The sequence below is a fragment of the Pseudomonas sp. Leaf129 genome, from assembly GCF_001423465.1.
Classification (GTDB): domain Bacteria; phylum Pseudomonadota; class Gammaproteobacteria; order Pseudomonadales; family Pseudomonadaceae; genus Aquipseudomonas; species Aquipseudomonas coleopterorum.
The window spans coordinates 135086-250428 of sequence record NZ_LMOC01000006.1 but is presented as its reverse complement, the minus strand read 5'-3'; the positions used below and the strand labels follow the sequence as shown (position 1 = coordinate 250428).

Here is a 115343-nt window from a genome sequence, read left to right as displayed (position 1 = left end):
GATCATGAAGGTCTGCTGGGTCTGCAGCGGCAGGCCGTAGAGGCTGTATTCGAGAAAGTCGGCGTCGGTGTTTTCGTCGGTCAGCTTGGCCAGGCGAATGGCGTTCATCTCGCTGTTGTTCATGGTGAAGGTCACGGTCGCCTTGCGTCCGCCCTCCACGCTGACCAGGTTCTCGTCACCCGTCCACCAGAGCAGGCGATCCTCGGGCAGGCCCTGCTCGCCCGTATCAGGGTTGAAGTACAGCCAGTCGCTGCCGTTGAAGCTGCGCAGCCACAGTTCCGGCGTCTGCGCCTGATCGGCCAGCAGACGTACGGTGTGGACCTTCTCCATTGGCACGTGGGCGATGGACAGCAGCAGGTCGACGATCCGCGCCTTGTGCAGGGTCGAGGTGTCACCGGCCAGCAGCAGCTTGACGTTGTCGTCGGCCAGGTTGTTGACCCGCTTGATGGTTTCGCCGACGAAGGTTTCGACGTCCGCCGAATGCTGGCGGATGGGGGCCAGCAATGCCTCGGCGGCGATCTTCTCCGGGCCTTCCACGGCCAGGCTGTCGCGGAAGATGGGCCCCTTGACCTTGGGCTTTTCACCGCTGTAGCGCTTGGTCAGCACCAGGCGGTAATACAGTGTCTGGTTGCCCGAGGCGCGGCGGGCCGACCAGGTCACCTTGCGGTTGCCGTCCAGGCGATTGACGCTGACCCCGTAGTTGTTGGAGATGAAGCTCTCGTTGAGGCTCACGTAGTCACGGCTCAGCGGCGGCACGAACATCTGCACCTTCACCGGGTCCTTGGCGCTGGCGACGAACTCGACCTTGGCATCGATGTTCCACAGGTCGTCGGTTTCGTCTTCGGTCACCGGAATGCCGAGGACCAGAATCTGATAGGCCGTGATGGCGATGCCCAGAGCCACCAGCGCGGTGATCAGGATCTTCAGGTGCAGGGTTAGCGCGCGCATTGAAATTACTCTGCGATTTTGGCGACAGTGGCGCAGGCAGGTTTGCCGGCAGCGTGTTTGCGGCTGGGGTCGACCAGCGCATCGAAGCGGGTCAGCGCGTCGGAGCCGATCAGCAGCGGGTAGTCGAATGCGGTGCGGTCGGTCAGGTTGACCTCGATGCGTCGCTGGGTGTGGCCCATGCACACGTCGAGTTCGATCACCGGTCGCTGGGTGTGAGTCTTGCGCTCCTGCGCGCTGCATTCGCAGTCATCGGCCCGGCGCTTGATGGAACTCATGCGCACCAGCGGCCGTTCGATGGGGTGAGAATGGGCGTTGTCGATGGCCAGATAGAAGCGCACCCAGGATTGCCCGTTGCGCTTGAAGCGCTTGATGTCACGGGCGCTGAGCGAGGCGGTCAGCGCGCCGGTGTCGAGCTTGGCCGCGACCCGCAGGTCGATGTCGGTCAGCTGTGCGTATTCGTTCAAGCCGTAGGTGGTCTTTTCGGCGGCCATGCTCAGGCCCGGAATGAAGAGGAGGCTGAGCAGGCGGGAGAGGGGCTTGAGAGTCATGAATTGAAATTATGAATACCGAATCGGACACCGCGAAAACGTTCCGCGGGTAACAGGAAGGGAGCGCTGCATTCTAGCACGGTGCTTTCACGCCGCCAGCGCATGCACCGCCAGGCGAGGCCTTGGAGTCTGGAACGATCCGAAAGTTCGTCGGGCGCCTGCCCGGCGTGCCTGGCGATAGCTACTTGAAGCGCCGTTCGACGCCTTTTTCGACGAGGATCTTCGCGGAGATTTCCTCCACCGAGAAATGCGTCGAATTGATGTTGGGAATGTTCTCCCGGCGGAACAGGCCTTCCACCTCGCGCACCTCGAATTCGCACTGGGCGAAGCTGGCGTAGCGACTGTTCGGCTTGCGCTCGTGACGGATCGCGGTCAACCGGTCGGGGTCGATGGTCAGGCCGAACAGCTTGTGCTGGTGAGCCTTGAGCGCGGGCGGCAGTTGCAGGCGTTCCATGTCGTCCTCGGTCAACGGGTAGTTGGCCGCGCGGATGCCGAACTGCATGGCCATGTACAGGCAGGTCGGGGTTTTGCCACAGCGCGAAACGCCCACCAGGATCAGGTCGGCCTTGTCGTAGTAGTGGGTCCTGGCACCGTCGTCGTTGTCCAGGGCGAAGTTGACCGCCTCGATGCGCTCCATGTAGTTGGCGTTGTGGGCGATGGAGTGAGACTTGCCGACCGAATACGAGGAATGGGCGCTGAGCTCCATTTCCAGCGGCGCCAGGAAGGTCGAGAAGATATCGATCATGAAACCGTTGGAGGTCGCCAGGATCTCGCGGATGTCCTGATTGACGATAGTGTCGAAGATGATTGGCCGTACGCCGTCCTTGTCAGCGCAGTTATTGATTTGCTGTACCATGGCCCGGGCCTTGTCCACGCTGTCGATATAGGGCCGCGTGAACTTGCTGAAGGTAATGTTTTCGAACTGCGCCAGTAGACTTTGCCCCAGCGTTTCGGCGGTAATGCCGGTACCGTCGGAGATGAAGAATGCAGATCGTTTCATTGTGCGCCCCGGCCCTTAAGCAACTGACGATTCTTGGATATGATAGGCCTGATTGATGGCCAGCATTGCCAGGCATTCTCGTTCATTTCCAGGGCTGCGGCCACAGCCCCCGTGTGCGTTCATTCGCGCCCGGCACCCGAGCTTTTCCAACCCAGTCAGTGGAGAGATCACCTTGGTAGAGTACGTAGTTTCCCTCGATAAGCTTGGTAATAATGATGTGGAACACGTGGGGGGCAAGAACGCGTCCCTGGGCGAGATGATCAGCAACCTGGCCGGTGCCGGCGTGTCGGTCCCCGGCGGCTTTGCCACCACTGCCCAGGCCTATCGCGACTTCCTCGAGCTCAGCGGCCTGAACGAGCAGATCCACGCTGCCCTCGATGCGCTGGACGTGGACGACGTCAACGCCCTGGCCCGCACCGGCGCGCAGATTCGCCAGTGGGTCATGGAAGCCGAGTTCCCCGAGCGCCTCAACGAAGAGATCCGCATCGCTTTCGCCGAACTCTCCAAGGGCAATCCGGACATCGCCGTGGCCGTGCGCTCCTCGGCTACCGCCGAAGACCTGCCCGATGCTTCCTTTGCCGGCCAACAGGAAACCTTCCTCAACATCCGCGGCGTCGACAACGTCATCCGTGCGGCCAAGGAAGTCTTTGCCTCGCTGTTCAACGATCGTGCCATTGCCTACCGCGTGCACCAGGGCTTCGATCACAAGCTGGTCGCCCTGTCGGCCGGTGTGCAGCGCATGGTCCGCTCGGAAACCGGTACCGCGGGGGTGATGTTCACGCTGGACACCGAGTCCGGGTTTCGCGATGTGGTGTTCATCACCGGCGCCTACGGCCTGGGTGAAACCGTGGTGCAGGGCGCGGTCAACCCCGACGAATTCTATGTGCACAAGAACACCCTGGAAGCCGGTCGCCCGGCCATCCTGCGGCGCAACCTGGGCAGCAAGGCGATCAAGATGGTCTACGGCGACGAAGCCCGCGCCGGTCGCTCGGTCAAGGTGGTGGACGTCGACAAGGCCGAACGCGCGCGCTTCTGCCTGACCGATGCGCAGGTCAGCGAGCTGGCCAAGCAGGCGATGATCATCGAGAAGCACTACGGCCGCCCGATGGACATCGAGTGGGCCCAGGACGGTGACGACGGTCAGCTGTACATCGTTCAGGCGCGCCCCGAAACGGTCAAGAGCCGCTCCAGCGCCAATGTCATGGAACGTTACCTGCTCAAGGAAAAGGGCACCGTGCTGGTCGAAGGCCGGGCCATCGGCCAGCGCATCGGCGCCGGCAAGGTGCGCATCATTCATGACGTATCCGAGATGGACAAGGTCCAGGCCGGCGACGTGCTGGTTTCCGACATGACCGATCCGGACTGGGAACCGGTGATGAAGCGCGCGAGCGCTATCGTCACCAACCGCGGCGGACGCACCTGCCACGCGGCGATCATCGCCCGTGAACTGGGCATTCCTGCCGTTGTGGGCTGCGGCAATGCCACCCAGTTGCTCAAGGACGGTCAGGGCGTTACGGTTTCCTGTGCCGAAGGCGACACCGGTTACATCTTCGAGGGCGAGCTGGGCTTCGACATCAAGCAGAATTCGGTCGATGCCATGCCCGAGCTGCCGTTCAAGATCATGATGAACGTCGGCAACCCGGATCGCGCCTTCGACTTCGCCCAGCTGCCCAACGCCGGTGTCGGCCTGGCGCGCCTGGAGTTCATCATCAACCGCATGATTGGCGTGCACCCCAAGGCGCTGCTGAACTACGACACCCTGACCCCGGAAATCAAGGACAGCGTGGACAAGCGCGTGGCCGGCTACAGCGACCCGGTGAGTTTCTACGTCGACAAGCTGGTCGAGGGCATCAGCACCCTGGCAGCGGCGTTCTGGCCGAAAAAGGTCATCGTCCGGCTGTCCGACTTCAAGTCCAACGAATACGCCAACCTCATCGGCGGCAAGCTCTACGAACCCGAAGAAGAAAACCCGATGCTGGGCTTCCGCGGGGCGTCGCGCTACATCAGTGAGTCGTTCCGCGACTGCTTCGAGCTCGAATGCCGGGCAATGAAGCGGGTGCGCAACGAAATGGGTCTGACCAACGTCGAGATCATGGTGCCGTTCGTGCGCACCCTGGGCGAAGCGTCGCAGGTGATCGACCTGCTCGCCGAGAACGGCCTGGCCCGCGGCGACAACGGCCTGCGCATCATCATGATGTGCGAGCTGCCATCCAATGCGATCCTGGCCGACGAATTTCTCGAGTTCTTCGACGGCTTCTCGATCGGCTCCAACGACCTGACCCAGCTGACCCTGGGCCTGGACCGCGACTCGGGGATCATCGCCCACCTGTTCGACGAGCGTAACCCGGCAGTCAAGAAGCTTCTGGCCAACGCCATCCAGGCGTGCAACAAGGCCGGCAAGTACATCGGCATCTGCGGCCAGGGGCCATCCGATCACCCCGACCTGGCCAAGTGGCTGATGGAGCAGGGCATCGAAAGCGTTTCGCTGAACCCGGACTCGGTCCTGGAAACCTGGTTCTTCCTGGCTGAAAAGGAAGGCGTCGCCTAAACACCGCAACCCCCAGACCGGTGTGTCCTCCCACACACCCGGTCCCCTGTAGCAGCGGCGCAAGCCGCGTAGCTTGTGATCTTGCTTTTCAAAGGCAAATCAAAAGGCTACGCGGCTTGCGCCGCTGCTACGGTTTCATTCATTCAGATGCAAGTGCCCTATGCAAAGCAGCAGTACCCTCTTTCCCGTCGCGCTGCTCAGTGCCGAGCGTCGCGGCGACCTCAGCGAAGACATCTACCGCATCAAGGCCGCCAACAGCCCCGACCCCAGCGTCGAACTGGCGTTGACGCGCCTGGGCCTGGCCGATCAGCCCGGCGCCCGCGGAGTGCCGGTGATCCTCCTGCATGGCAGCTTTTCCAATCGGCGCTTCTGGTACTCGCCCAAGGGCATCGGCCTGGGGCCCTGGCTGGCGCGTCGTGGCTTCGATGTCTGGATCGCCGAAATGCGCGGGCACGGCCTGTCGCCGCGCAACCAGCATTACGCCAGCAACACCGTGGCCGACTATGCCCAGTACGATCTGCCGGTGATCGGTGCGTTCGTCGCCGAGGTCAGCGCCCAGACGCCGCACTGGGTCGGGCATTCGCTCGGCGGCATCACCTTGGCGGCGGCCCTGGGTGGCGGCTATCTGCAAGGCGATCTGGCTGCCTCCGCGGCCCTGTTCGGCGCGCAGGTCAGTCGTCGCCACTGGCCACTGCGGATTCCGCCGCTGAACTGGGCCGGGCGCTTGCTGCTCAAGCGTTACCCGCACATTTCCGGCGCTCGGCTCAAGCGCGGTCCGGAAGACGAGCCCGTGGGCGTCGGCCTGGAATGGCTGCGCTGGAAAGGGCTGTTCGGCCGTTTCGGCGACAGCCAGCGTGATTGGTGGGAAGGGCTGCACGAGGTGAAGCTGCCGATCCTGGCCGTGGCCGCCGCAGGTGACCTGCAGGACCCGAGCTGGGCCTGTCGGGACCTCTTCGAGCAGTTCGCGGGCAGCCATAACCAGTTCGTCAACCTGGGCCGCGGCGAGGGCTTCGGCGATGATTTCGATCACGTACGCATGTTGGTCAGCCCCCAGGCCCAGGCCGAGGTCTGGCCGCTGGTCGGTACCTGGCTGAGCGACCCCTACCGGCCATTGCTGCCAGGTGCGACCCCGTTGGCGGCGACCTGAGCATGGTCTAGGCTGTGATGGCCGCGCCGCGTCCGGCGCAGCTTTCCGGCTCTTGCAGCCGCCACTCGCCCCAGGAGCAACGCCATGCACTATCTGACCCCCGACCTGTGCGACGCCTACCCCGACGTCGAAGTGCTCGAACCGATGTTCAGCAATTTCGGCGGCCGCGACTCCTTCGGCGGCCAGATCGTCACCATCAAGACCTTCGAGGACAACTCGCGGGTGCGCGAGCAGGTCGCGCTGGATGGCACCGGCAAGGTGCTGGTGGTCGATGGCGGTGGCTCGCTGCGCAAGGCGTTGCTGGGCGACATGCTTGCGCAGAAGGCTGCCGAGAACGGCTGGGAAGGCCTCGTCATCTATGGGTGCGTGCGTGACGTCGACATGCTCGCGCAAACCGATGTCGGTGTTCAGGCCTTGGCCAGTCATCCGATGCCCACCGTCAAACGCGGCCTGGGCGATCTCGACGTGAAGGTCAGCTTTGCTGGCGTAACTTTCATCCCCGGCCACTATCTGTATGCCGACAACAACGGCATCATCGTCTCGCCGAAGGCGCTGACCATGCCGGAATGAGAATTTTCCATCAGTAACGGGGACACGATGTTCGAGGAAGAAAACGCGCAGTGGGGGCTGGTGCATGCCTTGGTGCTGGACGGCAAAGGCGGCGCGCGCTCGATTGCCCGGACCGAAATCGATGAATTGCAGCTGCAGCCTCATCAGAGCCTGTGGCTGCACTGGGACCGCAGTCATCCCCAGACCCGCAACTGGCTGCGCCGCAGCAGCGGCCTGAGCGAATTCGCCTGCGACCTGCTGCTCGAAGAGAACACCCGTCCACGCCTGGTGCCGCTGCCCGACGATGAACTGCTGCTGTTTCTGCGCGGGGTCAACCTCAATCCCGGTGCCGAACCCGAAGACATGGTTTCGGTGCGCATCTTCGCCCAGGCCCAGCGGATTATTTCCCTGCGCCTGCGACCGTTGCGCGCAACCGACGACCTGCTCGAACAGTTCGCCGCCTGCAAAGGCCCCAGGACCGCTTCGGAACTGATTCTCTACCTGGCCCAGCACCTGACGGAAAAGGTTCAGGCTTTGGTGGAGGGCCTCTCCGAAACCGTCGATCTGGAAGAAGACAAACTCGACGCCGACGAGCGGTACACCCCCGAGCATGGCAGCATTCTGCAACTGCGACGTCGTGCCGCAGGACTGCGGCGATTCCTGGCGCCGCAACGTGATATCTATGGCCAGCTGGCGCGCAACAAGGTGCCGTGGTTCGTTGACGATGACGCCGATTACTGGAACGAGCTGAACAACAGCCTGACCCGCTACCTGGAAGAGCTCGAACTGGCGCGCGAGCGGGTAGGGCTGGTACTCGAAGCCGAAGACCGGCGCCAGAGCGAGCGCATGAACCGCACCATGTATCGCTTCGGGGTGATCACCGGGATCTTCCTGCCGATGAGTTTTCTCACCGGCCTGCTGGGCATCAACGTCGGCGGAATACCGGGTTCGGACAACCCCTATGGCTTCACCATGGCCTGCGGATTGATGGTCGTGGTGGCGCTGGGGCAGTGGTTGTTGTTTCGCCGCTTGCGCTGGGTCTGATCGAGACTTTAACCTCTGCGCGGGACGATCGTTGTGACTCACCGTGCAACGGTCTCGTCTTTGAATGAAATTCGCGAGGTGTGCATGCCTGATCCGTTCGAAGAATCCCTGCGAGACATGCTCAACGCCCAGGCGCCAGGTCGCGACGATCGCGCCGCGCTGGGGCGGGTGCTCAAGACCGCCAATCGGCAAGTCGGCGCAGGTGACCTCTTCAGCCTCATGGGGCGTTGGGGGCAGGCGTTCATGATCGCGGTGAACAGTGGTTCGGCGAATATCGCGCCGGTGTCGCGTCGTAAAAACTCCGCCGCTGTTGCGGATAAGGCTGATTGATCAATGGAACTGGATCCCTGGACCCAAAGCCTGTTTGCGGCGATGACCGCTTTGTGGACCAAGGTCGCCAACTTCATCCCCAACCTCTTCGGTGCGTTGGTCGTGGTGATCCTGGGCTTCCTGGTGGCCAAGCTGCTCGATACCTTGTTGTCCAAGCTGCTGGCCAAGTTCGGCCTCGATCGCCTGATGGCTGGTACGGGCCTGACCAAGTTGCTGGGCCGCGGCGGCCTCAAGGTGCCGATCTCGACCCTGATCGGCAAGATCGTCTACTGGTTCGTGCTGTTGATCTTCCTGGTGTCGGCTGCCGAGTCGCTGGGGCTGCAGCGTGTGTCGGCGACGTTGGACATGCTGGCGCTGTACCTGCCCAAGGTGTTCGGTGCCGCGCTGGTGCTGCTGGTCGGCGTGCTGCTGGCGCAACTGGTCAACGGCGTGGTGCGCGGCGCCGCTGAAGGGGTCGGGCTCGACTATGCTGCAGGTCTGGGTCGGGTGGCTCAGTGGCTGGTGATCATCATCAGCATTTCGGTAGCCATCAGTCAGCTGGAGGTCAAGACCGACCTGCTGAACCATGTGATCGTCATCGCGTTGATTACCGTTGGTCTGGCCGCGGCGCTGGCGATGGGGCTGGGCAGCCGTGAAATCGCCAGTCAGATACTGGCCGGAATCTACGTGCGGGAAATGTTTCAGGTAGGCCAGCAGGTGCAGGTTGGCGAGGTCGAAGGGCAGATCGAGGCAATCGGCACCGTCAAGACGACGGTCCTGACCAACGACGGCGAACTGGTCTCGATGTCCAACCGCGAGTTGCTGGAGCAGCGGGTGAGTAGCCGATAGGTCAACGTTTTGCTAATGTATGCCGCCGCAAAAAGGCTGAGCGATCATGCCGTGGCGGACACTGACCAGACCTTCGGGGACCTGACCTTCGGGCCGACCTGTTTTGAATAAAGTACATACGCTGCCCGTGCGCTACGACCCCCGCGAGCTCTCTGACGAGGAGTTGGTGGCGCGTTCGCACGAGGAGCTGTTCCATGTCACACGGGCGTATGAAGAGTTGATGCGTCGCTACCAGCGAACCCTTTTCAACGTCTGTGCAAGATATTTAGGGAACGATCGTGACGCTGACGATGTCTGTCAGGAAGTGATGCTGAAGGTGCTGTACGGGCTAAAGAATTTCGAGGGAAAGTCGAAATTCAAGACGTGGCTTTACAGCATCACCTATAACGAATGCATCACGCAGTACAGAAAGGAAAGGCGAAAGCGCCGCTTGATGGATGCCTTGAGTCTCGATCCGCTCGAGGAGGCATCCGAAGAGAAGGCGCCCAAGCCGGAGGAGCGCGGTGGTCTCGACCGTTGGCTGGTGTACGTGAACCCGATCGATCGGGAGATTCTGGTACTGCGATTCGTCGCGGAGCTGGAATTCCAGGAGATCGCCGACATCATGCACATGGGCTTGAGCGCCACCAAAATGCGGTACAAGCGGGCTTTAGATAAGCTCCGCGATAAATTTGCAGACCTGTCCGAAACTTAGTTCGGCGCAAAGGTCTCTAACGTATCGGCAAGGTCTGCTAGACTTGTCGTCGAGCTGCCCCTGGATTAGGGGCGCTTAACAATCACCAGATGGGGATTTAACGGATGAAACTGAAAAACACCTTGGGCCTTGCCATTGGTTCTCTTGTTGCCGTGACTTCGTTCGGCGTATTGGCACAAGGCCAAGGCGCAGTCGAGGTGGAAGGCTTCGCCAAGAAGTACATGACTGACAGCGCCCGTGACTACAAGAACGACGGCAACCTGTTCGGTGGCTCGATTGGCTACTTCCTGACCGACGACGTTGAACTGGCTCTGTCCTACGACGAAGTCCACAACATCCGTAGCGATGCTGGCAAAAACATCAAGGGCGCCGATGCCGCTCTGGACGCTTTCTACCACTTCGGTACTCCAGGCGCCGGTCTGCGTCCGTACGTCTCCGCTGGTTTCGCACACCAGAGCATTGGCCAGGACAGCGGTGGTCGTGACCACTCCACCCTCGCCAAGTTGGGTGGCGGCGCCAAGTACTACTTCACCGATAACTTCTACGCCCGTGCCGGCGTTGAAGCTCTGTACAACATCGACAAGGGCGACACCGAGTGGGCTCCTGCCGTCGGCGTTGGTGTGAACTTCGGTGGCGGCTCCAAGCCTGCTCCAGTCGCTGCTCCAGCTCCAGTAGCTGAAGTTTGCGCTGACTCCGACAACGACGGCGTGTGCGACAACGTCGACAAGTGCCCTGACACCCCTGCCAACGTTACCGTTGACGCTGATGGCTGCCCAGCCGTTGCCGAAACCGTTCGCGTTGAGCTGGACGTCAAGTTCGACTTCGACAAGTCGGTCGTGAAGACCAACAGCTACGGCGACATCAAGAACCTGGCTGACTTCATGAAGCAGTACCCACAGACCACCACCACTGTTGAAGGTCACACTGACTCCGTCGGTCCTGACGCTTACAACCAGAAGCTGTCCGAGCGTCGCGCCGCTGCTGTCAAGCAAGTGCTGACCGGTCAGTACGGTGTTGAATCCAACCGCGTTCAGTCGGTTGGCTACGGCGAAACCCGCCCAGTGGCTGACAACGCCACTGACGCTGGCCGCGCTGTAAACCGTCGCGTAGAAGCTGAAGTAGAAGCTCAAGCTAAGTAATTAGCGACTGCTTCAACGAAGAGCCCGGCTTAGGCCGGGCTTTTCTTTGCCTGCGATTTGGTGGCCGGCAGGGGCGTCGGCATACCTAACCAGGTCCGAATCTGGCACAATCGCACCCCTCTATCGCTTCCACCGAGCTCAGCCCGCCTATGTACACTCTGGCCCGCCAGCTGTTATTCAAACTGTCCGCAGAAACCTCCCACGACCTGTCGCTGGACCTGATCGGCGCTGGTGGCCGCCTGGGCCTCAACGGCCTGCTTACCAAGCCGCCGGCACGCCTGCCGGTGACGGTCATGGGGCTGCAGTTCGATAACCCGGTCGGGCTGGCGGCTGGGCTGGACAAGAACGGCGCGGCCATCGACGGTTTCGCTCAATTGGGTTTCGGTTCCGTCGAAATCGGGACCGTGACCCCGCGTCCGCAACCAGGCAACCCCAAGCCCCGGCTGTTTCGTCTGCCGGAGGCCACGGCGATCATCAATCGCATGGGTTTCAACAACCTGGGCGTCGACAATCTGGTGGCGCGTGTGAAAGCTGCCAAGTATCGGGGCGTGCTGGGTATCAACATCGGCAAGAACCTGACCACGCCGGTCGAGCAGGCGGTCGATGACTACCTGATCTGCCTGAACAAGGTCTATGACCACGCCAGCTATATCACGGTCAACATCAGCTCCCCCAATACCGCCGGCCTGCGCAGCCTGCAGTTCGGCGATTCGCTCAAGCAGCTGCTCGATACCCTGGCCGAACGCCGTGTGGTGTTGACTGGGCAGAGCGGTCGTCACGTTCCCCTGGCGATCAAGATCGCCCCGGACATGAGTGACGAAGAAACCGCGCTGGTGGCTCAGGCGCTGGTCGATTCGGGGATGGATGCGGTGATCGCCACCAACACCACGCTAGGCCGAGCAGGGGTCGAGGGGCTCGTGCACGGGGAGGAAGCTGGGGGGCTTTCAGGGGCGCCGGTGCGCGAACAGAGCACGCACATCGTCAAGGTGCTGGCCCAGACCCTGGGTGGCAAGTTGCCGATCATTGCAGCGGGCGGTATTACCGAAGGAGGGCATGCGGCTGAGAAGATCGCCGCCGGTGCCAGCCTGGTGCAGATCTACTCGGGGTTCATCTACAAGGGGCCGGCATTGATCCGGGAGTCAGTGGACGCCATTGCCGCGCTGCAGGCGACTCGCTGAATCCAGGCGTGAAAGGGGCCCCGTGAAGAGGCCCCTGGGCGCTAGCCCGCCGCCCTGGTTGGGCGTGCATGGTGAACAGGTAAAAAAGGTTTTCAGCCGACGGCGTGAAGTTCGTTGAGCCTATGGATTCCCGCAGTGCCGGTCATACCGTCCCAGTTGTCGCCGCGTCCTTCGCGCCAGCCGTTGATCCAGGCTTGGCGTACCGACGGTAGAGTAAAAGGGCAAAGCTCGCGGGATTTGCCATGGATGCCATACTGGTATCCGCGTAGAAATGCTCGTTCCAACGGATCACGCTTAAGTCTTCTCATAGGGTGTTGCCCTCTGTCTATTGACTGTAATGTCCCGTCGGCCTCGTCTGAGGCCAGGCAGATGGTCTGCCGGTATCGCGCTCGCTGCCGGCGTGGCGAGCAGTGATGTCATCGCCATTGCAGCGACGACCTGAGGTGATTTCTAAACGTTGAACTGCGTCATGTGAATGATCGTTTTGTCATAAGCACGTAACGATTTAGCGGTATGGGCGATAAGTAAGCAGGTGCTTCTGGCGCCCGAGGTCTGCAAGTCCGTCGTGTGCAGGGCCTGCAGCGTAGTTTGAGATCACTATGCCATTGCGAATCATCTCGATTTCGATGTGGCATTAAATCGACGAAGGGTCGCCTGAGCGGCCCTTTTTTCAGCAGAATCACGTTCTGCCTCATCTTTGCGCCGAACATGGCAACAGGTGAGGTGGGCTGACACCATGGTGGTGTCGTTCGGGCGCTCTATTGCGTAAAGCGCCTGGTTGAACCTCGAAAGGGCAATGCGCTTGCCCTCTCATCGATGCCCGCAAGGGCCAGGAAATACCATGTCGGACCGTTTTGAACTGTTTCTCACGTGCCCCAAGGGTCTCGAAGGCTTGTTGGCCGAGGAGGCCACCGCCTTGGGGCTGGAAGAAACCCGCGAACACACTTCCGCCGTGCGCGGGATGGCCGACATGGAAACCGCCTACCGGCTGTGCCTGTGGTCGCGCCTGGGCAACCGCGTGTTGTTGGTGCTCAAGCGCTTTGCCATGAAAGACGCTGAAGAGCTCTATCACGGCGTGCTCGATGTCGAGTGGCAGGACCACCTGCTACCCGATGGCACCCTGGCCGTCGAATTCAGTGGGCATGGCTCGGGCATCGACAACACTCACTTCGGTGCACTGAAGGTCAAGGATGCCATCGTCGACAAGCTGCGCACGCCCAGCGGCGAGCGTCCCAGCGTCGACAAGCTCAATCCGGACCTGCGCGTGCACCTGCGCCTGGATCGCGGTGAAGCCATTCTCTCGCTCGACCTGTCCGGGCACAGCCTGCACCAGCGTGGCTATCGTCTGCAGCAGGGCGCCGCGCCACTCAAGGAAAACCTTGCCGCTGCCATTCTGATTCGCGCTGGCTGGCCACGCATCGCTGCCGCAGGCGGCGCCCTGGCCGACCCGATGTGTGGTGTAGGCACCTTTCTGGTGGAGGCGGCGATGATCGCTGCCGACATCGCGCCCAACCTCAAGCGTACCCGCTGGGGTTTCAGCGCCTGGCTGGGCCATGTCCCGGCCATGTGGCGCAAGCTGCACGACGAGGCACTGGCTCGCGCCGAGGCTGGCTTGGCCAAGACCCCGGCCTGGATTCGTGGCTACGAAGCCGATCCGCGGTTGATCCAGCCGGCGCGCAACAACGTCGAGCGAGCTGGCCTCAGCGATTGGATCAAGGTCTATCAGGGCGAGGTGGCGACCTTCGAGCCCCGTCCGGATCAGAATCAGAAAGGCCTGGTCATCTGCAACCCGCCGTACGGCGAGCGCTTGGGTGACGAAGCCAGTCTGCTGTACCTGTATCAGAACCTGGGCGAGCGCCTGCGTCAGGCTTGCCTGAACTGGGAAGCGGCGGTGTTCACCGGCGCGCCGGACCTGGGCAAACGCATGGGCATCCGCAGTCACAAACAGTATTCGTTCTGGAATGGTGCCTTGCCCTGCAAGCTGCTGTTGATCAAGGTAACGCCCGACCAGTTCGTCACCGGTGAGCGCCGTACCCCCGAGCAGCGCCAGGCGGCGCGCGAGCAGGCCGAACAGGTGGACACCACGCCACCGCTGGCCGATCCGTATGCACGGGTGAACAAGAACGGCAACCCAGTCAAGCCAGCACCGGCGCCTGCGCCGGTGGTCGAACAGGCGCGGCTGAGCGAAGGCGGGCAGATGTTCGCCAACCGCCTGCAGAAGAACCTCAAGACCTTGGGCAAATGGGCACGACGCGAGGGCATCGATTGCTATCGGGTGTATGACGCGGACATGCCCGAGTACGCCATGGCCATCGATCTGTACCACGACTGGGTGCATGTGCAGGAATACGCCGCGCCCAAGTCGATCGACCCGGAGAAGGCCTCGGCGCGTCTGTACGACGCCCTGGCGGCCATTCCGCAGGCACTGAACATCGACAAGAGTCGGGTCATCATCAAGCGCCGGGAGCGCCAGAGCGGGACTCGTCAGTACGAGCGTCAGAGTGCCCAGGGCCAGTTCACCCAGGTACAGGAAGGGGGTGTGCAGTTGCTGGTCAACCTGACCGACTACCTGGACACCGGTCTGTTTCTCGACCACCGGCCGATGCGTCTGCGCATTCAGAAAGAAGCGGCTGGCAAGCGTTTCCTCAACCTGTTCTGCTACACCGCCACGGCCAGCGTCCACGCTGCCAAGGGCGGGGCGCGTAGCACCACCAGCGTCGACTTGTCCAAGACCTATCTGGATTGGGCACGGCGCAATCTGTCCCTGAACGGTTTCTCGGACAAGAACCGCCTGGAGCAGGGCGATGTGATGGCTTGGCTACAGGCCAATCGGGAAGAGTACGACCTGATCTTCATCGACCCGCCGACCTTCTCCAACTCCAAGCGCATGGAAGGGGTGTTCGATGTGCAGCGCGACCACGTCGAGCTGCTGGACCTGGCGGTCGCTCGGTTGGCACCGGGGGGCGTGGTGTATTTCTCCAACAACTTCCGCAAGTTCCAGCTCGATGCGAATCTGGCGGAGCGCTATGCAGTGGAGGAAATCACGGCGCAGACGGTGGATCAGGACTTTGCCCGCAACGGCAAGATCCACCGGGCCTGGAAGATCCAGGCGCGGTGACTCACTGAGGAGATGTGGCGCTGCCTTCGCGGGCAGAGCCCGCTGCCACAGGTATTAGAGGGTTACTGGATGTTGGGCGAGGTAGACGCGGCCTTTGGCTGCGAGTACAGGTCCAGCAGCGCCTGATCCAGAACCGATGAGGCGCCCCATGGGCGCGGATCGTTGAGGATGGCGACCACCGCCCAGGTGTTGCCGTTGCTGTCGCGGCTGTAGCCGGCGATGGCGCGTACGGTGTTGAGGGTGCCGGTCTTGATGTGGCCTTCACCTTGCAGCGCCGTACGCTTCAAGCGTTTGCGCATGGTGCCGTCCATGCCCACGATCGGCATCGACGCCATGAACTCGGCGGCGTAAGGGCTTTTCCAGGCGGCCTGCAGCAAGGTCGCCATCTCCCGCGCGCTGACGCGCTCGTCACGGGACAGCCCCGAGCCGTTCTCCATCACCAGGTGCGACGCGGTGATGCCTTTCTTCGCCAGCCAACCACGAATCACGCGCTGTGCGGCTTTGGCGTCGTCGCCGTCGGCCTCGTTGCGATAGCGTTCGCCCAGGCTCAGGAACAGTTGCTGGGCCATGGTGTTGTTGCTGTACTTGTTGATGTCGCGAATGATTTCCACCAGATCCGGCGAAAAGGCCCGCGCCAGCACGCGCGCGGTCTTGGGTACGGTGCCGACACGGTCGCCGCCCTGGATGGTGCCGCCCAATTCGTTCCAGATCGCGCGGACCGCGCCTGCGGCATAGCTCTGGTGGTCGAGCAGCGACAGGTAGGTCTGTGAGCTGCAGCCTTCGGCCAACTGGCCGCTGACCACGACGGTCATGCCGTCGGCCTGGGTGATCGGGTTGTAGCGCACGTCGCCCGTGCACTTGGTTCCTGGCAGCGCTTTGACCTGGTTGTCGATGCGAATGGTAGCGATCGGTGGTTCGACCGACACCAGCACCTTGCCGGTGTCGTTGCGGGTGACGAAGCGCAAGGCCTTGAGGTTGACCAGCAAGGAGTCCGGGCGGACCAGGAACGGCGCGTTCTCGTCGCCACCGTCATCGTTGAAGGCTGGCAACTGCGGCTGGATGAAATGACTGCGGTCCAGCACCAGGTCGCCGGTCACCTGACGCACGCCGTTCGCGCGCAGGTCACGCATGAGCAGCCAGAGTTTTTCCATGTTCAGCTTGGGATCGCCGCCACCCTTGAGGTAGAGGTTGCCGTTGAGCACACCGTTGCTCAGTGTGCCGTCGGTGAAGAATTCGGTTTTCCACTGATAGGTCGGGCCCAGCAGTTCGAGGGCTGCGTAGGTGGTGACCAGTTTCATGGTCGAGGCCGGGTTCACTGATACGTCGGCGTTGAACACGGTCGGGCTGCCGGGACCGTTGAGCGGCAGCATCACCAGAGACAGCGCGTCATTCTGCAGCTTGCTGGCCTTGATGGCCTGTTGAACCTTGGGCGGCAGTGTGGTGTTCAGGGGGGCAGCGCAGAGGGGAAGGGCCAGGGGCAGCATCAGGCCGGCGAGCAATAGTGGACGAAGAGATTTGATCATGTGCTTGAAAACCCTGCGGGCGAGGGGTGACGAAAACGAGGGCCATATAGGTAGATGAAGACCCCCACTACGGGTGAAACCGCCAGCATTATGCCCCAAGCGTTGCCTGCTTTGGCCAGCGGGCACCGGGATGGAGTGAATTTTTCCCATCAAAGCGACCGATCGACCTTAATGTTAGCAAGCTAACCATTGCCTTGACATTGTCTGCCTAAGCAGTAACATTATGTTTCGACGACGTATGAATCATGTACAAATCGTATCCATGCACACGCGCAGACATGCATTCGGCTAACAGGTGGACAGCTTCCGGCCCATGAATCACTACACCCCCGAGAACTTCCATACCTGCAACCTGGGCCTGCTGCTGGGCCGCGGATCGGCGTTGAAGGATCGTTTGCTGGACACGCATCTGGTGCCCTATGGCGTGACCGCAGCACAATTCAAGGTGCTGATCATCAACGCCCGTTTTGGCATCGACACGCCGGCGGAGATGTCGCGCTACCTATCGCTGGACAGCGGTTCGATGACGCGCATGCTCGACCGACTGGAACACAAGCAATTGATACGGCGCCAGCGCAGCGCTGCCGACCGACGTCAGGTGCAGCTGGTGCTGACCGATGAAGGCCAGGCACTGGCAGCGCGCCTGCCGGTCATTGGCGCCAACGCCATGAACGAGCTGGTGGGCATGCTCGATCGTGAAGAGATCGTCGAGCTGGAACGGATTCTCAAGAAGCTGTTGCAAGCTTCGGGGGATCCGCTGCTGGCGCTGGGTGCTGCCGCCGGCTGAATACTCCAGCGTCAGCGCCCCGACCGATCTGCTCGACGCAACACCGACCGAACCCTTTCAGGTGAACTGCCATGGCAACTGCCACTGATTCCAATGCTTCCCAGCAACCACCCGCAGCGCCGGCGGCCGACGACAAGGCTCCGGCCAATCGACGCAAGCGCAAACTCTGGTTGTTCATCCTGCTGGCCCTGGTGGTGCTGGGCGGTCTGGGCGTCTGGGCCTGGTACACCCTGTACGGGCGCTGGAACGAGAGCACCGACGATGCCTACGTGAACGGCAACGTGGTGGAAATCACGCCGTTGACCACCGGCACGGTGATCAGCATCGGTGCCGACGATGGCGATCTGGTGCACGAAGGCCAGCCCCTGGTGCAGTTCGACCCGAACGACTCGCAGATCGATCTGCAGAATGCCCAGGCCAATCTGGCCAAGGCGGTACGCCAGGTGCGCGGCCTGTACAGCAACGTCGACGGCATGAAGGCCCAGGTGGCTGCGCGCAAGGCGGAAGTGCAGCGCGCCCAGGACAACTATGGCCGACGCAAGAACCTGGCGTCCGACGGGGCGATCTCCCAGGAAGAACTGTCCCACGCCCACGACGATCTGATTTCGGCGCAGAGCGCCCTGAGCAATACCCAACAGCAACTGGCGACCTCGACTGCGCTGGTCGATGCCACCCAGGTGTCCAACCACCCCGACGTGCGGGCGGCGGCTGCACAGTTGCGTCAGGCCTACCTGGCCCATGCTCGTACCACCTTGATCGCCCCGGTGACCGGCTATGTGGCCAAGCGCACCGTGCAGCTGGGCCAGCGTATCGAGCCGGGAACGCCGACCATGGCGGTGATTCCGCTGAACCAGTTGTGGATCGACGCCAATTTCAAGGAAACCCAGCTGCGCCACATGCGCATCGGCCAGCCGGTGGACATCACCAGCGATCTGTATGGCGACGAGGTGAAGTACAGCGGCACCATCGACAGCCTCGGTGCGGGCACCGGCAGTGCCTTCGCCTTGCTGCCGGCACAGAACGCCACGGGCAACTGGATCAAGATTGTCCAGCGGGTGCCGGTGCGGGTGCACATCAATCCGCAACAGTTGAGCGAGCATCCGCTGCGCATCGGCCTGTCGACGGTGGTGGATGTCGACCTGCACGACCAGAGCGGGCCGGTATTGGCGCAGCAACCGCCGCAGCAGGCGTCCTTCACCACCAACGTCTACGACAAGCAGTTGGGTGAAGCGGATGCCATGATCGCCCAGTTGATCCACGACAACAGCGCAGCGTCCGGCACCACGGCCACCCGCTGATCTACCCGAGCCGGCCCGTCACGGGTCGGCGCGGTCTCGCATTGCAAAGGGTGGATCATGGATTCCAAAGCCTCGTTCACGCCGCCAAGCCTGTTGCTCTGCACCATCGGCCTGTCGCTGGCGACCTTCATGCAGGTGCTCGACACCACCATTGCCAACGTCGCCCTGCCGACCATTTCCGGCAACCTGGGCGTCAGTTCCGAGCAGGGTACCTGGGTCATCACCTCGTTCGCGGTGAGCAACGCCATCGCCTTGCCGCTGACCGGCTGGCTGAGCCGGCGCTTCGGCGAAGTGAAGCTGTTTTTGTGGGCCACGATGCTGTTCGTGCTGGCCTCGTTCCTGTGCGGTATTTCCACCTCGATGCCCGAGCTGGTCGGTTTTCGGGTTGTTCAGGGGCTGGTCGCCGGGCCGTTGTATCCAATGACACAGACCCTGTTGATTGCGGTGTATCCCCCGGCCAAGCGCGGCATGGCGCTGGCGCTGCTGGCCATGGTCACGGTGGTGGCGCCGATCGCCGGGCCGATCCTGGGCGGTTGGATCACCGACAGTTACAGCTGGCCATGGATCTTCTTCATCAACATCCCCATCGGCCTGTTCGCCTGTGCGGTGGTGCGCCAGCAGATGGCGAAACGGCCTGTGCACCTGAGCCGGCAGCCCATGGATTACGTCGGGCTGATCACCTTGATCATCGGCGTCGGTGCCTTGCAGGTGGTGCTGGACAAGGGCAATGACCTGGACTGGTTCGAGTCGAGTTTCATCGTGATCGGTTCGGTCATCTCGGCGGTGGCCCTGACGGCGTTCGTCATCTGGGAGCTGACCGACGAGCATCCGGTGGTGAACCTGCGGCTGTTCGCGTTCCGCAACTTTCGCATCGGTACCCTGGTGCTGGTGTTCGGCTACGCCGGATTCTTCGGCATCAACCTGATCCTGCCCCAGTGGCTGCAGACCCAGATGGGCTATACCGCTACCTGGGCAGGCCTGGCCGTGGCACCGATCGGCATCCTGCCGGTGTTGATGTCGCCCTTCGTGGGCAAGTACGCACACAAGTTCGACTTGCGTCTGCTCGCGGGCCTGGCGTTCGTGGCCATCGGCACCAGCTGCTTCATGCGCGCCGGGTTCAACAGCCAGGTGGATTTCCAGCACGTGGCCCTGGTGCAGATGTTCATGGGGGCAGGGGTGGCTCTGTTCTTCATGCCCACCCTGAGCATTCTGCTATCGGACCTGCCACCGCAGCAGATCGCCGACGGGTCAGGCCTGGCGACCTTTCTGCGCACCCTGGGCGGCAGCTTCGCCGCCTCGCTGACGACCTGGATCTGGATCCGCCGCGCCGATCAGCACCATGCCTACCTGACCGAGAGCATCAGCACCTACGATCCGATTACCCGCCATGCACTGGAACAGATGGGCGGCAGTACACCCCAGGCGTATGCACGGATGGAGCAGATGGTGAACAGCCAGGCCTACATGCTGAGCACGGTCGATTATTTCACCCTGATGGGGTGGATCTTCGCCGGGCTGGTGCTGCTGGTGTGGCTGGCCAAGCCGCCGTTCACCGCCAAGGCGGGGCCGGCTGCCGGGGGTGGACATTGAGATCGGGGGTGCACCTTCGCGGCCACTGACCGCTCCCACGGATGGGGCGCAGTGTCTCCCGCGGGTGGCGCGGTATCTGTAGGAGCGGCCAGTGGCCGCGAACAGGGCGGCGCGGTGCGTCAGGCAGGCTGCGCGGTGAAATCGAACGGCGCCAGGTCGAAACCGTGCTCATCCACCTGCAGCACCCAGCCCTGCGCATCCCAGTCCCCCAGCACGATACGCCGCGCCGGTAGATCACCGACCTGCACCGCGTGCACCGCCGGGCGGTGGGTGTGCCCATGAATCAGGGTGGATACGCCGTGCTGGCGCATCACCCGTGGCACCTCTTCAGGCGTCACATCGACGATGTCGCTGGCCTTCATTCGCGTCTGTGCCCGGCTTTCACTGCGCAGCTTGCGGGCAAGCTTGTGACGGGTGCTCAGCGGCAGGTTCCGCAGGACGAACAGCGTCAGCGGGTTGCGCAGCACGCGACGCAGGCGCATGTAGCCTTCGTCGAGGGTGCACAGGCTGTCGCCGTGCATCAACAGCACCGGTTCGCCATTGAGGCGTACCACGCTCGGATCGGCCAGCAGGGTGCAGCCGGCTTTTTTGCAGAAGGTGGAACCGATCAGGAAATCACGGTTGCCGTGCATCAGGAAGATCTTCGTGCCACCGTCGCTGAGCGCTCGCAGCGCTGCGCAGATGGACGATTGAAAAGGGGTCATGGCATCGTCGCCGATCCAGGCTTCGAAGAAGTCGCCCAGGATGTACAGCGCCTCGGCCGAGCGCGCGCGCCCGCCGAGGAAATCCAGAAACGCCCGGGTGATGTCCGGGCGTTCTTCCTGCAGATGCAGATCGGAGATCAGCAGTATCACTCAACGATCTCGGCTTTCTCGATGATCACGTCTTCGGCCGGTACGTCCTGGTGACCCGCCTTGGAAGTGGTGGAGACGCCCTTGATCTTGTCGACCACGTCCTGGCCTTCGATCACTTCACCGAACACGGCGTAGCCCCAGCCCTGGGTGGTTTTCGAGGTGTGGTTGAGGAAGCTGTTGTCGCCCACGTTGATGAAGAACTGCGCCGACGCCGAATGCGGCTCCATGGTGCGGGCCATGGCGACCGAGTACTTCTTGTTCGGCAGGCCGTTGTCGGCTTCGTTCTGGATGCTCGGACGCTTGTCCTTCTTCTCTTTCATGCCTGGCTCGAAACCGCCGCCCTGGATCATGAAGTTACCGATCACGCGGTGGAACACGGTGTTCTCGTAGTGACCGGCTTTGACGTACTCGATGAAGTTGGCCACGGTCAGCGGGGCTTTCTCGGCGTTCAGTTGCAGCACGATGTCGCCGTGGTTGGTGGTCAGTTTGACGTTGGACATGGGGCTCTCTCTGTCTATGAAGCATGTTCTGTGGGAATGCTCTGTCGAGCATCCGGTAACGACGGCGCCCAGTTTACAGGCGCCGATAGCCATTCAAAGGCTGTTTTTTTCCATGCTGCAGGATTTACCCGATAGTTTGTCGGGGCTGGCCTGTCAGCCGGTTGACCGCTTCGGCTATGATAAGCGCTTTGATTTGGTCGGCCTACCCTGGCTGCCGCCGCATCGTTCGTTCAAGGATTCCAATGAGCAAGCCCACCGCCGACAACGCTCCCACCTCCAAAGGCAATGGCCCTGCCGTGCCTACCAACTTCCTGCGCCCGATCATCCAGGCCGACCTGGACGCCGGCAAGCACAGCCAGATCGTCACTCGTTTCCCGCCCGAGCCCAACGGCTATCTGCACATCGGTCACGCCAAGTCGATCTGCGTCAACTTCGGCCTGGCCCAGGAATTCGGCGGTGTCTGCAACCTGCGGTTCGACGACACCAACCCGGCCAAGGAAGACCAGGAATACATCGACGCCATCAAGCGCGACATCAAGTGGCTGGGCTTCGAGTGGGCCGGTGAAGAGCGTTACGCGTCGCAATACTTCGACCAGTTGCACGATTGGGCCGTCGAGCTGATCAAGCAGGGCGATGCGTACGTCTGCGACCTGACCCCGGAGCAAGCCCGCGAATACCGCGGCAACCTCACCGAGCCGGGCCGCAACAGCCCGTTCCGCGAGCGCAGCGTCGAGGAAAACCTGGACCTGTTCGCACGCATGAAGGCCGGTGAGTTCAAGGACGGCGAGCGCGTGCTGCGCGCCCGGATCGACATGGCCTCGCCGAACATGAACCTGCGCGACCCGATCCTCTATCGCATCCGCCACGCCCATCACCACCAGACCGGCGATGCGTGGTGCATTTATCCCAACTACGACTTCACCCACGGTCAGTCCGATGCCATCGAAGGCATCACGCACTCGATCTGCACCCTGGAGTTCGAAGGCCATCGGCCGCTGTACGAGTGGTTCCTGGACCACCTGTCGGTGCCGGCGCACCCGCGCCAGTACGAGTTCAGCCGCCTGAACCTCAACTACACCATCACCTCCAAGCGCAAGCTCAAGCAACTGGTCGACGAGCAGCACGTGCACGGCTGGGACGATCCGCGCATGTCGACGCTTTCCGGCTTCCGCCGTCGCGGCTACACCCCGGCGTCGATCCGCAACTTCTGCGACATGATCGGCACCAACCGTTCCGACGGCGTGGTCGACATGTCGATGCTCGAATTCAGCATCCGTGACGACCTCGACCGCACGGCACCGCGCGCCATGTGCGTGCTGCGTCCGCTCAAGGTGGTGATCACCAACTATCCGGAAGGCCAGGTCGAGCACCTCGAACTGCCGCGCCATCCGAAGGAAGACATGGGCGTGCGCGCCTTGCCCTTCGAGCGCGAGCTGTACATCGATCGCGACGACTTCATGGAAGCGCCGCCCAAGGGCTACAAGCGCTTGGAACCCAACGGTGAAGTGCGTCTGCGCGGCAGCTACGTGATCCGTGCCGACGAAGCGATCAAGGACGCCGACGGCAACATCGTCGAGCTGCGCTGCTCGTACGACCCGGACACCCTGGGCAAGAACCCGGAAGGGCGCAAGGTCAAAGGCGTGATCCACTGGGTGCCGGCCGCCGCCAGCGTCGAGTGCGAAGTGCGCCTGTACGATCGTCTGTTCCGTTCGGCCAACCCGGAGAAGGCCGAAGACGGCGCCACGTTCCTCGACAACATCAACCCCGACTCCCTGCAGGTGCTGCGTGGCTGTCGCGCCGAGCCGTCGCTGGCCAACGCCGCGCCGGAAGATCGTTTCCAGTTCGAACGCGAAGGTTATTTCTGCGCCGACCTGGCCGACACGCAACCCGGTCGTCCGGTGTTCAACCGTACCGTCACCCTGCGTGACTCGTGGGGCTGAGCCTCGCCAGGCCAAGTTGAGGAATCGTTGTGCTGAACATCTACAACACGCTGAGCAAGAACAAAGAGGTTTTCACGCCGCTGGACGGCAACAAGGTGCGCATGTACGTGTGCGGCATGACCGTGTACGACTACTGCCATCTGGGCCACGGGCGCAGCATGGTCGCCTTCGACCTGGTCACGCGCTGGCTGCGCTACAGCGGCTATGAGCTGACCTACGTACGCAACATCACCGACATCGACGACAAGATCATCAACCGTGCGCGGGACAACGGCGAAAGCTTCGATGCCCTGACCGCGCGCATGATCGATGCGATGCACGAGGACGAAGCGCGCCTGAACATCCTTAAGCCGGACCAGGAGCCTCGTGCCACCGACCACATCCCGGGCATGCTGGCGATGATCCAGACCTTGATCGACAAGGGCTACGCCTACGCACCGGGCAACGGCGACGTGTACTACCGGGTTGGCAAGTTCCAGGGCTACGGCAAGCTGTCGCGCAAGAAGATCGAAGACCTGCGCATCGGTGCGCGCATCGAGGTGGAAGAGGCCAAGCAGGATCCGCTCGATTTCGTCCTGTGGAAGGGCGTCAAGCCTGGCGAGCCAAGCTGGGAGTCACCGTGGGGCCCAGGCCGTCCGGGCTGGCACATCGAGTGCTCGGTGATGTCGACCTGCTGCCTGGGCGACACCTTCGACATCCACGGTGGTGGCAACGATCTGGAATTCCCGCACCACGAGAACGAGATCGCCCAGAGCGAGGCGGCCACTGGCAAGCCTTACGCCAATGCCTGGCTGCATTGCGGGATGATCCGGATCAACGGCGAGAAGATGTCCAAGTCGTTGAACAACTTCTTCACCATCCGCGACGTGCTGGAGAAATATCAGCCCGAGGTGGTGCGCTACCTGCTGGTCTCGAGCCACTACCGCAGCTCGATCAACTATTCCGAAGACAGCCTCAAGGAAGCCAAGGGGGCGCTGGAGCGTTTCTACCATGCGCTCAAGGGCTTGCCCAAGGTGGCGGCGGCGGGTGGCGAGGCATTCGTCGAACGCTTTGCCAATGCCATGAACGATGATTTCGGTACTCCGGAAGCCTGTGCGGTGTTGTTCGATCTGGTCCGCGAGATCAACCGGTTGCGCGACACCGACGTCGACGCTGCCGCGGGCTTGGCCGGCCGCCTGCGCGAATTGGGTGGATTGCTCGGCGTATTGCAGTTGGACTCCGACGAATTCCTGCAAGCCGGCGCAGCCGGTCGCGTCGATGCGGCCCAGGTGGACACCCTCATCGCCGCACGCCTGGCGGCCCGCGCCAACAAGGACTGGGCCGAATCGGACCGCATCCGCGACGAGTTGACGGCCATGGGGGTGGTGCTTGAAGACAGCAAAGGTGTCACGACCTGGCGGTTGGCGGACTGACCAGGTTCACGGCTGGCCTGTCGCCAGCCACTGAGCCATAGCGCTATCTGCGGTCAGTGGATGTGCTGGATACGATCCACGGCGGTGAGTCCTGGACACTATTGGGAAGTGTCTTTTTGCCTGTTTCGGCGATCCTGAGAGAGTTGATTCGAGGTGTATCAATCGGATTGACGAACCTTGGACGGCACGGTGTAATTGATCCAACAAATGCTTGCCAGCTGTTTTGTATTCAGCCTTAGTGCCACAGGTAACCGGAGGGTCGAGCATCTGCCAGACCCTCGACCCGAAAGGGATATTTCATGCAAACCCCACCCAAATTCGAACCCGTCGAACTCGAGCAGATCCATGCCAATATTGGCAAGCTGATGGCCGAGACCGCCAAGCTCAACGCCGAAGCCGGAAAGCTTGCGAGGGAGCGGACGCTGTACCCCATGATGGTCCTTGCAGGATTCATTGGTGCCATTGGCGCTACGACAGGCGCAGCTTTGACGATCCTGTTGAAGTTTTGAATGCAGAAAGCCCCGTATCAGCGGGGCTTTCCTGTTTCAGGAATTTGAACGAGTGTCACGACGGTAGCCATCAATGCACCACTGTCACCGGGTAGTGCGCAACGTCGGCCACCTACCTAGCGCTCGATCGAGCGGCTCCAGCGGGCGTTCCAGGCGGGGCGGAGCTGATTGACCTGGTCCCAGTCGATGGCCACTGCCGTCTCCAGGTACTTCTCCATCGCCTGCACCTGACCACGGGTCTTTTCGGTGGTCGGCGTGTTGGGGTTGGACGGTATCTGGTCGCCTTCTTCCAGCGCCGGTGCTTGCGCCTCGGGGCTCAGCAGATAGGCCGCCAGCTTCTGCGCAAGCTCGGGCTGATCGTTCTTGGCGATCACGCATTCGGCGACGTTGAGCACCACCGCACCTTCCTTGGGTTGCGCGTATTCGACCGGAACACCGCGCAGCTTCAGGGCCGTCACCTGAGTCGGCGTCAGCGGGAACAGCGCCGCTTCGTCGGTCTGGACCATCTCGGAGATCTTCGCCGAGCTTGCGATGTACTCCAGCACATTGGGGCCCACCGTCTTCGGCCATGCCTTGAACCCCGGCTCGACGTCGGTTTCGCTGCCACCCTGCAGCCGGTTGAACATCAGGAAGCCGTGCAGCCCGAAGGTCGATGACGCCAGCGACTGGAACACCAGTTTTTCCTTGAAGCGGCTGTCGGCCATGTCCATCCACGAAGTCGGCGTCGCCCAGCCATTCTTCTTGAACAGGCGCGTGTTGTAGGCCAGCCCGGTTACGCCCAGGCTGACTGCGGCCGCTTGATCCTTGATCCGGGCCTTGGCCGGTATCGCCGCCAGGCCATCGCTGTCCTGCAAGGTGTCGCACAGGCCCATGGAAATGGCGCGGTACATGATGCCGTCATCGAGGAACATCACGTGGATCTGCGGATTGTCCTTGCTCGCCTGAACCTTGGCGAGAATGTCCGAAGAGGTGCCCGGCACGATGACCACCTTCACATCGTTGGCCTGCTCGAACGCTGGCAGCACCTTGTCGGCGTATAAGCGTTCCATGGTGCCGCCGTTCATGCCCAGGTAGAGCGTGGGCCCGGCCTGAGCGCCGGTGGCGGCCAGCAGGGCAGCGAGGGAGAGTGCGTGAACCGTACGTTTGACTGGCTTCATGAAAGCGACCTTCCTTTATGCAGTTCAAGGGGAGAAAAGCGTTGGATGGAAAACGCGTCGATCGGCGCCCGGCTGCGGCCTTCGACGACCAGTTGCGACAGGGCTTCACCGACGGCGGGGCCGATCTGGAAACCGGCCCCGGCAAAGCCGAAGGCGTGGATCAGGCCCGGTTGTACCTGGCTGTGTCCGATCACGGGCTCACGATCGGGCAGATAACCTTCGGTCCCGCTCCAGGTGCGGATTGCCTGTGCACCGTGCAGGAACGGATACAACTCGACGGCGTTGCGCAGGATATCCAAGGTCGCCAGCTGGCCGGGGCGCGCCCGCAACGGGTCCAGCGCAAAACCCTGCCCGCCGCCGAGTACGCAATTGCCACGTGCCACCTGGCGAGCATAGATACCGCCGCCTTCGACACCGGTGCTGACGTCCATGACCACCGGTAGCGGCTCGGTGACCAGCATGGCCGGGTGCCCGCTGGTCATAGGTACGTGCTCGCCGAATTGCTCGGCAATGTGATTGGCCCAGGCCCCGGCACAGTTGAGCAGCCAGGGTGCGCGCAGCCTTTCGCCGTTGCTGCAGGTGACTTCGAATGTCTGGCCATCATGCTCGAAGGCCAGCGGTTGGACCTGCTCCACGATCCGCGCGCCGGCGCGCCGGGCAGCGGCTGCGAAAGCCGGCGACACCAGACGCGGGTTGGCATGCCCATCACCGCTGCACAGCGACGCACCCACTGCCACGTCGCCGACCCAGGCAAACCGCTGACGCAACTGACCATGGTCAAGCAACTCCACACCCAGGTCGAAATCGGCAGCAGCGTCGGCCCAGGCTTGCAGCTTGGCCATATCGGTGTCGCTGCGCGCAAGCTTCAGATGGCCCGAACGGACATACTCGCCATCGATACCGATCAAGCCGGGCAGGTCGCTCCACAGTTCATGGGCACGCTGGGACAGGGGCAGTTGCACCAGCGAGCGGCCCTGACGGCGTACGCCGCCGTAGTTCACGCCACTTGAGCGCGATCCACAGAAATCACACTCCAGCAGCACCACGCGCTGACCGCGCAACGCCAGCATCAGGGCCGCCGACGCACCGACGATCCCGCCGCCGATGATGATCACATCGGTTTCAGCGACGCGGCTCATGGCTGCACCTCGACACCGAAGGGCAACGGCTTGATCGGCGCCTGGGCGCGCAGGCGACCGACTTGCTGTGGTGAACACGCGGCCGCCTGGGCGATGATTTCCACCGCTGCGCTGCCGCACATGCGCCCCTGACACCGGCCCATGCCGACCCGGCAATGGGCCTTGACCCGGTTGATATCGGTGTGGCCCTGAGCGACCACTTGGCGAACTTCGCCGACGCTGATTTCCTCGCATCGGCACAGCATCAAGTCGTCGGGGGCCTGGCTGGCCCACTGCTCGGGGAACGGGAATGCGGCTTCCAGGCCGACGCGAAACCCCTGGATACGCGCCAGCTGTCGCTCGAGCTGTGGGCCACGTTCGCTGTCAATGGTGACGCCCATGTCTTCGAGCAGGGCCAATGCTGCGCGCTCGCCGGCCATTTCCGCCGCATCGGCGCCCATGATCCCGGCACCGTCGCCGGCCAGGTACACGCTCGGCACGCTGCTGCGCCCGGCTCGATCGCGGCTCGGCAACCAGGCGCGATTGAGCGGGCTCCAAGTGAATTGGCAGCCGAGCAGGTCGGCCAGTTGCGTTTCGCTGCGCAACGCATGGGCGAAGGCCAGTCCATCGCAGGCCAGACTGTGTTGGCTGCCAGCGCGTTGCCAGGTGACAGCTTCGACTTTTTGCTCGCCGACGACCTCGACCAAGGTCGCGCCTTGATGTACGGCGATCCCGTGGGCAGTCAGCCAGGCCCGGTAGTACAGGCCCTTGGCCAGGGTCGCAGGCTGAAGCAACAGCCGGGGCAGGGCAGCGACCTGGGCACCGAAGGGCGAGCTGTCCAGCACGGCCAGCACCCGGGCGCCGGCCTTGGCGTACTGGTAGGCCACCAGGTACAGCAACGGCCCGCTGCCCGCGAAGACCACTCGTTCGCCGATGGCGCAACCCTGGGCCTTGAGCGCGATCTGCGCGGCGCCGAGGCTGTACACGCCGGGCAACGTCCAGCCTGGTACTGGCAGGATGCGGTCGGTGGCGCCGGTGGCAATCAGCAGGCGGTCGTACTGGACGGTGCCGACCCGCTGCTGACTGAGCGTGTGCAGGTGGCCATCCTCGGCGTTCCACACCAACGTGTCGGGACGGTAGTCGATCTGCGCGCTCAGCGCGTCCAGCGCCTGATGCACCGCCCCCGCCTTGCGCGCTTCGAAGCCATAAAGTTGATTGGCCGAGCGCTGGAAATTACCCGGCGCACGCCGGTAGACCTGGCCGCCACCCTGCAGCGCTTCGTCTACCAAGCACGGCCGCAGGCCATGGGCGGCCAGGGTCTGCGCCGCGCGAATGCCAGCCGGTCCGGCGCCCACGATCACCACCGCGCTCACGAGCGCCGCCCCAGGTCGCGGTCGACCTGCATGCCCGCTTCCAAGGGCGTGGCGCAGGCACGTACGCGACGACCGTCGCCCAATCGAACCCAACAGTCCTGACAGGCACCCATCAGGCAAAAACCGGCGCGGGCCTGGGCACTGAAGTCGCTACCACGCACATGGTCGGCGCAGGTCAGCACGGCGGTGAGCAGGGTATCCCCCGCCAGGCCGCTCACGGCCTGTCCGTCGAGGGTGAACGGCACCGAAGGCCGATCGAGTTCGGTCAGACGCTTGAACAAGGCCATCAGTTTTTCCCCACCAGTACGCGGTCCAGCCCATACACCCGGTCGAGCAGAATCATGGTCGCGGCGGTCAAGGCGATCACCAGCGCCGACACCGCTGCCATCATCGGGTCGATGGATTCCGTGGCGTATACGTACATGCGCACCGGCAAGGTCTGGGTCGCGGGAGAGGTGACGAAGATCGACAGGGTCACCTCGTCGAAGCTGTTGATGAACGCCAGCAACCAGCCTCCGGCGACCCCCGGCAGGATCATCGGCAAGGTGATCTGCCGAAACAGGGTGAACCGACTTGCGCCCAGCGACTCCGCCGCCTGTTCGGCGCTGCGATCGATACCGATGGCGGCAGCGATCACCAGGCGCAGCACATAGGGTGTGATCACCACCACGTGAGCCAGCATCAGCCAGACGAAACTGCCATTGACGCCCATCAGCGCGAACAGGCGCAGCATGGCCACACCCAGCACCAGGTGCGGAATGATGATCGGCGACAGAAACAGCGCATTGAGAAAGTTGCGTCCCGGAAAGTGATAACGGGTGATCGCCAGCGCCGCCGGTACGGCGATCAAGGTCGCCAGGGTCGCGGCCACCACAGCCAGGATCAGGCTGTTATAGAACGCGTCGATGAAGTCGGCGCGCTCGAACACCGCGCGAAACCAGCGCAGGGAAAAGCCGGAGGTGGGCAGGGTGAGGGTGTTCTCCGGAGTGAACGCCACCAGGCACACCACCACCAGCGGAGCCAGCATGAACACCACCACCAAGGCATGAAACGACAGGGCCAACGGACCGTTCTTGGACATCGATCATTCCCCCAGGGCTTTCTTGTAGCGACCTTCGACCAAGCGGTTCCAGGACAGCATGATCAGCAGGTTGGCCAGCAACAGCGCCACTGCAATGGTCGCGCCCATGGGCCAGTTGAGTTCCGAGAGGTACTGGTCGTAGACCACCGTGGCGACCATCTTCAAGCGTCGGCCACCCAGCAGGCCGGGGATGGCGAACGAGCTGGCCGCCAGGCCGAAGACGATCAGCGTGCCCGACAGCACCCCGGGCATGATCTGTGGCAACACCACCATGCGCATGACCTTCGCCTGGCTTGCGCCCAGCGATTGCGCGGCCTGTTCGGCTGCCGGGTCGAGCTTCTGCAGCGAGGTCCATACCGGGATGATCATGAAGGGCAGCATGACGTGGACCAGTGCCAGAATCACCGCGAACGGTGTGTAGAGCATTTTCAGCGGGCGTCCGCCCAACGCGGCGATGGCCTGGTTGATCAGCCCGTCGGCACCCAGCAGCAGGCTCCAGCCGAAGGCGCGGACCACCACTGAAATCAGCAGCGGCGTGAGGATCAGGATCAGGAAGATCGAGCGCCACGGGGTACCCATGCGGCTGAGAATGTAAGCCTCCGGTACACCGATCACTACGCACAGCAAGGTCACCAGCGCACTGATCCAGAAGGTCCGCCAGAAGATTTCATAAAAGTAGCTGTCGCTGAGCAGGCTGGCGTAGTTGGCGAGCGTATAGCTGTCGCTCTTGACCCCCACCTCGTAGTCGAACAGGTTGAACGACAGCACCAGCGTCAGGCCCAGCGGCACGATCAGCAGGGCGACGAACAGCGCCAGCGCTGGCGCCGACAGCAGGTATCCGCGGCTCATGCGCAGACCTCGTGATCCAGGACGCGAAGCAGTTCGTGCGGCCAGTCGAGGCCGACAGTGATGCCGGTTGTCAGCGGTGCGCTACCATCGTTGCGGCGCACCACGGTGATTTCGCCCAGGGCGGTATCCAGGCGGTACAACCACTGGCTGCCCAGAAAGTAGCGGGTGACGATGCGTCCTTGAATACGGCCTTCACCGGCGGTGCAGATGTCGATCTTCTCCGGGCGCAGGCTCAACATCAGTTCGCCGTCCCCAGCCTGCGCCAGCGCCTGTGGCTGGCCCAGCGCGTCGTACTCGCCGGGCAGCAGGTTGGCCTTGCCGACGAAGCCGGAGATGAACGGCGTGCGCGGGTGCTCGTAGAGTTTGTAGGGTTCATCGATCTGGGTGACTTGGCCCGCTTGCATCACCACCACCCGGTCACTGATGGACAGGGCTTCGGCCTGGTCATGGGTCACCATCAGGGTGGTGATGCCGACTTCGCACTGGATGCGGCGAATCTCGAATTGCATCTCCTCGCGCAGGCTGGCGTCGAGGTTGGACAACGGCTCGTCGAGCAGCAGCACTGGCGGCTGGATCACCAGGGCACGGGCCAGGGCCACGCGCTGGCGCTGGCCTCCCGAAAGCTCCCGCGGGTAGCGCTCGGCATGAGCGGTCAGGCGCACCAGCGCCAGCACCTGGTCGACACGGGTGCGAATGTCGCTGCTGCTCACCTTGCGCATCTTCAGGCCGAACGCGACGTTGTCGCGCACGCTCATGTGCGGAAACAGCGCGTAGCTCTGGAACACCACGCCCAGGCCGCGGCTGCTGGGTTTTGCGTGAGTGATGTCGCGGCCATCGAGGACGATCCGGCCGCTGGTGACGTCGACGAAACCGGCAATCATCTGCAGCGTGGTGGTCTTGCCGCAGCCCGAAGGGCCGAGCAGCGAGACGAACTCGCCCTGGCTGACGCTCAGGTCGGTCGCCACCACGGCCTGTACGGATCCGTAGCGTTTGCACAGTGCTTGAAGTTCGAGAAAGGCCATGGCTGCGTTCTACCTGTCATTGTCGGCCGCATGTGCGGTGCGTTGATCGAGGGCAGAGGCGAAAGGGGTCCTGCAGTGGGGTGGCGCTCGATCTGAGTCGGCTGCCGGCTATTGTTGGTCTCGCCCCGTGGACGAAGAGTAGGACGAAGGCTAGGATGGCGAAAGCGCTTATTTCACTGAGTGGGTAGGTATTTTCCAATTAATCCTTTCAATGAAATCAGGTATGAAGATTATGGATAGTGATTCCATTGAGCGGAATATCGAGCCAGGCGTAGGCAGTGTGTCCAGGCTGTTCGCCGTGTTGCGTGGCTTGTCGGCTGCGCCGGCCGAGGGTGAGCGGGTGATCCAGCTCGCCGAGCGCATCGGTCTGTCGCAACCCACCACCCATCGGCTGTTGCGCGGGCTGGTGGAGGAGGGCATGGTCGAGCAGGATGCCCGCAGCAAACGCTATCGGCTGAGCCTGGAATTCTTCGCCCTGGCCGCGCGTGCCGGTAACGGCAGCAACCTGCGCGAGCTGGCACGGCCCAGCCTGCTGCGGTTGTCGGCCTCTTTGGGTGACTCGCTGTTCCTGCTCGCGCGCAGTGGTTTCGACGCGATCTGCCTGGACCGCAGCGAAGGGCCTTACCCGATTCGGACCTTCACCGGCGACATCGGTGGCCGCGTCGCACTGGGGGTAGGCCAGGGCAGTCTGGCCATCCTCGCGTTCCTGCCCGAGGATGAGCGCGAAACCGTGATCCACTACAACCTGCCGCGGCTCAGGGACCTGCACCTGTACGACGAAGTGCTGCTGCGTTCGGAGGTCGCCAGCGTGCGCCAGCTCGGTTATGCCGCGCGCAACACCGGCGTGTTGCCTGGCATGGCGGGCCTGGCGGTGCCGATACTCGACCGCGATGGCCATGCGGTCGCGGCCCTCAGCGTCGCCACCATCAGCGACCGGCTCGGCCCCGACCGACTGCCCACGGTGGTCGAGCTGCTCAAGCGCGAAGCCGCTGCCATCGGCCCACGCCTGAACCCCTTCGACCCGACCCTGCGCCGACCGTCGCAGACTTTCGGCAAGAGCTGAATCCACGGCTCATAGCGCGTGTCCCTGCGCGCGCAAGCGCTTGTACAGGGTGTTGCGGCTGACACCGAGGCGCCGGGCCAGGCGGGAGATGTTGCCGTCGCTGGCCTGCAGCAGCTCACCCAGGTCGCTGACCTTGGCCAGGGTCAGCAGTGGCCGAGGCGAGGCAGGTGCCTGCGCTGGTTGCAGACCGGCTTCGAGGAGGAAATCTTCAGGCAGATGCTCAAGGCCAATGACGTCCTGATCGGCCAGCACCAGCGCCACCTTGACCACCGCTGCCAGCTGGCGCACGTTGCCCGGCCAGGGATGGACCATGAAGGCCGCCCACACCTCGTCGCTGAAACCCGCAGTCTGCTGCGCTTCACGGTGCGCCTCCCACACCTGCTCGATCAGTTCACGCTTGTCGCTGCGTTCGTTCAGTGTCGGCAGGTGCAAGGTCATGCCCGCCAGGCGATAGTACAGATCCTCGCGGAACAACCCGGCCTGTACCCGTTGGCGCAGGTCTTCATGGGTCGCGGAAATCAGGCGGATATCGACCGGTATCGGATCGCCGCCCCCCAGCGGCTGGATGCAGCGCTCCTGCAGCACGCGCAACAGTCGCGCCTGGGTGGGCAGCGGCATGTCACCGATCTCGTCGAGGAACAGGATGCCTTTGTCGGCCTTGCGCACCAGGCCGGGGCTGCCCTTGTGGCTGGCGCCGGTGAAGGCACCACGTTCGTAGCCGAACAGCTCCGACTCGACCAGTTCGGCGGGAATCGCCGCACAATTGACTGCAACCAGTGGGCACGACGCGCGGTTGCTGGCCCGATGCAAGGCCTTGACCAGCACCTCCTTGCCGGTGCCAGTGTCGCCGCGCAGCAGCAAGGGCACGTCCTTCTCCAGCAGGCGCAGCCCTTGTTGCAAGGCCTTGTCCAGGCGCGGGTCGGAACCACGTCGCGCGGCGGGCGGCGCAGGGCGCAGGGCGGGCTTCTTGAGCAGGCATTGCAGGCGGCTGCGTCCTGGCGGTTGCAGGGCAAAGGTGCGCTCCGGCGGATGGTCGAGCAAGGCCTGGGGCGTCAGTCGGAACAGCTGCTGCAGGGTCAGGCCAGGCAACTCGGCACCCAGCAGGCTGTCGGCGCGACGATTGGCGGCCAGCACGCGACCGCTGTCGTCGAACACCAGCAGCCCGGCCCACTGGCTGTCGAGGTTGTTCACCCCGGTGTTGAAAATCAGCTGGTGATGCCGATCGGCGAACGCCTCCAGGATCAGGCGGTTCTCGACCGTCTGGCTCATCATCTTCACCAGCCCCAGGGTGTGCGAAGGCGGCAGGTGGCTGTCACTGGAGACGTCCAGTACCGCCACCATCTGCCGCTGGGCATCGAAGATCGGTGAAGCCGAACCGTTCATCAGGCGGTTGGCCAGCAGGAAGTGTTCGTCCGGCTCGACATGCACGGCCTGGCGACAAGCCAGCGCCGTGCCGATCGGATTGGTCCCGGCGGCCGCTTCCAGCCAGCAGGCGCCGGGTGCGTGGCCCAGGTGACCGGCACCCGCGCCGGGCTGCGCACCCCAGGACCTGAGCAGACGGGCCTGCGGGTCGGCCAGGCGGATCAGACAACGCGAGTTGCCCAGGATGTGTTCGTAATAGGGCAACACTTCGCGGTGGGTGGTGTGCAGCAAGGCCTGGTGACCGTCGAGCATCTGTTGCAGCGCAACGCGCGCGAGTGGCTCGAACCGCGGCACGTGGTGATGCTCCAGCCCCGCCTCGCGACAGCGCGCCCAGGAGCGTTGAATGAGTTGATCGTGGGCGAGGGTTGGGTTGGATACGGACATGATTCAGGTATCCCGGCGCGCGGCCTTGTTGTTTTTGTTCATGCAGTGTTGTTCACGGTTGTTCATTGTCAATGCGCCAGGCGTTCATTTTTGTTCAGGGGCGAACCTGACCTCCGGCCCACACCTGCGCCCGAACCGTTTGGCTCGCGCCTGCCGGCATGGCAGACGGCAATTGGCACGGTTATCGCTCTGGGTTTGCCAGCAGTCGTACCGACGCAAAGCTGCAACCGCTTCCAATAATAAAAAAGGCGCCGCCATGTCCCTTGTGCTCGAGCAGGTCACTCGTCGTGTGGAAAACCAGTTGTACATCGACAACGCATCGCTGGTACTGGAACCCGGTTCGTTCAATGTCCTGCTGGGACGCACGCTGTCCGGAAAGACCAGCCTGATGCGGCTGATGGCCGGCCTCGACAAACCCGATCAGGGCCGTGTGTTGATGAACGGTGTGGACGTCACCGGCAAGCCGGTACGCCAGCGCAACGTGTCCATGGTCTACCAGCAGTTCATCAACTACCCGACCATGACCGTCTTCGACAACATTGCCTCACCGCTGCGCCAGGCCGGCATGGCGCGCGAGCAGATCGAAGAGCGGGTGCTGCAGACCGCGCGCATGTTGCGCATCGAGCCATTCCTCAAGCGCCATCCACTGGAACTGTCCGGTGGCCAGCAACAGCGCACGGCCATGGCCCGGGCGCTGGTCAAGGATGCCGAGCTGATCCTGTTCGACGAACCCCTGGTCAACCTCGACTACAAGCTGCGCGAAGAACTGCGCTTCGAAATGCGCGAACTGTTCCTGACCCGCCATACCATCGCCGTCTATGCCACCACTGAACCCAACGAAGCCCTGGCATTGGGCGGCACCACCACGATCCTCCACGAAGGGCGGGTGATCCAGAGCGGCAAGACGTCTGAGGTCTATCACCGGCCGGCCAGCGTGCTGGCGGCCGAACTGTTCTCCGAGCCACCGATCAACCTGATCGATGGCCGCATCGGCGGCCAGGAAGTCAGCTTCGCCAACTTCGTTCACTTCGCTCGCAACGTCGATCTGTCTGCCGTGCCGGATGGCGATTACCGCTTCGGCGTGCGCCCCAGCCACATCGGCCTGACGCCGAGCAACGACGATGACCTGGAGCTGGCGGTGACCGTGGAGCTGGCGGAAATCAGCGGCTCGGAGACCTTCCTGCACGTACGCAACGAGTATTTCTCCCTGGTGCTGCACCTGCCGGGGGTCCACGACTATGCCGTGGACGCGGCGATACCGGTGTACATCCCGACCCACAAGCTGTTCGTGTTCCAGCCCGGTGGGCAATTGGTCCAGGCCCCCGGCCTGCGTGTGGCGAGGGCTGCCTGATGGCCGAGATCCGTTTGCAGCACCTGGCCCACAGCTACAGCACGCACCCGTCGGCGCCGGAAGACTATGCGATCCGCGAGATGGATCACATCTGGGAGCAGGGCGGCGCCTATGCCTTGCTCGGCCCGTCCGGCTGTGGCAAATCGACCTTGCTCAACATCATCTCCGGCTTGCTCAGCCCGTCCCACGGGCAGGTGCTGTTCGACGGCAAGGTGGTCAACGACCTGCCGCCCGAGCAGCGCAACATTGCTCAGGTGTTCCAGTTCCCGGTGGTGTACGACACCATGACGGTGTTCGACAATCTGGCCTTTCCCCTGCGCAACCAGGGCAAATCGCCCGAACAGGTGCAGGCCCGAGTGCAGGAAGTCGCCGAAGTCCTGGACCTGCAGCGACTGCTGCAGCGCAAGGCGCGCAATCTCAGCGCCGATGAGAAGCAGAAGGTGTCGATGGGCCGCGGCCTGGTCCGCGATGACGTGTCGGCGATCCTCTTCGACGAGCCGCTGACGGTCATCGACCCGCACCTGAAGTGGAAACTGCGACGCAAGCTCAAGCAGATCCACGAGCAGTTCAACATCACCATGGTCTACGTCACCCACGACCAGCTCGAGGCCTCCACCTTCGCTGACAAGATCGCCGTGATGTACGGCGGTCAGATCGTCCAGTTCGGCACCCCGCGCGAGCTGTTCGAACGACCGGCGCACACCTTCGTCGGCTACTTCATCGGCAGCCCCGGCATGAACCTGGTCGACGTGCTGCCCGAGCGTGGCGGCGTCGGCTTCGGCGGCATTCACGTGCCGTTGTCGGAAGCCTTGCAGGCGCGGATCGCCCAGGGCGGCTGGCAACGCCTGCAGATCGGCATTCGCCCCGAGTTCATCCGCGTCTGGGACGAGAGCTTCGAGGCCGCACTGCACGGCGAACGGGTGCACCTGGAAGACCTGGGCACCTACAAGATCCTGACCCTGGCGCTCGGCGGGCAGACCTTCAAGGTGCGCCTGCCCGAGGACCGCGCCGTGCCGGAAGGTACCGTGTTCATCAGCTTCCCCGCGCAGTGGCTGATGGTCTACGCCGATGATCGCTTGCTGGAGGTGAACCCATGAACAAGGTCCAGAACAACAAGGCCTGGTGGCTGGTGCTGCCGGTGTTCCTGCTGGTGGCCTTCAGCGCGGTGATCCCGATGATGACCGTGGTCAACTATTCGGTGCAGGACATCTTCGATCAATCCAGCCGCTATTTCGTGGGCGCCGACTGGTATCGCCAGGTCCTGCAGGACCCGCGCCTGCACGACTCGCTGTTGCGCCAGTTCATCTACTCGGCCTGTGTGCTGCTCATCGAAATACCCTTGGGCATCGCCATCGCCCTGACCATGCCGGCCAAGGGCCGCTGGTCGTCGCTATGCCTGATCGTCATGGCCATCCCCCTGCTGATTCCGTGGAACGTGGTGGGCACCATCTGGCAGATCTTCGGCCGCGCCGACATCGGTCTGCTGGGCTACACGCTCAATGCCATGGGGATCAGCTACAACTATGCCTCCAATACCTTGGATGCCTGGGTCACGGTGCTGATCATGGACGTCTGGCACTGGACCTCGCTGGTGGCACTGCTGTGCTATTCGGGCCTGCGCGCCATTCCCGACGTGTACTACCAGGCCGCGCGCATCGACCGTGCGTCGAACTGGGCGGTGTTCCGTCACATCCAGCTACCGAAGATGAAAAGCGTGCTGTTGATCGCGGTGATGCTGCGCTTCATGGACAGCTTCATGATCTACACCGAACCCTTCGTGCTGACCGGCGGCGGGCCGGGCAACGCCACCACGTTCCTCAGCCAGACCCTGACCCAGATGGCCGTGGGGCAGTTCGACCTGGGCCCGGCCGCGGCCTTCTCGCTGGTGTACTTCCTGATCATCCTGCTGGTGTCCTGGCTGTTCTATACGGCCATGACCCACAACGACAAGCAAGGTTGAGGCGGCCATGAACAAGCGCAAACTGATCCCCCTGCTGCTGTACATCCTGTTCCTGCTGGTGCCCATCTATTGGCTGCTGAACATGTCGTTCAAGAGCAACGGCGAAATCCTCGGCGGGCTGACGCTGTTTCCCCATGAGTTCACCCTGGCCAACTACCGGGTCATCTTCACCGACCCGAGCTGGTACACCGGCTACATCAATTCGCTGTACTACGTGAGCCTCAACACGCTGATTTCCCTCAGCGTTGCGTTGCCGGCCGCGTACGCCTTCTCGCGCTACCGCTTTCTGGGCGACAAGCACCTGTTCTTCTGGTTGCTGACCAACCGCATGGCCCCGCCGGCGGTGTTCCTGCTGCCGTTCTTCCAGCTGTACTCATCCATCGGCCTGTTCGACACCCATATTGCCGTCGCACTGGCGCACTGCCTGTTCAACGTGCCGCTGGCGGTGTGGATCCTGGAAGGCTTCATGTCGGGCGTGCCCAAGGAGATCGATGAAACCGCCTACATCGACGGCTACAGCTTTCCGAAATTCTTCGTGAAGATCTTCATGCCGCTGATCGGCTCCGGAATCGGCGTGACGGCGTTCTTCTGCTTCATGTTCTCGTGGGTCGAGCTGCTGCTGGCGCGCACCCTGACCTCGGTCGATGCCAAGCCGATCGCGGCGGTGATGACCCGTACGGTTTCCGCCTCGGGTATCGACTGGGGCGTGCTGGCTGCTGCCGGTGTGCTGACCATCGTGCCCGGCATGCTGGTGATCTGGTTCGTTCGCAACCATGTGGCCAAGGGCTTCGCCCTGGGCCGCGTATGAGGAGCCTGTGATGGAGTGGATGGCCTGGACTCTACCGACTGCCCTGTTCTTCGGCGCCATTGCGCTGTTGCTCGCCGGCATGACGTTCTACGAACTGCGCGTGCCCTGCACCGAGCGGCGCGGATTTCTACCGATCGCCACCACCCGTGGCGACCGCTTGTTCATCGGTCTTCTCGGAAGCGCCTACCTGCACCTGCTGGTGATCGGCGTGACCGACTGGAACATCTGGGTCGCCTCGACGCTGTCCCTGGTGTGGTTGCTGGCGGTGATGCGTTGGGGCTGAGCCATGCGGGTCTGCGCAGCGCGAAAATTTCAAACAGGAGGTCACTATGTACAAGAACAATAACAAACTGCGACATAGCATTGCCCTGGCAACCGCACTGGCGTGCGCTGGCCTGAGCGCCGCAGCATGGGCGGATGCCTACGAAGACGCGGCGAAGAAATGGGTCGGCGCCGAATTCAAGCCGTCCACCCTCACGCCCGAGCAGCAGATGGCGGAGATGCAGTGGTTCATCGAGGCGGCCAAGCCTTTCCGCGGCATGAGCATCAACGTCGTGTCGGAAACGCTGACCACCCACGAGTACGAAGCCAAGACCCTGGCCAAGGCGTTCAGCGAAATCACCGGGATCAAGCTCACCCACGACCTGCTGCAGGAAGGCGACGTGGTCGAGAAGCTGCAGACCCAGATGCAGTCGGACAAGAACATCTACGACGGCTGGGTCAACGATTCGGATTTGATCGGTACGCACTTTCGCTACGGCAAGAGCGAGTCGATCACCGACATGATGGCCAGCCCCGAGGGCAAGAAAGCCACCTCGCCGACCCTGGACTTGAAAGACTTCATCGGTATCTCCTTCACCACCGCACCCGACGGCAAGGTCTATCAGTTGCCTGACCAGCAGTTCGCCAACCTGTACTGGTTTCGCGCCGACTGGTTCGAACGGCCCGAGTTGAAGGCCAAGTTCAAACAGATCTACGGCTATGAGCTGGGGGTTCCGGTCAACTGGTCCGCCTATGAAGACATCGCCAAGTTCTTCTCCGAAGACGTCAAGGAAATCGACGGCAAGCGCATCTACGGGCACATGGACTACGGCAAGAAAGACCCTTCCCTGGGCTGGCGCTTCACCGATGCCTGGTTCTCCATGGCCGGTGGTGGCGACAAGGGCCTGCCCAACGGCTTGCCGGTGGACGAGTGGGGTATTCGCGTGGAGGACTGCCATCCGGTGGGTTCCAGCGTGACCCGTGGCGGCGACACCAACGGCCCGGCCGCCGTGTATGCCACCCAGAAGTACGTCGACTGGATGCGCGCCTACGCACCACCTGAAGCCCAGGGCATGACCTTCTCCGAATCCGGACCGGTACCGGCCCAAGGCAACATCGCCCAGCAGATCTTCTGGTACACCGCGTTCACCGCCGACATGACCAAGCCTGGCTTGCCGGTGATGAATGACGACGGCACGCCCAAGTGGCGCATGGCGCCATCGCCCAAGGGCCCGTACTGGGAGGAGGGGATGAAACTGGGCTATCAGGACACCGGTTCCTGGACCTTCCTCAAGTCCACCCCCGAGAAGCAACGTCTGGCCGCCTGGCTGTATGCGCAGTTCGTGACGTCGAAGACGGTGTCGTTGAAAAAGACCATCGTCGGTCTGACCCCGATTCGCGAATCGGACATCAATTCCCAGGCCATGACCGATCTGGCGCCGAAGCTGGGTGGTCTGGTGGAGTTCTACCGCAGCCCGGCCCGCGTGCAGTGGACCCCGACCGGCACCAACGTGCCTGACTATCCCCGTCTGGCGCAGCTGTGGTGGAGCCACATTTCCGAGGCGGCCAGCGGCGAGAAGACCCCGCAGCAGGCGCTCGACGGCCTGGCCAAGGATCAGGACGCGATCATGACCCGCCTGGAACGCAGCAAGGTGCAGCCGGTGTGTGGGCCGAAGATGAACCCCGAGCGCGACGCCCAGTACTGGTTCGACCAACCCGGCGCGCCCAAACCCAAACTGGCCAACGAAAAACCCCAGGGCCAGACCGTGGGCTACGCCGAACTGGTCAAGTCGTGGGAGGATGCAAGGAAATAGCAGCGCTGCGGTGCGTCCGATGAACCGTGGCGCCTGCTTCGCGGCCAGGGACCGCTCCTACGGGACGTCGATTCATCCGTAGGAGCGGTCATTGGCCGCGAAAGGGGCTCAGATCACTTGTGCAAGGTCTGTGCTGCATAGAGGGTATTTTCCAGCAGGCAGGCGCGGGTCATCGGACCCACGCCGCCTGGCACCGGCGTGATCCAGCCGGCGCGGGGCAGGGCGGTTTCGTACACGACATCGCCCACCAGCTTGCCATCGGCCTGACGGTTGATGCCCACGTCGATGACGATCGCACCTTCCTTGATCCATTCGCCCTTCACCAACCCCGGCTTGCCAGCGGCGACCACCACCAGGTCGGCGCGGCCTACGTGGCCCGCCAGGTCTTTGGTGAAACGGTGCGTCACGGTCACGGTGCAGCCTGCCAGCAACAGTTCCATGGCCATGGGCCGACCGACGATGTTGGAAGCGCCCACTACCACCGCGTCCATCCCGTACAGATCCTGGCCGGTGCTTTCCAGCAGCGCCATGATCCCTTTGGGCGTGCAGGGGCGCAGCAACGGAATGCGCTGGGCCAGGCGGCCGACATTGTAAGGATGGAAACCATCGACGTCCTTGTCCGGGCGGATGCGCTCGAGCAGCAACGAGGCATCCAAGTGGTCCGGCAGCGGCAACTGCAACAGGATGCCGTCGATATCGGTATCGGCATTGAGGGTGTCGATCAGCGTCTCCAACTCCAGCTGCGAGGTCGCGCTCGGCAGGTCGAAGGCGCGGGAAACGAATCCGACTTCTTCGCAGTCCTTGCGCTTGTGCGATACATAGACCTGGGAAGCGGGGTCGGTGCCCACCAGAATCACCGCGAGCCCTGGCGTGCGCAGGCCCTGCTGACGACGCTCGGCAACCTGATGAGCGATCTGCTGGCGCAGGTTGGCGGCGATCGCCTTGCCGTCGATAAGTTGTGCAGTCATGACGCGTGATTAACCATCGAAAAGGAATGAAAATGTGCGCGCATTCTCGCATGTCGCACGCCCAGGGCAAAGGCGCTTGCTTCGCGAAACCTCCTAAGCCCTTTAATTAAATGAATTTTTTTGAAAAAAGAGTTGACGACCCCAAGGCTCGTCTATAACATTCGTCGCACTTGTCGGGCAGGGCCTAGCACTGGTGAAGAAGGTAGGGCAAAGCAAGCGGTTTGAAGGCTTGTTTGTCATCACCGACTGAAGCTCTGGATTTGTAATCTGCAAGGACTACAGACTCAAAAGCGCCCGTAGCTCAGCTGGATAGAGCATCCGCCTTCTAAGCGGATGGTCGCAGGTTCGAGTCCTGCCGGGTGCGCCATTAGGCAGCTTTGGCACAAGTAACGCAGTAAACGCAATATGGTGGGCGTAGCTCAGTTGGTAGAGCACAGGATTGTGACTCCTGTTGTCGTGGGTTCGATCCCCATCGTCCACCCCATATTCCGAAAGGCGCCCGATTCTTACAGATCCGGCGCCTTTGCTTTAAAAGCTACACGCGGACGTGGTGGAATTGGTAGACACACTGGATTTAGGTTCCAGCGCCGAAAGGTGTAAGAGTTCGAGTCTCTTCGTCCGCACCAACCAGAATGGCAAGGCCCAGGCCTGCCGCTCAACGTGAAAGCCGCCCTCGGGCGGCTTTTTCGTGTCTGCGATTTGGCGAGCGCTTCATCCGCTCAAGGCTTCACGCCTCCACCGGTTGGACCATGCTGAACGTGATGACATTGCCGTTCTGCTCCACACTCAGGTTGCCGCTGTGAGCCACCGCGATTGCCTGGGAGATGTACAGTCCGATCCCCAGGCCGTTCTTGTTGCGCAGGTTCTCGGCGCTGTGCGGCTTGAACGGCTGAAACAGCGTCGCCAGTCGCTCGGGCGCCACCGGAGTGGTCTGATTGAGCACGGACAATCGCGTGTTCTGCTGTTCGGTGCTCAAGCTGATCAGTACCGGTGTGTCGGGCGTGCCGTGGTAGCGAGCATTTCCCAGCAGGTTGGTGATGACCTGCGCGTAGCGATCCGGATCGACCATGGCGCGTACGTCGGGCTCGATGCGGGCTTCGATGGTCAGGCCGGGAAAAGCCACGGCGGTTTCGTTGACGATGCTTTCCACCAGTGCCGACAGATCGGTGTCCACCCGATTGACCATGATGCCGAGGCCCGACTGCAGGCGACTCATCTCCAGGATCTGGCTGATCAGCCGCTCCATGCGACCGCTGGAGTGGCTGATGTGCTTGCGCAGTTCGGTGTCGCGCGTCTCGTTCGAAGACAGCATGGCGGCGGCCATGGAAATGGACTGCAGCGGGTTGCGCAGATCGTGACCGAGCATGGCGATCAGGCGCTGGCGCATGCCATCGATCTCGCTGGCACGGCTCAGGCACAACTCGACCAGGTCACGCCGCAGCTTCTCGGCGATGGCGATGTCGGTATCCCCCCAGCTGGCCGAGCGTCCGCGCACCACTTCTTCCCAGGCTTCGAACGAGCCTCGGGGTGTCAGCCGGGCGCCCGAGGGCCCGACCTTGATGATCTTCTCCGGCTTGCCGCCCCAGCGCACGTTGTTGATTTCTTCCTTGCGCAGCCACATGACCCAGCCCGATTCCTGTCGGTGGAAGCGGACCGCCAGAATCCCGCAGTAGCCGCTGGTGTTGCGCTCGCTGGCCGAGCCTTGCCAATGTTCGGTATGGAACACCTCGAGGTTCGGGTCCTGTTCGACGTGTTCGAGCACCTGGCGGCACAGCGCGTCGAAATGCCCGTCGATGCTTTGGGTACGTCCCGACATCACCACTGCAGCACCATCGCAGGGAATCAGCGAGGCAATGTTGTCCGGATCACCCGCCAGGGCGCTGACCAGATCTTCGGAGTCGCGGGCCAGGGTCATGAGTCTCTGTTGCTGGTCGCTTGCCTGCTTCAGGGTCTGTGTGGCCAGGTTGTGTTCCAGTCGTTCGACCAGCGCGCTGCACACCTGCGAGATGACCTGGAACGACATGCGCAAGGGGTGAGCCATCGTCTTGGGCGACATGTGGTGGCAGGAGAACAGCCCCCACAGCTTGCCGCCCACGACGATGGAAACGCTCATCGAGGCGCGCACCCCCATGTTGGTGAGGTACTCGCAGTGGATCGGCGAAACGCTGCGCAGGGTGCTGAAACTGAGGTCGAAAGGCTGGCCGGTTCGCGGATCCAGTGACGGGGTCAGGGGCGCCGGCGCATAGGCCACGTCGGCGATCAGGCGAATCGGATTCTGTATATAAAGCAGGCGAGCCTGGGCAGGGATGTCCGAGGCCGGATAGCGCTGGCCCAGGTAGCTTTCGAGGTCTTCGCGATGAGCCTCGGCGATGACTTCGCCGGACAGGTCAGGACGAAAGCGATAGGCCATGACCCGGTCGTAGCTCGTCATGTTGCGGATTTCCTGGGTCACCCGGCTCAGCAGGGCATCGATGTCGTGGCGGTTCTGCATCTGGCTGATGATGCGCTGCGCGTACAGGGCGAACTGGCTGAAGGAGCCGCTGGCCGTACGACGCGGTTCGAATTCCAGATACAGGATCTGCAGATGGCGATGGGCAACCACGTCGAACAGGCGGCCGAGCAGCACGCTTTCGACACTGTTGGCCCAGTGATCGCTGCTGGCAAGCCCCTCGGCGATCAGTGCCAGGACATCGCCGCCCAGCAACTCGCCGTCCGGCGTGCTGCCCGGCAGTACATCCAGCCCGATGGTCGCCATCAGGTTGGCGCTGCGGCTCAATACGCGACCTTCGGCATCCAGCGCGATCAGTGCGCCATGAGGCTGGATCGCGCCCGGCCGATGGATGGGCTCGTCCTCGCAATTGGCGAGGGAAACCAGCGGCACGGGGTTTATGGCCATGAAGGTCCTGCGATGGTGGGCATTGTTACCGGAAACGACAGAATGGTCGTGCTCTCCGCATAGAGGTGCAAGGTAATGACTTTATCCGCTGACAGAATACCAGCGGGCCCATCATTGTCTTGCAAAAGTTGTCCGAGAGATCACTTTTCATCCCTGAACAGGCCTTGTTTTGCTGCCGTTGGACGGTTTCTGCAGCGACTTTCCGCGCATCCATGTGCATAGGGTGACTTCTTGAGTTCGAGCCACTAGAATGCTTGCCCTTGATCTGGGGTCGGAAATGGCCGGCTAACGTCTGTGCAACGAGGAAAATCCATGCAAGTTTCTGTTGAAAACACTTCCGCTCTCGAGCGCCGCATGACCATCGGTGTTCCCGCCGAGCGCATCGAGGCCGAAGTCAACAAGCGTCTGCAACAGACCGCCCGTAACGCCAAGATCCCGGGCTTCCGTCCAGGCAAGGTGCCTATGAGCGTCATCCGTCAGCGCTACGAGGCTGACGCGCGCCAGGAAGCTCTGGGCAACGTCATCCAGGCTTCCTTCTATGAAGCCGTGGTCGAGCACAAGCTCAACCCAGCCGGCGCACCCGCCGTCGAGCCTAAAGTGTTCGAGAAGGGCAAGGATCTGGAATACATCGCTACCTTCGAAGTGTTCCCCGAATTCGAAGTCGGCGCGTTCGACAGCATCGAAGTCGAGCGCCTGAGCGCCGACGTCGCCGACAGCGACCTGGACAACATGCTCGAAGTGCTGCGCAAGCAGAACGTGCGTTACGAGCAGGTCGAGCGCGCTGCCCAGACCGAAGATCAGTTGAACATCGACTTCGTCGGCAAGATCGAAGGCGAAGCGTTCTCCGGTGGTTCGGCCAGCGGTACCCAGCTGGTACTGGGTTCGGGCCGCATGATTCCCGGTTTCGAAGACGGTCTGGTCGGCGCCAAGGCCGGTGAAGAGAAGGTGCTGAACCTGAACTTCCCCGAGGACTACCAGAACCTCGAGCTGGCCGGCAAGGCCGCCGAGTTCACCGTCACCGTCAACAGCGTTTCCGAAGCCAAGCTGCCTGAACTGAACGAAGAGTTCTTCGGCCAGTTCGGCATCAAGGAAACCGGTCTCGACGGCTTCCGCGCCGAAGTTCGCAAGAACATGGAGCGCGAGCTGCGTCAGGCCATCAAGGCCAAGATCAAGAATCAGGTCATGGACGGTCTGGTGTCGACCAACCCGATCGAAGTGCCCAAGGCGCTGCTGGACAACGAAGTCGACCGTCTGCGCGTTCAAGCCGTGCAGCAGTTCGGTGGCAACATCAAACCCGACCAACTGCCTGCCGAGCTGTTTACCGAACAAGCCAAGCGCCGCGTCGTGCTGGGCCTGATCGTCGCCGAAGTGGTCAAGCAGAACGAGCTCAAGCCGGACGAAGCACGCGTGCGCGAGCTGATCCAGGAAATGGCCTCGGCCTACCAGGAGCCCGAGCAAGTTGTATCGTGGTACTACAAAAATGACGAGCAGCTGAACGAAGTCCGCTCGGTTGTGCTGGAAGAACAAGTTGTGGATACTGTTCTGCAGAAGGCTAAGGTGACCGATAAAGCGGTCTCTTACGAAGAAGCAGTCAAACCGGCGGAAGCAGCACAAGCCGACTGATTGTCCAACTCGTTGGAAATTCAACCACAAGCCAGCCTCGCGCTGGCTTGTGCGTTTTCAAGACATGACTATTTGGGAGTAACTGCAGAGCATGTTCCGTAATTCCTATATTCAGCAGAACTCTGATATCCAGGCCGCTGGCGGCCTGGTCCCGATGGTTGTCGAGCAATCCGCTCGTGGCGAACGCGCCTACGATATCTACTCGCGCCTGCTAAAGGAGCGAGTGATCTTTCTGGTTGGCCCGGTAGAGGACTACATGGCCAACCTGATCTGTGCGCAGCTGCTGTTCCTTGAGGCGGAAAATCCGGACAAGGACATCCATCTCTACATCAACTCCCCAGGCGGTTCGGTCACTGCAGGCATGTCGATCTACGACACCATGCAGTTTATCAAGCCGAACGTGTCGACCACCTGCATTGGCCAAGCCTGCAGCATGGGTGCATTCCTGCTGACCGCCGGTGCCGAAGGCAAGCGTTTCTGCCTGCCGAACTCACGCGTGATGATTCACCAGCCACTGGGCGGCTTCCAGGGTCAGGCGTCGGACATCGAAATCCATGCCAAGGAAATCCTGTTTATCCGTGAGCGTCTCAACGCGCTGATGGCCAAGCACAGCGGGCGCACTCTGGAAGAAATCGAGCGCGACACCAACCGCGACAACTTCATGAGTGCCGAAGCTGCGCAAGCCTATGGCCTGATCGACAAAGTGATTGACCGTCGCCCCGCTTAACATGAGCCGCTCAAAATAGGGCTGGTTGGCATGCCCGACCATTGCCGGGCTTGAAAAAGCCCGCAATAGCCTTCATCTTGTGTTGCAAGCCTATCGGATTTGGATCGATCGAATGACTGACACCCGCAACGGCGAGGACAACGGCAACAAGCTGCTCTATTGCTCCTTCTGTGGCAAAAGCCAGCATGAAGTGCGCAAATTGATTGCCGGCCCCTCGGTCTTTATCTGCGACGAGTGCGTCGACCTGTGCAACGACATCATCCGCGAGGAGGTGCAGGAAGCCCAGGCCGAGAGCAGCGCGCATAAATTGCCCTCGCCCAAAGAAATAAGCGGCATCCTGGATCAGTATGTGATTGGCCAGGAGCGCGCCAAGAAGGTTCTCGCGGTAGCGGTGTACAACCACTACAAGCGCTTGAACCAGCGTGACAAGAAGAATGACGACGTGGAGCTCGGCAAGAGCAACATCCTGCTGATCGGCCCGACCGGTTCGGGCAAGACGCTGCTGGCCGAAACCCTGGCTCGCCTGCTCAACGTCCCGTTCACCATCGCCGATGCCACCACCCTGACCGAAGCCGGTTACGTGGGTGAGGACGTCGAGAACATCATTCAGAAGCTGCTGCAGAAGTGCGACTACGATGTCGAGAAGGCCCAGATGGGCATCGTCTACATCGACGAAATCGACAAGATTTCGCGCAAGTCGGACAACCCGTCCATTACTCGTGACGTTTCGGGCGAAGGCGTGCAGCAGGCGCTGTTGAAGCTGATCGAGGGCACCGTTGCCTCGGTACCGCCTCAGGGTGGTCGCAAGCATCCTCAACAGGAGTTTCTGCAGGTCGACACGCGCAACATCCTGTTCATCTGCGGTGGCGCATTCTCCGGCCTGGAGAAGGTCATCCAGAATCGCTCCACCCAGGGCGGTATCGGTTTCGGTGCCCAGGTGCGCAGTAAGCAGGAAGGCAAGAAGGTTGGCGAGTCGCTGCGCGAAGTCGAACCCGATGACCTGGTCAAATTCGGTTTGATTCCCGAGTTCGTCGGTCGTCTGCCGGTGCTGGCCACCCTGGACGAGCTGGACGAAGCGGCACTGATCCAGATTCTCACCGAACCCAAGAACGCGCTCACCAAGCAATACGGCAAGCTGTTCGAAATGGAAGGTGTGGATCTCGAGTTCCGTACCGACGCGTTGAAATCGGTTGCCCGTCGCGCGCTCGAGCGCAAGACCGGTGCCCGTGGCCTGCGTTCGATCCTGGAAGGCATTCTGCTCGACACCATGTACGAGATTCCTTCGCAGACGGATGTCAGCAAAGTGGTCATCGACGAAAGCGTGATCGAAGGGACGTCCAAGCCGCTGTTGATCTACGAAAACAGCGAGCCGCCGGCGAAGGCTGCACCCGACGCCTGATCAAAAATCTGAGCTGAAACAAGGAAGGGGCCTACGGGCCCTTTTCGTTTTTCAGACAGCGAACTTGTTTTTTGCCGGGCAAGCCCCCACATTGAAGGCATGTTCAATTCCATCTGTTTACGGCCTTCGGGGCCGCTGTAGAGGCGAAATCATGAAGACAACCATCGAATTGCCTCTCCTGCCATTGCGCGATGTCGTCGTCTATCCGCACATGGTTATCCCGCTGTTTGTGGGTCGTGAGAAGTCCATCGAAGCCCTCGAGGCGGCGATGTCGGGCGAAAAGCAGATCCTTTTGCTCGCGCAGAAGAATCCCGCCGATGACGATCCAGGTGAAGACGCCTTGTACCGTGTCGGCACTGTCGCCACCGTCCTGCAGTTGCTCAAACTGCCCGATGGCACTGTCAAGGTGCTGGTCGAAGGCGAGCAGCGCGGCAGTGTCGAGCAGTTCCTGGAGATCGACGGCCACGTGCGTGCCGAAGTGCAGTTGATCGACGAGGTCGACGCTCCGGATCGCGAGTCTGAAGTGTTCGTGCGCACCTTGCTGGGCCAGTTCGAGCAGTACGTGCAGCTGGGCAAGAAGGTTCCGGCCGAAGTACTGTCCTCGCTCAACAGCATCGATGAGCCCGGTCGCCTGGTCGACACCATGGCCGCGCACATGGCGCTGAAGATCGAACAGAAGCAGGAAATACTCGAAATCATCGAACTGCCTGCGCGTGTCGAGCATGTGCTGGCCCTGCTGGATGCCGAGATCGACCTGCTGCAGGTTGAGAAGCGCATTCGCGGACGGGTCAAGAAGCAGATGGAGCGCAGCCAGCGCGAGTACTATCTGAACGAGCAGATGAAGGCCATTCAGAAAGAGCTGGGCGACGGTGAGGAAGGGCACAACGAAGTCGAAGAGCTGAAAAAGCGCATCGATGCGGCGGGCCTGCCCAAGGACGCCCTGGCCAAGGCCACGGCTGAGTTGAACAAGCTCAAGCAGATGTCGCCGATGTCGGCGGAAGCGACCGTGGTGCGCACCTACATCGACTGGCTGGTGCAGGTGCCATGGCAGGCGCAGAGTAAGGTGCGTCTGGACCTGGCGCGCGCTGAAAGCATCCTCGATGCCGACCACTACGGTCTGGAAGAGGTCAAGGAACGTATCCTTGAATACCTCGCCGTGCAGAAGCGGGTGAAGAAGATCCGCGGTCCGGTGCTGTGCCTGGTAGGGCCGCCGGGTGTGGGCAAGACTTCGCTGGCCGAATCCATCGCTCATGCCACCAACCGCAAGTTCGTGCGCATGGCCCTGGGTGGCGTGCGTGACGAGGCCGAGATTCGGGGTCACCGTCGCACCTACATCGGCTCGATGCCCGGTCGCCTTATCCAGAAGATGACCAAGGTGGGCGTTCGCAACCCGCTGTTCCTGCTCGACGAGATCGACAAGATGGGCAGCGACATGCGCGGCGATCCGGCCTCGGCGTTGCTGGAGGTGCTGGATCCGGAGCAGAACCACAACTTCAACGACCATTACCTGGAAGTGGATTACGACCTTTCGGACGTGATGTTCCTGTGCACCTCGAACTCGATGAACATCCCGCCGGCGCTGCTCGACCGCATGGAAGTCATCCGTCTTCCGGGCTACACCGAAGACGAGAAGATCAATATCGCGATCAAGTACCTGTCGCCCAAGCAGATCGAAGCCAACGGCCTGAAGAAGACCGAGGTCGAGATCGAGGTCGATGCGATTCGCGACATCATCCGTTACTACACCCGCGAGGCGGGCGTGCGTGGACTGGAACGTCAGATTGCCAAGATCTGCCGCAAGGTGGTGAAAGAGCATGCGCACCTGAAGAAATTCACGGTCAAGGTCACGCCCGATTCGCTGGATCACCTGCTGGGCGTGCGCAAGTTCCGCTACGGTCTGGCCGAGCAGCAGGATCAGGTCGGTCAGGTCACCGGCCTTGCGTGGACTCAAGTGGGCGGTGAGTTGCTGACCATCGAAGCGGCAGTCATCCCAGGCAAGGGCCAGTTGATCAAGACCGGTTCGCTGGGTGACGTGATGGTCGAATCCATCACTGCGGCGCAGACGGTGGTGCGCAGCCGTGCCAAGAGCCTGGGAATCGCCGCGGACTTCCACGAGAAGCACGACACGCACATCCACATGCCCGAAGGTGCGACCCCCAAGGATGGCCCGAGCGCCGGTGTCGGCATGTGCACCGCACTGGTCTCGGCGCTCACCCAGATTCCGGTACGCGCCGATGTCGCCATGACCGGCGAAATCACCTTGCGTGGCCAGGTATTGGCCATCGGCGGGCTGAAGGAGAAGTTGCTGGCGGCCCATCGTGGTGGAATCAAGACGGTAATCATCCCTGAAGAAAACGTGCGCGATCTCAAGGAAATTCCCGACAATATCAAGCAGGATCTGCAGATTAAACCTGTTAAATGGATTGACGAAGTCCTGCAAATTGCGCTGCAATACGCGCCGGAGCCCTTGCCCGATGTGGCTCCCGAGATTGTCGCCAAGGATGAGACACGCGATACGGATTCCAAGGAACGAATCAGCACGCATTGAGCCTTGATTTGACTGGGTGGCTTTCTTGACAGCTTTTTTGAGCCCTTGTTATAAAGCGGCACTTGCTGTGTCGACAGCCACCCGGCGCACGTTTCACCACATACTTAGAAACAACTCAAAATATCGATATAAGGGGACTTATAGTGAACAAGTCGGAACTGATTGACGCAATCGCCGCATCTGCTGATATCTCCAAAGCTACAGCTGGCAAGGCGCTGGACGCCGTGATCGAATCCGTGACGGGTGCCCTGAAATCCGGTGATTCGGTTGTGTTGGTAGGTTTCGGTACGTTCTCCGTGACTGATCGCCCGGCGCGTACCGGTCGCAACCCGCAAACCGGCAAGGCCCTGGAAATCGCGGCTGCCAAGAAGCCCAGCTTCAAAGCCGGTAAAGCCCTGAAAGAAGCTGTCAACTAAGCTTCGGCCACGCCTTTGCTACCTGCTGCCAGGCAATGCCGGCAACAGGAGTGGAGCTGAGCAAGCTCCGCGAGTTACGAGAAGGCGCATCCTCGGATGCGCCTTTCTTCTATCCGGATTCCTATTACTCTCCGCGGTCGCTCTATCTGTACGGCCGTTTTCGGGGGATGCATGCTGCAGAACATCAGGGATAACTCCCAGGGCTGGATTGCCAAGACCATCATCGGTTTGATCATCGTCTTGATGGCGCTGACCGGTTTCGACGCGATCTTCCAGGCCGCCAGCCATAGCCAGGACGCTGCAAAGGTCAACGGTGACGAGATCACCTTGAACGAACTCAGTCAGGCGACCGAGATGCAACGTCGCCAACTGATGCAACAGCTGGGCAAGGATTTCGATCCAGCCCTGCTCGACGACAAGATGCTGCGCGAAGCGGCCCTCAAGGGCCTGATCGATCGCAAGCTGCTGCTGCAAGGTGCCCATGACGCCAAGTTCGCCTTCTCCGAAGGTGCGCTCGACCAGATCATGCTGCAGACGCCTGAGTTCCAGGTCGACGGCAAGTTCAGCGCCGAACGCTTCGACCAGGTCATTCGCCAGATGGGCTACGGCCGTCTGCAGTTCCGTCAGATGCTCTCCGAAGAGATGCTCATCGGCCAGCTGCGTGCCGGCCTGGCGGGCAGCAGCTTCGTGACCGACGAGCAGGTTGCCGCGTTCGCTCGCCTCGAGAAGCAGACCCGTGATTTCGCTTCGCTGACGTTCAAGGCAGACCCGTCGGCGACCAAGGTCACCGACGACGAGGTCAAGGCGCATTACGACGAACACGCCAAGGAGTTCATGAGCCCTGATCAGGTGGTCATCGACTACGTCGAGCTGAAGAAGTCTTCGTTCTTCGACCAGGTCACCGTGAAGGACGAGGATCTTCAGGACGCCTACCAGAAAGAGATCGCCAACCTGTCCGAGCAGCGTCGTGCCGCGCACATTCTGATCGAGGTCAATGACAAACTCGATGACGCGCAGGCCAAGGCCAAGATCGAGGAAGTGCAGGCACGTCTGGAGAAGGGTGAGGACTTTGCCAAGCTGGCCAAGGAAGTCTCCCAGGATCCAGGCTCGGCCAGCAATGGCGGTGACCTCGGTTTCGCCGGCAATGGCGTGTACGACCCGGCGTTCGAAACCGCGCTCAATGCCCTGAGCAAGGGCCAGGTTTCGGCGCCGGTGCGCACCGATTTCGGCTGGCACCTGATCAAGCTTGAAGACGTGCAGGCTCCGGACGTACCGACCTTCGCCAGCCTCAAGGCCAAGCTGACCAGCGACCTGAAGACTCAGGAAGTTGAACAGCGCTTCGTGACCGCCACCAAGCAACTGGAAGACTCGGCGTTCGAAGCCTCTGACCTGGGGCAGCCTGCGCAGGAGTTGGGCCTCAAGGTCCACACGTCCGAGCCGTTCGGCAAGGAAGGCGGCAGCCAGGGCGTGACTGCCAGCCGTGCCGTGGTGCAGGCCGCATTCAGCCCTGAAGTGCTGGAGGAGGGTTCCAACAGCGCTGCGCTGGAGCTGGACCCGGAAACCATGGTTGTGGTCCGCGTGAAGGAGCATCGCAAGCCTGAGCAACTGCCGCTGGAAGCCGTGGCCGGACCGATTCGTGCCGAGCTGGCCAGGCAGCACGCCGCAGCCCAGATGAAGGCCAAGGGCGAAGCGCTGCTGGCCGGTCTGCGCGACGGCAAGGTGCCGCTGGCGGCCAGTCAGGAAGGTCAGTCCTGGAAAGTGCTGGAAGCGGTCAGCCGCGGCCAGGACGGCATCGAGCCGGCCGAGCTGCAGGCACTGTTCCGTATGCCCAAGCCGCAGGCCAAGGACAAGCCCGAGTTCAGCAGCGTGACGCTGAAGGACGGTAGCTTCGTGGTTCTGCGCCTGGACGGCGTGAACGAAGCTGCAGCGCCGAGCGATGAAGAGAAGACCCAGTACCGCCGCTTCCTGGCGTCGCGCATGGGGCAGCAGGATTTCGCGGCGTACCGCAAGCTGCTGGAAACCAAGGCGGACATCACCAAGTATTGAGGTGATGGATGTTTGAACAAAAGGCCGCGTATGCGGCCTTTTGTTTTTTGGTGAATTCAAGGGCCTCTTCGCGGGCAGAGCCCGCTCCCACATGTCACCACTACTCCTTGCGCCACCGATAAACCGAGCGATAAAAAAACGCCGCTGAAATCAGCGGCGTTTCTTCAACCGACCGAAGCCAGCTTACTCTTCGATATCACCCATGGCGGTGGTGTTGAAGCCGCCGTCCACGTACATGATTTCACCGCTGATGCCCGACGCCAGGTCGGAGCACAGGAACGCGCCGGCGTTGCCGACTTCGTCGATGGTGACGTTGCGACGCAGCGGGGTCTGCGCTTCGTTGGCGGCCAGCATCTTGCGGAAGTTCTTGATGCCCGAGGCTGCCAGGGTGCGGATCGGACCGGCCGATACGGCGTTGACGCGGGTGCCTTCCGGGCCCAGGGAACCGGCCAGGTAGCGCACGCCGGCTTCCAGCGAAGCCTTGGCCATGCCCATGACGTTGTAGTTGGGCATGGTGCGCTCGGCGCCCAGGTACGACAGGGTCAGCAGGCTGCCGTTGCGGCCTTTCATCATTTCGCGACCGGCCTTGGCCAGGGCCACGAAGCTGTAGGCGCTGATGTCGTGAGCGATGCGGAAGCCTTCGCGGGTGGTGGCCTGGGTGAAGTCGCCATCGAGCTGGTCGCCCGGGGCGAAGCCGACGGAGTGAACGATGACGTCCAGGCCGTCCCACTTCTTGCTCAGGGCTTCGAAGACCGAGGCGATTTCAGCATCGCTGGCCACATCGCAAGGGAAGCACAGATCGGCGCTGGAGCCCCAGCCTGCGGCGAATTCCTCGACGCGGCCCTTGAGCTTTTCGTTCTGGTAGGTGAAGGCAAGTTCAGCACCCTCGCGATGCATGGCGGCAGCGATGCCGGATGCGATGGACAGTTTGCTGGCGACACCGACGATCAGGACGCGCTTACCGGCGAGAAAACCCATGTGTTGTTCCTCTTCAGGTTAATCGACAGCCGTTGGGGCCAAAAAGGCTGCTTCCAACAGCTGCTGTGTATAAGGGTGCTGCGGCGCGGCAAAGATATCCCGCGCCGCCCCTTGTTCGACGACCTGACCGTGTCTGATCACCATCAACTGGTGGCTCAGCGCTTTGACTACCGCCAGATCATGGCTGATAAACAAATAGGTCAGGTTGTATTTCAGTTGCAGTGAACGCAACAGCTCCACTACCTGGCGTTGAACGGTGCGGTCGAGCGCCGATGTGGGCTCGTCCAGCAGGATCAACGCCGGCTTCAAAACCAAGGCCCGGGCAATGGCGATACGTTGCCGCTGCCCGCCGGAGAACTCGTGAGGGTAACGATGCCGGGTCTGTGGGTCCAGCCCAACCTCTTCGAGCGCGGCAATGATAGCCTGTTCCTGCTCGGCTTCGTTGCCGATCTTGTGTATTCGAAGGCCTTCGCCGACGATCTGGCTCACGCTCATCCGTGGGCTGAGGCTGCCGAAGGGGTCCTGGAACACCACCTGCATCTGCTTGCGCAGCGGGCGCACCTGCTGCTGGGGCAGGCCGTCCAGGGCCTCACCCTGAAAGCGGATCGAACCACGGCTGGCGATCAAGCGCATGATGGCCAGGCCCAGCGTCGACTTGCCCGAGCCACTTTCGCCGACGATGCCCAGGGTCTGACCACGGGGCAGCTTGAACTGGATGCCATCGACGGCCTTGACGTGATCCACGGTGCGCCCCAGAAACCCCTTTTTGATGGGAAACCAGACGCGTAGGTCGTCGACCGACAGAATCGGCTCGCCGATCCGGGTTGCCGCAGGCGCTCCGCTGGGTTCGGCCCCCAGCAGCACCTGTGTGTACGGATGCTGTGGTGCACGAAACAATTCTTCGCAGCTAGCCTGTTCGACGATGCGACCGCGCTGCATGACACATACCCGGTGTGCAATTCTCTTCACCAGGTTCAGGTCGTGGCTGATCAGCAGCAGGGCCATGCCCAGTCGGGCCTGCAGTTCCTTGAGCAATTCGAGGATCTTCAGCTGCACCGTCACGTCGAGCGCGGTCGTGGGCTCGTCGGCGATCAGCAATTCAGGTTCGTTGGCCAGGGCCATGGCGATCATCACGCGTTGACGCTGGCCACCTGACAATTCGTGGGGTAATGCCTTGAGCCGTTTTTGCGGTTCGCCGATGCCGACCAGTTCCAGCAATTGCAGGGTGCGCTGGGTGGCGGCTGCTCCGGTCAGCCCTTTGTGCAGAGCGAGCACTTCGCCGATCTGCTTGCCGATGTTGTGCAGCGGGTTGAGCGAGCTCATCGGCTCCTGGAAGATCATCGCAATACGATTGCCGCGAATCTGCCTGAGCTGTTTTTCCGGCAGCGTGAGCAAATCGCGACCGTTGTAGACAATGGTGCCGCTGGGGTGCTGGGCGAGCGGGTAGGGCAGCAGGCGCAGGATGGAGTGCGCCGTCACCGATTTGCCCGAGCCACTTTCGCCCACCAGCGCCAAGGTTTCGCCCCGGCGGATATCGAAGCTGATGTTTTCGACCACGCGTTGGCGGCTCTCACCGGCGACGAACTCGACGGCCAGGTCGCGGACCTCGATCAGATTGTCCTGGCGCATGTCATTTCCTCGGGTCGAAGGCGTCACGGGCGGATTCGCCGATGAACACCAGCAGGCTGAGCATCAGGGCCAGCACGGTGAAGGCGCTGATGCCCAGCCAGGGCGCTTGCAGGTTGGACTTGCCCTGGGCCACCAGCTCGCCCAGCGACGGTGAGCCGGCAGGCAGGCCGAAGCCGAGAAAATCCAGCGCGGTCAGGGTGCCGATCGCACCGGTGAGGATGAACGGCATGAAGGTCATGGTCGAAACCATGGCGTTGGGCAGGATATGGCGAAACATGATGGCGCCGTTCTGCATGCCCAGCGCGCGGGCGGCGCGCACGTATTCCAGGTTGCGGCCACGCAGGAACTCGGCGCGGACCACGTCCACCAGGCTCATCCAGGAAAACAGCAGCATGATGCCCAGCAGCCACCAGAAATTGGGCTGCACGAAGCTGGCCAGGATGATCAGCAGGTACAGCACCGGCAGGCCGGACCAGATTTCCAGAAAACGCTGGCCGGCCAGGTCCACCCAACCGCCATAGAAGCCTTGCAACGCCCCGGCGATCACCCCGATGACCGAGCTGGCGATGGTCAGGGTCAGGGCGAACAACACCGAAATGCGAAAGCCGTAGATCACCCGCGCGAGCACGTCGCGGCCCTGGTCGTCGGTGCCCAGCCAGTTCTGCGCGGACGGCGGCGCCGGTGCCGGTACGCTGAGGTCGTAGTTGATGCTCTGGTAGCTGAACGGAATCGGCGCCCACAGCGTCCAGCTCTGCTTGGCCGCCAGTAGCTCACGGATGTAGGGGCTCTTGTAGTTGGCTTCCAGGGGAAACTCGCCGCCGAAGGTGGTTTCCGGATAGCGCTTGAAGGCAGGGAAATACCATTCGCCGTCGTAGCGCACGGCGAGCGGTTTGTCGTTGGCGATCAGTTCGGCACCCAGGCTCAGGCCGAACAGCACCAGGAACAGCCACAGCGACCACCAGCCACGTTTGTTCGCCTTGAACCGCTCGAAGCGGCGTCGGTTGAGGGGAGACAGGTTCATCTCAGTGCTCCCGGTTGCCAAAGTCGATGCGTGGATCGACCAGGGTGTAGGTAAGGTCGCCGATCAGTTTCACTACCAGCCCCAACAAGGTAAAGATGAACAGGGTGCCGAACACCACCGGGTAGTCGCGGTTGATCGCCGCCTCGAAGCTCATCAGGCCCAGACCGTCGAGGGAAAAGATCACCTCCACCAGCAGGGAGCCGGTGAAGAAGATCCCGATGAAGGCCGAGGGGAAGCCGGCGATCACCAGCAACATCGCGTTGCGGAACACATGGCCGTACAGCACGCGATGATTGCTCAGGCCCTTGGCCTTGGCGGTGACCACGTATTGCTTGCCGATTTCGTCGAGGAAGCTGTTCTTGGTCAGCAGCGTCATGGTGGCGAAGTGGCCGATGACCAGCGCGCTGACCGGCAGCACCAGGTGCCAGAAGTAATCGAGTACCTTGCCGCCCCAGCTCAGCTCCTCGAAATTGTTGGAGGTCAGGCCGCGCAGTGGGAACCAGTCCAGGTAGCTGCCGCCGGCGAACATCACGATCAACAGGATGGCGAACAGGAACGCGGGAATGGCGTAGCCGATGATGATCGCCGAGCTGGTCCAGACGTCGAAATGGCTGCCGTGGCGGGTGGCCTTGGCGATGCCCAGGGGGATCGACACCAGGTACATGATCAAGGTGCTCCACAGGCCCAGCGAGATCGACACCGGCATCTTTTCCACGATCAGATCGATGACCTTGGCGTCGCGGAAAAAGCTGCTGCCGAAGTCCAGCCGCGCGTAGTTCTTGATCATGATCCACAGGCGTTCGGGGGCCGGCTTGTCGAAGCCGTACATCTTCTCGATTTCCTGCACCAGGGCCGGATCCAGGCCCTGTGCACCGCGGTAACTGGAACCGGCGACCGCCACTTCGGCGCCGCCACCGGCGATCCGGTTGGTGGCGCCGTCGAACCCCTCCAGCTTGGCGATCATCTGTTCCACCGGCCCGCCGGGCGCGGCTTGGATGATGGCGAAATTGATGATCAGGATCCCCAATAGCGTGGGGATGATCAGCAGCAGTCGGCGCAGGATGTAGGCCAGCATCTTATGGCGTCCCTGAAGGCGTGGTGGTGACCGCAGGTGTGGCCTGGGGCTTGCTCCACCAGGTTTCCACGCCGATGTCGTAGCGCGGCGTGATGGCGGGGTGGCCGATGTGGTTCCAGTACGCCACGCGCCAGGTCTTGATGTGCCAGTTGGGGACCACGTAGTGGCCCCAGAGCAATACCCGGTCCAGGGCGCGGGTGTGGTCGATCAGGTCCTGGCGCGAGGAGGCATTGATCAGGCTCTCCACCAGGCTGTCGATGGCCGGGTCCTTGAGCCCCATGAAATTGCGGCTGCCCGGCTTGTCGGCACTGGAGCTGGCCCAGTACTCGCGCTGCTCGTTGCCGGGCGAGGTGGACTGGGCGAAGCTGCCGACCATCATGTCGAAGTCGCTTGAGCGCACCCGAGTGACGTATTGCGAGACATCGACACGCCGGATCACAAGTTCGATGCCCAGATCCGCCAGGTTGCGCTTGTAGGGCAGCAGCACACGGTCGAAGTCGGCCTGGGTCAGCAGGAACTCGATCTTCACCGGTGTGCCCTGGGCATCCACCATCTTGTCGTCGACGATGCGCCAGCCGGCCTCCTGCAGCAGTTTGTAGGCTTGGCGTTGCTGCTCGCGCAGCATGCCGCTGGCGTCGGTGACCGGGTTGCTGAACGGCGTATCGAAGACGCGTTCGGGAATCTGTCCGCGCAGCGGTTCGAGGATGTTCAGTTCGGCCGGGCTGGGCAGGCCGGAAGCCGCCATCTCGGAGTTCTCGAAATAGCTGTCGGTGCGCAGGTAGGCGCCGTTGAACAGTTGCTTGTTGGTCCACTCGAAATCGAACACCAACGCCAGGGCCTCGCGCACGCGCACGTCCTGGAACAGCGGCTTGCGCAGGTTGAAGACGAAGCCCTGCATGCCGGTCGGGTTGCCGTTGGGGATTTCCTCGCGCAACAGCCGTCTCTCGCGAACCGCCGGGATGTCGTAGGCGGTGGCCCAGTTCTTCGCACTGCTTTCCAGCCAGAAGTCGAATTGTCCGGCCTTGCCGGCTTGCAGGGCCACGGTGCTGTCGCGGTAGTACTCGATATCGAGCACATCGAAGTTGAACAGCCCGCGGTTCATCGGCAGGTCGCGTGCCCAGTAGTCCTTGACCCGCTCGTAGCGTATCGAGCGCCCCGCCTTGACCTCGACGACCTTGTAGGGGCCGCTGCCCAGAGGGATGTCCAGGCTGCCCTTGGTGAAGTCCCGCCCCTGCCAGAAATGCTTGGGCAGTACCGGCAGTTGACCGAGGATCAGCGGCAATTCCCGGTTGTTGCTGTGCTTGAACGTGAACAGCACCCGCAGCGGGTCTTCGGCGACGACATCGGCGACATCGGCGTAGTAGCCTCGGTAGAGCGGCGAGCCGCTTTGCATCAGGGTCTGAAAACTGAACACGACGTCTTCGGCGCGCATGGGCTGACCATCGTGGAAACGCGCCTCGGGACGCAGGTAGAAGCGCACCCAACTGTTGTCCGGAGCTTTCTCGATGCGGCCGGCCACCAGACCGTACTCGGTGAAGGGCTCGTCCAGACTCCGCCGCGCCAGGGTGTCGTAGATCAGGTCTATGTCGTCGGCGGGCACGCCCTTGCTGATGAAGGGGTTGAGGCTGTCGAAGCTGCCCACGCCTTTCTGGCGAAAGGTACCGCCCTTGGGGGCGTCGGGGTTCACGTAGTCATAGTGCTTGAAGTCCGCAGGGTACTTGGGCGCTTCGTCGTACAGCGTGAGTGCATGCTGCGGCGCGGCATGCGCCACGCTGGCGGCGATGCACAGCGTGACAGCGCTCAGGGCCTTGCTCAGGGCACGTAAGGGCATCATCGAATCTTCTCCGTAGGCTTGATCCACCAGGCACTCAGGCCCAGGGTGTACGGCGGGGTGGTGACGAAGGCCAACCGGCTGCGGTACGCCAGGCGGTGGTAGTCCAGGTACCAGTTGGCAACCATGTAGTGCTGCGACAGCAGCACGCGGTCGAGCGCCCTGGCGGCGGCCACCTGGTCGTCGCGGCTCTGGGCGGCGAGCAGCTGTTCGAGCAGACGGTCGACCACCGGGTTGGCGATGCCCGCATAATTCTTGCTGCCGCGCACGGCGGCCTGGCTGGAGTGAAAGTACTGCCATTGCTCGAGCCCCGGACTCAGGGTCTGCGGCAGGGTCAGCGAGATCATGTCGAAATCGAACTGGTCCAGGCGCTGCTTGTACTGTGCGCGGTCCACGCTGCGCAGGTTGGCCTGCACGCCGATGCTGGCCAGGTTGGCGACATAGGGGCCCAGGATGCGCTCCAGATTGGAATTGACCAGCAGGATCTCCAGGCGCAGCGGCTGCCCCGCGGCATTGCGCAGGCGGTCGCCCTGCAACGTCCAGCCGGCCTCGCCAAGCAGGTGCAGGGCCTGGCGCAGCGTGGCCCGGAGAATGCCGTTGCCGTCGGTGGCGGGCATGCTTGGCGCCTCAAGGAACAACGCCGGGCTCAGCGCGCTTCTGTACGCCGACAACAGCAGACGTTCCTTGCCGCTGGGCAGGCCGGTGGCGGCGAATTCACTGTTGGGGTAGTAGCTTTCGGTGCGCCGATAGGCGCCGCTGAACAGGGCGCGGTTGGTCCATTCGAAATCCAGCAGCAGGCCCAGCGCCTCGCGCACGCGTGGATCACTGTAGGCCGGGCGACGGGTATTGAAGAACAGGCCCTGGGTCTGCGTCGGGATCTTGTGGGGGATCTGCGCCTTGATCACGTCGCCGCGGCGCACGGCTGGAAAGTCGTAGCCGTTGGTCCAGTTCTTGGCCTGGTGTTCGATGTAGATGTCGAACTCGCCCGCCTTGAACGCTTCGAAGGCTACGTCGCTGTCTCGGTAGAACTCTACTTCCATGCGGTCGAAGTTGTACTTGCCGCGATTGACCGGCAGGTCCTTGCCCCACCAGTTTCGATCCCGCTCCAGCACCAGCCTTCTGCCCGGCACCACCTGGGTGATCCGATACGGGCCGCTGTTCACCGGCACCTCGAAGGTGGTGGCCTGGAAGTCCCGACCTTGCCAGTAGTGCTTGGGCAGGATCGGCAACTCGCCCAGGCGCAGGATCAGCAGCGGGTTGCCCGAACGCTTGAACACGAAGCGGATCCGCGTCGGGCTCAGCACATCGACCCGCAGCACTTCCTGCAGGTTGGTCCGGTACATCGGATGACCCTGGCTCAACAGCGTTCGGTAGGAGAACGCCACGTCCGCGGTGGTGATCGGATGGCCATCGTTGAAGCGCGCCTGCGGCCTGAGGTTGAACACGACCCAGCTGCGGCTTTCGTTGTATTCCACCGATTGGGCGATGAGGCCGTAGCTGGAAGTGGGTTCATCACCCGAAGGCGCGTATTGCCCGGTGCCGACCATCAACGGCTCGTTGAGCTCGTTGATGCCGTACTGCAGGAAGTTGGCGGTCTGGACCGGGCTGATGCCCTTGAAGGTATAGGGGTTGAGCGTGTCGAAGGTGCCGAAGGCCATCGTGCGCAAGGTGCCGCCCTTGGGAGCGTCGGCGTTGACCCAATCGAAGTGGCTAAAGCGAGCCGGGTATTTGAGCGATCCGAATTGCGCATAGCCATGGCTCTGGGTGATCGTCGCGTTGGCACAGGTGCTCAACGCAAGGCCCAGCAGGCTGAGAAGGAGGGGACGCATCAATTCATGAATCCGAACCGGTCGGCAATGACTTTGTTGCGCTTACAGTAACAGTTTGTCTCAGCAGGAAGAAGAGTGGTGATGGCATGCGGCCGTCCCTGCAACGTCCGCCAGAGCGGATCGTTGCGGGGTCAGGCGCACTCAGCGACGGTTCAGGTAGACCGTGAGGGTCTGGCCGGGCTTGAGCGCGTGTCCGCTGCGCGGATTCCAGCGCTTGAGGTGCTGCATCTCGACGTTGAAGCGCTTGGCGACCAAGTACAGTGAATCACCCTTGCGCACCTTGTAGGTGGTGGTTTTCTGCGCATCGCTGGCGGCCGACCCGGCCTTGGCTACCATGCGACCTTTGGCTTGCGTCTCGGCCTGCATTACCAGGGTCTGCCCGACCTTGAGGTTCTTGCCGGTCAGGCGGTTCCAGCGCTGCAGGTCGCGGGTGTCGACCTTGTTCGCCTTGGCGATCGACGCCAGGTTGTCGCCGCGGCGCACGGTGTACGACTTGGGTCGGCTGGGCTGTACCACCGCCACTTCGTCGAAGACACGCTGGGCAGGGGCCAGGGTCAGCAGTTCTTCGGGCTTCATGTTCGACAGGCTGGCGGTCAGCAATTGCGCCTTGGCCGTGGGCACCAGCAGGTGCTGGGTGGGCTCCATGGTCACGCGCTTCTTGAACGCCGGATTGAGCTGGAACATTTCGTCTTCGTCGATGCCGGCCAGTGCTGCGACACGGGACAGGTCGACGCGCTGGTTGACCTCCACCACATCGAAGTAAGGCTGGTTGGCGATCGGGTTGAGGTTGACGCCGTAGGCCTGGGGCGACTGCACCAGTTCGGCCAGGGCTAGCAGCTTGGGCACGTAGTCACGGGTTTCCTGCGGCAGTGGCAGGTTCCAGTAATCGGTGGGCAGGCCCAGTTTCTCGTTGCGCTCCATGGCGCGGCTGACCGTACCTTCGCCGGCGTTGTAGGCTGCCAGGGCCAGCAGCCAGTCGCCGTTGAACATCTCGTGCAGCTTGCTCAGGTAGTCCAATGCCGCGCCGGTGGAGGCGGTGACATCGCGACGGCCGTCGTAGAAGTTGGTCTGGCGCAGGTTGAAGTAGCGACCCGTGGAGGGGATGAACTGCCACAGCCCGGAGGCATCGGAGCGCGAGTAGGCCATGGGGTTGAACGCGCTTTCGATGACCGGCAGCAAGGCCAGCTCCAACGGCATGTCGCGTTCTTCCAGTCGCTCGACGATATAGTGCATGTACAGGCTGCCGCGACCGCTGGCGCTTTCCAGGAACGACGGGTTGCTGACGAACCACAGGCGCTGCTGCTCGACGCGCGGGTTCATGGCGATGCTGTCTTGCAGCTGGAAACCGTCGCGGATGCGCTCCCACACATCGTGCGGGGCCTTCTTGGCCTGGGCCTGGTTGACGAAGATCGGCTTGGGCCGCACGTGGGCGGTCAGCGCGTGGGGGCGGGCGTCCTGGCCAGTGCCTGAAGAGACGCTCGCCGTGCTTTGGCAACCGGCCAGACCGGCGCACAGGGTGACCGCGACAGCTTGGGCCAGTCGCGTCAATGCGTCGGACTTGAGGGTTGTGCGTATGGATGACGACATTGGCTGGAGGATAGTTCCGCGCGAAAATGTCGGGCGATTCTAGAAAGTGACCGAAGGTCGGTCAACCTTTGAGAAATTTCCGACACAAATCAGCGGCCTTCAGAACTTATCTTTCCAACTACGTAAGGTTGCGAACACCGCCTGCGCCGTGCCATGAGCCGTTCCGGCCCGTTCGTCCGCTTTTTGTTTAACGGATGTTTCAGCGACCCGCAGAAAAGGATTGGTGCGCTTTTCCAGGCCGATCGAAGTGGGCAGGGTGATAGCGTTTCGCTCACGCAACGCGGTGACCTCTTGCAGCCGCTGAACGATGTCGGGATTGCCGGGCTCCACCGCCACGGCGAATTTCAGGTTGCTCAGGGTGTACTCGTGGGCACTGTAGACCTGAGTGTCGTCGGGCAGTTGGGCCAGGCGCGACAGAGAGGCGTGCATCTGCTGCGGCGTGCCCTCGAACAGGCGACCGCAGCCGGCGGCGAACAGTGTATCGCCCGGAAACAGCAGGGGCTGGGTATCGCTGGCGTGATAGAAGGCGATATGGCCTGCCGTGTGCCCCGGTACGTCGTGCACCTGCAGGTGGAGGCCGAGCACGTCCAAGGTGTCGCCGTCGTGCAGCGCGCGGTCGCAGGCCGGTATCGATTCCTGGGCGGGCCCGCTGACCTGGGCACCGGTGCGGCGCTTGAGCGCTCCGACGCCGCCCACATGGTCATTGTGGTGATGGGTGATGAGGATCTCGGTCAGGCGCATGTCGGGGTGGGCGTCCAGCCATCGCTCGACCGGCCCGGCATCGCCCGGATCCACCACTGCACATTCGCCCGCCGCAGTGTCTTGTAACAACCAGATGTAGTTGTCGGAGAAAGCGTTCAGCGCTTGAATCTGTATCATGGCTCGGTTCGCTTGATTTCGATTAATGGTCCATCTTAGTGCCGCGTCGGCATTAGGTGAACCTCAGCGTGGGAGATCGTCATGACCGATACCGCCTTTGCCCAGGCCGACCCACAGTGGCTGGACCTGATCGGCCAGGCCCGCGAGTGGTTCGCCGGGCCGCATGGCCAGTTGCTGCTGCGTGAGGAGCAGCGCCTGCTCGAGGAAGAGCTGGCGCGTTTCTTCGGTGGCTACCTGGTGCACTACGGCCCCAGCGCCGAGCCGCCACCGGTGGCCGGGCAGATCCACCGCAACGTGCGCATGGGCGCGCCGTTTCCTGGAGTCGAGATCGTCTGCGAGGAACAGGCCTGGCCTCTGGGTGAACACGCCGCCGACGTCGTAGTGCTTCAGCACGGGCTGGATTTCAGTCTGTCGCCCCATGGCCTGCTGCGCGAGGCGGCCAGCGCGGTACGGCCAGGCGGGCACCTGCTGATCGTCGGCATCAACCCGTGGAGCGCGTGGGGCGCACGGCGGGTGTTCGCCAAGGACGCCCTGCACAAGGCCCGCTGTTTCTCCGCCTCGCGGGTCGCCGACTGGCTGAACCTGCTGGGCTTCGGGCTGGAGAAACGCCGGTTCGGGTGTTATCGTCCGCCGCTTGCTTCGCCCAGCTGGCAGGCGCGTCTCGCCGGTCTGGAGCGGGTTGCCGGCAAGTGGCAGAGCGGTGGCGGTGGCTTCTATATATTGGTCGCGCGCAAGATGGTGGTGGGGCTGCGGCCACTGGTGCAGCAACGCCGCGAGCCCATGGGCAAGCTGTTGCCGCTGCCGATGGCCAAAGTCAACCGAGACAATCCGAACATCGATGGAAAAGCCTGATGAGTGACACTGTGGAAATCTTCACCGACGGCGCCTGCAAGGGCAATCCCGGCCCGGGTGGCTGGGGTGCGTTGCTGGTGTGCAAGGGCGTGGAGAAAGAGTTGTGGGGCGGCGAAAGCACCACCACCAACAACCGCATGGAGCTGACCGCCGCCATTCGCGGCCTGCAGGAACTCAAGCGTGGCTGCAGCGTGCTGCTGGTGACCGACTCCGAATACGTGATGAAAGGCATCAACGAGTGGATGGTCAACTGGAAGAAACGCGGTTGGAAGACCGCCGCCAAGCAGCCGGTCAAGAACGCCGACCTTTGGCAGCAGCTCGATGAACAGGTCAACCGCCATGAAGTGAAATGGCAGTGGGTCCGCGGGCACAATGGCCATCCGGGCAACGAGCGCGCCGATGACCTGGCCAACCGCGGGGTCGATGAAGTGCGGGGGATGCGTCAGGCGTAGCCAGGCAGCCGGTCAGGTAGCCCGAGGCAGGTCGCTGGGAGCGCCTGCCGTGCTGTGCTAGAGTTTCACCGCCCGCGGTTCGATCTTCTCGAACCGACAGTTATCCGTTTTACCCCCGATTTCCGCTTACCCGCTCGAGAGTTTTTGCCCATGGCCGTTCGTTCCGTAGTATTCGACACCGAAACCACCGGTATGCCGGTCACCGATGGCCATCGCGTGATCGAGATCGGCTGCGTCGAATTGATGGGACGGCGGTTGACCGGGCGCAACTTTCACGTCTACGTGCAGCCGGAGGACCGACCCAGTGACGAGGGCGCCATTGGCGTGCACGGCATCACTGACGAGTTTCTGGTCGGCAAGCCCCGGTTCGCCGAGGTTGCCGACGAGTTCTACGAATTCATCCAGGGCGCGCAGATCATCGCCCACAACGCGACCTTCGACGTCGGCTTCCTGAACAACGAATTCAAGATCGCCGGCATGCCCGAGCGGGCCAACATTGCCGAGTACTGCACGGTGATCGACAGCCTGGCGATGGCGCGTGAGCGTCATCCGGGGCAGCGCAACAGCCTCGACGCGCTGTGCAAGCGCTACGGCATCGACAACTCCGGGCGCGAACTGCACGGCGCTTTGCTCGACTCGGAGATCCTTGCGGACGTCTACCTGGCCATGACCGGGGGGCAGACCAGCCTGTCGCTGGCCGGCAACGCCAGCGATGGCGACAGCAGCAGCAAGCAGGGCAGCGAGATTCGTCGCCTGCCTGCGGACCGTCGGCAGACGGCGATCATCCGCGCCAGCCAGGCCGAGCTCGACGAGCACATGGCGCGGTTGCAGGTCATCGCCAAAGCCGCCGGAGCCGATGCGCTCTGGACGCAACTGGGCTCATAGGCCACCTCGGCGCACTCGGTGACGTTCTCTGCGCAAGTGTGCATCCGTCTGGCCGACGCCAGCTTCGACGACTATGTACTGGGCGCCGATTTCAGTGCCCAGGTGTCTGGCTACGCCTCGCCCGAGTTCAATCGACCGGTAGCTGATTGGCCTCTCAGGTCCATACGGGCCTATCGCAAGGACTATGGCATCGATCCGGCCGAGTTCGCCCGTTATCGCGAGCCCGACACCGGCGGCGCCATCTTCATGGCCTGGCTGGGTGAGAAAGCTGTCGGTCATGTGGTGGTCAGTCGGCACTGGAACAACCTTGCCTATGTCGACGAGCTGGCCGTCGATGCTTCGGCGCGCGGCCTGGGTGTGGCCAGGTCGCTGCTGGACGTGGTGCGATTCTGGGCCGTGAAGCAAGGCCTGCCAGGCGTCATGCTGGAAACCCAGAACAATAACCTGCCGGCCTGTCGTCTGTACGAGCGCTGCGGTTTCCGGCTGGGTGGCATCGACTACCTGCGTTATCAGGCGATCGATGCGGCCAGCCACGAGACGGCGCTGTTCTGGTACCGGTTATTCGCGGACGGGTGAGAGCAACGCCTGGGCATTGTGGGCGATGATTTCGAGCAGGGTCTTCTCGGCTGCCGAGCTCGACCCTGCGTTGCGCGTGAGGGCGTACAAGGTCACCGGTACGGCGGGTGACAATGGGCAGGTGTCCAGCCCTTGATCACGCGCATCTGCCGCAGTGAACGGGTCGACAATGGCCAGGCCTTCGCCGGCTGCGACCATGCTGCGCATCATCGGGTAGGTCTGTACCCGCGTGTGGATTCGCGGCGGCGGATTGAGCGATTGCAGCTTGTGCTCCAGCACCAGGCTCAGCGGATCTTCCCCTTCCAGGCCGATCATCGCCTGTCCCGCCAGTTCATGCAGCGCGATGTAGCGATGCTTGGGAGAAAGCCATCCCTGCGGCGCCAGAAGCTGCACCTTGCCCTCGGCCAGGACCTGACTGCTGATGGAGGGATGCTGGGGGCAGTGCAGGCTGAGGCCGACGTCGGTCTGGTGCAGCAGCAGGCTGCGCACCATCTCGTCGGTGTTCTGGACCCCCAAGGTGCATGGCGTTTCACGGAAGCGTCGACGCAGGGTCGCGATGCTCTGCGGCAACAGCTGGTGAGCCAGGGACGCCGTGCAGACCACGTGCAAACCAAGGTCCTGGTGCTCACGCAAACCGTCGGCCAGGCGTTGCAAACGTTCGACCTGAGTCTGCACCGCGGCGATGTCGGCCTGCATGCGCAGGGTTTCCGGCGTGGGCTGGAAATGGCCACGAATCCGTGCGAACAGCAGAAACCCCAGTTGCCGTTCGGCATCGTGCAAGGTCTGCTCCAGGGTTTGCGTGGAGATATCGAGCATCTGCGCGGCGCTCTTGAGTTCGCCGGTCTGGCAGAGCGCCTGGATGATTTCGATGTGGCGCAGTCTCATGCGCAGTCCGTACCAGCTAAGGGTTCGGCAGGTATGCTAACGCAAATCGGTGCACGGACGATCAAGGGATTCGGATGATTTCCACGCCGCTCTGCACCAGTTGAAAACGGTCTTCGCCCAGATGATTGACGCGATCGCCGATGGCCAGCTTGTAGGTGGAGGTCGGCGCGCTGCCTTCGACCGCCGGGGTCGATTCCTGAAACTCATGCACCGGGTAGATGCGACCTTCCGCATCGCGTGCATGAAATTGCCCAACCAGCACTGCAGCCATTTTATTTCCAACCTCTGAAGAATTTTGCGTGTATCTCGCTGGCACTGTAGACCTCTGTCTATTCAGGTAGTTTTGCCAGCGAGGAAAAATAGTGCGGGTTCCGGACTGGTGGCGGACAAACCGTGCCAAGTCATCTATAACTACCCCTCGATCAATCCACTACGAGGGTAACGACATGAGCAAGGTCTATTCGGTTGCGGTACTGGTCGGCAGCCTCAGGAAGGATTCCATCAACCGCAAGGTGGCTCTGGCGCTGCAGGCCATGGCGCCTGACAACCTGGCGCTGAAGATCGTCGAAATCGGCGATCTGCCGCTCTACAACGAAGACATCGATGTCACGCCCCCCGCTGCTTATAACACCTTTCGCCAGGCGCTGGGCGAAGCCGATGCCGTGCTGTTCGTCACGCCCGAGTACAACCGCTCGGTGCCGGCGCCGTTGAAGAACGCGATCGACGTGGGTTCGCGCCCCTATGGCCAGAGCCACTTCACCGGCAAACCAGGCGCGGTGATGAGCGTCTCGCCCGGCGCCGTCGGTGGTTTCGGGGCCAACCAGCACCTGCGCCAGTGCATGGTGTTTCTCGACGTGGCAATGATGCAGCAGCCCGAGGCGTACCTGGGGCACGCCGGTGGCCTGTTCGACGAGAACGGGCAGGTGGTGGAGAAGAGCCGGCCATTCCTGCAGGGTTTCATCGATGCGTTCGGGCGCTGGGTCGAACGCGTGGCGTGATGGCGGCCCCGGCGGATTTTGGTCGATCCGCTCCCGGCGGGCAGGTAAACTGCGCCGCAACGCGCGGGCAGCAGTCGCCCGCGCATGGGTCAAGCGAACAAGAGAGCGGGTAAATGGGCGCACAGTGGAAAGCTAAACATCGTGAAGCAGCAGCCAACGCCAAGGGGCGGATCTTCGGCAAGCTGTCCAAGGAAATTTCGATCGCGGCACGTTCCGGTACCGATCCGGACACCAATGCCCGCCTGCGATTGGTGATCGAACAGGCCAAGAAGGCCTCGATGACCCGCGAGACGCTGGAACGTGCCATCAAGAAAGGCGCCGGCGTGGGCGACGATGCAGTCAACTACACGCTGGTCAAGTACGAAGGCTTTGCGCCGCACCAGGTGCCGGTGATCGTCGAATGCCTGACCGACAACGTCAACCGCACCGTTTCGCAGATTCGCGTGCTGTTTCGCAAGGGCACACTGGGCGCCGAGGGTTCGGTGTCCTGGGATTTCCATCACTATGGGATGATCGAGGCGACACCGGATTCGGCCGATGTCGATGCCGAGGAAGCGGCCATCGAAGCCGGTGCCCAGGAAGTCGAGGCGGCCGACGAGGGCGCGTTCCTGTTCCTGACCGAGACCACCGATCTGGACGCTGTCTGCAAGGCATTGCCGGGCCAGGGTTTCACCGTGGTGTCGGCGAACATCGGCTACGTGCCGAAAAACCCGGTGACCCTGGACGATGCCGCGCAGCTGGCCGAAGTGGAGGATTTCCTGGATGCCATCGACGGCAACGACGACGTGCAGAACGTCTATGTAGGCCTGGCCGGCTGATTCAATCGGCGCCTGCGGTGCATCAGGTTGATCGCATGTACCGCCGACGCGGCTCGCGCCGCTGCTACAGGGATCGGCGCATGCCGTGGGCGTGGGTTTGCACCGCCGGTGTAGCAGCGGCGCGAGCCGCGTCCGGGTTCGGCGCGGTAGGTCGGGCTGGACTCAGGCATCCAGGCTTCGGGTGATTTCCGCGAAGCTGGGGCGGGCCAGGACCTGAAACTGGACGCATTGGCGTTGCAGCGCCCACAGGTCATCGTCACTTTCGTTGCAACGGGTCAGTAACTCTTCGAACAGCAAGCCGAAGGCGCGGACTTCGATGCGCTCCAATGCCTGCGATACCTCGCCGCCGTCGCCGGGGTAGAACGAGGCGCCGCCGAAATCGCCGAACAGGCACTCGCCATTTTCCTGCCATAGCACGTTGTGGGCGTAGAAATCACCGTGGTTGATCCCGCGCGCATGCAGATGGGCGCCGACTCCGGCCATACCCCGCAGCAGGCGCACCAAAGCATCGCGGTCGATGGCGAAATCGGCCGAGTAGATGTCGCGCGTGCAGGACGCCAGGCTGGGCGGTCCTGCCAGGTTGGCAAACGACGGATCGATCAGGGCCATGACCAGCCCGGCGGTACCGTCGGGATGCCCGCTCAGCCGGCCCAGTACCTCGATCAGTTGCGGATGCTCACCCGCGGCCATGCAGGCGTTGATTTCGTTGACCGGTGAACCGTCGCTGGTCATCGCTCCTTTGTACAACTTCACGGCCACCGGCTGCCCACTGTCCAGATGGGCGCGGTAGATGATCCCCGAAGCGCCTTCTCCCAGCTGCGCGTCCAGGCGCAGGTCGTCCCAGGCGATGTGTCCGCGCGTGCTTTGGCTGTGCGGTGTGGTGAAGGCTTCACTCATCGGGTTGCCGGCGTAAGCCAGCCAGGCCAGCCGCGGCAGGCGCAGCAGCCAGTCGGGCAGGGCCGGCAGACGGTTGGCCGACAACCGCAGCAATTCGAGGTTTTCCAGTTGCGCCAGGCTGTCGGGCAAGGCCTGCAGACGGTTGCCCGAGAGCATCAGCTTCTGCATCTGCCGACAATTGCCCAATGCTTCGGGCAAGTGTTCGATACGGTTGTCGGTGAGAATCAGCCAGCGCAGCTGTGCGGGCAGCGCCTCTGCCGGGACGTGTTCGATCCGGTTGGCCTTGAAACCCACCATGCTCAACTGCGGACAGCGCCCGATGCAGGCGGGCAATTCGGTAAAGGGATTGTCCGAGCAGAACAGCACCTTGAGCTTGTGCAGCCGATGCAGGTCATCGGGCAGGCGGGTCAGTGCGTTGCCGCTGAGGTTGAGCACCTCCAGGCTGTCGGCCAGGGTGAAGATGGCCTGGGGGAATTCGGTCAGGCCGCAGGACAGGTCCAGTCGGGTGGCGCCAGCCAGTTGGCCGGCTTCGAGCAGCTCGAGGGTATTCATGGGACAACCGTCGTCAAGGAAATCGCGGTGGCCATCATAGCGGTTCGTGGGCATCTCGCCACGTTCGCCGTTCGACCTTGGTCGGCTGGCAGCTCGGCCAACGCCAGCCATACTCAATGCTCGCCCTTCAATAACAACAATCCAGGGTTGGCTATCGATGAACTATCAGCAAGCGTACGCACGCTCCATTTCCGACCCGGCCGGGTTCTGGGCAGAACAGGCCAGGTCGGTCGCCTGGTCGCACCCTCCGCAGCACGTGCTCGATGTACAGCCAGACGGCACCCACTGCTGGTTCGCCGACGGCCGTCTGAATACCAGCTATCTGTGCCTGGACCGGCAGGTGGCACTCGGTCGTGGCGCACAGACGGCGCTGATCTACGATTCACCGGTGACCGGGGTCCAGCAACGCTTTACCTATCAAGAACTGCTCGACCACGTGGCGCGCCTTGCGGGCGTGCTCACTCGCCTGGGCGTGGGCAAGGGTGATGGCGTGGTGATCTACATGCCGATGGTGCCCGAGGCGGCCATGGCGATGCTGGCCTGCGCGCGGATCGGCGCGGTGCATTCGGTGGTGTTCGGTGGCTTTGCCGCCAACGAGCTGGCGCTGCGCATCGACGACTGCCGGCCCAAGCTGCTGCTGACGGCCTCCTGCGGTGTGGAATTCGACCGCGTGATTGCCTACAAGCCTCTGGTGGACAAGGCCCTTAGCCTGGCACGTCACGCCCCGCAGCAAGTGCTGGTACTGCAACGGCCGCAGGCCCTGGCGCACCTGCAGAGCGGTCGCGATCTGGACTGGCAGACGCAGTTGCAGGATGCAGAACCGGTTGCAGCCGTGGACATGGCCAGCGGCGATCCGCTGTACGTGATGTACACCTCCGGCACCACCGGCAAACCCAAGGGCATCGTCCGTGAAACCGGTGGCAACGCGGTCGCCCTGACTTTCACCATGGGCGCCATCTACGGTATGCGCGCGGGCGATGTCTGGTGGGGGATTTCGGATGTCGGCTGGGTAGTGGGTCACTCGTTGATCGTCTACGGACCGTTGATGTGCGGCTGCACCAGCATTCTCTATGAGGGCAAGCCGATTCGCACGCCCGATGCCGGCAGCTACTGGCGCGTTATCGAGCAATACCGGGTCAATGCGCTGTTCTGCGCGCCCACCGCCATGCGCGCGATTCGCAAGGAAGACCCGGAAGGGCGGTTGTTGCGCGACTATGACCTGAGCTCGTTGCGCCAGTTGTTCCTGGCCGGCGAGAAGCTCGATTCCAGTACTCACCGCTGGCTGGAAGAGCAGACCGGCAAGCCGGTCCACGACCACTGGTGGCAGACCGAAACAGGCTGGCCGGTGACCGCGCCCTGCATGGGCCTGGAGGGCTCGGCAGTGCGTGTAGGTTCGAGCAACCGGGCGGTTCCGGGCTATCACGTGCAGGTGCTGGACGAGCAAGGCGAGCTGCTGGCGCCGGGCGAGCAGGGCGCCATCGTCATCGCGCTGCCGTTGCCGCCGGGGTGCAGCCAGACCCTGTGGGGCGATCATTCGCGCTACCTGCAAAGCTACCTGGAACGCTACCCCGGCTACTACCACACCGGCGACGGTGGTTACCTGGACGCCGACGGCTATGTGCACATCATGGGGCGCACCGACGATGTCATCAACGTCTCGGGCCATCGGTTGTCGACCGGTGAAATGGAAGACCTGGTTGCCCGCCATGCCGACGTGGCCGAGTGCGCCGTGATCGGCGTCAGCGATGAAATCAAGGGCGAAGTGCCGTTGGCGCTGGTGGTGCTCAAGGACGGCAGTGACGTGAGTCCCAGCGTGCTGCAGGCGCAACTGGTAGCGCAGGTACGTGAATCCATTGGCGCGCTGGCGTGTCTGCAACGGGTGCTGGTGGTCAAGCGCCTGCCCAAGACGCGCTCGGGCAAGATCCTGCGCGCAGTGTTGCGCAAGATTGCCGCGCAGGAAGTGTTCGTCGCCCCCTCGACCATCGACGACCCGGCGATACTGGAGGAGATCGCCCAAGTGCTCGCTGCGCGTTAGCCGAGCCGTTACCGGGGCGGTTGTTCATCGAGCAGGATCAACTGCCCCAGTCGACTTCGTGTGCGCATCAAGTCGATGACCGAACCCGCCAGGCTCTCGGCCAGCGGGCGTTCGCCGACCAGTATCAAGGTCTTGTCCTGGTCGTATAGCACGTCGATGAGGTTGATGAAGCGTTGCTGAACAGCGGTCGAACACTCGTCCAGTAGCGGCAGATGGTCGATGCTCCACCGCTCGAAACGTTTGCACAACGCCAGGTAGTCGATGACCGCCGTGGGTTCTTCACAGAGGTCGGCGAAGTTGAAATGGACACGGTCGTCGTCGATCAGGCGCGCGCGTAGCTGGCGGTTGCCGACGTCCAGCGACACCGGCTCCAGATCCGCCGGCGGCAGCTGCAGCCGCGCTCGCTGCGCCGGGGTTCCGGGCCATACATAGTGGCCGCGGGTGAAGCGTTGTTGCGGTCGGTCCTGGGACAGGCTGCGGTAATCGGTGGCGCCGCCGACTTTCAGCACATCCATGCGCGCATTGATCAGTTCGATAACGGGCAGGAAACGCTGGTGATAGAGGGGGTTGGGCAGCAGGCCTTCGGGCGGGTAGTTAGAGGTCACGACCAGCAGGATGCCTCGCTCGAACAGCGCCTTGAACAGCCGCGTGATGAGCATGGCGTCGCCGATGTCGTGCACATGGAATTCGTCGAAACACAGCAGACGGCAGTTCTCCAGCAGCTCATCCAGGGTGGTCGCCAATGGGTCGACGGCCTGCCGATGGCGGAACATGCCCTGATGCAACTGGGCGAAAAAATCGTGGAAGTGCAGGCGGCGTTTTTCTTCCAAAGGAGCCGCCCTGAACAAGCCATCGAGCAGCCAGCTCTTGCCGCGCCCCACGGCGCCATGCAGGTACAGACTGCGCACTGCCGTGCTCTGCAGCAAGGCAGGCATGCGCTCGGTCATGCTGGCGATGACCCGCGTTTGATCGGCACCGAGGGTGTAGCCCGATTGCCTGGCCCGCTCGTCGAACCAAGTCTGCAACGCCACAGCGGCGTCGCCGGTTTCAGCTTTCGGCTCGGGTTTGAACAGGCGTTTGTACAGGGCGTGCAGCGACGGTAATGCGGTCAATCGGGGTGCTCCATGACGAACCGTGGGTCAACGCAGACCGGAGACCATTTGCGCAAGCACACTCAGCACATCGCCGCCCAGTCGCGCGGAGCGCTGGCCGTTCCAGCCGGTATGACTGTCCGGTGCGTCGTCGTGATCCTTGAACGGCATCTCCAGGGTCAGCGACAGACAGTCGAATCGCTCGCCGACGCTGTTGCAGGCCAGGGTCATATTGGCCTCGCCCGGCTTGTCGCGGGTGTAGCCGTGTACTGCCTGGAAGTCGGGGGTACGGGCGCACAACAGGTCGCGGAAGGTCTGTTCCAGTTGGGCGATGCGTGGGGTATAGCCAGGGTTGCCTTCGCAGGCGGCGGTGAACACGTAGGGGATTTCTTCGTCACCGTGGGCGTCGATGAACAGGTCGACGCCATGCTTGTCCATCTGCTGCTGAACGAAGAACACTTCGGGCGTGTATTCGGCGCTTGAATCCTGCCAGGCGCGGTTCAGGTCGCGACCGCGGGCATTGGTGCGCAGATGACCGTGCACGGCGCCATCGGGATTCATGTTCGGTACCAAGTAAACATCGGCCTTCTCCAGCAGCGCCTGGACCTCGGCATCATTGGCCTGCAGGCGATCGATCACGCCTTCCATGAACCACTGGGCCATGTGCTCGCCCGGATGCTGCTGGGCGATCAGCCACAGCCGACGCTTGCCCGGCGCACCATCGCCCTTGCGCAGCAACGGTATTTCCTGCCCTTCGCAGCTTTGGCCCACGGCAAGCAGCTGCAAACCGGCCTCCATCACCGCGCGATCGATCAGGGCGTCGTGACGCTCGCGGCTATAAGGTTCGAAATAGGCAAACCACATGTCGCTGTTCTGTGCTTCGAGGCCGAAGCGCAGGGCCTGGCCATCGAACGTGCTGGGGACGCGGAACCAGTGCTTCTGATCGCTGGAGGCTACGGCATGGTAGCCGTGCCAGGCGTGTCCATAGGAAGACTGCGCGGCGTTCTGCAACCTGAATTCGTAGCGTTGGCCAACCTGCAGCGCTGCGGCCTTGAAGTGAAACCACTGGAAGTGCGCGCTCTGACGGTCCGGGCGAATCGCCAGGTGCACGTCGAGCGGATCGCGTGCGTCGATGACTTCGATGTTGCCGCTGTCGAAGTCGGCACTGATCTGCGGGGAGGGGCGGGTCACGGTTGTGTTCCTGTACCTGAGTTCTTGTACCGCCACTGTACACCGAGCAGTGGGCCATCTGCGTTGAAAACAGCCTCGGAATGCTCATTTACAACCCGTAAACTCCGCTTCCTCGGCTGTTTTCGCCTTGCCTGACCTTCGTCTCAAGACTTTTCACACAGAGCCTAGTGCGCACTTCATGGGTGCTGGGCAGGCGCTGTTCTGGTAGCCATGAATCCGTTGAATGCTTACTCACCCTATAAGCCGGAGCAGTCATATCGATAGGCGTCGAGGGCACGCCCGTGAGGGGGGCTCTGATCAATTCGCCGCGGGTTAGTGGCAAGCCGAACATTCACTCGGTAAAGAACGGTATTTGCTGAAGGTCGAATGATGCAGTGTGCGTTGAGGGCGTTTTCGCCCGGCTTTCCGTGGTAAGCACGCAACTCGCCCATACCCATCGGCTGTTTTCGAGCCATCAACAGATTTCGCCAGGGCGGACAGCATGGTCTGCTGGACTGTATTTTCCTTCAGTCCGCGAAAGCGCACTTTCACGTAGCCAAACTGACGCTTGATTACCCGAACCACATGCTCGACCTTGGCTCGTGTCTGAGCTTTGCGGTACTCGACCTTGCGCTTGGCTTCGTAGAGCACACTGCGTTTATCAAACCTGAGATATGTGCTGCGCCGCGCCGTGATTTGCCAGATGACGTCACGATTTTATGCTCTTCACGCTTCTCGACACCGGTGTGCACGGCGTCCGCATAAACTGTGTTTTATTCACCGTGTAGCAGCTCGGCGACCCGTGTGACATCGGCCAGATTGGCCGCAGTGCCATGAATATGATGAACCAGTCCCGACTTCGCACCATCAGCCTGATGCCCCCCAACAAGGACCCTATTTCGGGACTCAAAACCGCACTCGCCGTTACCTGGAATTCGTGCGTGCCCCGGCGTTTCGATGCATCGTTTTGGGCCGGGTCTGGGCTGTAAGAGACACCTTCAAAGCATTTTGAATCATCGGCTGGATTACACCTTGGTTGAAGGAGGCAAGTTGATGGACAGTAGGCAGACTACCGGGGCTGCTAAAAAAGTGAACGCAAACCGAAGCAAACCTGTACCTGCAATCAGGACGGCGATCCATCCGATGTCCTCCACTCGTGCCACCAAGGCCAGGAGGAGAACAATCATGAATCCACCCAGTAATATCTCAGACGATGTAGCGTACAGTGCACGCATCACACCAAAATGCTTTGTAAATTTAGGAGTTCGCTTCCATGACAATCGGAGCCTGAGCAAGGCCGCCGCTGTCGCAATCATTCGCGTGTGGGAGAGAGCTACGCTGGCCAACATCGACCCGAGCATGATCCTGAAGGATCTGCATCCCGCCAGCCAATAGCCTGCTGCCGTCATCAAAAACGCATTGAACGACAAACCGAAAGCAATAAATATTGCCACTGGTGGCAACGGTGCGGTGGTGTCCACTATTGCATCTTCTGGCAGAATTAACATCCCCATCGCCACGATGATCGACACCAGTAAAGTCATCATCCCAAATATGATATGAATATTTCGCATGCTCTCGAACACTTTCGACCAGTTCGACAAATGGGGTGACCCGCCCAGGTATTTAGGCAAGAACAGTTGCCAATGCACCATCAACTGCTGAACAGGACCTGCGGTCCATCGAAATCTTTGCTGCTTAAGATCCTCGAAAGTATCAGGGATCGTACCGCGCCCAAAGGTGTCTCTGAAATAGCGACCTTTACCACCGTTTGCTCTAAGCCGGATAGCAATCTCTGAGTCCTCGGTAAGGCACCAAAGTGCCCAGCGCCCAGCCTCTTCCACGGCCTCCCGCCTAAGAACACACATCGTACCAATAGTGAACGCAGCGTGAAGCTCGTTCAATCCAGCCATTGAAAACTTTGTCCCCAACATGTATTCCCAATAGCAGAATTTATTGTACAAGCTTTTTGAATGATCATGATAATCATGTGACGTCTGCACGAAGTCGACGTCAGGGTCTTCAAAATGGGGTGTCAGTGCCCTCAGGAAGTCTGGCTGCGCAATATAGTCGGCATCCACAACAGCGATTAACACGCTCAAAGGATTTGTACGATCAAGGCAGTAGTTCAATGCACCTGCCTTGGCGCCCATGATGCCATCCACATGAAAGAATCGAAACCTGTTCACTCCTGATTCCACGTTGAGTTTAGCGCAACGGATCTCCAACGGACGCCATAGACTCACATCAACAGTGTTATTGTCACAGACAATCACCTCGTAATTTTTATAATCCAGTTCCGCCAGTGCGTTCAGAGTACCCAAAACAAGCTCTGGAGGTTCCGCATGACAAGGCACGTGGATTGAAACAAATGGCTCGTAATCACTGGGCCTCAGTGAGAAGGGACTGGTGGGCTCATGCCAGATTTTTCGTACCAATAAACTGTAGGTCCCAATGTAGAGGAAATAGTCCAGTAAGGCTTCCGCCGCATTCATCAGCGGCAACGCAACAAACAAAGTGAAATGCCAGCCAGGCAGCCCCATGCCAGACAACCATTGCCAGTACCATACACCGCCGGCGCCCACTATGAGTGGCGTACCCAGGCTGAAACAGATACCCGCAACACTGAATGTTGGCGCCACCCACCTTATGCCTGCATAGATCAGGAGAGTAATCGCTGCGACGGAAATTATTCCCATCGTGGGAGCAAAGGGTAGCGCCATGCACGCACTGAGCGATACGACAGCCAGTATCTGCCATTTTTCGCCTTTATCGGCCCACCGTGCCTGATAGGCACCCAGCATTGTGACAAGCACAAGTATCGCTGTGATCAATGCAAAGCCAGCCGCGAAGGCACCGACCGCATCGTAGTTCGGTGTAAACGGTGATAATAGTTCACTCATGACCCGCGCTCCCCTTTAGTTTTTTTCGTATCGTCAGCGTGTGTCAGCAATGATCTGGCCAATTCACTGGGCGTTCACGGCGGACGTATCCCCCCCCCCCCAATTGTCGAGCTTCACTCTAGTTGCACTTGTGACCCATGGCAATGTTGCTCTCATTCTCCAATTCTATTGAAGCTTAAGTAGCAACCTTATGATTTTAATGATGTTGTCTGGGTATCAGCGCGCCTTGGGTAGGCAGCACGCCTCCAGTATATTAATTTACCTCAGCGATGCATTCGAAAGCACTTTTACATGAATCAAATATTACGGTATGTTCAGACTTGTTCAGTTAGGGATGCGATCAACCCGCCGCGCGTCCGCGGCACTTCGAAAATTAACGTGGCAAAGGCAAATAACGTTATCCGCTAAAAAAAAGAGTGGTGCAGTGTACGTTGGGGGCGTTTTAGCTTGATTTTTCATGTTCAGCGCATTTCGCCCATACCCATCGGCTGTTTTCGAGCCATCCACAGATTTCGACAGGGCAGACAGCGTCGTTTGCTGAACTGTATTTTCCGTCAGTCCGCGAAAGCGCACTTTCACGTAGCCAAACTGACGCTTGATTACCCGAACCGCATGCTCGACCTTGGCTCGTGTCTGAGCTCTGCGGTACTCGATCTTGCGCTTGGCTTTGTAGAGCACCCTGCGGTTATGAAGTCTGGGATACGTGCTGCGCTGCGCCGAGATGTACCAGATGACCTCACGATTTTTATGCTCTTCACGTTTATCGACTCCGGTTTACCCAGCGTTCGCATAAACCGCGTTTTCTTCGCCGTGTAGCAGCTCGGCGACCTGTGTGACATCGGCCACAGTGGCCGCATTGCCACGAGTATGATGAACCGGTCCCGACTCGGCAGCGGTGCCGATATGTGCCTTCATCCCGAAGTGGTATTGGTCACCTTTCTGGGTCTGATGCATCTCGGGATCGCGCTTTCCTTCCTCGTTCTTGGTCGAGTAGGGGCATGAATGATGGTGGCATTCGATTACGCGGTCTTACTTGTCGCACAAACTATTTTCGTGCCATTGATTGTGGTCATTCTATCGCAGTGATAGCGATTTGATATTTTTAAAATGTTATAAATCGTCAGCTCATGAGTGCCATCACGTACTAGCCTATTGGTTATGTGGCGCTGCGCCACACTGTCGATCAGCTTTCAGCGTCAGTGTAAAAGTCGATCTAAAACGGGTAGTTAGAAGTTTAAGGTGGGCTCATCATGGAAGACTGCCAATTGTTCATCGTCCGACTTGATGGGTACGGATGAATCGTTTCGTCTGGCGACTTCCCGTTCGGGATACTTATTGGAATACACCTTGAATCACTGGCGTCGGCAATCGCCGAGTGCAGGTGAAGTTGCGTGTGCGGTGCCCTGTGGTGCACTGCAAGAATCTGCTAGGAGCAAATATGGACAGTATCGTTGTTGCTGCGAAGTCGGCGCAAAGCACCTTGGAAATGGCGTGGGGCAATATAAAGCTGTTGGATACCAGCCTGGTCAAACTGCCAGTGGACCCCAGCGATGTCGCTTCCACTGCGCGTTCCGGCAACAACCTGATCGTCACCCTCAAATCTGGCGAACAAGTCACCATCGGCGACTTTTTCAAGGTCGATGCGGCGGGTCAGCAGAGCGAGTTGGTGTTCGAAGGCCAGGATGGTTTTCTCTGGCAGGCCAACTACGGCGAGCCCTTCACCGGCTTTACCTTTTCGGAAGCCTCGACCGCCGATGAGTTGCTCTTGGCCGGCGCGGCCGCCAGCGGTTCCACGCCTGGCTGGATGCTGGCCGCGTTCGGTCTGGCGGGCGTAGGTGCCACGGGTGCCGCGGTGTCGGGCGGCGGCGGTGGAGGTGGCGGTGGCGGGGCGGCATCACCCGTCACTCCGGTGCCACCGACCGATACCACGGCGCCCGGCGCGCCCACCGGGCTCATTTTCGCGCCCGATGGCAGTGGTGTTTCAGGCCGCGGCGAAAGCAATGCATCCGTAGTCGTTCGCGATGCTCAGGGCAACGTCGTGGGCAGCGATACGGTGGATGCCGATGGCAACTTCCAGGTGGCATTTCCTGCGCCTCAGACCAATGGCGAGCCGTTGCAAGTCGTCATCACCGACAGTTCAGGCAACAGCTCAGATCCAGTGGTGATCACCGCACCCGATACTACGGCGCCCGCAGCGCCCGCCGGGCTGGCGCTGACCGCGGACGGCTCCACCTTGACCGGTACCGGTGAGCCTGGTGCCACGGTCACCGTGACCAATGCTTCGGGCGTGGTGCTGGGTTCGGCGGTGGTGGCGGCCGATGGGTCGTTCAGCCTGGTCCTGAACCCGCCGCAGGTCAACGGTGAAGCGCTGAGCGCAACACAGACCGATGCAGCGGGCAACCTATCGCCGGCCGCCAGCCTGGTCGCACCCGATCTGACACCTGACACCGCCCCTGATCCGACACCAGACCCTACGCCTGATCCAACACCCGATCCTACGCCTGACCCCACGCCTGACCCCACGCCTGATCCGACCCCTGATCCAACACCCGACACCACCGCTCCGGCGGTGCCGACGGGCCTCGCGGTCAGTGCCAACGGCGGTGTACTGGTCGGCCGTGGTGAAGCGGGCACTGTTGTCAACGTCACCGATGCTGTCGGTAACCTCATCGCCACCGGGACCGTGGACGCCAATGGCAACTTCCGCGTGGACCTCAATCCTGCCCAGGCCAACGGTCAGGGTCTGGAGGTGACCCTGACCGACGCCTCGGGGAATGTCTCGGCGCCCGGCAACGTCGTCGCGCCGGATATCGAAGCGCCTGCCGCACCTACCGGCCTGAGCATCGATGGCACTGGCCTGGTGTTCAGCGGACGCGCCGAAGCCGGTGCCACGGTGGTGGTGCGCGACGCGGCCGGCACTCTGCTCGGCTCGGGCACGGCCAATGCCAGCGGCAGTTTCCAGATCACCTTGAATACCCCTCAGGTCGACGGCCAAACCCTCAGCGTGGTGGCCACCGACGCGGCGGGCAATGCGTCGCTGCCCGGCCAGTTGCAAGTGCCGGACCTGACGGTTTCCGAACCGATTTCCGAGTTCGTCATCAGCGCCGACGGGTTCTCCTGCGGCGGCCGTGGCCAGGCGGGCGATACCGTGACCATCACCAACGCGGCCGGGGATGTGGTCGGCAGCGCGCAGGTGAACGCCTTCGGTCGGTTCTTCATTCGCTTCGCACTGCGTCTGGCCCCCAACGAGCCCATTACCGCCACGCAGACCGATGACAACGGCAACGTTACCTCCACGCTCAGCGTGCTGGTGCCCGATGACATCGGCCCTGGCACTCCGGACAACCTCAGCCTCAGCCAGGACGGCCTGACCCTGACCGGTACTGGCACTGCCGGCGACACCGTACGCGTCTTCACCAGCCAGGGCGTGTTGCTGGGCAGTGCCATCGTCAATGCCGATGGCACGTTCTCGGTCATCCTTGGCCAGGCTCAGACCAATGGCGAGACCCTGACCCTCATTGCCACCGATTTCGATAACGAAAACTCGGTGCCCGTGCCGTTCGTGGCTGCCGACAGCACGGCTCCGGCCATCGTCGGCAACGTTGGCTTTGGCGCCGACGGGACGACCCTGACCGGCACCGGCGAGCCGGGTGCCACGGTGACCGTGCGCGATGCGCAAGGCAACGTGATCGGCACCGCTACGGTGGACCAGGCCGGCAATTTCGTCGTGGCGCTGGCTCCGGCCCAGGCCGATGGGCAAGTACTCAACGTTACCCAGACCGACGCGGCGGGTAACGTTTCGGCCGCGGTGCAAACGACGGCGCCCGATATTACCGCTGGCGTGGAGCTGAGCCAGGTGACCATCAGTGCTGACGGCACTCTGGTCAGCGGCCGTGGCCAGCCCGGCGACACCATTACCGTCACCGGCACGGGCGGGGTGGTCCTGGCCAGCGGCCCGGTTGCCGCCGACGGCACCTTCAGCCTCGTCCTCGATCCGGCGCAGACCAACGGCCAGGCGCTGCTGGTCGGTCAACAGGACGCGGCCGGCAATGCGTCGGCCACTGTCGGCCTGACCGCGCCGGACCTGGAAGCGCCCGTAGCGCCTGGCAACCTGGCGCTGGACGCCACCGGTACGCTGCTCTCGGGCCTCGGCGAGGCTGGTACTACGGTAACGATCAAGAACGCTGCGGGCACGGTGCTGGGTACAGCGCTGATCGCTGCGGACGGTACCTTCCAGGTCACGCTTTCGGGGGCTCAGGCCAATGGCCAGGCACTGACGGTGAGTGCCGTGGATGCCGCTGGCAACAGTTCGGCAGCGGTACCCTTCACGGCGCCAGACACGACCGCGCCGAATGCCGTCACCAACCTCTTGGTCAGCGCCGATGGCCTGACCCTGACCGGTCGCGGTGAGCCCGGCGCCACCGTCACCATCACCAACGCCAGTGGCGCGATAGTCGGCACCGCTACGGTCGGTGCCAACGGTAATTTCAGCACGGGCCTGGCTCCCGCCGTGGTCGAAGGCGATGTACTCACCGCCGTGCAGGCCGACGCGGCTACCAATGTCTCGCTACCGGCGACCGTCGTTGCGCCCGATGCCATCGGCCCCGAAACGCCTGGCAATCTGGCCCTGAGCGGTGACGGTGTGCAGCTGACCGGTACCGGCAGCGTGGGTAACACGGTCAACGTGTTCGGCCCCCAAGGCAACCTGTTGGGCACCGCCACCGTCGGCGCCAATGGCACCTTCGTCATTGCACTCAATCCGGCCCAGACCAATGGCGAAGTATTGTCGGTGGTCGCCACCGATGCCCGAGGCGAGGACTCGGTACCGGTCGAAATCACTGCATTCGATTCGACCGCACCCGACCCCGTGGGTGGCGTGACCATCAGCGCCAACGGCACGACTGTGACCGGTACCGGCGAAGTCGGCGCCACCGTTACTGTACGTGGCGGCAACGGTGCCGTGATCGGCACGGCCACGGTGGCCACCGATGGCACCTTCAGCGTCACGTTGAACACGCCGCAACTCAATGCGCAGTTGCTGGAAGTCACGCAGACCGATGCAGCGGGCAACAGTGCTGACGCTGTCGATCTGATCGCGCCTGACCTGACCGCGCCTGCCGCGCTGTTGCAGTTGGCCGTGAGCAATGATGGCCTGACCCTGACCGGACGTGGCGAGGTCGGCGCGACGGTCACGGTGCTGGCACCCAACGGTGTGGCTTTGGGAACCGCCACGGTGGGCGGCGACGGCTTGTTCAGCGTCACCTTGAACACGGCACAGACCAATGGCCAGAGCCTGAGCGTGAGCCAGAGCGATGCCGCCGGCAACCGCTCGCCGATCGCCCTCGCGCAGGCACCTGACACCGATGCGCCGGCCGCGCCCAGCGCACTGCAGCTCAACGGCAGCGGCACCGTGTTGAACGGCCTAGGCGAGGCGGGCGCTACCGTGCGCGTGGTGGATGCCAATGGCGTTGCGCTGGGCACTGCCGTGGTCGGCGCCAACGGCACCTTCCAGGTCACCCTCGTTCCGGCCCAGGCCAACGGCCAATTGCTCGAAGTTACCCAGACCGATAACGCCGGGCAGACCTCGGTACCGGTGGCAATCACCGCTGGCGACAGCACGGCGCCAGGCGCCTTGGCCAATGTGGCCCTGAGCCGCGATGGGCTGAGCGTGACAGGCACCGGTGAAAGCGGCGCCACGGTCACGGTACGCGCGGCTAACGGCGCCGTGCTCGGCAGCGCCGTAGTGCGCACGGACGGCACCTTCAGCGTCGAGCTGGCCAGTGCGCAGGTCAATGGCGAACGCTTGGGTGTGGCCCAGGCCGACCCAAGTGGCAATCTGTCGCCGACCACGTTCGTTACCGCCGCCGATGTCACCCCACCCGGCGCCCCGGCGACGCTGGCGCTGGACGCCAGCGGTCTGGTGCTGACCGGTACCGGCGAGACCGGCGCCACGGTGCGCATTACCAACGCCCAGGGCACGCTGCTGGGCACTGGCACGGTTGCCGCCAACGGCACGTTCAGCATCACTTTGAGCGCACCGCAGACCAACGGCCAGAGCCTCAAGGCCGTAGCCATCGACGCGGCCAGCAACAGCTCGGCGGCCAGCACCTTGGTCGCGGCGGACACCACGGCGCCGATTGCGGTCGGCAACCTGGCGATCAGTCCCAATGGCCTGACGCTGTCGGGCACCGGTGAAGCGGGTGCCAGCGTGGCGGTACGTGCGGCCAACGGCGATCTGATCGGCACCGGTACCGTGGGTGCCAACGGCATTTTCCTGATCACCTTGACTCGGGCGGCGGTGCAGGGCGACGTTTTGAACGTGATCGAGACCGATGCGGCGGGCAACGCCTCCACACCTGTCACCGTCAACGGGCCGGACGGCACTGAACCGGTCGCGCCAGGCAACCTGGTGATCAGCCTGGACGGTTTGACCTTGACCGGCACCGCATTGGCTGGCAACACCGTAACCGTCGTCAATGTGCAGGGCGTACTGCTGGGCTCGGCCGTGGCCAATGCCTCCGGCCAGTTCACCTTGACCCTGTCCCCGGCCCAGCACAATGGCGAGCTGCTCAGCGTGCAAGCCAGCGATGGCGCACGAGTGTCGGTACCCAGTTTGCTCACGGCGCTGGACGACACACCGCCACAGGCTCTCGACAATGTCCTGCTCAGCGCCAACGGCAGCACCTTGAGCGGTACCGGTGAGGCCGGTGCCACGGTCAACGTGCGCGGAGCCCAGGGGCAGTTGCTCGGGACCGGCACGATTAGCGCCGATGGCACCTTCAGCATCACCTTCGCGCCTGCGCTGGTCGACCGCCAAGTGCTGACCGCCACACAGACCGACCTGGGGGGTAACGTGTCGCCTGCGGTCAGCGTTACCGCGCCGGACTTCACGGCGCCACCGGCTGCTTCGGGCTTGAGCCTGAACGCTGTGGGCACGTTGCTCAGTGGCCTGGGCGAAGCGGGCACCACGGTCGCCGTGCGCGACGCTGCGGGCACCGTCATCGGCAGCGGCAGCGTGGCCGCCGATGGCACGTTCCAGATCACCCTGAGCCCGGCGCAATTGACCGGTACGATTCTGCAAGTAACCTTGACGGACGGCGCCGGCAACGTCTCTCCGGTGGCCGCGCTGCCGGTTGCCGATGTCACCGCGCCCGGCGTGGTGACCGGCCTGCAGCTCAACGTCGCGGGCACAGTGCTGACTGGCAAGGGCGAGGTGGGCGCGACGGTCAGCGTGACCGCAGCCGATGGCGCCGTGTTGGGCACCGCCGTGGTCGGCGCGACCGGCAGCTTCGTCGTCAATCTGGTGCCCGCGCAGGCCAATGGCGAGCTGCTCGATGTGCAGCAGACGGACGCGGCCGGCAATCTATCGTTGCCGGTGGCACTGATTGCCGCCGACGTCACCGCGCCAAATGCCTTGACCAACGTCGCCATCAGTGCCAACGGCGCGGTGGTCAGCGGGGTGGGTGAGGCGGGTGCCACGGTGCGGGTCTTGACCAGCGCCGGTGCCGAACTGGGCACGGCGACGGTCGGCGCCGATGGGCGCTTCTCGATCACTCTGACGACGCCGCAGATCAATCTGCAGTCGCTCACCGTGACCCAGGCCGATGCCGCTGGCAACTTCTCGACCAACGTCAACCTGCTCGCGCCCGACCTGCAGGCGCCGAACGCGCCGACCAATGTCGTGCTGACCGCGCAAGGCTCGGCCGTGACCGGCCTGGCAGAGCCTGGCACGGTGGTGTCGGTGGTGGTCAGCGATGCCCAGGGTAATATCCTGGGCAGTGCAACCGTGGCCGCCAACGGCACTTTCCAAGTCAACCTGACCACACCGCAAACCAACGGCCAGACCCTGCTGGTGACGTCCACCGACGCTGCTGGCAACGTGTCTACATCCATCACGGTCATTGCCGCCGACCTCACGGCGCCCACCCAGGCCACTGACCTTGCGGTCAATCCGGGCGGTACGCTGTTGGCCGGTAAAGGCGAAGTGGGTGCCACGGTCACGGTGTTCGATGCCCAGGGCACGCAGATCGGCACCGGCATCGTCGGGCCGAACGGAAGCTTCCTGGTCAACGTGACGCCGGTAGCGCAGAACGCCGTATTGAGCGTGATTCTTACCGATGGCGTTGGCAATGCTTCGTTGCCGGCCACGGTGACCGTGCCCGACGCCAACGGACCCGATCAACCGACCGCGCTGGTGCTCAGCGCCGATGGCCTGCGCCTGAGCGGTCTCGCCGACGCTGGCAATACCATCACCGTACGCGGCCCCAATGGCGTGCTCGGCACCACCACGGTCAATGCCGATGGCTCCTTCCAACTGACTTTGAGTGCTGCGCAGACCAATGGCGAGTTGCTGGATGTGGTTGCCAGCACCGGTGGCTTCAACTCGCTGCCTGGCCAAATCACGGCCGTGGACAGCACCGCGCCGGCGTTGACCAACGTGGTCATCAGCAACGACGGCAGCCTGATCACCGGGCGCGGCGAAGCCGGTGCCACGGTGACCGTGCTCAACCCGGTCGGTGTGGTGATTGCCACCGCCACCGTTGGCGTCACTGGCCAGTTCAGCGTGACCTTGACGCCGCCGCAGATCGACGCGCAACGCTTGCAAGTGAACCAGGTCGATGCGGCCGGCAACAGCTCGACGCCGTCCACTGTGACCGCGCCAGACCTGACGGCGCCTGCAGGGGTGCTGCAGCCACTGGTAAGCGCTGATGGCCTAGTCGTCACCGGGCGCGGTGAAGCCGGTGCGACAGTCACCGTGTTCGCCAGCAATGGCGTGGTACTGGGCAGCGGCGTGGTCGATGGCAATGGCGTGTTCAGCGTCAACCTCAACCAGGCACAGAACAACGGCCAGACCCTGACCCTGTTGCAGCGCGATCTGGCGGGCAATGAATCGCCGGTCGTCAACGTGCAGGCCGGCGACACCTCGATTCCCCTGGCGCCCGCTGCGCTGGTACTCGACAGCAGCGGGTTGTTGCTCAGTGGTATTGGTGAGCCCGGCGCGAGCGTGCAGGTCAGGAATGCCAACGGTGACGTTGTCGGCAGCGGGGTGGTAGGCGCCAATGGTCGCTTCCAGATTACCCTGGACACGCCACAGGTCGCCGGGCAATTGTTGGCCGTCACGCAGAGCGATGCGGCCGGTAATACTTCACCTTCCACACCTGTGACCGCGACGGACACCACGCCACCGACCGTGCTGCTCAACGTTGCGTTGAGCAGCGATGGACGGGTGGTGACCGGTACCGGTGAAGCCGGTGCCAACGTGACGGTACGCAGCGCTGCTGGCGTGGCCCTGGGCAGCGCCTTAGTGGCCGCCGATGGCAGTTTCAACGTCATCCTCAGCAGTCCGCAAATCAATGGCCAGACGTTGTCGCTGGTGCAGGTCGATGCCGCCAGCAATGCTTCACCCACGTTTACCCTGCAGGCCGCCGACATCACCGCGCCTGCCGCGCCGACCGAGTTGTCGTTGAGCCGGGCGGGTACGCTGTTTTCCGGTGTCACCGAAGCGGGCGCCACTGTCAGCATTACCGGCGCGCAGGGCCAAGTGCTCGGTACAGGTGTGGCCGGCACTGACGGTACCTTCGCCATCACGCTGGCGTCGGCCCAAGCCAATGGCCAGACACTGCGGGTCACAGCCACTGACGGTGCGGGCAATACCTCGCTGCCAGGCACCCTGGTGGCTGCCGACATCACGCCACCCGTCGCGGTCAGCAATCTGGTGGTCAGCGCCGACGGCAACGTGCTCGGCGGCTCGGGCGAGGCCAATGCCACGGTGCGTGTCACCGCCGCCAATGGCGACCTGCTCGGCACCGGCACGGTGAACGCGAGTGGCACCTTCCTGATCACCCTGAACCGGCCGGCCACCCTCAGCGATGTGCTGACCGTGGTCGAAACCGATGCGGCGGGTAATCCATCGACGCCGGCCCAGGTCAATGGCCCGGACGGCGGCGCCCCGAGCGCGCCGGCCAATCTGCTGCTGACGCTGGAAGGCGCCATTCTCACCGGCACCGGTTCGGCCGGTGCGATCATTCGTGTCACCAGCACGACCGGCGTGCTGCTGGGCACTGGCACGGTCGATGGGTCAGGTGCGTTCAGCATTCTGCTCGATACCCCGCAACGCAACGGCGAAGTGCTCAGCGTGCAAGCCAGTGACGCGATCGGCCGCGTGTCGATTGCAGTACCCTTCGCGGCCGCTGACACCACCGCGCCCGATACCCTGGCCAACGTGCAGATCAGCGCCAATGGTGCCTTGATCACCGGCACGGGCGAGGCGGGTGCGCAAGTGACGGTGCGCGATGCGCTGAACCAGTCGGTGGGCACCGCGACGGTGGCAACGGACGGCACATTCACGGTCATCCTGGCGCCGGCCCAGACCAACCTGCAGGTGCTCAACGTGACCCAGGCCGATACGGCCGGCAATCTGTCGCCGGGTGTGGCCGTGACCGCACCGGACCTCACGGCACCCGAAGCGCCGGTCGCCCTGGTGCTCAACGATGTCGGTACGGTCTTGACCGGCACCGGCGAGGCAGGCGCCAACATAGTGGTACGCAATGCCGTGGGCGCCCAGGTCGGCGCAGGCATCGTGGGCGCCAACGGCAGTTTCCAGATTACCCTGGACACCCCGCAGATCGACGGCGGTGCGTTGCGGGTCACGCTGAGCGATGCTGCAGGCAACGTCTCCCTGGCGGGCAGCGTGATCGGCCGCGATACCCTGGCGCCGGTGGCCGTGATCACCCCGGTCATCAACGCCGATGGCACCTTGATCAGCGGGCGTGGCGAGGCGGGTGCGACCGTCACGGTTACCACCGTCAGCGGTACCGTGCTCGCCTCGGCCCTAGTTGCCGCCAACGGGACCTTCAGCGTGGCGCTCGACCCGGCGCAGGCCAACGGCCAGCTTCTGGACGTGCTGCAGACCGATGCGGCCGGCAATGCTTCGATACCCGTGGCGCTCACCGCGCCGGACATCACACCGCCCACGGCCCTCAGCGCTGTGCTCATCAGCGGCGATGGTGTGGTGGTCACCGGGCGTGGCGAGGCTGGTGCGCTGGTTCGCGTACTGGTAGGGAATACCGAACTGGGCCGCGCCCAGGTCGACGCCAGCGGTCAATTCTCGATCACGTTGAACACTGCGCAGGTGAACCTGCAGCAACTGACCGTCACTCAGGTCGATGGGGCAGGCAACTTCTCCGCCAACGTCACCCTCAATGCACCGGACTTGCAAGCGCCGCCCGCACCGACCAATGTCGTGCTCAGTCCCCAAGGCGGTGCGGTCATTGGCCAGGCAGAGCCCGGCACCGTGGTATCGGTGGTGGTCAGCGACGCCCAGGGAAATGTGCTGGGCAGCGCTATCGTGGCCGCCAACGGCACCTTCCAGGTCGACCTGGCGTTCCCGCAGAACAATGGCCAGACCTTGTTGGTGACCTCTACCGATGCCGCCGGCAACACCTCGACCAGTGTCACGGTGATCGCCGCCGACCTCACCGCGCCGGACGCACCGACCGCGCTGGTGGTCGGCCTCGATGGCCTGACAGTGGCAGGCCAGGGCGAAATAGGCGCTACCGTCAACGTGCGCGCTGCCAATGGCGATCTGCTCGGCATCGGTCGGGTGGGTGCGAATGGCACCTTCAGTATCACGCTCAATCGCCCTGCCACCGAAAACGAGGTGCTCAACGTCACCTTGATCGATGCGGCCACCAACGTTTCGACGGCGGCCACCGTCGTGGCGCCGGACGTGAACGGTCCTGATCAACCCACTGCACTGCTCCTGAGCGGCAACGGCTTGAGCCTGAGCGGGCAGGGCGATGTGGGCAACACCATCACTGTACGCAGCGTGACCGGCGTAGTCCTGGGCACGACTGTGGTCGACGCGAACGGCAACTTCTTGGTTGCACTGAGCGCGGCGCAAACCAACGGCGAGACGTTGGAAGTCGTCGCCACCAGCGGCGCCCTGGTGTCGTTGCCAGCACTGATCACCGTGGCCGACATCACGCCTCCCGGTCTCATCACCAACCTGCAGGTCAGCCTCGACGGCACCCAGGTCAGCGGGCGCGGCGAAGCAGGAGCCACCGTGACCATTCGTGGCCCTGACAACGCCATACTGGGCATGACGACGGTGGGCGTCACCGGCGCATTCAGCGTGACGCTCAACGACGCGCAAACCAACGGCGAGGTGCTCACGGCCGTGCAGGTCGACGGTAGCAACAACCCGTCGGCTGCAGCCACCGTCACTGCTCGCGACAGCACGCTGCCCGATGCTCCAGTAGCGATTCTCAATGCTGGCGGCACGTCGGTCAGCGGCACTGCCGAGGCGGGTACCGTGGTCAGGGTTATCGTCAGCGATGCCCAGGGCAACGTACTCGGCACCACAATCGTGGCGCCCGATGGCAGCTATCAGATCGATCTGCTTGAAGCCCAGGCCAACGGCCAGACCTTGCTGGTGACCTCGACCGATGCGGCAGGCAATGTATCGGCGACCACCACGCTGTTTGCGCCGGACATCACACCACCAGCGCAGGTGACCGGTCTGGTCATCAGCCCCGACGGCGACCTGCTGGCCGGGCGTGGCGAGCCAGGTGCTCAAGTGACCGTGCGCGATGCTGGCGGGAACCCCATCGGTACCGGCCTGGTCGGTGCCAGCGGCAGCTTCATCGTCACCCTGACTACCCCCGTCGTTCCTGGCGCCGTGCTCTCGGTGGTGCAGCAAGATGCCGCCGGTAATCCGTCCATTGCCCTGAACATCACTGCACCGGACGGTACCGGTCCGGATCAACCGAGCGCCTTGGTGCTCACTACCGATGGCCTGCAACTGAGCGGCCAGGCCGACGCCGGCAACACCGTGACCGTGCGCAGCGCCACTGGTGTGGTGCTGGGCACGGCCGTGGCCGACGCCAACGGTGCGTTCACGATCGTTCTGTCGACCGCACAACTCAACGGAGAACAGCTTGAAGTGATTGCCAGCCTGGGTGCGCAGGTCTCGGTACCTGCGCCGTTCCAGGCGCTCGATGTGACCGCGCCGGGGGCGCTGACCGATCTGGTGGCCAGTGCAGATGGCACCCAATTGACCGGTCGCGGCGAAGTGGGCGCGACGGTTACGGTCATTGCACCCAATGGTGATGTACTGGGCAACGTGGTCATCGGTGTCACCGGCACCTTCACTGTGCCGTTCACTGCGAGGCAACTGAGCGGCGGCAATCTTGCGGTGTCGCAAGTCGACGCGGCGGGCAACGTTTCGCCGACGGCGCTGGTGCCTGCGGTGGACAGCACACCGCCAGTGGCACCGAGCGCCACCGTGGAGCTCGACGGCGGCGCCGTGGTGGGTACGGCGGAACCGGGCAGCGTGGTCACGGTGATCGTCAGCGATGCTCAAGGCAATGTCCTGGGGACCGCCACGGTCGCCTCCGACGGCACCTACCAGGTCGTGCTCGATGCAGCCCAGAACAATGGGCAGACGCTGCTGGTCACCTCCACCGATGCGGCCGGCAATGTGTCCTCGACAACCATCGTGGTCGCACCCGACATCACGGTGCCCGATCCGGTTACCAACCTGGTGGTCAGCGCCGATGGGACGCTGTTGACCGGCAAGGGCGAGGTCGGTGCCCGAGTCACGGTGCTGGGGGCGGGGGGTCTGTCCGTAGGCACGGCCACGGTCGATGCCAATGGCAACTTCACGGTCACCCTCGATCCGGTCTCCGCAGACCGCACCCTGCTCAGCGTTACCCAGGCCGACCAGACCGGCAACGTTTCAGCCATCGCCACCGTCACCACGCCCGACATCAACGGTCCTGACGTGCCGACGGCGCTGGTGCTCAGCACCGACGGTCTGCAGGTGGTTGGCCAGGGTGACATCGGCAACCTGATCACCGTGCGCAACCTGCAAGGCATCGTGCTGGGTACGGCGACCGTCGATGGCAACGGGGCGTTCCAGATCCAGCTTGCCACCGCGCAACTCAATGGCGAGATCCTTCAGGTCACTGCCGCCGACGGTGCGCTGACCTCGCTGCCCGCCCAATTGGTAGCGCCGGATGTGACGGCGCCGACCAACCTCGCCGAGCTGTCGGTCAGCCTCGACGGCACGCTGTTGACCGGTCGTGGCGAAGCCGGCGCCACCGTGGTCGTCACTGGCCCCGGCAATGTCATTCTGGGCACCGCCGTTGTGGCCGTGACCGGAATTTTCACCGCCAACCTGACCACGCCGCAGCTCAATGGCCAAGCCTTGAGCGTGGTGCAGACCGACACGGCCGGCAACACCTCGGCGGCGCTCGTCACTCTGGCCGGCGACCGCACGCCACCGTCGGCGCCTGTCGATCTGGCTGTGATCAACCAAGGTCTGATACTCACCGGCAGCGGGGAGCCAGGTGCGCAGGTCACGGTCAGCAACGCTCAGAACATCGTGTTAGGTACGGGTACGGTGCTGCTCGATGGTAGCTTCCAGGTTGTATTGAGCCAGGCGCAGGTCAATGGCCAGGCGCTGGGCGTGACCCTGACCGATGCTGCGGGCAACGTGTCGGTGCCAGGCGCCGTGCTGGCCGGCGACACCACCGCGCCGGTGGCCTTGACCGACATCACCATCAGCAACGACGGCGCTTTGACCAGCGTGCTGAACGGCAAGGGTGAACCGGGGGCTGTCGTCACCGTGACACGCCTGGACGGGACCGAACTGGGCAGTGGCACAGTGTCGGCGGCAGGTAATTTCAACATCATCCTGACGCCGGCCGTCACCACTGGCGAGCCGTTGAACCTGGTGCAGGTCGACGCAGCGGGCAACGTCTCGCCGATCGCGACGATCAACTCGCCAGACACCACTGCACCCGATCCGCTGACCCAGGTGGCGATCAACCTCACCACCGGGGCGACCGTGACCGGACGTGGCGAGGCCGGGGCGACCGTCACAGTCAAGGATGCCGCGGGCGTGGTACTGGGCACCGCGCAGGTCGCGGGCGACAACAGCTTCGTGGTGACCTTGTCGCCAGCGCAGATCAACAACCAACCACTGACCGTCGCGCAGACGGACCTGTCCGGCAACGTCGGCGCGAGCACGCCGATCTTCGCGCCTGACCTGACGCCTCCGTCAGCCCCCACGCAACTGGCGCTCAATGCCAGTGGCACCGTGCTCAGCGGGCTGGGCGAAGCCAACGCCACTGTCATCGTCAAGAATGCGGCAGGCGCAACGCTGGGCGCGGCGACCACGGTGGGTGCTGATGGTACTTTCCAGGTCACCTTGCCAGCGCAGCAAAACGGTCAGTCGCTGGTGGTGACCCTGACCGACGCGGCCGGCAATGTGTCGGGGCCGGGCAGTCTGACCGCCCCTGATGTGACACCACCAGCAGCGCCGACCATCCTGGCGCTGAACGCGAATGGCACCTTGATCACAGGTACAGGGGAGGCCGGCGCGCAGATAGTCGTGCGCAACAACCTCAACGTCTCGGTGGGCACCGGTACGGTCAGCGCCGACGGCACTTACAGCGTCACCCTGAGCGTGCCGCAGATCAATGGCGAGGTGCTCAGCGTTCGCCAGGTCGATGCCGCAGGCAATGCCTCGGTGGCGGTCACCGTCACCGCCAGCGACCTCCAGGCCCCGAGCGCCTTGGTCAACCTGACGGTGTCGAGCAACGGTCTGCAACTCACCGGCAGCGGTGAAGCCCTGGCGCGCATCGTGGTCAAGAACGTGCTGGGCGTGCAGATCGGCGCAGCGACGGCCGATGCCGACGGTCTCTTTACGGTCAACCTGGCCACCCCTCAACTCAATGGCCAGTTGCTGGTCGTGACCCAGGCCGACGTGGCCGGCAACGTCTCGTTGCCATTCAACTTCTCGGTACCCGACGTCACCGCGCCTGTGGCCCTGACGCTGGCGGCGGTCAGCGCCGACGGTCGAATCGTCACCGGGCGTGGCGAGGCCGGCGCGACGGTCAGCGTCACCGGCCCGCTCAACGCATCGCTGGGCACGGCTGTCGTGGCCGCCGACGGTACGTTCAGCGTGACCCTGAGCACGTCGCAGACCAACTTCGAGGCCTTGCTGCTGGTTCAGCGCGACGCTGCGGGAAATGTCTCCACAGGCGTCACCGTCAATGCCCCGGACCTCACGCCGCCGGCGCTGCCGACCGGCCTGGGCCTGAGCGTCGACGGGCTGGTGTTCAACGGCACGGCTGAAGCCGGTGCGCGGGTGTTCGTGACCAACGCGCAGGGTGCGTCGCTGGGCAATGTCCTGGTCGGCGCCAACGGCACCTTCAGCGTGCCGCTGAGCCTGGCCCAACTCAACGGCGGGACCCTGGAGGTGTATGCCCAGGATGCCGCCGGCAACAAGTCGGCACTGGCGCGCTTGAGCGTCCCTGATATCACCCCGCCGAGCCTGGCCACGCAGTTGGTGGTGAATGCCGACGGTACCCTGTTGACCGGCAAGGGCGAGGCCGGGGCGACCGTCAGTGTCGGCCTGGTGGTTGGCCAGACGCCTGTCGTGCTGGGCACCGCTGTGGTCGATGCCAACGGCAACTTCCAGGTGCCGCTGGTGCCGGCTGCGCTGGGCGGGCAATTGCTCACGGTCATCCAGACCGATGCGGCAGGCAATCCGTCGGCGGGCGCTGCGTTGAACATTCCCCTGGAGCTGCCACCCGCGGCGCCGCTGGCAAGCGCCATCACCAGCAATGGTGTGACCCTCACCGGCACCACCGAGGCCGGCACCACGGTGATCGTGCGCAACGCCGGTGGAACCGTATTGGGTAGCGCGGTCGCCACCGGTACCACCTTCACCGTGACCCTGAACCCGCCGCAAGCCAACGGCCAGGTGCTGGAACTGCACGCGACCAAAGGCGCGCTGACGTCGGTGGCGACCTTCTTCACTGCCGTGGACAGCACCGCGCCGGTCCCGATCACCGAACTGAACGTCAACGGTACCGGTACAGTGGTCACCGGTCGCGGCGAGGTGGGCGCTACCGTGCGGGTCAGCAATGGCGCCGGCGTGGTGGTCGGAACCGGGTTGGTTGGCGCGAACGGCACCTTCGCGGTGCTGCTGCCGGTGGCACAGGCGAACGGTGGCGTACTCACTGCTGTTCAGGTCGATGCGGCGCAAAACGTCTCCACCGCTGTGACGGTCCCCGCGCCGGACATCATCGCGCCCGTCGCGCCGGTAGTGACCGGCCTGGGCAATGCCGGGCTGACCCTCAGCGGCACCGGTGAAGCAGGTGCCATCGCTACGGTCTACAACGCAGTGGGCGTGGCCATCGGCACCGCCACCGTACTGCCCAATGGCACCTTCGCGGTGACGTTGAACAGCCCGCAACTCAATGGGCAGTTGCTCAGCGTCAAGCTGACCGACGCGGCGGGCAATGTGTCGGTGGCAACGCCGTTCCTGACGCTCGACACCACGCCACCTGCTGCCTTGGTCAATGTAGCCCTGGCGACCAGTGGCAGTACCGTGACCGGGCAGGGCGAGGCGGGCGCACGGGTGACCGTCAGCGTCGGTGGCGTGGCTCTGGGCACTGCCGTGGTCGACGCCAGCGGTAATTTCAGCGTCAACCTCAGCGCCGCGCAGCTCAATGGTCAGCAATTGACTGTAGTGCAGACCGACGCCGCCGGGCTGACATCGCCGGTCACTGCGCTGACGGCCCGCGATGCGACCGCGCCGAATGCACCGACCGCACTGGTGCTGGTCGGTGGCGTCAGCCTCACGGGTGTGGGTGAGGCCAACAGCACCGTGAAAGTCTACGGCGCCAACAATGCCTTGCTGGCCGAGGGGCCGGTGAATGGCCTGGGCCTGTTCAGCGTGACCCTGGCATCGCCGCAGCTCAACGGCGGCGCTTTGCGTGTGACGCTGACCGACGCGGCTGGCAACGTGTCCGCTGCGGGTCAACTGGGTGTGGCCGATACCACACCTCCGGCTGCGCCCACCGCGACCATCAGTGCCAGCGGCACCGTGGTTTCGGGCACAGGCGAGGCGGGTGCCACGGTCAGCGTGCGCAGCGGCGCCAGCGTCCTGGGTACTGCCGTGGTCGCTGCCAACGGCACCTACAGCGTTACGCTCAATGCCGCGCAGATCAACAGCCAGGTCCTGACCGTCAGTCAGGCCGACGCTGCAGCCAACGTTTCGCCCGCGACCACCACCACGGCGCCGGACCTGACCCCGCCGAACGTGGCCACCGGGCTGGCCGTGGCTGGCAGTGGCCTGACCTTGAGCGGCACCGGCGAGCCCGGCGCCACTGTCAGCGTCAAAGCCGCCAACGGCGTCGTGCTCAATGTCGCGCCTGTCACCGTCGGCACCGACGGTACGTTCACCGTGGCCTTGAACGCCGCGCAGATCAACGGCGAACGCCTGAGCGTCACCCTGACCGATGCACGCGGCAACGTCAGCGCCGGTGCAGCGGTGGTGGCTCCGGACATCGACGTCAACGAACCGGTGATCGCTTCCAGCAACCTGGCGACGGCAACCGTCAACATCACCCCGGTGACGGTGGACAGCACTTACACCAACACCAGCGTCAGCCTGCTGCTGGGCCAAGTCAAAGCCTTCGGCTTCACTGTCGCCTCCGGTACCGTGACCGATCCGTTGATCACAGTGACCAACAATGCAGCGCTCGGTGTGTTGCCTGCTTCGGCCTTCGCCTTGGAGGTGCAGAACGCTGCAGGCAATTGGGTCACCCTGGCCAACAGCGTCACCAATCCGCAGTTGCTCAACCTGATTGGACTGGGCACCAACCAGGTCCAGGCCGACATCAGCCCGCTGCAAGCTGGCAACTACCGGCTGACCGTGGCCAGCAACCTGGTGTCGCTGCTCGACAGCCTGACCACCCAGATCCAGTTCTCCACCACCAGCCTGACCCAGTTCACCGGCACGCCCACCGCGCTCAACGGTAACGTCGTCACCGATCCCGGCGTGAACGGCCTGGCCGACCGCACCGGGCCGGACAACGGTGCGGTGCTGCAGGTGCTCAAGAACGGTACCTACGTGAGCGCCGGTGCAGGCACCGTGGTGCAGGGGCTGTACGGTCAACTGACCATCGATGCCACCGGCAAGTACACCTACAACCCGAGCGGGGCTGTCGCCAGCGTGGGCAAGGTCGAGGACTTCCAGTACCAGTTGGTGCATCCCAACGGCCTGAGCTCCAGTGCTCACTTGTATGTGCGCATCGACAGCGCCAACGTCACCGAGGTGTGGAACCCCGATAACCTGGCCGCCAACGCCACGCTGGTGGATGCCGTCAACGACACCGCGACGAGCGCTTTGAGTCTGGTTGGCCAGTTCACGGACACCACGGCTACAGTGGGTCGCTACGACAGCGGACTGCTAGGCGGGCGTGGCGATTTCAACTTCAACGTAGCGCCGAACACTTCCAGCGACCTGACCTTGTCCGTCACCGGCAGTGGTTTATCGTTGCTGTCGCCAGTCACGTTCGTGTTGTCCAAGCTGCAGGCCAACGGCAGCTACGTGCAGGTGGGCTCCTACTCAGGTGCCAACCTGATCGCGGTCGGCAGCGCAGGCCTGGGAGTGCGGGTCGAGGACCAAACGGGGGGCACCTACCGCCTGACCATCATCAACGGGGGCCTGGGTGTGGCGTCGAGCTACACCGCCAACGTGCGCCAGGAGGCCACCTCGACCAACACCTTCGTCGTCGGCAGCGCGACCACTGCCACGGGCAACCTGCTGACCGGTGTGGGCGCCGATGTGGTGGGCTCTCCCTACACCTCGCTCAGCGTCCTGAGCGCCGGGGCCTTCGTGCTGCCGGGGGTGAACGGGGTGAGCATTGCCGGTGCCCACGGCTCGCTGCTGGTCAACGCCGACGGCAGCTACGCCTACACGCCGACCTTGAACCAGAGCGGCACGGCGGTGGGGCAGAGCGACGTGTTCACCTACCAGCTCAACCATCCAACCGGGGCCAGCGATACCGCGACCCTGACCATCAACCTCAGCAACGCGGCTGCGCCGACCAGTTTCGCGCGCCTGGCGTCGTTCGACAGCGACGATGCCAGCGCCGTCCACGTCGCCGCTGCCGGCAGCGACCTGCACGACCAGCAGGGCACTTCGGCCGACGATGTGCTCGATGGAGCCCAGGGCGGTGCGCTGACCTTGCAGGGGCATGAAGGCAACGACACCCTGGTCATCTACGACCAGGCCTTTGCCTCGGTGGATGGGGGTGCCGGGATCGACACCCTGAAGTGGAACGGCGGCGATGCCGACATCGACCTGAGCAATCTGGCCGCGCGCATCAACAACATCGAGGTCATCGACCTGAACCAGTCGAGCAAGGTCAACCTGACCTTGAGCCTGAGCGATCTGCTGTCGGTCACCGACGCCAGCACCGACAAGCTGCTGATTCTGGGCGACAGCCACGACACCGTGCACATGACCGGCGCGACCTGGGCTCCGGGCGCCATCCAGACCGACAATGGCGTGCAGTACAACGTCTACACTGCGCAGGAGGATCCATCGCACCATCTGTGGGTGCAGAGCGGTATCAGTGTCGTCTGATACTCGTAATCCACGTCAGGCCTTCGGGCCTGGCGTTGCGGCAGGAAGTCGCACGTCGCCTGTCTCGGGCGTGTCATGGACAACAGGAAGTGGAGGATTGGCTTGAAGTGGACCTTTTTGGCAGCACAGTTTTCGGTGGCCGTTCTGGCCTTGAGTAGCACAACGCTGTACACCCTGTCGGCACAGGCCGCAGACACCGTCGAACCCGAACTGCGGGTCATCAGCCCCAGCCGTCTGGAAACCCGCCCCGACTCGCGCGTCGGGCTTCATCCACGCCCCACCGCCCGGCCCGCAGCCGTGCCTGGTCCTGCGCAGCGGGATGACACCGATCTGGCTGCGCCGATAGCCGGCAGCCAGCTAGGCCTGGCCCAGGCGGTTCGCTTGGCGGTGGAATGGCATCCGAGCATCGCTGAAGCGATCGGCACCCTCTACCAGCAGGGCGAGGGCATCAACGTCGCGCGCGCCGGTTATTACCCGCGCATCACCGGCGGCCTGCGCGGTGGCCTCGACAGCTCCTACGGCGGCAACGGCACCAGCCAGGCGGTGAACATTTCGCTCAAGCAGATGCTGTATGACTTCGGCAAGGTCGACAGCGCCGTCGATGTGGCCAAGGCGCGGGTCGCCCGCAGCCAGGCGCAGGTGCTGCTGAGCATCGATCAAGTGGCGCGCGACACCTCCCAGGCCTACATCGAGGTGCAGCGCTACAAGCGCCTGCTCAAGATCGCCCGAGAGCAGATCAAGGGCATCGCCGGCATCGCCGACCTTGCCCGTCAGCGCAGCGACATGGGCGCCGCGACCCGTTCCGATGTGGTCCAGGCCAAGTCGCGCGAAGACGGCGCGCGGGCCACGCTGCTGCAGTATGAGGCGCTGTACAACCGCTGGCGGGCCAACCTGATCAACCTGGTCGGGCGCGCCGCGCCGTTCGACGTCAACGACGACTTTCCGTCCTCACTGCTGGCCTCCTGCAACACCGCCGAGCCGGACATGAACGCCTTGCCGGGGATCCTGGTGGCCAACGCGCAACGGGTCGAAGCCCAGGCGGCCATCCGCCAGGCCCGCGCCGACGGACTGCCGACCCTGTCGGTCGACCCCACGCTCAACCATTATCTGGACAGCAACTACAACAGCAACAATTCCAACATCGACCGGACCCAGGCCGGCATCTTCATCAACCTCGACGTACCGTTCTACCAGGGCGGCGCCACCACCGCCCGCACCGCAGCGGCCACCTACGCCCTGACCGCCGCCGATTCGGCCGAAGACGCCGCAAGGCTGCAGGCGCGCCAGGGGCTGTTCGAAGCTCAGGCGCAGACCGCCAGCCTGGACCGTCGACTCGGTTCGCTGCAGTACCGCCAGACCAGCATCGTCGAAGCCCGCGAGTTGTATGGCCAGCAGTACCTGGAACTGGGCACGCGGCCGCTGCTGGACCTGCTCAACGCCGAGCAGGAAATCCACCAGTCGCGTTTCGACCTGGCCAATACCGAGGCCGACCTGCGCCGCCTGCAGGTGGACTGCCTGTACAGCACCGGCGCCTTGCGCAGTGCCTACCGGATCGATCGGAGCACCATCCAAGGCGTGGAGATCCTGCCATGAACGATGCCGTGAACCTGCTGGACCCGGAAACGGCGCAACCCCACGAAACCTTTTCGCGCCAGGACTACCAGGTCTGGCTCGATGCGATTCTGGGGGTGGCGCGCCACTACCGCCTGGAATGCTCGGCCGAAAACGTGCGCATCGCGTCGATGCGCGCCGACGATTCGAGCGTCGAGGACGTGCTGCGGCAGATGGCCCGTCAGGCCGGCCTGACCATCAAGTTCGCCCACTACGACCCCACCACCCTGACCCAATGGCGCACGCCATTGGTGGTGCAGCTCAAGGACGGTCAGGTGGGCATCATCCAGGTGCTCGGCGACGACGAGCAGATCGGCATCGCCTACAGCGGCGACCTGGGACTGCAGAGCAGCATCGACCGCCAGACCCTGCTGGACAACGCCCTGCGTACGGTGATCCTGCGTCCGGCCCGACCGGTCAGCGACGTGCGCACCAACGACTACATCAAGCCCTACGACGAGCACTGGTTCCGCAAGATCGTCCTGCGCGACCTGCGGCCCTACGGTCACGTCATGCTGGCCTCGCTGGTGGCCAACGTGCTCGGGCTGGGCGGGGTGCTGTTCTCCATGCAGGTGTACGACCGGGTCATCCCGGCCGAATCCCTGCCCACGCTGTACGTGCTGTTCGGAGGTGTGCTGCTGGCGATCGTCTTCGACTTCATCATGCGCATCATGCGCATGAAGATCACCGACCTGCTGGGCAAGCGCGCCGACCTGCGGGTCAGCGACCTGGTGTTCGGTCACGCCCTGCGCCTGCGCAACTCGGCGCGGCCCAAGTCGACCGGCTCGTTCATCTCGCAGTTGCGCGAGCTGGAATCGCTGCGCGACCTGATCACCTCCAGCACCGCCACGGCGCTGGCCGACCTGCCGTTCTTCCTGATCTTCCTGGTGGTGTTCTACCTGATCGGCGGGCCGCTGGTGCTGATTCCCTTGTGCGCGCTGGTGGCCATGGTGGTGCCGGGGCTCTTGGCCCAACGCAAGCTGGCGCGCCTGGCCAACGAGTCCATGCGCGAGTCGGCCTTGCGCAACGCCATGCTGGTGGAAACCGTGCAGGGCATGGACGACATCAAGAGCCTGCAGGCCGAACAGCGCTTCCAGCAGCAGTGGAACCACTACAACGCCGTGGCAGCGGACAGCAGCCTGCGCCTGCGCACCTTGACCAACGGCCTGGTGGCCTGGACACAGAACGTGCAGAGCGCAGTGTTCGCCATCGTCATCGTGTTCGGTGCCCCCATGGTGATCGCCGGTGACCACACCACCGGCAGCCTGGTGGCGGCCTCGATCCTGGCCTCGCGGATGATGGCGCCGGTGTCGCAACTGACCCACGTGCTGACGCGCTGGCAACAGGCCAAGGTGGCTTTGGAAGGGCTCAACCGTCTGATGCTGCTGCCTGTCGATCACCCCGAAGGCGCCCAGCGCGTGCACCTGCCGGTGATCGGCGGGCGCTACGCGCTCAAGCGTGCCAGCTTCAAATACAGTGAGGAATCGCGCACCCCGGCGCTGACCGTCAACGACCTGACCATCGCGCCCGGCGAACGCATCGCCGTGCTCGGCCGCAACGGGGCAGGCAAGTCGACCCTGCTCCAGGCATTGGCCGGTGGCCTGGACCTGAGCGGCGGCAGTATCACGCTCGACGGTGTGGCCCTGGGACACATAGACCCGGCCGACGTGCGTCGTGACATCGGCCTGCTCACGCAGAATTCGCGGCTGTTCCACGGCAGCCTGCGCGAGAACCTGATCATGGGCGCCGGGCAGGCCTCGGATCAGGAAATCATCGCGGCGCTGGAGATCACTGGCGCGCTGGATTTCGTCCGCCAGTGTCCGACCGGCATGGATCACTTGATCCTGGAAGGCGGCCTCGGCCTGTCGGGTGGCCAGCGCCAGTCGCTGCTGCTGTCGCGCCTGTTGATCCGTCAGCCGCACATCCTGCTGCTCGACGAACCCACCGCGTCCCTGGACGAGACCACCGAGCGCCGGCTGATCCACAATCTGGCCACCTGGGGGCAAGGGCGCACGATCATCGTCGCCACCCACCGCACCAGCGTGCTGGCGCTGGTCGACCGGATCATCGTGGTCGACAACGGCCAAGTGGTCATCGACGACAGCAAGGAAAACGCCATCGCCACACTGTCGCGTCCCAAGGGCGCGGCTTAATCAAGGAGGGCAGGGCAAATGGACACAGGCAAGGGTTTCAAGGTGCTGGGCTCCGGTGAATTCAAGCGCATTCCGCTGCTCAGCGAAGACGGTGCGCCCGGCCAGTCGTATTACCAGGACGGTGTCGACGACTCCACCGTGGTGCGCGCGACCCGCGTGGTGTGGGTATCGGTCGCCATGCTTCTGGCGTTCTTCGTCTGGGCCTTCTTTTTCGAAGTGGTAGAAGTCTCCACCGGCACCGGCAAGGTGATTCCCAGCTCGCGGGAGCAGGTGATCCAGTCGCTCGAAGGCGGGATCATCGCCGAGATGAATGTGACCGAAGGGGCGATCGTGGAGCGCGGGCAAGTGCTGGCCCAGTTGGATCCGACCAAGACCGAATCCAACTTCGGCGAAAGCGCGGCCAAATACCGGGCCACGTTGGCCAGCGTCGCCCGGCTGCAGGCCGAGGTCGGGCTCAAGCCGCTGAAATTTCCCCCCGAGCTCGATGCCTACCCGGCACTGCTCAAGGCTGAAACCGAGCTGTACAACGCCCGCCGTCGGGGCCTGGACGATTCCCTGACCGGCATCAACGAGTCGCTGCGTCTGGTGCGCAGCGAGCTCCAGATCACCGATAACCTGGCCAGGACCGGGGCGGCCAGCCGCGTGGAAGTCCTGCGCCTGAACCGGCAGCGCTCGGAACTCGAACTCAAGCTCACCGAGGCGCGCTCCGACTACATGGTGCGTGCCCGCGAGGAACTAGCCAAGGCCAATGCCGATGTCGAAACCCTCACCGCGGTGCTCAAGGGACGCTCCGATTCAGTCTCGCGCCTGACCCTGCGTTCGCCGGTACGGGGCATCGTCAAGGATATCGAGGTCACCACCATCGGTGGTGTGGTACCGCCCAACGGCCAACTCATGCAAATCGTGCCGCTGGACGAGCGTTTGTTGATCGAGGCGCGCATCTCGCCTCGCGACATCGCCTTTATCCACCCCGACCAGCAGGCCAAGGTGAAGATCACCGCCTACGACTATTCGATCTACGGCGGGCTCGACGGCAAGGTCGTCACCATCTCGCCCGACACCCTTCAGGATGAGGTCAAACCGGAAGTGTTCTATTACCGCGTGTTCATCCGCACCGATTCCGACTCGCTGGAAAACAAGGCCGGCAAGACCTTCGCCATCGTCCCCGGGATGATCGCCACGGTGGACATCACCACGGGGCACAAGACGGTATTGGATTACCTGATCAAGCCACTGAACCGGGCCAAGGAAGCCCTGCGCGAACGCTAGCAGCAGCAGGGGGGCTTGCCAGCCAGGCCCGTCGGCGATTTCCAGCTCGGGCAATAGGCCGCACGCACCACCTGGGCCAGGCAGTAGCCACGGTTGCGTACCGAGCGGATCAGGCGTTCACCACCGCTGCATTGGCCAAACTTGCTTTGCAGGCGGCTCAGGGACATTTCCAGGCCGTTGTAGTGGCTGGGGTCCTTGCCCAGTCCGGCAATCAGCGCTTCCTTGCTGATAACCCGCTCGCTGCTGAAGGCGAGCAGGCTCAGCAGCCAACATTCGGTACGTGTCAGACCCATGGTGATACCGTTCTGGGTCAGGGTGCAGTCGACGTCATTGAACCACCAGAAACCACGCGCCAGCTGCGCTTCGTCGGTTGTCTGGTGGGCTGTGTAGAGCTGATTGTTGATGGATGAAAATTTGTCGCCAAGATCCGTAGGCATGAGGTCGTTCCTTCAAAACGTAGAGCTGGATACAGTTGTCGTATCACTCCAAGCCTAGTACGCCGTGAAAAAACCGCCAATGCCCATCGGTCTGGTGAAAACCGCCTTTCAGTGGAAAGCGCTGGGCGGCGGCGAAATGCACCCACGGTTCAGCCGGTAACCGCTGCCGCGCACACTCTGGATCACGTTGGTGCCGAAGACTTGGCGGATGCTGCTACGCAGGCGACTGACGAATTTCTCCACCACACGCATGTCGTAGGTCCGCAGATTCAGCCCCAGCAGTTGCGCCAGATCGTCGAAGCTCAGTTGGTGATGCGGCGCGTACAGCAACGCCAGGACGACCTGAACCTGCGCAAAGGTCAAGTCCAGCCGCCGGGTTTCATCCTCCAGACACAGACGCGCGGGGTCCACCACCGGCGGCGTCAGGTTCCAGTAGTCCGGGTTCTGGAACAGCTCGACGTAGAACGTCTCGCGCTCCGGCTCCGCGTTTGGCAGTCGCAAGACATGGTCAGCTCCGGCCTGCTGATAGTCCTGGCGAATGGCCGCATCGGCGCCCGTCAAGGCCACCAGTATCGAAGCCCAGCTGTTGCCGCGGCGGATATTGTCGACCCAGCGTATGCCTTCCTGGCGTTCACCACGGCCAGGCTCGACGAGAATGGCCTTGTGCCGGCTCGATTCATAGTCATACGCCGGCTGCAACTCCGGCTGCAGGCCCTCGACGGGTAGAGAAAGGTCTTGAAGGTAGCGTTCGAGCGAGTCGGTCCGTGAAGTATCGCTGCAGAGCATGAGAAGGCGTGGTTCGAGCGGGTGAAACAGTGCAGCCAAAACATCCATGTGTATCATTCCTGATGTCCGCCGAGCCGGCGAACAAGGCGCAGCATCGAGCTGCTTTTATCCGAGTCGTTACACTGTGTACTGGCGCTACGCTATCGGCAAGCGACTTTGGTCGTAGCTCTGCTTGCCGATGGCTTGTCACGCCCCTGTTGCGTTGCGTATTTTGTGCCCATCGCCGCGTGCGGCATTCAACGTCAAGGACAGAGACATGAGTATCGAAGGACCGCGTACGGTCGCCGAGCACCTGCGCGGTGTCGATGAAATCGAGTGCGTCACACCTGACCTCAACGGCGTGCCGCGGGGCAAGGTGATGACCGCCGAGGGCTTTCAGGAGGGGCGGCGGCTGCAACTGGCCAGCGGCGTGTTGCTGCAGTGCATCATGGGCGGCTATCCGCCCAGCCGCTACTATGGTGCCGATGACGGCGACGTCGCGCTGGTGCCCGACCTGACTCGGCTGCACCGCCTGCCGTGGAGCGAGCCGCCCCGCGCCTGGGTGGTCTGCGATGCCGAGGAGCTGACCGGTGGCTTCTCCCCGCTATCGACCCGCGGCCTGCTCAAGACAGTCCTGGCTCGCTATGGCCGTCTGGGGTTGGCGCCGGTGGTGGCCACCGAGCTGGAGTTCTTCGTGTTCGCCGCCAATCCCGACCCGTTGCTGCCGTTCCAGGCGCCGATCGGTCTGGATGGTCGACGGGAGGACGGCAGCAGCGCGTTCAGCGTCGGCTCCAACAACGGTCTGCGGCCGTTCTTCACCGAGGTCTATCGCAGCATGGCGGCGATGGGCCTGCCACGCGACACGGTGATGCACGAAATGGGCGTCAGCCAGTTCGAAATCAACCTGCTCCATGGCGATCCGCTGCTGTTGGCCGACCAGACCTTCCTGTTCAAGCACCTGCTCAAGGAAGTCGGGCTCAAGCATGGGCTCAGCGTGGTGTGCATGGCCAAGCCGCTGGCGCGGGTGGCCGGAAGCTCCATGCACATACACCAGAGTGTGGTAGCGGTGGACAGCGGCCTGAACGTGTTCAGCGACGCTTGCGACCAGCCCACCGATGCCTTCCGCCACTTCATCGGTGGGCAACAGGCGGCCATGGCCGATTTCACCGCGCTGCTGGCGCCCAACGTGAATTCCTACCAGCGCCTCTGCCAGCCGTATGCGTCGCCCAACAATGCCTGCTGGTCCTACGACAATCGCGCCGCCGGGCTGCGCATCCCCGCCAGCGTGGCCAGTGCGCGGCGGGTCGAGAACCGCCTGCCGGGTGCGGACGCCAATCCCTACCTGGCGATCGCCGCCAGCCTTGCCGCCGGTCTGCACGGCATCGAACAGCGACTGGAGCCGTCCCCACCCATGCAGGGCGACCTCGCGGTGCCCGATGAATTGTCCTTGCCATGTACCTTGCATGCCGCTCTGGAGCGTCTGAAACGAAGCCTGTTGGCCAGGGAACTGTTCGGCGATGTGTTCATCGAAGGCTACATCGCGACCAAGACCCTGGAACTGGCGAGTTTCTTCGATGAAATCACCCCTTGGGAGCGCCGGGTACTGGCGGCCCAGGCTTGATCCTGCAACAGCTTGATGCAGGTGACGCTCCTTTCCCGCAGCGGTCCGCCGAAGTGGCGGGAGGGCCGTCGCCCGTGACCTGATCGTTCCGACACCCTTTACCGCGGACCTGCAATGCGCCAAATCTGGAAAAACTTTCGAGCCCTGTATTTCGCTTCACTGATGATGCTGATCGGCTCTGGTCTATTGAGTACCTACCTGGCCCTGCGCCTGTCGGCCGAGCAGGTCGACAGCCTGTGGGTCGGTGCCCTGATGGCAGCCAACTATTTCGGTCTGGCTCTGGGCGGCAAGATCGGCCACAGGCTGATCGCCCGCGTGGGGCACATACGCGCCTACGCCACCTGCGCCGGTATCGTCGGCGCGGCCGTGCTGGGCCATGGCTTGGTGAATTACCTGCCAGCCTGGCTGTTCCTGCGGGTCATCGTCGGCCTGGGCATGATGTGCCAGTACATGGTGATCGAAAGCTGGCTCAACGAGCAGGCTGACACCAAGCAGCGTGGGGCGGTGTTCAGCGGTTACATGATCGCGTCCTACCTCGGCCTGGTACTGGGTCAGCTGATCCTGGTGGTGCATCCGCAACTGGGCCTGGAACTGCTCATGCTGGTTGCCCTGTGCTTCGCCCTGTGCCTGGTACCGGTTGCGCTCACGCGACGGATTCACCCGGCGCCGATGCACCCGGCGCCCATGGAACCGCGCTTCTTCCTCAGTCGGGTACCGCAGTCGCTGAGCACCGTGCTCGGATCCGGTCTGATCGTCGGCTCGTTCTATGGCCTGGCACCGCTGTATGCCTCACAGCAGGGGTTGAGCACCGAGCAGGTGGGCTTGTTCATGGGTTCGTGCATCTTTGCCGGCCTGCTGGTGCAGTGGCCGTTGGGCTGGCTGTCGGACCGCTACGACCGTGCTCTGCTGATCCGCTGCGTGGCCGTGGGTATCGCCATTGCCGCGCTGCCTCTGGCGCTGATCCCCAGCGTGCCGCTTGAGGTGCTGTTTGCCGCCGGCTTCCTGGTATCGTTGCTGCAGTTCTCGTTGTATCCATTGGCCGTGGCGTTTTCCAACGACCACGTTGAAGCCGATCGGCGCGTGTCGCTGACCGCGATGCTGTTGGTGACCTACGGGGTGGGTGCCAGTGTCGGCCCGCTGGTGGCCGGCGTGCTGATGAAGCAGTTTGGCAGCCAGATGCTGTATGCCTTTTTCTGCTTCTTCGCCGTGGTGCTGGTCTGGCGCATCCGGCCGAAGGCGGTGACCAACCTGCATGTGGTGGACGATGCGCCGCTGCATCACGTCGCCATGCCGGCGGCCAACTCGCCGCTGGCCGCGGCCCTGGACCCCCGTGTCGACGAGCACTTGGTGCAAGAGCAGATGCAGAACACCGAGCCTGCCGACGAGGAGCCGGCCAAACCCGTGTAGGGAGCGGCAGGGCCGCGCGTGATGCGCGGCCTGGGTTCAGAAGTCGTCTCTGTCGAAGCGCTGCGCTTCGCGTTGCAATTGATGCACGAAACGTTCGATCTGGCGTTGTACCAAGCCAGGAATGTTGTGGAAACGCACACCCACGAAGGTGGTGTCGATGCGTTCCTCGAAATGCAGGTGGCGCAGTTCGACCGACGTGGTCATGGCGCCAAAGGGCAGGGCGGCCATGAAACGCTCGTAGATCTGCCCCAGCTGCAGCCGCTCGCTGATGTCGCCTTCGAAGCGCAGTTTGCAACCGTGGGCCGAGATGTCCAGCAGCTTGCCGACCAAGGTGTTCTTGAGTCGGCTGCCGGCGATTTCCACATCCACCAGCTGCGAAAGCTTGAGCGCTGCACGAAAGGCGTTGCGTCGCTGGTGATAGACCACCTGGCCCGGCAGCGCGCCGACATAGCAGCGGCCGCATTCCTTCTGGGTGATGGTCCAGTTGCCATGACTTTCCCATGCCACGCGCACACCTTCATGAAACCCTTCAACCTTGAACGGCTCGCCCGCTTCCAGGTACTTTTCGCCTTCGCGCGGGATCATTTCATCGAGCACGATGCGCAGGTTGTCTCGGTCCACTTCCACCAGAAAGCTCTGGCAGCGCAGGGGGCGGTCCTGGAAGGTGATGATCAGGGGGTCATGGCTTTCCTGAAGCAGGCGCAGGTTGGCGGCGACTTCCAGAGGCGTAGCCAGTACCTTTGGCGGTTGCGGAGCGTCTTCCAGGTTCGATGCGTTTGACACGTTCTTGTCCACTCCGGATCGCGCCGACTGCGCAGGTGCGGCATTCTGCCAGCTCGTTGAAAAGGTTTAAAGATGTCGGGCGCGCATTGCGTTTTGCCAACACGCACCGCATCGCCCGCCGACGCGGCTCGCGCCGCTGCTACAGAGACCGCGTGTACCGCCGACGCAATGTGCGCCGTTGTCACGGAAACCGCGTGTACTGCTGGCGCGACGTGCGCCGTCGTTGCGGAGGCGTGCGGTGTGCATCGCGTGGGTGTACGCGATCCCTGTAGCAGCGGCGCGAGCCGCGTTCGGGGGCGACGCGCTTATTACGCCTGGCTGAGCGCCCGGTAGGTGGCCATCTTCGCGGTCGACCCACGGCTGTTGTAGAGCGACGGTGGCTCTGCGCCAGTGAGAATGCGGATCTGGTTGGCGGTCGCCACCTGCTGGCGCGCGATGCCTTGGCCAACTTGGGCATTGATCGCCTGACACTGCGCCAGCAACTGACTCAACGCGTCACCTCTGGCCAGCAACGCATCGCCCAGGTGCGACTGACGCGCGAGCGCCTGCAGCCCCTCGCGGTCGGCCGACAGGCCCATCTGCATCAGCAAATGGCTGCGCCGCCGCCCGTTCTGTTCCAGCAACACGATCAACGACTGCTTCTGCGCCAGAATCGTTTCCAGAAGCTCCATGTCGCGGCTTTGCAAAGCCAGCGACTCATCACGCAGCAGCTCGAGCAACTGCCCTGCGTAAGGGAGGTCTTCTTCAATCAGCTGCAACAGCGTTTGATCGTGCATGGTGAGCCCTGGCGTTGACGCGTCCAGAAGCCCCGGCGCCTAGACTGAACTAGCGCTGGGCTTCGAAATTGAGCATTTTGCTGGCAACGCGCTCGCTGTCGACCTTGTAGCTGCCCTCGGCGATGGCCTGCTTGAGCTCGGCGACGCGGGCGCTGTCGACAGTTGGCTGATCGCTCAGCTTGTCGGTGATTTTCTGCATTTGCTGGGCCTGATCGCTCAAGGTGACCGGTTCCCCGCTCTTCACGGCTGGCGTGCTTGGCACGGGCGTGTCGGCGGCCACTTCCTTGGCAGCGCCGGTACGTGACGTACCCTGCACTGACGGCGAGTTTCCTACTCGGTTGAAGTCGATAACCATTGTTCTGAACCTCTGGGTATTTGGACGCTTGCCTTGTTTTCGGCCAAATCCCGATTAACTTTAGGCGCAATTTCGCAAATGCCCGATGCCGCGGCGACGGGCTTGTATAGCCCCCTAGTGTAGGAAAACTCCGCTTCGCCGACCAGCGTTTACATTGCCACTTCCACCTGGCCAGGGCCGGTCACCCGTGCCTTGACCACCCGTTTGGAGTTCAGGTTGCGCACGCGGATCTGCTCGCTCATGCCACCCTGGGCCAGCGCCTCACCCGGCATGCGCACCGCCAGGGTGCCGCTGCGGGCGATGATCACCACCTGGTCACCCTTGAGCACGAGTGCCTGCTGTTCAAGGAACACCGGCGTGAGCACCTGATCGACAACCGTCGGTCGGATCAGCTTCATGCCCACCGCTTCGTCCAGCGAAACCAGAAAGCCTTGCCCCATCGCCCCGACGTCCCGTTCGCGCAATGCCACATCGGCCTCGGTCAGCACGCTGTCGCGCTTGAGCGGCCGGGTGGTGGTGACCACCTCGCGGAACAACCGGACCTGGGCCGGAACGAATACCGTCCAAGGCGCGCCGCCTTCGCAACGCACACGCACGGTTACCCGGCCCAAGGGTTGCGCCGGACTTTCCAGGGTCGCCGACAGCTGCCGATCACAGCCCGGCATGCGCAGACGCGGGTCGAGATTGTTCACCTCGATCTCGTAGCGACCCTGGATCTGCGAGGTCGCCAGATAATCTTCGACAGTGAACTCAAGAAAACCCTGGGTGACACCGATAAGCTGTTCGGGCAATGTGACATTGTCGGCGCGCGCCGTACTGCCGAGCACCGCGCCACCCACCGTGGCAACGGCCCAGAATAAATACGCAGCGATGTGTCGAGAAACCGTCGTTTTTGCGTTCATGCAGTGCTAATAGCAAGGCCCGTGCCGATATCGTCAGGGTCGCAAGAGGAGTTTGGGCATGGCCGGTGTTATGGATTCGGTGAACCAGCGCACGCAGCTGGTTGGACAGAATCGCCTCGAGTTGTTGTTGTTTCGCCTCAATGGCAAGCAGCTCTACGGGATCAATGTCTTCAAGGTCAGGGAGGTGCTGCAATGCCCCAAACTGACGGTATTGCCTAAGTCCAACCCGGTGGTTCGCGGCGTGGCCAACATCCGCGGGGCGACCATTCCGATCCTGGATCTGGACATGGCCACAGGCTCCGTGGGGCTTGAGGCATCCACCGACACCTTCGTCATCATCACCGAGTACAACACCAAGATTCAGGGCTTTTTGGTGCACTCGGTGGAACGCATCGTCAACATGAACTGGGAGGAGATTCATCCGCCGCCCAAGGGCACCGGCCGCGATCACTACCTGACCGCTGTCACCCGCGTGGACAACCAGTTGGTCGAGATCATCGACGTCGAGAAGATCCTCGCCGAAGTGGCGCCGACTTCCGAAGCGATCTCGGTCGGCGTGGTCGACGAAGAGACCCACAGCAAGGCCGTGTCGCTGCGCGTGTTGACCGTCGACGACTCATCGGTGGCGCGCAAGCAGGTGACCCGTTGCCTGCAGACGGTCGGCGTGGAAGTGGTAGCGCTCAACGACGGTCGGCAGGCGCTGGAGTACCTGCGCAAGCTGGTCGACGACGGCAAGCGTCCGGAAGAGGAATTCCTGATGCTGATTTCCGACATCGAGATGCCGGAAATGGACGGCTACACCTTGACCGCCGAGATTCGCAGCGACCCGCGCATGCAGAAACTGCACGTGATCCTGCATACTTCCCTGTCAGGGGTGTTCAACCAGGCCATGGTGAAGAAAGTCGGCGCCGACGATTTCCTTGCCAAGTTCCGCCCCGACGATCTGGCGGCTCGTGTCGTCGATCGCATCAAGGCAGCAGTATGAATGCCGGGCGCCAGCGCCCGGCCTACCGAACCAGCAAGAGGCGGCACCGTGTCTACGGGTAATTTGGATTTTGATCAATTCCGGGTCTTCCTGGAAAAAGCCTGTGGCATTCTCTTGGGCGAGAACAAGCAGTACCTCGTCGCCAGCCGCCTGAACAAGCTGATGGAGCAGCAGGGCATCAAGTCTCTGGGCGAGCTGGTGCAACGCATCCAGAACCAGCCGCGCAGCGGTTTGCGCGAGCAGGTGGTGGACGCCATGACCACCAACGAAACCCTGTGGTTTCGCGACACCTACCCGTTCGAAGTGATGAAGAACAAGGTCCTGCCCGAAAGCATCAAGGCCAGCCCCGGCGCGCGCCTGCGCATCTGGTCGGCGGCCTGTTCCTCGGGCCAGGAACCCTATTCGCTGTCGATGACCATCGACGAATTCGAGCGCAGCAATCTGGGCCAGTTGAAGTCGGGCGTGCAGATCGTGGCCACTGACCTGTCCGGCAGCATGCTGACCAACTGCAAGAGCGGCGAGTACGACAGCCTGGCGATCGGTCGCGGCCTTTCCCAGGAGCGTCTGCAGCGCTATTTCGATCCCAAGGGGCCGGGGCGCTGGGCCGTCAAGGCGCCAATTCGCAGTCGCGTCGAGTTTCGCGCGTTCAACCTGCTCGACAGCTACGCTGCCCTGGGCAAGTTCGATATCGTCTTCTGTCGCAACGTGCTGATCTACTTTTCCGCCCAGGTGAAGAAAGACATCCTCACTCGCATCCACGGCACCCTCAAGCCAGGCGGATACCTGTTTCTGGGCGCATCCGAAGCCTTGAACGGTCTACCCGAGCTCTACCAGATGGTGCAGTGCAGCCCCGGCATCATCTATCAGGCCAAGTGACCCGTGCCTCGTCTGACGAGGTGCGCCACTGCAGCGCCATGCGGCAATTTTTCTGACGCCGGCGTTGCCGCTTTTCCCCTCCAGCGGAAATTTCTTGCCGCTTTTCTGGCATCCCCCCTCGGCTGACCGGCCCGCAACCCGCACAGGGCGGGCATTTCGGGACTTGGCACAGTGATTGCTATCTATCCTGCACGAACCATCTGGTCTGCCGCATAGGTACCAACATGAGCATCAGTTTCGACAAAGCGCTGGGCATTCACGAGCAGGCATTGGGGTTTCGCGCCAAGCGCGCCGAAGTGCTGGCCAACAACATCGCCAACGCCGATACCCCCAACTACAAGGCTCGTGACCTGGACTTCGCCTCGGTGCTGGCTGCCCAGAGTGAGCAGAACGGCAAAGGTGCCTTCGGCCTGCAGACCACCAACGGCAAGCACATCGCCGCCCAAGGGTTCAGCTCCGGTGACGAGGAGCTGCAGTACCGCATTTCCACCCAGCCGTCGCTGGACCAGAACACCGTCGATGCGCAGATCGAGCAATCGAACTACGCCGAGAACTCGGTGAACTTCCAGGCCAGTTTCACCCTGCTCAACAGCAAGTTCAAAGGGCTGGTATCGGCCCTTCGCGGAGAGTAAGCCATGTCCCTTGCCAGTGTCTTCAACATCGCCGGTAGCGGCATGAGTGCCCAGACCACGCGCCTGAACACCGTGGCCAGCAACATCGCCAACGCCGAAACCGTGTCGTCCAGCATCGACCAGACCTACCGTGCGCGGCACCCGGTGTTCGCGACCATGCTCCAGGGCCAGCAGAACGGCGACAGCGGTTCGCTGTTCCAGGACCAGGACTCGGCGGGGCAGGGCGTGCAGGTCACCGGCGTGGTCGAGGACCAGAGCAACCTCGAGGCGCGCTACGAGCCCAACCATCCGGCGGCGAACAAGGACGGCTACGTCTACTACCCGAACGTCAACGTGGTCGAGGAAATGGCCGACATGATCTCGGCCAGCCGTTCCTTCCAGACCAACGCTGAACTGATGAACACCGCAAAGACCATGATGCAGAAGGTCCTGACCCTGGGTCAGTGATAGAGGCGAGCGCAGATGACGACTACCAGCAGTACTACCGGCGTGAGCTCCTCGGTCCTGGACTCATTGCAGAAAACCACCAGCAGCACCAACAGCTCGACCGGCACCGCCGGCAGTGCCTTGGGCAAGGACGCGTTCCTGCAGTTGCTGGTGACCCAGATGCAGAACCAGAACCCGCTCGATCCCCAGGACAACGGCGAGTTCGTCGCCCAGCTTGCGCAGTTCAGCAGCCTGGAAAGCATGCAGAGCCTGAATTCGTCGGTGAGCACCATCGCCAACAACTACCAATCGTCCCAGGCGCTGCAGGCCTCGTCCCTGGTCGGTCGCTCGGTCATCGCCCAGACCGACACCGCCGTGGTCGACCCCACCAAGGGGCTCACCGGCTCCGTGGCGCTGACCTCGTCGAGCAGCAACACCACGGTCGGCGTGTACAACAGCAAAGGCGACCTGGTGCGCAGCATCGACCTTGGCAGCCAGTCGGCCGGCAACGCCAGCTTCACCTGGGATGGCAAGGACAGCAACGGCGCGGTCGCCGCCGCCGGCACCTACACCTTCAAGGCCGCAGCCACCGTCGACGGTACCGCCACGGCCATGAGCACCTACCTGCCCGCCACGGTGAACAGCGTCACGATGGGCACCAATGGCGGTGAACTGACCCTCAACCTCGCTGGACTGGGTAGCGTCGCGCTGTCGAAAGTCCAAACCATCGGAATTTGAGCCGCTTCGTTCGGCGCAGGAGTACAGCATGACTTTCAACATCGGCTTGAGCGGTCTTTCGGCAGCCAACAAGGCGCTCAACGTGACCGGCAACAACATCGCCAACGTCGCTACCACCGGCTTCAAATCCTCGCGCGCGGAGTTCGCCGACCAGTACGCCGCGTCGATCCGCGCCACGGCCGGCAAGACCAGCGTCGGCAGCGGTGTGACCACAGCGGCCGTATCGCAGCAGTTCACCCAGGGCAACATTACCTCGACCGGGCAGAGCCTGGACCTGGCCATCAACGGCAACGGCTTCTTCGTGCTCAACGACGGCGGCCAGAAGCTCTACACCCGTGCCGGTGCCTTCTACAGCGACAAGGACGGCAACGTCGTCGACGTGTCGGGCAACAACCTGCAGGGCTACAACGCACAGGACGGCGTGGTGCAGACCGGCGTGCTG

Annotated in this window: 85 protein-coding genes, 3 tRNA genes and 2 pseudogenes (2 of these 90 running past the window's edge); 51 read left to right on the top strand and 39 right to left on the bottom strand. The window is 62.9% G+C overall.

What is annotated here, in order from left to right:
- From rloB to ppsR, 3 genes are all read right to left on the bottom strand, one after another.
- Positions 1 to 948, bottom strand: the 5' portion of a protein-coding gene (gene rloB, locus ASF66_RS09185; protein WP_049858890.1) for an osmotic stress tolerance membrane protein RloB. The gene continues 588 nt to the left of window position 1, outside the view; only the first 948 of its 1536 coding nucleotides appear in the window; it begins with the start codon at positions 946 to 948; its stop codon lies beyond the left edge, outside the window.
- Between the two features lie 5 nt (positions 949 to 953).
- The gene (gene rloA / locus ASF66_RS09180) at positions 954 to 1496 is read right to left on the bottom strand and encodes a retropepsin-like aspartic peptidase RloA (RefSeq protein ID WP_056843606.1); all 543 of its coding nucleotides are present in this window, start codon (positions 1494 to 1496) and stop codon (positions 954 to 956) included.
- 181 nt (positions 1497 to 1677) lie between these two features.
- The gene (gene ppsR / locus ASF66_RS09175) at positions 1678 to 2496 is read right to left on the bottom strand and encodes a posphoenolpyruvate synthetase regulatory kinase/phosphorylase PpsR (RefSeq protein ID WP_049858888.1); all 819 of its coding nucleotides are present in this window, start codon (positions 2494 to 2496) and stop codon (positions 1678 to 1680) included.
- Between the two features lie 172 nt (positions 2497 to 2668).
- Here ppsR and ppsA point away from each other — a divergent pair, with 172 nt between their 5' ends.
- The 9 genes from ppsA (at position 2669) to ASF66_RS09130 (ending at position 11953) form a co-directional block, all read left to right on the top strand.
- Positions 2669 to 5044 (top strand): phosphoenolpyruvate synthase, encoded by a 2376-nt coding sequence (gene ppsA, locus ASF66_RS09170; RefSeq protein ID WP_056843605.1) that lies wholly within the window; start codon positions 2669 to 2671, stop codon positions 5042 to 5044.
- A gap of 160 nt (positions 5045 to 5204) precedes the next feature.
- A complete protein-coding gene (locus ASF66_RS09165; RefSeq protein WP_056843604.1) occupies positions 5205 to 6191 on the top strand; it encodes an alpha/beta fold hydrolase in 987 nt (328 codons plus the stop codon).
- Between the two features lie 84 nt (positions 6192 to 6275).
- Complete coding sequence (gene rraA, locus ASF66_RS09160) at positions 6276 to 6761, top strand: ribonuclease E activity regulator RraA (protein WP_056843603.1); 486 nt, start codon at positions 6276 to 6278, stop codon at positions 6759 to 6761.
- A 27-nt stretch (positions 6762 to 6788) separates the two neighbouring features.
- Positions 6789 to 7784, top strand: coding sequence for a zinc transporter ZntB (locus ASF66_RS09155; protein ID WP_056843602.1), 996 nt, complete (start codon positions 6789 to 6791; stop codon positions 7782 to 7784).
- Positions 7785 to 7868: 84 nt separating this feature from the next.
- Positions 7869 to 8114 carry a hypothetical protein gene (locus ASF66_RS09150; protein ID WP_056843601.1) on the top strand — a complete coding sequence of 82 codons (246 nt, stop codon included), beginning with the start codon at positions 7869 to 7871 and terminating at the stop codon, positions 8112 to 8114.
- Between the two features lie 3 nt (positions 8115 to 8117).
- Positions 8118 to 8942: a mechanosensitive ion channel family protein gene (locus ASF66_RS09145; RefSeq protein ID WP_056843600.1), complete on the top strand. Its 825-nt coding sequence runs from the start codon at positions 8118 to 8120 to the stop codon at positions 8940 to 8942.
- Positions 8943 to 9045: 103 nt separating this feature from the next.
- Positions 9046 to 9636, top strand: coding sequence for an RNA polymerase sigma factor SigX (gene sigX, locus ASF66_RS09140; protein ID WP_082484608.1), 591 nt, complete (start codon positions 9046 to 9048; stop codon positions 9634 to 9636).
- 104 nt (positions 9637 to 9740) lie between these two features.
- Entirely contained in the window at positions 9741 to 10775 is a 1035-nt protein-coding gene (locus ASF66_RS09135; RefSeq protein ID WP_056843598.1) for an OmpA family protein, read from the top strand.
- A gap of 149 nt (positions 10776 to 10924) precedes the next feature.
- Entirely contained in the window at positions 10925 to 11953 is a 1029-nt protein-coding gene (locus ASF66_RS09130; RefSeq protein WP_056843597.1) for a quinone-dependent dihydroorotate dehydrogenase, read from the top strand.
- Positions 11954 to 12045: 92 nt separating this feature from the next.
- Here the strand turns inward: ASF66_RS09130 and rmf are convergent, their stop codons facing one another.
- Complete coding sequence (rmf, locus tag ASF66_RS21985; RefSeq protein ID WP_008368461.1) at positions 12046 to 12261, bottom strand: ribosome modulation factor; 216 nt, start codon at positions 12259 to 12261, stop codon at positions 12046 to 12048.
- A 533-nt stretch (positions 12262 to 12794) separates the two neighbouring features.
- Here rmf and rlmKL point away from each other — a divergent pair.
- A complete protein-coding gene (rlmKL, locus tag ASF66_RS09125) occupies positions 12795 to 15071 on the top strand; it encodes a bifunctional 23S rRNA (guanine(2069)-N(7))-methyltransferase RlmK/23S rRNA (guanine(2445)-N(2))-methyltransferase RlmL (protein WP_049858878.1) in 2277 nt (758 codons plus the stop codon).
- A 62-nt stretch (positions 15072 to 15133) separates the two neighbouring features.
- Here rlmKL and dacB read toward each other — a convergent pair whose 3' ends face one another.
- Positions 15134 to 16594 (bottom strand): D-alanyl-D-alanine carboxypeptidase/D-alanyl-D-alanine endopeptidase, encoded by a 1461-nt coding sequence (dacB, locus tag ASF66_RS09120; protein ID WP_056843596.1) that lies wholly within the window; start codon positions 16592 to 16594, stop codon positions 15134 to 15136.
- A gap of 313 nt (positions 16595 to 16907) precedes the next feature.
- Between dacB and ASF66_RS09115 the strand changes: the two genes are divergently transcribed.
- The 3 genes from ASF66_RS09115 (at position 16908) to ASF66_RS09105 (ending at position 20269) form a co-directional block, all read left to right on the top strand.
- On the top strand, positions 16908 to 17381 hold the full coding sequence (locus ASF66_RS09115) for a MarR family winged helix-turn-helix transcriptional regulator (protein ID WP_049858876.1): 474 nt from the start codon (positions 16908 to 16910) through the stop codon (positions 17379 to 17381).
- A 71-nt stretch (positions 17382 to 17452) separates the two neighbouring features.
- Positions 17453 to 18679, top strand: coding sequence for an HlyD family secretion protein (locus ASF66_RS09110; RefSeq protein ID WP_049858875.1), 1227 nt, complete (start codon positions 17453 to 17455; stop codon positions 18677 to 18679).
- Positions 18680 to 18736: 57 nt separating this feature from the next.
- A complete protein-coding gene (locus tag ASF66_RS09105) occupies positions 18737 to 20269 on the top strand; it encodes a DHA2 family efflux MFS transporter permease subunit (protein WP_049858874.1) in 1533 nt (510 codons plus the stop codon).
- A gap of 119 nt (positions 20270 to 20388) precedes the next feature.
- Here the strand turns inward: ASF66_RS09105 and lpxH are convergent, their stop codons facing one another.
- Positions 20389 to 21123, bottom strand: a complete 735-nt coding sequence (lpxH, locus tag ASF66_RS09100; protein WP_056843595.1) for a UDP-2,3-diacylglucosamine diphosphatase — start codon at positions 21121 to 21123, stop codon at positions 20389 to 20391.
- The gene (locus ASF66_RS09095) at positions 21120 to 21623 is read right to left on the bottom strand and encodes a peptidylprolyl isomerase (RefSeq protein WP_049858872.1); all 504 of its coding nucleotides are present in this window, start codon (positions 21621 to 21623) and stop codon (positions 21120 to 21122) included. Before ASF66_RS09095 ends, lpxH begins: the two co-directional genes overlap by 4 nt.
- Positions 21624 to 21865: 242 nt before the next feature.
- On the opposite strand from ASF66_RS09095, the gene ASF66_RS09090 reads away from it, so the two are divergent.
- The 3 genes from ASF66_RS09090 to ASF66_RS09080 all read left to right on the top strand — a co-directional run bounded on the left by ASF66_RS09090 (position 21866) and on the right by ASF66_RS09080 (position 25484).
- Positions 21866 to 23563: a glutamine--tRNA ligase/YqeY domain fusion protein gene (locus ASF66_RS09090; RefSeq protein ID WP_049858871.1), complete on the top strand. Its 1698-nt coding sequence runs from the start codon at positions 21866 to 21868 to the stop codon at positions 23561 to 23563.
- 29 nt (positions 23564 to 23592) lie between these two features.
- Positions 23593 to 24975 (top strand): cysteine--tRNA ligase, encoded by a 1383-nt coding sequence (gene cysS, locus ASF66_RS09085; RefSeq protein ID WP_056843594.1) that lies wholly within the window; start codon positions 23593 to 23595, stop codon positions 24973 to 24975.
- Positions 24976 to 25274: 299 nt separating this feature from the next.
- Positions 25275 to 25484 (top strand): hypothetical protein, encoded by a 210-nt coding sequence (locus ASF66_RS09080; RefSeq protein ID WP_043185825.1) that lies wholly within the window; start codon positions 25275 to 25277, stop codon positions 25482 to 25484.
- 116 nt (positions 25485 to 25600) lie between these two features.
- Here the strand turns inward: ASF66_RS09080 and ASF66_RS09075 are convergent, their stop codons facing one another.
- Genes ASF66_RS09075 through ASF66_RS09045 form a run of 7 tightly spaced genes read right to left on the bottom strand, consistent with a single transcriptional unit; the run spans position 25601 to position 32084 of the window.
- A complete protein-coding gene (locus ASF66_RS09075) occupies positions 25601 to 26641 on the bottom strand; it encodes an ABC transporter substrate-binding protein (RefSeq protein WP_056843593.1) in 1041 nt (346 codons plus the stop codon).
- Positions 26638 to 27780 carry an NAD(P)/FAD-dependent oxidoreductase gene (locus ASF66_RS09070; protein ID WP_056843592.1) on the bottom strand — a complete coding sequence of 381 codons (1143 nt, stop codon included), beginning with the start codon at positions 27778 to 27780 and terminating at the stop codon, positions 26638 to 26640. Before ASF66_RS09070 ends, ASF66_RS09075 begins: the two co-directional genes overlap by 4 nt.
- Complete coding sequence (locus tag ASF66_RS09065) at positions 27777 to 29132, bottom strand: FAD/NAD(P)-dependent oxidoreductase (RefSeq protein WP_056843591.1); 1356 nt, start codon at positions 29130 to 29132, stop codon at positions 27777 to 27779. Before ASF66_RS09065 ends, ASF66_RS09070 begins: the two co-directional genes overlap by 4 nt.
- The gene (locus tag ASF66_RS09060; protein ID WP_049858865.1) at positions 29129 to 29419 is read right to left on the bottom strand and encodes a (2Fe-2S)-binding protein; all 291 of its coding nucleotides are present in this window, start codon (positions 29417 to 29419) and stop codon (positions 29129 to 29131) included. The genes ASF66_RS09065 and ASF66_RS09060 overlap by 4 nt, the downstream gene beginning before the upstream one ends.
- Positions 29419 to 30213, bottom strand: a complete 795-nt coding sequence (locus ASF66_RS09055; protein ID WP_056843590.1) for an ABC transporter permease — start codon at positions 30211 to 30213, stop codon at positions 29419 to 29421. The genes ASF66_RS09060 and ASF66_RS09055 overlap by 1 nt, the downstream gene beginning before the upstream one ends.
- Before the next feature lie 3 nt (positions 30214 to 30216).
- Positions 30217 to 31062, bottom strand: a complete 846-nt coding sequence (locus tag ASF66_RS09050; protein ID WP_056843589.1) for an ABC transporter permease — start codon at positions 31060 to 31062, stop codon at positions 30217 to 30219.
- On the bottom strand, positions 31059 to 32084 hold the full coding sequence (locus ASF66_RS09045) for an ABC transporter ATP-binding protein (RefSeq protein ID WP_056843588.1): 1026 nt from the start codon (positions 32082 to 32084) through the stop codon (positions 31059 to 31061). Before ASF66_RS09045 ends, ASF66_RS09050 begins: the two co-directional genes overlap by 4 nt.
- A gap of 232 nt (positions 32085 to 32316) precedes the next feature.
- Between ASF66_RS09045 and ASF66_RS09040 the strand changes: the two genes are divergently transcribed.
- A complete protein-coding gene (locus ASF66_RS09040; RefSeq protein WP_056843933.1) occupies positions 32317 to 33147 on the top strand; it encodes an IclR family transcriptional regulator in 831 nt (276 codons plus the stop codon).
- 9 nt (positions 33148 to 33156) lie between these two features.
- On the opposite strand, the gene ASF66_RS09035 is transcribed toward ASF66_RS09040, so the two are convergent.
- On the bottom strand, positions 33157 to 34953 hold the full coding sequence (locus ASF66_RS09035; RefSeq protein ID WP_056843587.1) for a sigma-54-dependent Fis family transcriptional regulator: 1797 nt from the start codon (positions 34951 to 34953) through the stop codon (positions 33157 to 33159).
- Between the two features lie 256 nt (positions 34954 to 35209).
- Here ASF66_RS09035 and ASF66_RS09030 point away from each other — a divergent pair, with 256 nt between their 5' ends.
- The 6 genes from ASF66_RS09030 to ASF66_RS09005 are packed head-to-tail and all read left to right on the top strand — an operon-like array spanning position 35210 to position 41147.
- Complete coding sequence (locus ASF66_RS09030) at positions 35210 to 36304, top strand: ABC transporter ATP-binding protein (RefSeq protein ID WP_049858859.1); 1095 nt, start codon at positions 35210 to 35212, stop codon at positions 36302 to 36304.
- Entirely contained in the window at positions 36304 to 37401 is a 1098-nt protein-coding gene (locus ASF66_RS09025) for an ABC transporter ATP-binding protein (protein ID WP_056843586.1), read from the top strand. The genes ASF66_RS09030 and ASF66_RS09025 overlap by 1 nt, the downstream gene beginning before the upstream one ends.
- The gene (locus ASF66_RS09020) at positions 37398 to 38264 is read left to right on the top strand and encodes a carbohydrate ABC transporter permease (protein ID WP_049858857.1); all 867 of its coding nucleotides are present in this window, start codon (positions 37398 to 37400) and stop codon (positions 38262 to 38264) included. Before ASF66_RS09025 ends, ASF66_RS09020 begins: the two co-directional genes overlap by 4 nt.
- Before the next feature lie 7 nt (positions 38265 to 38271).
- Positions 38272 to 39072: a carbohydrate ABC transporter permease gene (locus ASF66_RS09015; protein WP_049858856.1), complete on the top strand. Its 801-nt coding sequence runs from the start codon at positions 38272 to 38274 to the stop codon at positions 39070 to 39072.
- A gap of 10 nt (positions 39073 to 39082) precedes the next feature.
- Entirely contained in the window at positions 39083 to 39355 is a 273-nt protein-coding gene (locus ASF66_RS09010) for a DUF2160 domain-containing protein (RefSeq protein WP_049858855.1), read from the top strand.
- Between the two features lie 46 nt (positions 39356 to 39401).
- Complete coding sequence (locus tag ASF66_RS09005; protein ID WP_056843585.1) at positions 39402 to 41147, top strand: ABC transporter substrate-binding protein; 1746 nt, start codon at positions 39402 to 39404, stop codon at positions 41145 to 41147.
- A 113-nt stretch (positions 41148 to 41260) separates the two neighbouring features.
- Here the strand turns inward: ASF66_RS09005 and folD are convergent, their stop codons facing one another.
- A complete protein-coding gene (gene folD, locus ASF66_RS09000; protein ID WP_056843584.1) occupies positions 41261 to 42115 on the bottom strand; it encodes a bifunctional methylenetetrahydrofolate dehydrogenase/methenyltetrahydrofolate cyclohydrolase FolD in 855 nt (284 codons plus the stop codon).
- A 290-nt stretch (positions 42116 to 42405) separates the two neighbouring features.
- Here folD and ASF66_RS08995 point away from each other — a divergent pair.
- The 3 genes from ASF66_RS08995 to ASF66_RS08985 all read left to right on the top strand — a co-directional run bounded on the left by ASF66_RS08995 (position 42406) and on the right by ASF66_RS08985 (position 42741).
- Positions 42406 to 42482: transfer RNA gene (locus tag ASF66_RS08995), tRNA-Arg, on the top strand.
- A gap of 41 nt (positions 42483 to 42523) precedes the next feature.
- Positions 42524 to 42599: transfer RNA gene (locus tag ASF66_RS08990), tRNA-His, on the top strand.
- Between the two features lie 57 nt (positions 42600 to 42656).
- Positions 42657 to 42741, top strand: a tRNA-Leu gene (locus ASF66_RS08985).
- Positions 42742 to 42842: 101 nt separating this feature from the next.
- On the opposite strand, the gene ASF66_RS08980 is transcribed toward ASF66_RS08985, so the two are convergent.
- Complete coding sequence (locus tag ASF66_RS08980; protein WP_056843583.1) at positions 42843 to 45011, bottom strand: GAF domain-containing protein; 2169 nt, start codon at positions 45009 to 45011, stop codon at positions 42843 to 42845.
- A gap of 312 nt (positions 45012 to 45323) precedes the next feature.
- On the opposite strand from ASF66_RS08980, the gene tig reads away from it, so the two are divergent.
- From tig to ASF66_RS08950, 6 genes are all read left to right on the top strand, one after another.
- The gene (tig, locus tag ASF66_RS08975) at positions 45324 to 46634 is read left to right on the top strand and encodes a trigger factor (RefSeq protein WP_049858851.1); all 1311 of its coding nucleotides are present in this window, start codon (positions 45324 to 45326) and stop codon (positions 46632 to 46634) included.
- A 91-nt stretch (positions 46635 to 46725) separates the two neighbouring features.
- Positions 46726 to 47361, top strand: coding sequence for an ATP-dependent Clp endopeptidase proteolytic subunit ClpP (clpP, locus tag ASF66_RS08970; RefSeq protein WP_049858850.1), 636 nt, complete (start codon positions 46726 to 46728; stop codon positions 47359 to 47361).
- A gap of 112 nt (positions 47362 to 47473) precedes the next feature.
- Positions 47474 to 48760 carry an ATP-dependent Clp protease ATP-binding subunit ClpX gene (gene clpX, locus ASF66_RS08965; protein ID WP_056843582.1) on the top strand — a complete coding sequence of 429 codons (1287 nt, stop codon included), beginning with the start codon at positions 47474 to 47476 and terminating at the stop codon, positions 48758 to 48760.
- A 151-nt stretch (positions 48761 to 48911) separates the two neighbouring features.
- Positions 48912 to 51308, top strand: coding sequence for an endopeptidase La (lon, locus tag ASF66_RS08960; RefSeq protein WP_056843581.1), 2397 nt, complete (start codon positions 48912 to 48914; stop codon positions 51306 to 51308).
- A gap of 143 nt (positions 51309 to 51451) precedes the next feature.
- Entirely contained in the window at positions 51452 to 51724 is a 273-nt protein-coding gene (locus tag ASF66_RS08955; protein ID WP_049858847.1) for an HU family DNA-binding protein, read from the top strand.
- A gap of 171 nt (positions 51725 to 51895) precedes the next feature.
- Complete coding sequence (locus tag ASF66_RS08950) at positions 51896 to 53770, top strand: SurA N-terminal domain-containing protein (protein WP_056843580.1); 1875 nt, start codon at positions 51896 to 51898, stop codon at positions 53768 to 53770.
- 183 nt (positions 53771 to 53953) lie between these two features.
- Here ASF66_RS08950 and fabI read toward each other — a convergent pair whose 3' ends face one another.
- From fabI to gloB, 8 genes are all read right to left on the bottom strand, one after another.
- Positions 53954 to 54748, bottom strand: a complete 795-nt coding sequence (gene fabI / locus ASF66_RS08945) for an enoyl-ACP reductase FabI (protein WP_043185915.1) — start codon at positions 54746 to 54748, stop codon at positions 53954 to 53956.
- Between the two features lie 18 nt (positions 54749 to 54766).
- A complete protein-coding gene (locus ASF66_RS08940) occupies positions 54767 to 56377 on the bottom strand; it encodes an ABC transporter ATP-binding protein (protein WP_056843579.1) in 1611 nt (536 codons plus the stop codon).
- 1 nt (position 56378) lies between these two features.
- Complete coding sequence (locus ASF66_RS08935) at positions 56379 to 57398, bottom strand: ABC transporter permease (RefSeq protein WP_049858843.1); 1020 nt, start codon at positions 57396 to 57398, stop codon at positions 56379 to 56381.
- 1 nt (position 57399) lies between these two features.
- Positions 57400 to 58473 (bottom strand): microcin C ABC transporter permease YejB, encoded by a 1074-nt coding sequence (locus tag ASF66_RS08930; RefSeq protein ID WP_056843578.1) that lies wholly within the window; start codon positions 58471 to 58473, stop codon positions 57400 to 57402.
- 1 nt (position 58474) lies between these two features.
- Positions 58475 to 60307 carry an extracellular solute-binding protein gene (locus ASF66_RS08925; protein ID WP_056843577.1) on the bottom strand — a complete coding sequence of 611 codons (1833 nt, stop codon included), beginning with the start codon at positions 60305 to 60307 and terminating at the stop codon, positions 58475 to 58477.
- Positions 60304 to 62136 (bottom strand): extracellular solute-binding protein, encoded by a 1833-nt coding sequence (locus tag ASF66_RS08920; RefSeq protein WP_056843576.1) that lies wholly within the window; start codon positions 62134 to 62136, stop codon positions 60304 to 60306. The genes ASF66_RS08925 and ASF66_RS08920 overlap by 4 nt, the downstream gene beginning before the upstream one ends.
- 138 nt (positions 62137 to 62274) lie before the next feature.
- Positions 62275 to 63720 (bottom strand): lytic transglycosylase domain-containing protein, encoded by a 1446-nt coding sequence (locus tag ASF66_RS08915; RefSeq protein ID WP_056843575.1) that lies wholly within the window; start codon positions 63718 to 63720, stop codon positions 62275 to 62277.
- A 99-nt stretch (positions 63721 to 63819) separates the two neighbouring features.
- The gene (gloB, locus tag ASF66_RS08910) at positions 63820 to 64599 is read right to left on the bottom strand and encodes a hydroxyacylglutathione hydrolase (protein ID WP_056843574.1); all 780 of its coding nucleotides are present in this window, start codon (positions 64597 to 64599) and stop codon (positions 63820 to 63822) included.
- Between the two features lie 81 nt (positions 64600 to 64680).
- Between gloB and ASF66_RS08905 the strand changes: the two genes are divergently transcribed.
- The 4 genes from ASF66_RS08905 to ASF66_RS08890 all read left to right on the top strand — a co-directional run bounded on the left by ASF66_RS08905 (position 64681) and on the right by ASF66_RS08890 (position 67364).
- Positions 64681 to 65451, top strand: a complete 771-nt coding sequence (locus tag ASF66_RS08905) for a methyltransferase domain-containing protein (RefSeq protein ID WP_049858837.1) — start codon at positions 64681 to 64683, stop codon at positions 65449 to 65451.
- Complete coding sequence (gene rnhA / locus ASF66_RS08900; protein ID WP_043185945.1) at positions 65451 to 65903, top strand: ribonuclease HI; 453 nt, start codon at positions 65451 to 65453, stop codon at positions 65901 to 65903. Before ASF66_RS08905 ends, rnhA begins: the two co-directional genes overlap by 1 nt.
- A 150-nt stretch (positions 65904 to 66053) precedes the next feature.
- Positions 66054 to 66788, top strand: coding sequence for a DNA polymerase III subunit epsilon (gene dnaQ, locus ASF66_RS08895; protein ID WP_056843573.1), 735 nt, complete (start codon positions 66054 to 66056; stop codon positions 66786 to 66788).
- An 18-nt stretch (positions 66789 to 66806) separates the two neighbouring features.
- Positions 66807 to 67364 (top strand): GNAT family N-acetyltransferase, encoded by a 558-nt coding sequence (locus ASF66_RS08890; protein WP_049858834.1) that lies wholly within the window; start codon positions 66807 to 66809, stop codon positions 67362 to 67364.
- Here ASF66_RS08890 and ASF66_RS08885 read toward each other — a convergent pair.
- Together ASF66_RS08885 and ASF66_RS08880 are read right to left on the bottom strand one after the other, a co-directional pair.
- Entirely contained in the window at positions 67347 to 68249 is a 903-nt protein-coding gene (locus tag ASF66_RS08885; RefSeq protein ID WP_056843572.1) for a LysR family transcriptional regulator, read from the bottom strand. The genes ASF66_RS08890 and ASF66_RS08885 overlap by 18 nt on opposite strands.
- Positions 68250 to 68310: 61 nt before the next feature.
- On the bottom strand, positions 68311 to 68520 hold the full coding sequence (locus ASF66_RS08880) for a hypothetical protein (protein ID WP_043185963.1): 210 nt from the start codon (positions 68518 to 68520) through the stop codon (positions 68311 to 68313).
- Between the two features lie 175 nt (positions 68521 to 68695).
- On the opposite strand from ASF66_RS08880, the gene ASF66_RS08875 reads away from it, so the two are divergent.
- Complete coding sequence (locus ASF66_RS08875; protein WP_056843571.1) at positions 68696 to 69247, top strand: NADPH-dependent FMN reductase; 552 nt, start codon at positions 68696 to 68698, stop codon at positions 69245 to 69247.
- A gap of 113 nt (positions 69248 to 69360) precedes the next feature.
- Complete coding sequence (locus ASF66_RS08870; RefSeq protein WP_056843570.1) at positions 69361 to 70065, top strand: YebC/PmpR family DNA-binding transcriptional regulator; 705 nt, start codon at positions 69361 to 69363, stop codon at positions 70063 to 70065.
- A 162-nt stretch (positions 70066 to 70227) separates the two neighbouring features.
- Here ASF66_RS08870 and ASF66_RS08865 read toward each other — a convergent pair whose 3' ends face one another.
- Positions 70228 to 71514 (bottom strand): leucine-rich repeat-containing protein kinase family protein, encoded by a 1287-nt coding sequence (locus ASF66_RS08865; RefSeq protein WP_056843569.1) that lies wholly within the window; start codon positions 71512 to 71514, stop codon positions 70228 to 70230.
- A gap of 157 nt (positions 71515 to 71671) precedes the next feature.
- On the opposite strand from ASF66_RS08865, the gene ASF66_RS08860 reads away from it, so the two are divergent.
- The gene (locus ASF66_RS08860; RefSeq protein WP_056843568.1) at positions 71672 to 73549 is read left to right on the top strand and encodes a propionyl-CoA synthetase; all 1878 of its coding nucleotides are present in this window, start codon (positions 71672 to 71674) and stop codon (positions 73547 to 73549) included.
- A gap of 8 nt (positions 73550 to 73557) precedes the next feature.
- Here ASF66_RS08860 and zapE read toward each other — a convergent pair whose 3' ends face one another.
- From zapE to ASF66_RS08840, 5 genes and pseudogenes are all read right to left on the bottom strand, one after another.
- Entirely contained in the window at positions 73558 to 74661 is a 1104-nt protein-coding gene (zapE, locus tag ASF66_RS08855) for a cell division protein ZapE (RefSeq protein WP_056843567.1), read from the bottom strand.
- A gap of 27 nt (positions 74662 to 74688) precedes the next feature.
- Positions 74689 to 75831 (bottom strand): M14 family metallopeptidase, encoded by a 1143-nt coding sequence (locus ASF66_RS08850; RefSeq protein WP_056843566.1) that lies wholly within the window; start codon positions 75829 to 75831, stop codon positions 74689 to 74691.
- A 416-nt stretch (positions 75832 to 76247) separates the two neighbouring features.
- Positions 76248 to 76670 (bottom strand): annotated as a pseudogene (locus ASF66_RS21980) (transposase); the annotation flags it as partial.
- A 165-nt stretch (positions 76671 to 76835) separates the two neighbouring features.
- Positions 76836 to 78713: a glycosyltransferase gene (locus ASF66_RS08845; RefSeq protein ID WP_056843565.1), complete on the bottom strand. Its 1878-nt coding sequence runs from the start codon at positions 78711 to 78713 to the stop codon at positions 76836 to 76838.
- Between the two features lie 461 nt (positions 78714 to 79174).
- Positions 79175 to 79729 (bottom strand): annotated as a pseudogene (locus ASF66_RS08840) (IS5 family transposase); the annotation flags it as partial.
- Positions 79730 to 80151: 422 nt separating this feature from the next.
- On the opposite strand from ASF66_RS08840, the gene ASF66_RS08835 reads away from it, so the two are divergent.
- The 4 genes from ASF66_RS08835 (at position 80152) to ASF66_RS08820 (ending at position 104198) form a co-directional block, all read left to right on the top strand.
- Positions 80152 to 99165, top strand: a complete 19014-nt coding sequence (locus ASF66_RS08835) for a BapA/Bap/LapF family large adhesin (protein ID WP_056843564.1) — start codon at positions 80152 to 80154, stop codon at positions 99163 to 99165.
- Between the two features lie 135 nt (positions 99166 to 99300).
- Positions 99301 to 100758: a TolC family outer membrane protein gene (locus ASF66_RS08830; protein ID WP_442962768.1), complete on the top strand. Its 1458-nt coding sequence runs from the start codon at positions 99301 to 99303 to the stop codon at positions 100756 to 100758.
- On the top strand, positions 100755 to 102929 hold the full coding sequence (locus ASF66_RS08825) for a type I secretion system permease/ATPase (protein WP_056843562.1): 2175 nt from the start codon (positions 100755 to 100757) through the stop codon (positions 102927 to 102929). The genes ASF66_RS08830 and ASF66_RS08825 overlap by 4 nt, the downstream gene beginning before the upstream one ends.
- An 18-nt stretch (positions 102930 to 102947) precedes the next feature.
- Positions 102948 to 104198, top strand: a complete 1251-nt coding sequence (locus ASF66_RS08820) for an HlyD family type I secretion periplasmic adaptor subunit (RefSeq protein ID WP_056843561.1) — start codon at positions 102948 to 102950, stop codon at positions 104196 to 104198.
- On the opposite strand, the gene ASF66_RS22905 is transcribed toward ASF66_RS08820, so the two are convergent.
- Both ASF66_RS22905 and ASF66_RS08810 read right to left on the bottom strand, forming a co-directional pair.
- Positions 104195 to 104635: a winged helix-turn-helix domain-containing protein gene (locus tag ASF66_RS22905; protein WP_056843560.1), complete on the bottom strand. Its 441-nt coding sequence runs from the start codon at positions 104633 to 104635 to the stop codon at positions 104195 to 104197. The two genes, ASF66_RS08820 and ASF66_RS22905, sit on opposite strands and share 4 nt — an antisense overlap.
- Positions 104636 to 104743: 108 nt before the next feature.
- A complete protein-coding gene (locus ASF66_RS08810) occupies positions 104744 to 105469 on the bottom strand; it encodes a winged helix-turn-helix domain-containing protein (RefSeq protein WP_056843559.1) in 726 nt (241 codons plus the stop codon).
- Positions 105470 to 105779: 310 nt separating this feature from the next.
- On the opposite strand from ASF66_RS08810, the gene ASF66_RS08805 reads away from it, so the two are divergent.
- Together ASF66_RS08805 and ASF66_RS08800 are read left to right on the top strand one after the other, a co-directional pair.
- Positions 105780 to 107021: a glutamine synthetase family protein gene (locus ASF66_RS08805; protein WP_177327936.1), complete on the top strand. Its 1242-nt coding sequence runs from the start codon at positions 105780 to 105782 to the stop codon at positions 107019 to 107021.
- Positions 107022 to 107135: 114 nt separating this feature from the next.
- On the top strand, positions 107136 to 108428 hold the full coding sequence (locus ASF66_RS08800; protein WP_082484604.1) for an MFS transporter: 1293 nt from the start codon (positions 107136 to 107138) through the stop codon (positions 108426 to 108428).
- A gap of 36 nt (positions 108429 to 108464) precedes the next feature.
- Here ASF66_RS08800 and ASF66_RS08795 read toward each other — a convergent pair whose 3' ends face one another.
- The 4 genes from ASF66_RS08795 to flgA form a co-directional block, all read right to left on the bottom strand.
- Positions 108465 to 109211: a flagellar brake protein gene (locus tag ASF66_RS08795; protein WP_049858976.1), complete on the bottom strand. Its 747-nt coding sequence runs from the start codon at positions 109209 to 109211 to the stop codon at positions 108465 to 108467.
- A gap of 308 nt (positions 109212 to 109519) precedes the next feature.
- A complete protein-coding gene (locus tag ASF66_RS08790) occupies positions 109520 to 109987 on the bottom strand; it encodes a flagella synthesis protein FlgN (RefSeq protein ID WP_056843558.1) in 468 nt (155 codons plus the stop codon).
- Between the two features lie 49 nt (positions 109988 to 110036).
- Positions 110037 to 110342, bottom strand: a complete 306-nt coding sequence (gene flgM / locus ASF66_RS08785; RefSeq protein ID WP_056843557.1) for a flagellar biosynthesis anti-sigma factor FlgM — start codon at positions 110340 to 110342, stop codon at positions 110037 to 110039.
- Between the two features lie 149 nt (positions 110343 to 110491).
- Positions 110492 to 111244, bottom strand: a complete 753-nt coding sequence (gene flgA / locus ASF66_RS08780) for a flagellar basal body P-ring formation chaperone FlgA (protein WP_056843556.1) — start codon at positions 111242 to 111244, stop codon at positions 110492 to 110494.
- Positions 111245 to 111302: 58 nt separating this feature from the next.
- Here flgA and ASF66_RS08775 point away from each other — a divergent pair, with 58 nt between their 5' ends.
- The 6 genes from ASF66_RS08775 to flgE all read left to right on the top strand — a co-directional run.
- Positions 111303 to 112229 carry a chemotaxis protein CheV gene (locus tag ASF66_RS08775; protein WP_049858817.1) on the top strand — a complete coding sequence of 309 codons (927 nt, stop codon included), beginning with the start codon at positions 111303 to 111305 and terminating at the stop codon, positions 112227 to 112229.
- A 48-nt stretch (positions 112230 to 112277) separates the two neighbouring features.
- Positions 112278 to 113105 (top strand): protein-glutamate O-methyltransferase CheR, encoded by an 828-nt coding sequence (gene cheR / locus ASF66_RS08770; protein ID WP_049858975.1) that lies wholly within the window; start codon positions 112278 to 112280, stop codon positions 113103 to 113105.
- Positions 113106 to 113329: 224 nt separating this feature from the next.
- Positions 113330 to 113737, top strand: coding sequence for a flagellar basal body rod protein FlgB (flgB, locus tag ASF66_RS08765; RefSeq protein WP_049858816.1), 408 nt, complete (start codon positions 113330 to 113332; stop codon positions 113735 to 113737).
- 3 nt (positions 113738 to 113740) lie between these two features.
- A complete protein-coding gene (gene flgC / locus ASF66_RS08760; RefSeq protein WP_049858815.1) occupies positions 113741 to 114184 on the top strand; it encodes a flagellar basal body rod protein FlgC in 444 nt (147 codons plus the stop codon).
- A 15-nt stretch (positions 114185 to 114199) separates the two neighbouring features.
- Positions 114200 to 114901 (top strand): flagellar hook assembly protein FlgD, encoded by a 702-nt coding sequence (flgD, locus tag ASF66_RS08755; RefSeq protein WP_056843555.1) that lies wholly within the window; start codon positions 114200 to 114202, stop codon positions 114899 to 114901.
- Positions 114902 to 114929: 28 nt separating this feature from the next.
- On the top strand, positions 114930 to 115343 hold the 5' portion of the coding sequence (flgE, locus tag ASF66_RS08750) for a flagellar hook protein FlgE (protein ID WP_056843554.1). It continues 897 nt past the right edge of the window; the window shows 414 of its 1311 coding nt (coding positions 1-414); the start codon lies at positions 114930 to 114932; the stop codon falls past the right edge of the window.

What these genes read in the sequence shown, in the direction of transcription:
- rloA (WP_056843606.1), bottom strand. Translation starts at nt 1,496, where the DNA reads ATGACTCTCAAGCCCCTCTCCCGCCTGCTCAGCCTCCTCTTCATTCCG.
- ppsR (WP_049858888.1), bottom strand. Translation starts at nt 2,496, where the DNA reads ATGAAACGATCTGCATTCTTCATCTCCGACGGTACCGGCATTACCGCC.
- ASF66_RS09165 (WP_056843604.1), top strand. Translation starts at nt 5,205, where the DNA reads ATGCAAAGCAGCAGTACCCTCTTTCCCGTCGCGCTGCTCAGTGCCGAG.
- rraA (WP_056843603.1), top strand. Translation starts at nt 6,276, where the DNA reads ATGCACTATCTGACCCCCGACCTGTGCGACGCCTACCCCGACGTCGAA.
- ASF66_RS09155 (WP_056843602.1), top strand. Translation starts at nt 6,789, where the DNA reads ATGTTCGAGGAAGAAAACGCGCAGTGGGGGCTGGTGCATGCCTTGGTG.
- ASF66_RS09150 (WP_056843601.1), top strand. Translation starts at nt 7,869, where the DNA reads ATGCCTGATCCGTTCGAAGAATCCCTGCGAGACATGCTCAACGCCCAG.
- ASF66_RS09145 (WP_056843600.1), top strand. Translation starts at nt 8,118, where the DNA reads ATGGAACTGGATCCCTGGACCCAAAGCCTGTTTGCGGCGATGACCGCT.
- ASF66_RS09135 (WP_056843598.1), top strand. Translation starts at nt 9,741, where the DNA reads ATGAAACTGAAAAACACCTTGGGCCTTGCCATTGGTTCTCTTGTTGCC.
- ASF66_RS09130 (WP_056843597.1), top strand. Translation starts at nt 10,925, where the DNA reads ATGTACACTCTGGCCCGCCAGCTGTTATTCAAACTGTCCGCAGAAACC.
- rmf (WP_008368461.1), bottom strand. Translation starts at nt 12,261, where the DNA reads ATGAGAAGACTTAAGCGTGATCCGTTGGAACGAGCATTTCTACGCGGA.
- rlmKL (WP_049858878.1), top strand. Translation starts at nt 12,795, where the DNA reads ATGTCGGACCGTTTTGAACTGTTTCTCACGTGCCCCAAGGGTCTCGAA.
- dacB (WP_056843596.1), bottom strand. Translation starts at nt 16,594, where the DNA reads ATGATCAAATCTCTTCGTCCACTATTGCTCGCCGGCCTGATGCTGCCC.
- ASF66_RS09115 (WP_049858876.1), top strand. Translation starts at nt 16,908, where the DNA reads ATGAATCACTACACCCCCGAGAACTTCCATACCTGCAACCTGGGCCTG.
- ASF66_RS09110 (WP_049858875.1), top strand. Translation starts at nt 17,453, where the DNA reads ATGGCAACTGCCACTGATTCCAATGCTTCCCAGCAACCACCCGCAGCG.
- ASF66_RS09105 (WP_049858874.1), top strand. Translation starts at nt 18,737, where the DNA reads ATGGATTCCAAAGCCTCGTTCACGCCGCCAAGCCTGTTGCTCTGCACC.
- ASF66_RS09095 (WP_049858872.1), bottom strand. Translation starts at nt 21,623, where the DNA reads ATGTCCAACGTCAAACTGACCACCAACCACGGCGACATCGTGCTGCAA.
- ASF66_RS09090 (WP_049858871.1), top strand. Translation starts at nt 21,866, where the DNA reads ATGAGCAAGCCCACCGCCGACAACGCTCCCACCTCCAAAGGCAATGGC.
- ASF66_RS09080 (WP_043185825.1), top strand. Translation starts at nt 25,275, where the DNA reads ATGCAAACCCCACCCAAATTCGAACCCGTCGAACTCGAGCAGATCCAT.
- ASF66_RS09075 (WP_056843593.1), bottom strand. Translation starts at nt 26,641, where the DNA reads ATGAAGCCAGTCAAACGTACGGTTCACGCACTCTCCCTCGCTGCCCTG.
- ASF66_RS09070 (WP_056843592.1), bottom strand. Translation starts at nt 27,780, where the DNA reads ATGAGCCGCGTCGCTGAAACCGATGTGATCATCATCGGCGGCGGGATC.
- ASF66_RS09060 (WP_049858865.1), bottom strand. Translation starts at nt 29,419, where the DNA reads ATGGCCTTGTTCAAGCGTCTGACCGAACTCGATCGGCCTTCGGTGCCG.
- ASF66_RS09055 (WP_056843590.1), bottom strand. Translation starts at nt 30,213, where the DNA reads ATGTCCAAGAACGGTCCGTTGGCCCTGTCGTTTCATGCCTTGGTGGTG.
- ASF66_RS09050 (WP_056843589.1), bottom strand. Translation starts at nt 31,062, where the DNA reads ATGAGCCGCGGATACCTGCTGTCGGCGCCAGCGCTGGCGCTGTTCGTC.
- ASF66_RS09045 (WP_056843588.1), bottom strand. Translation starts at nt 32,084, where the DNA reads ATGGCCTTTCTCGAACTTCAAGCACTGTGCAAACGCTACGGATCCGTA.
- ASF66_RS09040 (WP_056843933.1), top strand. Translation starts at nt 32,317, where the DNA reads ATGGATAGTGATTCCATTGAGCGGAATATCGAGCCAGGCGTAGGCAGT.
- ASF66_RS09035 (WP_056843587.1), bottom strand. Translation starts at nt 34,953, where the DNA reads ATGTCCGTATCCAACCCAACCCTCGCCCACGATCAACTCATTCAACGC.
- ASF66_RS09030 (WP_049858859.1), top strand. Translation starts at nt 35,210, where the DNA reads ATGTCCCTTGTGCTCGAGCAGGTCACTCGTCGTGTGGAAAACCAGTTG.
- ASF66_RS09025 (WP_056843586.1), top strand. Translation starts at nt 36,304, where the DNA reads ATGGCCGAGATCCGTTTGCAGCACCTGGCCCACAGCTACAGCACGCAC.
- ASF66_RS09020 (WP_049858857.1), top strand. Translation starts at nt 37,398, where the DNA reads ATGAACAAGGTCCAGAACAACAAGGCCTGGTGGCTGGTGCTGCCGGTG.
- ASF66_RS09015 (WP_049858856.1), top strand. Translation starts at nt 38,272, where the DNA reads ATGAACAAGCGCAAACTGATCCCCCTGCTGCTGTACATCCTGTTCCTG.
- ASF66_RS09010 (WP_049858855.1), top strand. Translation starts at nt 39,083, where the DNA reads ATGGAGTGGATGGCCTGGACTCTACCGACTGCCCTGTTCTTCGGCGCC.
- ASF66_RS09005 (WP_056843585.1), top strand. Translation starts at nt 39,402, where the DNA reads ATGTACAAGAACAATAACAAACTGCGACATAGCATTGCCCTGGCAACC.
- folD (WP_056843584.1), bottom strand. Translation starts at nt 42,115, where the DNA reads ATGACTGCACAACTTATCGACGGCAAGGCGATCGCCGCCAACCTGCGC.
- ASF66_RS08980 (WP_056843583.1), bottom strand. Translation starts at nt 45,011, where the DNA reads ATGGCCATAAACCCCGTGCCGCTGGTTTCCCTCGCCAATTGCGAGGAC.
- tig (WP_049858851.1), top strand. Translation starts at nt 45,324, where the DNA reads ATGCAAGTTTCTGTTGAAAACACTTCCGCTCTCGAGCGCCGCATGACC.
- clpP (WP_049858850.1), top strand. Translation starts at nt 46,726, where the DNA reads ATGTTCCGTAATTCCTATATTCAGCAGAACTCTGATATCCAGGCCGCT.
- clpX (WP_056843582.1), top strand. Translation starts at nt 47,474, where the DNA reads ATGACTGACACCCGCAACGGCGAGGACAACGGCAACAAGCTGCTCTAT.
- lon (WP_056843581.1), top strand. Translation starts at nt 48,912, where the DNA reads ATGAAGACAACCATCGAATTGCCTCTCCTGCCATTGCGCGATGTCGTC.
- ASF66_RS08950 (WP_056843580.1), top strand. Translation starts at nt 51,896, where the DNA reads ATGCTGCAGAACATCAGGGATAACTCCCAGGGCTGGATTGCCAAGACC.
- fabI (WP_043185915.1), bottom strand. Translation starts at nt 54,748, where the DNA reads ATGGGTTTTCTCGCCGGTAAGCGCGTCCTGATCGTCGGTGTCGCCAGC.
- ASF66_RS08940 (WP_056843579.1), bottom strand. Translation starts at nt 56,377, where the DNA reads ATGCGCCAGGACAATCTGATCGAGGTCCGCGACCTGGCCGTCGAGTTC.
- ASF66_RS08935 (WP_049858843.1), bottom strand. Translation starts at nt 57,398, where the DNA reads ATGAACCTGTCTCCCCTCAACCGACGCCGCTTCGAGCGGTTCAAGGCG.
- ASF66_RS08930 (WP_056843578.1), bottom strand. Translation starts at nt 58,473, where the DNA reads ATGCTGGCCTACATCCTGCGCCGACTGCTGCTGATCATCCCCACGCTA.
- ASF66_RS08925 (WP_056843577.1), bottom strand. Translation starts at nt 60,307, where the DNA reads ATGATGCCCTTACGTGCCCTGAGCAAGGCCCTGAGCGCTGTCACGCTG.
- ASF66_RS08915 (WP_056843575.1), bottom strand. Translation starts at nt 63,720, where the DNA reads ATGTCGTCATCCATACGCACAACCCTCAAGTCCGACGCATTGACGCGA.
- gloB (WP_056843574.1), bottom strand. Translation starts at nt 64,599, where the DNA reads ATGATACAGATTCAAGCGCTGAACGCTTTCTCCGACAACTACATCTGG.
- ASF66_RS08905 (WP_049858837.1), top strand. Translation starts at nt 64,681, where the DNA reads ATGACCGATACCGCCTTTGCCCAGGCCGACCCACAGTGGCTGGACCTG.
- rnhA (WP_043185945.1), top strand. Translation starts at nt 65,451, where the DNA reads ATGAGTGACACTGTGGAAATCTTCACCGACGGCGCCTGCAAGGGCAAT.
- dnaQ (WP_056843573.1), top strand. Translation starts at nt 66,054, where the DNA reads ATGGCCGTTCGTTCCGTAGTATTCGACACCGAAACCACCGGTATGCCG.
- ASF66_RS08885 (WP_056843572.1), bottom strand. Translation starts at nt 68,249, where the DNA reads ATGAGACTGCGCCACATCGAAATCATCCAGGCGCTCTGCCAGACCGGC.
- ASF66_RS08880 (WP_043185963.1), bottom strand. Translation starts at nt 68,520, where the DNA reads ATGGCTGCAGTGCTGGTTGGGCAATTTCATGCACGCGATGCGGAAGGT.
- ASF66_RS08875 (WP_056843571.1), top strand. Translation starts at nt 68,696, where the DNA reads ATGAGCAAGGTCTATTCGGTTGCGGTACTGGTCGGCAGCCTCAGGAAG.
- ASF66_RS08870 (WP_056843570.1), top strand. Translation starts at nt 69,361, where the DNA reads ATGGGCGCACAGTGGAAAGCTAAACATCGTGAAGCAGCAGCCAACGCC.
- ASF66_RS08865 (WP_056843569.1), bottom strand. Translation starts at nt 71,514, where the DNA reads ATGAATACCCTCGAGCTGCTCGAAGCCGGCCAACTGGCTGGCGCCACC.
- ASF66_RS08860 (WP_056843568.1), top strand. Translation starts at nt 71,672, where the DNA reads ATGAACTATCAGCAAGCGTACGCACGCTCCATTTCCGACCCGGCCGGG.
- ASF66_RS08845 (WP_056843565.1), bottom strand. Translation starts at nt 78,713, where the DNA reads ATGAGTGAACTATTATCACCGTTTACACCGAACTACGATGCGGTCGGT.
- ASF66_RS08835 (WP_056843564.1), top strand. Translation starts at nt 80,152, where the DNA reads ATGGACAGTATCGTTGTTGCTGCGAAGTCGGCGCAAAGCACCTTGGAA.
- ASF66_RS08825 (WP_056843562.1), top strand. Translation starts at nt 100,755, where the DNA reads ATGAACGATGCCGTGAACCTGCTGGACCCGGAAACGGCGCAACCCCAC.
- ASF66_RS08820 (WP_056843561.1), top strand. Translation starts at nt 102,948, where the DNA reads ATGGACACAGGCAAGGGTTTCAAGGTGCTGGGCTCCGGTGAATTCAAG.
- ASF66_RS22905 (WP_056843560.1), bottom strand. Translation starts at nt 104,635, where the DNA reads ATGCCTACGGATCTTGGCGACAAATTTTCATCCATCAACAATCAGCTC.
- ASF66_RS08810 (WP_056843559.1), bottom strand. Translation starts at nt 105,469, where the DNA reads ATGGATGTTTTGGCTGCACTGTTTCACCCGCTCGAACCACGCCTTCTC.
- ASF66_RS08805 (WP_177327936.1), top strand. Translation starts at nt 105,780, where the DNA reads ATGACCGCCGAGGGCTTTCAGGAGGGGCGGCGGCTGCAACTGGCCAGC.
- ASF66_RS08800 (WP_082484604.1), top strand. Translation starts at nt 107,136, where the DNA reads ATGCGCCAAATCTGGAAAAACTTTCGAGCCCTGTATTTCGCTTCACTG.
- ASF66_RS08790 (WP_056843558.1), bottom strand. Translation starts at nt 109,987, where the DNA reads ATGCACGATCAAACGCTGTTGCAGCTGATTGAAGAAGACCTCCCTTAC.
- flgM (WP_056843557.1), bottom strand. Translation starts at nt 110,342, where the DNA reads ATGGTTATCGACTTCAACCGAGTAGGAAACTCGCCGTCAGTGCAGGGT.
- flgA (WP_056843556.1), bottom strand. Translation starts at nt 111,244, where the DNA reads ATGAACGCAAAAACGACGGTTTCTCGACACATCGCTGCGTATTTATTC.
- ASF66_RS08775 (WP_049858817.1), top strand. Translation starts at nt 111,303, where the DNA reads ATGGCCGGTGTTATGGATTCGGTGAACCAGCGCACGCAGCTGGTTGGA.
- flgB (WP_049858816.1), top strand. Translation starts at nt 113,330, where the DNA reads ATGAGCATCAGTTTCGACAAAGCGCTGGGCATTCACGAGCAGGCATTG.
- flgC (WP_049858815.1), top strand. Translation starts at nt 113,741, where the DNA reads ATGTCCCTTGCCAGTGTCTTCAACATCGCCGGTAGCGGCATGAGTGCC.
- flgD (WP_056843555.1), top strand. Translation starts at nt 114,200, where the DNA reads ATGACGACTACCAGCAGTACTACCGGCGTGAGCTCCTCGGTCCTGGAC.